This is a genomic window from Geodermatophilus sp. SYSU D00663 (assembly GCF_054050655.1).
On record NZ_JBJGZT010000007.1, the window covers coordinates 1 to 112,402 of the forward strand.

The window sequence follows — 112,402 nt, forward strand, 5'->3', positions numbered from 1 at the left end:
CCCCCCCCCCCCCCCCCCCCCCCCCCCCCCCCCCCCCCCCCCCCCCCCGCCCCCCCCCCCCCCCCCCCCCCCCCCCCCCCCCCCCCCCCCCCCCCCCCCCCCCCCCCCCCCCCGGCCCGGGCGGCGGAGGTCGCCAGGAGCGCGGGTTAGTGTGCCGGGCACCACACCCGCTCGGAGGGAGCAGACATGCGTGACGCGGTGATCGTCGAGGCGGTGCGCACGCCCGTGGGCAAGCGCAACGGCGGGCTGTCCGGGGTGCACCCGGTCGACCTGTCCGCGCACGTCCTCACCTCGCTGGCCGAGCGGGCCGGCGTCGACCCGGCCGAGATCGAGGACGTCATCTGGGGCTGCGTGTCCCAGGTCGGCGAGCAGACCTTCGACATCGCCCGGACGGCGGCGCTCGCCGCGGGCTGGCCGGAGACGGTCACCGGCGTGACCGTCGACCGGCAGTGCGGCTCCTCGCAGCAGTCGGTGCACTTCGCCGCCGCGGGCCTGGTGTCGGGTCAGTACGACGTCGTCGTGGCCGGCGGCGTCGAGTCGATGTCGCGGGTGCCGATGGGCAGCGCGCGGCAGGACGCCGACCCGTTCGGGACGAGGTTCTCCGAGCGCTACGGCGGCGCGAAGATCAACCAGGGCCTGGGTGCGGAGACGATCGCCGAGCGGTGGGGCCTGTCGCGCCAGCGCTGCGACGAGTTCTCCGTCGCCTCCCACGAGAAGGCCGCCGCCGCCCGCGCCGAGGGCCGCTTCGACGCCCAGATCGCGCCGGTGACCACCCCCGACGGCACCGTCGTCGGCCAGGACGAGGGCATCCGCGAGTCGACGGTGGAGAAGCTCGCCGGCCTGAAGACGGCGTTCAGGGAGGACGGCGTCATCACCGCCGGCAACTCCTCGCAGATCTCCGACGGCTCGGCCGCGCTGCTCATGACCACCAGCGAGAAGGCCGCCGAGCTCGGTCTGCGGCCGATCGCCCGGGTGCACACCGCGGTGCTGGCCGGCGCCGACCCGGTGGTCATGCTCACCGCGCCGATCCCGGCCACGCAGAAGGCGCTGGCGCGGTCGGGGCTGTCGATCGACGAGATCGGCGTGTTCGAGGTCAACGAGGCCTTCGCGCCGGTGCCGCTGGCCTGGCTGGCCGACCTCGGCGCCGACGAGAAGTCGCTCAATCCCAACGGCGGCGCCATCGCCCTGGGCCACCCGCTCGGCGGCTCGGGCGCGCGGATCATGACGACGCTGGTGCACCACATGCGCGACAACGGCATCCGCTACGGCCTGCAGACGATGTGCGAGGGCGGCGGCCAGGCCAACGCCACCATCCTCGAGCTGCTGTAACCGCACTGCTCCCTCGGGCCCGGGGCCGCCTCGCACGGCGGCTCCGGGCCCGGTTAGTTTCGCCGGTCGTGACCACGACCGCGGGAGAGCCGACCCTGCTCGACGTCCTGACGCTCGAGGAGATCGACCGGGACCTCTACCGCAGCGCGCTGGTGTTCACCGACCCGTTCCCGCTCTACGGCGGGCAGGTCGCGGCGCAGGCGCTGCTCGCCGCCGGCCGCACGGTGGCGTCCGACCGGCTGCCGCACTCGCTGCACGGCTACTTCCTCCGCAGCGGCGACGCCGCCCGGCCGACCGTCTTCCGCGTCGACCGCGACCGCGACGGCGGGTCGTTCTCCGCGCGCCGGGTGGTCGCGGTGCAGGGCGGCGAGGTGGTGCTGTCGATGTCGGCGTCGTTCCAGGCGCCCACCGCCGGGCCCGACGTCCAGGTGGCCGCGGCGCCGGCGGCCGAGGACCCCGCGGAGTGCGAGCCGTTCGCGCTGCCCCGGCTGTTCACCATGGACGGCCGCCGGCCCTCCCAGCCGCACCCGGCCGCCTCCTGGCCGACCCGGTTCTGGTCGCGGTCCACCGTGGCGCTGCCCGACGACCCGCTGGTGCACGCCTGCGCGCTCACCTACCTGTCCGACATCGGCACCGGGCTGTCCGCGCTGCCCGAGGACGAGGCGGCGCCCGGCCCGACGCTGGACCACGCGGTGTGGTTCCACCGGACGGCCCGGCTCGACGACTGGGTGCTCGTGGACCTGGTCCCGCACACCGTGTCCGGCGGGCGTGGCTGGTACACCGGCTCGGTGACCACCCGCGACGGCGTCCTGGCCGCGAGCCTGACCCAGGAGACGCTGTTCCGGCCGGGCCGCAACCCGTTCCGCCCGGGTCGCTGAGGCCGTCCGCCGCCCGTTCCCGGAGCCCGGCGGTGGCACCGTCGGCGGGATCGGCGAGGATGGTGTGTCAGCGAGGGGGAAGGACGGGACACGTGGCGAAGCACCGGGCAGCAGAGAGCGACCCCACCGACTTCGACGCGGCGACGGCCGCGCTGGCCGACGTCACGGGCGACTACACCATCGACGTGGCGCACACCCGGATCGGCATCCGGGCACGGCACGCGATGGTGACGACCGTCCGCGGCGCGTTCACCGACTTCGCCGGCGAGGCGCACCTCGACGTGCAGAAGCCCGGGGCCAGCAGCGTGACGATCCGGATCAGGACCGCGAGCATCGACACCGGCCAGGCCGACCGGGACGCGCACCTGCGCTCGCCGGACTTCCTCGACGTCGAGCGGTTCCCGGAGATGGTGTTCACCTCCACCGACGTCGAGCAGACCGACGACGACACCTACCAGGTGACCGGCGACCTCACCATCCGCGACGTCACCCGCCCGGTGACCGTGGAGTTCGCGATGACCGGCTCGGCGAAGGACCCGTTCGGCAACACCCGGGTCGGCTTCGAGGGGGCGCTGGCGATCAAGCGCAGCGAGTGGGGCCTGACCTGGAACACCGCACTGGAGACGGGCGGGTGGCTCGTCAGCGACCGCATCCAGGTCGAGTTCGACGTCTCGGTGATCCGCGCCGCCTGACCCTCCCGTCGACCCGTCGGCAGGTCGCCACGTCGCCGGATCGGCACGGAGGCATGTCGGCACGGAGGCTTGTCGGCACGGAGGCTTGTCGGCACGGAGGCTTGTCGGCACGGAGGCTTGTCGCTGCGTCGAGGTGTCGACACGGGATCGCGGTCCTGGCCGGAGCGGCGTACCCCGGCGGCCCGATCCGCCGGCCGCCCGGGTGCGGCGCTCAGCCGGGACGGACGACGTCGTACCGCACGACGACGAACTCGCCGTTCTGCGCGACCTCGCGGGTGACCAGCTCGACGTGCGCCGGCAGCAGCGGCATCCCGGCGCCCAGCGTGACCGGCGCGATCGAGACGACCACCTCGTCCAGCAGTCCCGCCCGGGCGAACTGCGCGGCCACCGGGCCGCCGCCGACGATCCACACGTCCAGGTCGCCGGCCGCCGCGGTCATCTCCGCGTGCAGCGCGCGCAGGTCGTCGGGGGTGTCCGCGCTGGTGAAGCGGACGTCCGCGCTCTCGTACGGCGTCAGCTGCCGGTGGGTGAGCACCCAGGCGGGCTGGTCGTAGCTCCAGGTGTCCGCGCCGCCGTGCTCGCGCACCCACTCGTACGTGGAGGCGCCCATGACCAGCGAGCCGACGGTCTTCTCGAACGCCTGGTAGCCCATCGCCCCCTCGGCGTCGGCCTCGCGGGTGAGCAGCCAGTCCAGCGAGTGGCCGGGGCCGGCGATGAAGCCGTCGAGGGTCGTGGCGGTGTAGTAGACGGTGCGGGTCATCGGTCCCTCCGGGAGAGCCACTCGATGGGGTCGCCGGCGTCGACCGCGACGCCGGCGTCGCGCAGCCAGTGCCGGGCGAGCAGCCGGCGGTGCGCGGAGAAGGTGAGGACGTGCGCGACGACGCTGCCGAGGACGAAGCTCTCCGGCGGCTCGCACAGCGCGTCGACCAGCCGGTCGCCCCAGGCGCCGCGGCGGGCGATCTCGCGGACGGCGGCGAGCCAGCGCGGCGCGACGGCGTCGTGCCGGTCGATCAGCGCGGCCGGGTCGTCGGCGCCGCGGACGGGGTGCTCCCCGCCCTCGATCGAGGCGACCCACACCTCGAGCGACCAGACGAGGGCGTCGAGGACGGCCGCGAGCGTCTCCTCGGCGCCGTCCCAGGCGAGGACCGTCAGGCCCGGCGCCCGCACCCGCCGGTACTCCTCCTCGGGCAGGCCCTTGGCCAGCTCCAGCAGGGCGCGGGTGTCCTCGACGCCGTGGTGCACCAGCAGCGCGGTCACCTGGTCGCCGCCGCGGCGCGCGGGCTCGTCGGCGACCCACAGCGACGCCGGCGGGTGGAAGTGGATGCCGTTGGGCGCGGGCAGCCAGTGCCCGTCCCGCGCGGCGCTGCCGGTGTCGGCCGAGCCCGGGCTGCGGCCGTAGGCCCGCGCGAACGCCCGGCTGAAGCCCTCGACCGACTCGTAGCCCGCGGCGAACGCGGCGTCGGTGACGCTCGCGCCCTGCCGCAGCTGCCAGGCCGCCCGCTCGAGCACCACCCGGCGGCGCAGCGCGACCGGTGACTCCCCGGCGCCGCCGGACACCTGCCGGCTGAAGTGGAACGGCGAGGCGTACGCGTCGCCGGCCATGTCCGAGAGCGTGCGGTTGTCCTCGTCGAGCACGGCGTCGAGCAGTTCGCGGAGGCGGTCGCGGCCGGGCGGGGTCACGCGTCGAGTCTGGCGACCCGGGCCGCCGTGTGGCCCGACCGTTCTTGCGCTGTCAGCCGGCGGACCAGGCGCGCCGCACCGAGGCCCGGCAGCGGGCGGGGTCGTCGCCAGCGGCGGTGAGCAGGGCGACGGCGGTCTCGACGGCCTGCGGCTCCAGGACCCCGGCGGGCAGCACGCCCTGCACGACCAGCGACACCAGGCCGTGCCCGGCGGCCCAGTACCGCGTGGCCAGGGCGAGCGGGTCGGTGCCCGGGGCCAGCCGGCCGTCGTCGCGGGCGCGGGCGGCGGCGTCCACCAGGCGCTGGAAGGTCGCGTCGGCGGCCCGTGCGTCGGCGAGGTCGGCGCGGGCGTCGAACATCGCCCGGTACAGCTCCGGGGCGTCCAGCGCGTTGCGTGCGTAGGCGACGCCGAGCGCGGCGAGGTCGTGGACCGGGTCGGCGGTGCGGGCGACGGCGTCCAGCCGGGCCGCGAGCCGGGTGAAGCCCTCCTGCCGCACCGCCCTCCACAGCCCCGGCATGCCGCCGAAGTGCGTGTACACGGCCATCGTCGAGGCGCCGGTGCCCTCGACCAGCGCGCGCAGGGTCACCGGCTCCCGGCCGGCGAGCATCCGCGCCGCCCGCTCGACCAGCAGCCGGCGGACGGCGGGGTCGGGACGTCGCGGCATCCCGGAACTGTCGCATAGCACCTTTATGTTCTGGCCCCCACCACTCCCGAGGAGGAGCCGTGACCGTCCAGCTGATCGACCCGCCCGGCCTGCCCGTCCCCGGCGTCTACCGCCAGGTGGCGGTCGCCACCGGCAGCCGCACCGTGTACCTGGCCGGCCAGGTCGCCCGCACCGCCGAGGGGGAGCCCGTCGGCCCCGGCGACCTCGCCGCGCAGACCGAGCAGGCGTTCCTCAACGTGGCCACCGCGCTGGAGGCCGCCGGCGGCACCTTCGACGACGTCGCCAAGCTCGTCCTCTACGTCGTCGGCTGGTCCCCGGAGGCGCTGCCGGCGCTGGGCGAGGGCGTGGCCCGGGCGTCGGCCCGGCTCGGCCGCGACCTGACCCGGCCGGTCACCCTGCTCCCCGTGGCCGCGCTCGCCGAGCCGGACCTGCTGGTCGAGGTGGACGCCACCGCCGTCCTCGACTGACCGTGCCCCACCGGCACCCCCGGGTGTCGGTGGGGCACGACCGGGTAGGGCAGCACGGCGCGGCCGGCCGGACGGCGGCCGCGCCTCCCGCTGCACCACCGGAAGAGGCCTCCCCGTGCCGCCACGCGCATCCACCGACGCCCCGTCGCAGGCCGTCGCCGGGGAGGAGGGGTACCGCCCGGACCCGAAGCGGTGGACCGCGCTGTCGGTGACCCTCGTCGTCGGGTTCATGAGCCTGCTCGACGTCAGCATCGTGTCGGTGGCGCTGCCCTCGCTGCAGTCCGACCTCGGGGCGACGCCCGCGACCGTGCAGTGGGTGGTGTCCGGCTACGCGCTGACCTTCGGGCTGATGCTGGTCCCCGCCGGCCGGCTGGGCGACGCGTTCGGCCGCCGGCGGCTGTTCCTGCTCGGGCTGGCCGGGTTCGTGCTCTCCAGCGCCGCGGCCGGGGCGGCGCCGTCGGTGGGCTGGCTGGTCGCCGCCCGGCTGGTGCAGGGGCTGGCGGCCGGGTGCCTGGCGCCGCAGAACTCCGCGCTCATCCAGCAGCTGTTCCGCGGCGCCGAGCGCGGGCGGGCCTTCGGCCTGTTCGGCGCCACGGTCGGGATCTCGACCGCCGTCGGCCCGGTCGTCGGCGGCGCGATCCTCGGCCTGGCCGACGGGCCCGGCGGCTGGCGCTGGCTGTTCTACGTCAACGTGCCGATCGGCGTCGTCGCGTTCGCGCTCGCCCTGCGGCTGCTGCCCCGCGGCGGCGGCGGCGGGCGCGGGCGGATCGACGTCGTCGGGGTGCTGCTGCTCGGCGCCGGGGCGCTCGCCGTGCTGTTCCCGCTGGTGCAGGCCGAGTCCGGCGGGCTCGCGCGGCTGTGGTGGCTGTTCCTCGTCGGGGCGGCGCTGCTCGCGGTCTTCGTCGCGTGGGAGCGGCGGGTGGTGGCCCGCGACGGGCAGCCGGTGTTCGACCCCCGTCTGGTCACCCGGACCCGCGGCTACGGCATCGGCGCGGCGCTGGGCACCGTCTACTTCGTCGGGTTCAGCGGCATCTGGCTGGTGTTCGCGCTCTTCTTCCAGACCGGGCTGGACTACACGCCGCTGCAGTCGGGGCTCGCGGTGACGCCGTTCGCGCTCGGGTCGGCGTCGGCGGCGGTCGTGGCCGGGCGGCTGGTGGAGCGGCACGGCCGGAGGCTGACGGTGTTCGGGCTGTCGGGCGTCATGGTCGGCCTCGCGGCGGCCGCGGTGGTCCTGCTGCTGGTCCCGCCGTCGGCGGCCGGGTGGGCGATCGCGCCGGCGCTGCTGGTCGGCGGCATCGGCGGCGGGTTCGTCATCTCGCCCAACATCACGATGACCCTGCGCGACGTCCCGGTGTCCATGGCCGGGTCGGCCGGCGGGGGTCTGCAGACGGCGCAGCGCTTCGGCGCGGCCGTCGGCACCGCGGCGCTGCCGGGCCTGTTCTACCTCGTGCTGTCGGCGTCCGGGGACTACCCGACGGCGGCCGCGGCCGGGCTGGCCGTGTCCGTCCTCGGCGCCGCCGCCGCGCTCGCGCTCGGCGTGGTCGACCTCCGGCGCAACCGCGGCCGCGACGACGACGGGGCCGGCCGGGCCGCGGACGACGGCGGCCCGGTGCCCGACGAGCGGCACGGTCCCGACGGCGTGCACAGCCACGGCCACGCCTGGCACGGATAGGGCACGGCCACGCCCGGCGAGGAGGACCGCACGACGGACGTGGAGCGGGTGCCGATCCCGGTCACCGACGTCGACCGGGCGGAGGAGGTCCGCGTCGTGTGCACGCAGCGCGGGCGGGGGGCGGGTCCGGGCGCGCTGCGTGCACACGGGGCCGGGGCTGCGGGGCCGGGGCTGCGGGGCCGGGCCGCCGGCCGCAGGATCGGCTGCATGGCGCGACCGACGGTGGCGGTGCTCGGCACCGGGACGATGGGCGCGGGGATGGTCACCTCGCTGCGGCGGGCCGGGCTGCCCGTCCGCACCTGGAACCGGGACCCCGCCAAGGCGCAGGCGCTCACCGGCACCGGCGCGGAGGCGTTCGACTCCCCGGCGGAGGCGGCCGACGGCGCCGACGTCGTCCTGACGATGCTGCTGGACGCCGACGCGGTGCTCGACGTCGTCCGGCGGGCCGCCCCCGCCGCCGGGACCACGTGGCTGCAGTGCTCCACGGTCGGTGTCGAGGGCGCCGACCGCACCGTCGAGGCGGCCCGGGAACTCGACCTCGTGCTCGTCGACTGCCCGGTGCTCGGCACGAAGGAGCCGGCCGCGAAGGGCGCGCTGACCCTGCTGGCCAGCGGCCCGGAGGAGGCGCGCGAGCGGCTGGCGCCGGTGTTCGACGCGCTGGGCTCGAAGACGGTGTGGCTGGGGGAGGCGGGCGCGGGCAGCCGGCTCAAGCTGGCGTGCAACTCGTGGCTGTTCATGCTCACCGCCGGCACCGCGCAGGCGGTCGCGCTGACCCGCGCCCTCGGCCAGGACCCGCAGCGGTTCCTCGACGCCATCGAGGGCGGGCCGGTCGACTCCGCCTACGCCCACGTCAAGGGCGCGCTGATGATGGCCGGCGACTACCCGCCGAGCTTCGGCCTGACCGGCGCGGCCAAGGACGCCCGGCTCATCCGCGCGGCGCTGCGGGCCGGCGGGGTCTCCGACCGGCTCACCGCCGCGGTGCTCGAGACGATGGAGGCCGCCGCCGGCCGGCTCGGCGACCCGGGCGCGGTGGACATGGCCGCGGTCGTCGAGGGCCTCACCCCGGCCGACCGCGGCTGAGCCGGGCCACCCGGCGGGCCGCGCGCAGCGGCTCGGGCGTGCGGACGCCGGCCGTCGTCGCCAGGACGACGGCGGCCGCGGTCGCCGGGCCGGTGCGCCAGCCGGCCGAGGCCACCACCGGGCGCGCGCCGGGCACCACGCGCACCGCCCGCGCCACCTCCTCGCCGCCGAGCAGCAGGGGAGCGGTGTCCCCGCGCGCCGGCCCGGGCGGGTCGCCGCGGGCGGCCAGCGGCCGGTCGGTGACGCCGACGCTCGGCAGGTCCAGCACGGCGCCGAGGTGCAGCGCGAGCCCGGCCCGCCGCGGGTGGTCCCGTCCGGCCGCCGCGACCAGCAGGACGTCCGGCCGGGCGGGCAGCGCGGCCACCGCGGCGGCCAGCAGCGGCCCCTCGCGCAGCGCCAGCAGCGCCGGTGCGTAGGGGCCCGCCGCCGGTCCCCGCACGACGGCGGCCGCGTTCCCCAGCACCGCGGCCGCGACCAGCCCTCCGGCGTCCTCGACCGCGGCCACCGCGCCGGCGAGCGGCCGCACGTCCGGCCCGGCGGGCGGGGACCACGGCGGCGGGCGCAGCGCGGCCAGCCGGTCCTGCTCGGCGGCCAGCGCCGCGGCGTCGCCCGGCCAGGCCGCCGCGGCTACCGCTTCGAGCTCTCGGCCAGCCGGCGCAGCCCGGCGTCGGCGTCCCGGTCGCCGGGGCCGGCGCTGGTGGCGTCGTCGGGCAGCGCGGACCCGCCGTGGTCGTCGAGCATGCGGGCCTCGTCGAAGGGCGCGGCACCCGACAGCGCCGCCTCGAGCCGCTCGCGGTCCAGCTGCCGGGTCCAGGTGGCCACCAGCACGGTGGCGACCGCGTTGCCGGCGAAGTTGGTCAGCGCGCGGGCCTCGGACATGAACCGGTCGATGCCGACGATCAGCCCCACGCCGTCGAGCAGCTCGGGCCGGTGCGCCGACAGGCCGCCGGCGAGGGTGGCCAGCCCGGCCCCGGTGACCCCGGCGGCGCCCTTCGACGCGATGATCATGAACAGCAGCAGGCCGATCTGCTCGCCGATCGACAGCGGGTCGCCGAGCGCCTCGGCGATGAACAGCGAGGCCATCGTCAGGTAGATGGCGGTGCCGTCGAGGTTGAACGAGTAGCCGGTCGGCACGACGATGCCGGCCACCGGCTGGCTGACCCCGGCGTGCTCCATCTTCGCGATCAGCCGCGGCAGCGCCGTCTCCGACGACGACGTCGACAGGATGAGCAGGAACTCCCGGCCCAGGTACCTCAGCAGCCGGAACACGTTGAGCCTCGCCACCAGCCGCAGGAGCAGCCCGAGGACGACGAAGACGAACACCGAGCAGGTGGCGTAGAAGCCCAGCATGATCACGGCGAGGCTCTTGAGCGCGTCGACGCCGGTCTCGCCGACCACCGCCGCGATCGCGCCGAACGCGCCGACCGGGGCCAGCCACATGACCATCGCCAGGATCCGGAAGACCAGCTTCTGCAGGTGCCCGATGCCGCGCAGCAGCGGCTCCCCGGACGCGCCCATCGCCTGGATGGCGAACCCGACGAGCAGCGCGACCAGCAGCGCCTGCAGCACCGACCCGTCGGTGAGCGAGGAGAGCAGCGTCGTCGGGATCAGGCCGAGCAGGAAGTCGACGGTGCCGCCGCTCTCCTCGGCGGTCTCGGCGAGCTCCGAGCCGCGGCCGCGCAGCTCCTCGGACAGCGCGAGCCCGTCGCCGGGGTGCAGCAGGTTGCCGACGACGAGCCCGATCGCCAGCGCGACCGTGGACATCAGCAGGAAGTAGCCCAGCGCCAGGCCGCCGATCCGGCCCACCGCGGCGGCCTTCCGGATCGCGCCGATGCCCAGCACGATCGTGCAGAAGATGACCGGCGCGATGAGCATCTTGATCAGCCCGACGAACGCCGTCCCCAGCCACTCCAGCGAGGTGGCGAAGCCGGGGAGGACCAGCCCGACGACGATCCCGAGGACCACCGCCGCGATCACCGCGATGTAGAGCCAGTGCGTGCGGTCGCGTCGCTGTCGAGGGGTCGGGCGGTCGCCGTCGGCCGGGGCGGCACCCGGGTCCTTCGACAGGGAGGCCATGGCAGCTCCTGGGCTGGGGAGGGGCGGTCGACCCACGGTGGGCTGCCGGGTCGGGGCCCGCAACACGGACGGCGTGCACCGGAACCGGAGGGGGTAGGCACCCGCGGTGGCAGACACCCAGGACGGCCCCTCGCTGCACCCGGTCACCCGTGAGCTCGCGGAGGGCCCCAACTACGCGGCGATCAGCACGCTGCTGCCGAGCGGGCGCATCCAGACGCAGTACATCTGGGTCGGCACCGACGGGGAGCGGCTGTTCGTCAACACCGAGACCGGACGGCGCAAGTTCGAGAACCTGCAGCGCGACGCCCGGGTGACGCTGGCCATCCGCGACGAGTCGGACCCCTACCGCTTCGCCGAGGTGCGCGGGCGGGTGGCCGAGACGACGACCGGTCCGGAGGCGCGGGCGCACATCGACGAGCTGTCGCAGAAGTACGACGGCCGGCCCTACCCGCCGGAGAACATCACGACCGAGCGGGTCACCGTCTGGATCGAGCCGGAGCGGCAGGTCGTCTCCGGCTGATCAGGTCGCGTACCGCGCGGCGAACTCGCCCGGCGTCATCCCGGTGACCCGGGCGAAGTCGCGGGTCAGGTGCGGCTGGTCGGCGTAGCCCAGGTCGGCGGCGACCCCGGCGAGCGTCGCCGTCCGGTCGCGCAGCCGGCCGGCGGCCTCCTGCAGCCGCCGCCGCTGCACCAGCCACTTGGGCGTCAGCCCCAGCCGGCGGGACACCAGCCGTTGCAGCGCCCGCTCCGACAGCCCCGTCTCGGCACACAGCTGGTCGACGCGGGTGAGGTCCGGCCGCGACTCGACCAGCGCCACCAGCCGGTCGACCAGCGCGCCCTCCTCGTCGACCGGCAGGAACCGGCGCAGCGCGTCGTCGTAGGCGGCCCGCGCCTCCGCGTGCGCCGCGGGGGAGTGCGGGTCGGCCGCCATCGCCGCGCGCACCCGCGCGGCCAGCCGGGCGCCGTCGTCGCCGAGCACCTCGCCGACGTCGACGTGCCGGTCGGTGTAGGCCGCCACCGGCCCGCCGGCCACCAGCGCGCCGGCGGCCGGGGTGAGCATGACGCCGACCGCCCAGCCGTCACCGGTGAGCGTCGTCGTCGACAGCCCCGACACGACGCCGTAGAAGCGGGCGTAGCCGGGCGCGACGACGAGCAGGCAGACCGGGTACTGCAGCACCCGCTGCACCGCCTCCTCGCCGGGCGGCACCGACCACACCGGGATCCAGAACCGCTGCACCAGCGCCGCCAGGGGGTCGGTGACCTCGTAGCGGTACATGACGTGCGAGGCGTCGCGCGGGTCGCGCAGGTGCGCCCGCTCGACGGCGTCGCGAGGGTGGACGGCGGCGCTGTCGGGTTCCATCAAGACGCAGGCTGCCGCACGCGGCCAGGCTCGGGCCATGGACACGACGACCACCACCCCGATCGCCGCCGACTACGCCGCCGTCCTCGAGCCGCTGCTCGCCGTCGCCGACGCCGTGCCCGCCGCCGGGTGGGACGCCGCCACGCCGTGCGAGGACTGGACCGCCCGCGACCTGGTGGCGCACCTCGTCGACACCCAGCGCGAGTTCCTCACCGGCCGCGGGGTCGACCTCGGTCCCGCGCCCGACGTCGCCGCCGACCCCGCCGCGGCGCTGCGCGAGCACGCCGCCCGGGTGCTCGCCGTCGTGGCCGACCCGGCCGTCGCCGACGCCGGGTACGACGGCTTCTTCGGCCCGACGACGGTGGGGGAGACCCTGGCGCAGTTCTACGTGTGGGACATGGTCGTCCACCGCTGGGACCTCGCCCGGGCCACCGGCCAGGACGCGACGCTGACCGCCGCCGAGCTCGACCGGGTCGAGTCCGGCGCCCGCGGCTGGGGTGACGCCCTCTACACGGACGGCATCTGCCGGCGGGTGGACGCACCGGAGGGCGCCGACCGGCAGGCGCGGGTCCTGGCGCTGCTCGGCCGCCGCGCCTGACCCGCCCGCCGGCCGGGTAGCCCCCGGGCATGCACCCCGGGAGCACCGACCTCACCGACGGACCCCGCGAGGGCCGGCTGCAGCTGCGCGACGGCCGCACGATGGCCTACGCCGAGTGGGGCGACCCCGACGGCCGGCCGGTGCTCGGCTGCCACGGCTCGCCCAGCTCCCGTCTCGAGCGGCACGTCGAGGACCCCGCCGCCTACCGCCGGTGGGGCGTGCGGTTCGTCGTCCCCGACCGGCCCGGCTTCGGCGCCTCCGACCCGCAGCCGGGCCGGCGGGTGACCGACTGGCCGGGCGACGTCGTCCAGCTGCTCGACGCCCTCGGCATCGACCGGTTCGCCGCCCTCTCGCTGTCCGGCGGCGCCGCGTACGCGCTGGCCTGCGCGCACGCCCTGCCCGACCGGGTGGACGCCGTCGGGATCCTCGGCGGCGCCCCGCCGCCGGACGTCCCGTGGCCGTGGCCGGGCTGGCTGCCGACGTCGGTCCGCGCGGCCGCGCACCGCCCGTCCCCGGCGACGGCGGCGCTGCTGCGGCCGGTGTTCGCGCCGCTGACCGTCCGCCCGCAGCTGCTGCCCCGCTACCTGCAGCTGCGGCTCAACCCGGCCGACCGGCGGGTGATCGGCCGGCCCGCGGTGCGGCGGGTGCTGGCGCGCACGTTCACCGAGGGGCTGCGCCAGGGCGCCGGGGTGCTGGCCGAGGACCGGGCGCTGCTGTTCCGGCCCTGGGGCTTCCCGGTGGGGGAGGTCCGCCAGCACGTCCACCTCTGGCACGGCACCCAGGACTGGCAGGTGCCGGTCGCGCTGGGCCGGGTGCTGGCCGGGATGCTGCCGTCGGTCACCGCGCACTGGCACGCCGGCGAGGGGCACTTCCTCGTCTTCGACCACGCCCGTGACGTCTACGGTGCGCTCGCCCGCGGAGTGGGTAGCCGCCCGGCATGACCGCCCCGCACGGGAGCCGCACCGTGCCTCCCACCTACGTCGACGCCAACCGCCTGTGGGTCGACTCCCGCCTCCGCTACGAGATCGGCCTGCGGGTCGAGGGGCGCATCCTGCGCCGCCTGGGCGCCCGCGGCGAGCGCGTCGTCGAGATCGGCACCGGCCGCCGCGGCCTGGGCGCGCGGGTCGCCGTCGAGCGGCTCGGCGCCACGCAGGTGACCGCGTTCGACCTGTACCCGGCCACCGTCGGGCGCGCCCGGATCGCCTGCGCCGACCTCGCCGACCGGGTCACCTTCCGCGTCGGGGACGCCACCGCGCTGCCGGTCGACGACGCGAGCACCGACCTCGTCGTCGACTTCCACGCCCTGCACCACATCGCCGACTGGCGGGCCGCCGTCGCGGAGGTCGCGCGGGTGCTGCGCCCGGGCGGGCAGCTGGCGCTGACCGAGATGACCGCGCGGTTCGTCGACGCGCCGTGGCTGCGCGCGGTCTCCCGCCACCCGGCCGACCGGTTCTCCACCGAGCAGCTGCTGGCGGAGCTCCGCGCGCACGGGCTGGAGGTGCCGCCGGGGCGGCTGCGGCGGGCGGCCGGCGACCGCTGGGTCCAGGCCGTCGCGACGAGGGCATGACGACGGCGGGCGTGAGCGCCGCCGCGGTCGTCCGGGAGGCCCTGGCGCTGCTGCGCCGGCACGCCGGGCGGGTCTACGCCCTCTCGATCGCGGTCACGCTGGTCAACACCGTCCCCGACGTGCTGCGCCAGCTGCTCGTGTACCGGGACCCGAGCGTCGGGCACGCGCTGCTGGTCGACGTCGTCGGCTTCACCACCGGCCTGCTCGCCCAGCTGTGGCTGACCGGCGCGCTCACCGGCCTGCCCGGTGACGGCCGGCTGCGGCCCGGCGGCGCGCTCGGGCGGGGGACGGCGACCGCGCTGCGGGCGGTGCGCACCTCGCCGGCCGCGGTGCTCGCCGGGGTGGTGCTCGGCGGCGCGGTGTCGGCGCTGCTGACCGTGCCCGCGTCGGTGGCCGCGCTCGGCCTCGAGCGCGTGGTCGGCCCGCTGGACGCCCCGCCGGCGGCGGCGTTCACCGTGGCGACGGTCAGCGACGTGGTGGCCAGCTGGGCGACGCTGCCGTTCCTCGCCGTCGTGCTCGTGCTCACCGCCGGTTCGAGCAGGTCCTTCGCGGGCAAGGGCCGCTCGTGAGCAGCCACGACTGGGACGTCACCCGCAGGGCCGTCGGGTCGCTGTCGGTGTGGATCGGGACGGTGGCGCTGTTCGCGCCCCGGTGGACCGCCCGGACGCTCGGGGTGCGGACCGACGCCGCGCAGGGCGACGTCGCGCTGCCGCTGCTGGTGCGCCTGGGCGCGGCCCGCAACATCGCGATGGGCGCCGCGCTGCTGGTCACCCCGGCGCCGCAGGCGCGGCGCACCACCGAGGTGACGCTGCTGCTCACCGCGCTGGACGCCGCCGCGGTGTGGACCTCCCGCGCCGAGGGCGACGTGGCCCGGCGCAGCGCCGTCCTGTCGGGGGTCGTGCTGGGGCTCGCCTCCTACGGCGCCGCCCGCTGGCACCGCCGCTGACGCCGGGCCCGTGCACGGCTAGCGCCAGGCGAAGACCGGCTGCTCGAGGTGCGCGACGCGGGTGTGCAGCCCGCGGCACACCACCTGGCAGAACTGGTACACGACCGCGGCGGTCGGGGCGTGCACCCAGCCGCCGAGCAGCGGCAGCCGGATGACCGGCGCGTCGGACTCGGGGATCGACAGCAGCACCGGCTCGACGTCGAGGTCGGCCAGCGGCACCTGGTACGCCGCGGCCACCTCGGCCTCGGCCGGGCGCAGCTCCCCGGCGTCGCCGGCCCACACGACCACCGGCGTCATGACGTAGCCGGAGCGGGTCACGTAGTCGTCGAGCAGGCCGAGGACGTCGTCCTCCCCGCGGACCAGCCCGACCTCCTCCTCCAGCTCGCGCAGCGCGGCCCGCACCGGGGTCTCACCCGGGTCCAGCCGGCCGCCGGGCAGCGCCCACTGCCCGGCGTGCGCCCGCAGCCCGGCCGCGCGGCGGGTGACCAGCAGGGCGGGGACGTCGCCGGTGCAGGTGACACAGACGGCGACGGCGGCCTGGCGCAGGTCGGGGCGGCCGGCCGCGCGCCGCGGGAGGTCCCGCAGGCGCGCGGCCGCCCCGTCCCGTGTCAGGGCCCGGTCCGGGGTGCTCAGAGCCAGCCGCGCCGGGCGCCGAGCTGCCGGACGGCGGCGTCGAGCTGGGCGGCCACCGCGGAGACGTCGGTGTCGGAGTGGCCGAACCGCAGCCGGCCGCCGACGTCGCGGCCCTCGGTGAGCAGCCCGCCGCGCCGGTCCACCTCGAGCACGACCTCGACGCCGTGCGGGCCGGCGAGGAAGGTCACCTCGAGCTCGTTGACGCGCCCGCGCAGCGACGACGGCGGCGCGAACTCGACCTCCTGGTAGAAGGGCAGGTCGCTGCCGGCCAGCCGGCCCTTCTCGACGTCGGCGCCGCGGAAGCGGAAGCCGAGGCCATCGAGCGCCCGGACGACGGTGCGCTGGATCGGCAGCGGCTCGACCGTCACCGCGTCGAGGTCGCCGGGGTCGACGGCGCCGGGGATGTCGACCTTGGTGCGCAGGCCGATCTTCACGCCGCGCAGCGTCCAGCCGTCGAGCGTCGTGAAGGGGCACTGCCAGGGCACCGGGAAGCTGAACGGGATCGCCGCCTTCGCGCCCGCCTCGATCCGGCCGGCGCCGGCGATCGGCGCGGTGCCGAAGGTGACGTTCTCCCGCCACTCGTTGTCGCCGCTCTCCACCTCCACGGTGGCCTGCAGCGACACCCGGATCTCGTTGATCTCCTGGGCGACCTGCCCGCCGGTGAGGTGCACGGTGCCGGTCACGGTGCCGCCGGGGGTGGTCGCCGGGCGGTCGAGGACGGCGTCGACGCTCGCGTTGCCGGCGCCGAGCTTCGCCATCAGGTTGCGGAAGGCCATGGGGGTGCTGCTCCGTTCGGTTCGGGGACGGCGGGCACCCTGACACGACGGCCGGGACCTGACGAGGGGTTCCCGCGCGTGCCGCTCAGCCTCCCACCGGGGCACCGCCGCCGGGCCGGTCCGCGACGCCCCGTGCGGACACGCCGAGATGGTTGGACGTCCTACTAAATCGGGCCTACCGTACGGCCATGGCGTCTGCGGAGCTGCACGTGCCCGTCCACCCCGTCCGCTTCGTCACCGCGGCCAGCCTGTTCGACGGGCACGACGCGGCGATCAACGTGATGCGGCGGCTGCTGCAGAGCCAGGGCGCGGAGGTGGTGCACCTCGGCCACGACCGCGGCGTCGACGAGGTGGTGCGCGCCGCCGTCGAGGAGGACGTGCAGGGCGTCGCGATCTCCAGCTACCAGGGCGGGCACGTCGAGTACTTCAGCTACCTCAAGGAGCGGCTGGCCGCCGCCGGGGCGGGACACGTGCAGGTGTTCGGCGGCGGCGGGGGCGTGATCGTGCCGCACGAGATCGCGCTGCTCGCCGAACGCGGGGTGCGGGTGTTCAGCCCGGAGGACGGCGCCCGCCTGGGCCTGCCCGGGATGGTCAACGAGCTGGTCCGCGCCTGCGACGTCGACCTCACCGCCGAGGGCCCCGACGTCGACGCGCTGCTGACCGGCGACCCGCGGGCGCTGGCGCGGGCGATCAGCGTGCTGGAGGCCGGCGCCGACGAGGCGCTCGCCGCCCGCGTGCGCGAGGCCGCCGCGGCCCGCACCGTGCCGGTGCTGGGCATCACCGGCACCGGTGGGTCGGGCAAGTCCTCGCTCACCGACGAGCTGCTGCGCCGGCTGCGCCGCGACCAGGAGGACAAGCTGCGGGTCGCCGTCGTCGCGGTCGACCCGACCCGCCGCCGCGGCGGCGGCGCGCTGCTCGGCGACCGGATCCGGATGAACGCCCTGGAGTCCGGCGACGGGTCGCACACCTTCTTCCGCTCGATGGCCACCCGCGCCGCCGGTGCGCAGGTGCCCGAGCACCTCGACGACGTCCTCGCGGCGGTGAAGGCCGCCGGGTTCGACCTGGTGATCGTGGAGACGCCGGGCATCGGGCAGGGCGACGCGGCGATCGTGCCGTTCAGCGACGTCTCGCTCTACGTCATGACGCCGGAGTTCGGCGCCGCGTCGCAGCTCGAGAAGATCGACATGCTCGACCTCGCCGACGTCGTCGCGATCAACAAGTTCGAGCGCCGCGGCGCCGAGGACGCCCGCCGCGACGTCGCCCGGCAGATGGTGCGCAACCGCGAGGCGTTCGGCGTCCCGTGGGAGCAGATGCCGGTGTTCGGCACCAGCGCCGCCCGCTTCGACGACGACGGCGTCACCGCGCTCTACCAGCACCTGCTCGGCCTGCTGGTGGAGAAGGGCCTGCCCGCGGGCGCCGGCGTGCTGCCGCGGGTGGACGTGCGCGCCTCGACGGGGCTGGCCAGCGTGGTGCCGTCGTCGCGGTCGCGGTACCTGGCCGAGGTGGCCGAGGCGGTGCGGGCGCACCACCGGGTGACCGGGGAGCAGGCCGCGGTCGTCCGGCGGCGCGAGCACCTGACCACCGCGGCCGAGGTGCTGGACGGCGCCGCGGCGCAGGCCGCGCGCGAGGCCGCGGAGGCCGCCGACCGGGAGCTGCTGCCCGAGGTGCGCACGCTGCTGGAGGAGTGGCCGGCGCGGGTGGAGCAGTACTCCGGCGACGAGTTCGTCTACACGGTGCGCGGCAGGGAGGTCCGCACGCCGCTGACCAGGGAGACGCTGTCCGGGACGAGGGTGCCGCGGGTGGCGCTGCCCCGGACCTCCGACGCCGCCGGGCTGCTGCGCTTCCTGCGGCGGGAGAACCTGCCCGGCTCCTTCCCGTACACGGCCGGCGTCTTCCCGTTCAAGCGCTCCGGGGAGGCCCCGGCGCGGATGTTCGCCGGCGAGGGCGACGCGTTCCGCACCAACCGGCGGTTCCGGGTGCTGTCGGCCGGCAACGAGGCCACCCGGCTGTCCACGGCGTTCGACTCGGTGACCCTCTACGGCCGCGACCCGCAGCCGCGGCCCGACGTCTACGGCAAGGTCGGCACCTCCGGCGTCTCGATCGCCACGCTCGACGACATGCGCGTGCTCTACGACGGGTTCGACCTGTGCGCGCCCACGACGTCGGTGTCGATGACGATCAACGGTCCCGCGCCGGCGATCCTCGCGATGTTCATGAACACCGCGATCGAGCAGCGGCTGGACCGGTTCCGCGAGGAGGAGGGCCGCGAGCCCGACGCCGCCGAGACCGAGGAGATCCGCGCCTGGGTGCTGGCGAACGTCCGCGGCACGGTGCAGGCCGACATCCTCAAGGAGGACCAGGGCCAGAACACCTGCATCTTCTCGACCGAGTTCGCGCTGCGCTGCATGGCCGACATCCAGGAGTGGTTCATCCAGCACCGGGTGCGCAACTTCTACTCGGTCTCGATCTCCGGCTACCACATCGCCGAGGCCGGGGCGAACCCCATCAGCCAGCTCGCCTTCACCCTCGCCAACGGCTTCACCTACGTCGAGGCCTACCTCGCCCGCGGCATGGCGATCGACGACTTCGCGCCCAACCTGAGCTTCTTCTTCTCCAACGGGATGGACGCCGAGTACACGGTGATCGGCCGGGTGGCGCGGCGGATCTGGGCGGTCGCGATGCGGGACCGCTACGGCGCCGGCGCGCGGTCCCAGCAGCTCAAGTACCACGTGCAGACGTCGGGCCGGTCGCTGCACGCGCAGGAGATGGACTTCAACGACATCCGCACGACCCTGCAGGCGCTGTGCGCGATCTACGACAACGCCAACTCGCTGCACACCAACGCCTACGACGAGGCGGTCACGACGCCGTCGGAGCACTCGGTCCGCCGGGCGCTGGCCATCCAGATGATCATCGACAAGGAGTGGGGACTGGCCGGCAACGAGAACCCGCTGCAGGGGTCGGCGATCGTCGAGGAGCTCACCGACCTCGTCGAGGAGGCGGTGCTGGCCGAGTTCGACCGCATCGCCGAGCGCGGCGGCGTGCTGGGCGCGATGGAGACCGGCTACCAGCGCGGCAGGATCCAGGACGAGTCGATGCTCTACGAGCACCGCAAGCACGACGGCTCGCTGCCGATCGTCGGCGTCAACACCTTCCTCGACCCGCACCGGGACGAGGCCCCGCCGGGGGAGCTGGAGCTGGCCCGGGCCACCGAGGCGGAGAAGCGGTCGCAGCTGGACCGGCTGGCCGACTTCCACGCCCGGCACGCCGAGGAGGCGCCGGCCGCGCTCGCCCGGCTGCAGGAGGCGGCGACGTCGGGCGGCAACGTCTTCGACGCGCTGATGGACGCCGTCCGGGTGTGCTCTCTCGGCCAGATCTCCGATGCGTTCTTCGAGGTGGGCGGCCAGTACCGGCGCAGTGTGTGAGGACGACCTCGGTGCGCCGGTCCCGCTGGTGGGGCCGGCGCGCCGGGTCGTGTCACTGGTGCCCTCGCTGACCGAGGCGCTGGCGGTCACCGTCCCCGACCGGCTGGTGGGCGCCACCGACTGGTGCACCCACCCGGCCGGCCTCGACGTCGCGCGGGTGCGGGGCACGAAGAACCCCGACCGGGCGGCGATCGCGGCGCTGGCGCCCGACCTCGTCGTCTGCAACCGGGAGGAGAACCGGCGCCTGGACGTCGACCGGCTGCGGGCGGCGGGCATCGCGGTGTGGGTGACCGTGATCGAGTCGGTGGACGAGGCGCTGACCTCGATGCGGCGGCTGTTCGCCGAGGCGCTGGAGGTCCCCGAGCCGCCGTGGCTGACGGACGCGGCGCGCGCGTGGGCGGAGCCGGCGCCGGAGCCGCCGCTGCGCTGCGCCGTCCCGGTCTGGCGGGACCCGTGGATGGTGGTCGGCCCGCGCACCTTCACCGGCGACGTGCTGGCCCGCCTCGGCCTGGTCAACGTCTTCGGGGAGGGGGAGGACCGCTACCCGCACGTGTCGGTCGACGACGTCCTCGCCGCGCGGCCCGACGTCGTCCTGCTGCCCGACGAGCCGTACCCGTTCACCGCCGGCGACGGCCCCGAGGCGTTCCCGCAGGTCCGGTCGGTGCTGGTGTCCGGGCGGGCGCTGACGTGGTACGGCCCGTCGCTGGCCGGCGCCCGCGCCGGCCTGCTCGCCGCGATCCGGCGCTGACGGACTCCCGCTCCCGGGCGTCCTCCGATACGGTCCGGTACCTCGGTGTGACCCCCGTCACCTGCCCGGATGCCCGTAAGGAGCCGTCGTGAAGACCCGTAGTGCCGTCCTCCACACCCAGCCCGGCCGGTACGAGGTCACCGAGGTCGACCTCGACGAGCCGCGCGAGGGCGAGTTGCTCGTGCGGATGGCCGCCGTCGGGCTGTGCCACACCGACGACCACGACGTCCCGCCCGGGAGCGCCCCACCCCTGCGGCTGCCCCTCGCCGGTGGCCACGAGGGCGCCGGCGTCGTCGTGGGTGTCGGCCCGCACACCCCGGGGTGGGCCGAGGGGGACCACGTGGTGCTCAGCTTCGTCGCGGTCTGCGGACGGTGCCGGATGTGCTCGACCGGCCGGCAGAACCTCTGCGACCTCGGCGCCCGGCTGTTCAGCGGCGCCCGGATCGAGGACCCCACCAGCTTCCGGATGTCCTACCGGGGCGAGCCGGTGGGTCAGGCCTACGGCCTCGCCGCGCTGAGCGAGCACACCGTCGTCGACGCCCGGTCGGCGGTGAAGATCGACCCCGACGTGCCGCTGGACAAGGCCGCGCTCGTCGGCTGCGGCGTCCCCACCGGATGGGGGTCGGTCACCAACCTGTCCGACGCCCGGGACGGCGACGTGGTCATCGTCATGGGCGTCGGCGGGATCGGGATCAACAGCGTGCAGGCCGCCCGGGCCATCGGCGCCCGGGCGGTCATCGCCGTCGACCCGGTCGAGTTCAAGCGCGAGACCGCCAAGCAGCTCGGCGCGACGCACACGGCCGAGACCATGGCCGAGGCCACCGAGCTCGCCCGGTCCATGACGAACGGCCAGGGCGCCGACGCGACCGTCGTGGCGGTCGGTGTCGTCACCGGCGACCACATCGCCGAGGCGGTGGCCTCCATCCGCAAGGCCGGCACGGTCGTCCTCACCGGCACCGGGAGCATGCGCCAGGGCGGCATCCCGATCAACCACACGATGTTCACGGTGTTCCAGAAGCGGCTGCAGGGCGCGCTCTTCGGCGGTTGCAACCCCCGGTGGGACATCCCCAGCCTGCTGGCCCAGTACGTGGCCGGGACGCTGAAGCTCGACGAGCTCGTCACCCGGACCTACTCGCTGGAGCAGGTCGCCGAGGGGTTCGACGACATGAAGGCCGGCAAGAACATCCGCGGACTCGTGCTCTTCGACTGAGCGGCCGGCCGCCCTCGGCCGCGCCGACGGTGCTCAGCCGCGGGGGGCCACCGCGTCCCGCAACAGCGCCAGGACCGGGGCGTACAGGCGGGACTTGATGGTCCCCAGGGTCGGGCCGGCCTTCCCGGTGTGCGCGGCGGCGATCTCGACGGCGGCCGGGCGGACGTCCTCCTCGGCGACGGCGCGGTCGACGATCGCCGCGGCGAGGGCGTCGGTGCCGCCGTAGCGGCGGCCGGTGGTCATCGCCACGTGCGCCGTCTGCGGGGTCAGCCGCGCCTGGACCAGGGCGGACATGCCGGGGCTGAACGGGAGGTCGATGTCTATCTCCGGCAGGCACCAGAAGCCGCGGTCGGCGCGCATGACCCGCTGGTCGTGCGCGAGGGCGAGCATCGCCCCCGCGGCGAAGGCGTGACCCTGCACCGCCGCCACGGTCACGACCGGCAGTGCCAGCACGCGGGCGAACAGCCGCTGGACCCTGGCGACGTAGGCGTCGCGCTGGTCGGCGTGCTCGGCCAGCCACGCGAGGTCCAGGCCGTTGGAGAAGAACCTGCCCGTGGCCGTGGTGACCAGGGCGCGGGGCCCGGAGGCGCCCTCGACCTCGTCCAGGGCGGCGTCGACGGCGGTGAGCCAGTCGGGGGAGAAGCGGTTCTCGTCGGCGCCGAGGTCGAGCACGAGGACGTCGTCGTGGCGGTCGAGCGTGGGCACGGGAGGCTCCTGGTCCGTGGTCGGGAGGTGGGGGTGGGCGGCTCAGGCCGGCGGGCCGCAGTCGACGACCGCGCCGACGGCGGCGGCGAGCTGCGTGCGGGTGTGCGGGTGCACCCGTCCGGCGCGGATGCCGGGGAACAGCAGCGCGGCGGGCAGGCGCACGACGCAGGTGGTGACGACCCCGACGGCGGCCGCGTCGTCGCGGTCCCAGAGCGAGCGGGCGAGCCGGCGCAGCGTGTCGAGCAGCGCGGCGTCCAGGGCGCGCAGGTCGTCGGCGACGTCCGGGGCGACGGCGTCGGTGAGCACGTCGTCGCGCTGCAGCCCGACCAGCAGCCGCGCCGCCCGCAGGTCCTGCTCGGCGAGCCGGGCCGGGGCGTCGGCGGCGGCCTGCACCGCCCGGCGGGCGTCCCCGCCGGCCTGCGCGACGACGGCCCGCTGCAGGTCGAGGAACTGCCGCGCGCGGCGCAGCCAGGCGGCCCCGACGACGGTCTCCAGCGAGCCGAAGGCGTGGTAGATGCTGCCGTTCGAGGCCCCCGACCGGGCGGCCAGCGCGCGGACGGTCAGCCGTGCGCGGCCGCGGTCGACGAGCAGCTCCTCGGCGGCGTCGAGGACCGCGTCGGGCGCGTGGACCCGGGGCCGGGGCATCGGTGCCTCCTCCGTGGACGGACGAGACCACCCTACTGGAGCACCTGCTCCAGTACCAGGCCGGGCGCGTCAGCCCGAGGTACGAGCCTGCTCGGCGGGCTCCGTCCTCGGGGTGGGAGCCACCCCGGTGACCACCGCCCGCAGGTCCGGGTCGCGGCCGGTCACCACCTCCCCGAGGCGCAGGAACAGCGACGGGGACAGGCGCATCAGGCGCCACGCGACGCGGGCCCTCCGGGGCACGACGATGACCGCCCGGTCGCGGTCCACCCCGCGGAGGACGTCGGCGGCCAGGGCCTGGGCGCTGTACAGACGGCCACCGTTCAGCGTGGTGATCACCCTGCGCGGGTCGATCGCCTCCACGGTGGGCACCCGTGGGAGACCGGGCGGGATGCCCTTGTCCAGCATGGGGGTGTCCACGCCGCCGGGACAGACGACGCTGACCCGCACGCCCCGGGGCGCGGCCTCGCCGCGCAGGGACAGCGAGAGCCCCACCACCGCCCACTTCGTCGCGGCGTAGGGCGTGAACCCGGGGTTGGGCAGCAACCCGGCGAGGGACGCGGTGTTCACGATGTGCCCGGAGCCCTGGCGCACCATCAGCGGGTAGGCGGCCTGCACGCCGTGCACCACTCCGCGCAGGTTCACGTCGATGGCCCGGTCCCAGTGGGCGAGGGACAGCTCCTCGACGGGGCCGCCCATGCCCACCCCCGCGTTGTTGACGAGCAGGTCCAGCCGGCCGTACCGCCCGGTGGTCCCCGTCACCAGGGCCTCGACTGCTGCCGCGTCCCGGACGTCCACGGCCGCCCCCGTGGCCGTTCCGGGCCCGTCCGCGGTGAGCCGCTCCGCGACCTGCACCGCGGCCGCGCCGTCGGGACCCGCGAGGACGACCTGGTCACCCCGGCGGACCAGGGCCGCACCCAGCGCCCGTCCGATCCCCGAGGCGCCTCCCGTCACGATCGCCACCCTGGTCATGCCCACCCCTGACAGCCGAGTGCGTGGCCCCTGCTCGGATCGAGGCTCGCGGCCCCGTCACCGCTGGACCACGCCTCTCGCGACGTCGTCGGCGTGGGCCGCCCGCTCGTCGACGGGCCGTGACGACCGGTGACGTCCCGGCTCAGGGGAGGGCGCGGCGCACGAGGACGCGGGGGAAGCCGCCGGCGACGGCGTCGGTGTCGGCGGCCTTGGTGAACCCCGCCTCCTCGAACATCCGCCGCGTGCCGACGTAGGCCATCGTCGTGTCGACCCGCTCGTCCCCGCTGTCGGCGGGATAGCCCTCGACGGCGGGGGCTCCGTTCGCCGCCGCGTACGCGACCGCCCCCTGGATGAGCGCGAGCGCGATGCCCTTCCCGCGGTGGCCCGGGCGCACGCGCACGCACCACAGCGACCACACGGGCAGGTCGTCGACGTGCGGGATCCGCCGCGACCGTTCGAAGGGCAGCTCGGCCCGGGGCGCGACCGCGGCCCAGCCGGCGACCTCGCCGTCGTCGTAGGCGAGCACCCCCGGCGCGACCGGGCGCCCGGTGAGCTCGCGGACGTACTCGCGTCGCGCGGGCCCGACGAGCTCGCGGTTGGTCCGCGAGTCGAGCCGGTGGCTCAGGCACCAGCAGACGTTCGCGTCCGGGTTCCGCGGGCCGAGCACCGTCGCGACGTCGTCGAACCGCTCCCGCGTCGCCGGCTGGACCTCGATGGCCATCGCGCCACGCTAGTGACGGCGGCGGCGTCCGGCCACACCCCGGATGCCGCCTCCTCGGGTCAGCGTCCCGGCTGCGCACCCGCCAGGAACCGCTCGGCGATCCCCGTCCACCGCGTGCGGGCCGCCTCGTTGGCCTCGGGCGTGGGCAGGCCCATCTGCGTCGCCACGAGCGACGCCGTCCCGTTCCTCTTCGGCTCGCTGGTGACGACGACGGAGGTGCCGTCGGCCGCCCTCGTCCGCCAGGTGATGCGCCGGTCGGTGCCGCTGACCCGCACGTCGGACCCGGCGACGATCTCCTGCACGGCCGCGTCGCCGTCGGCGAACGACCGCCAGCGCTCCATCAGCTCGGTCATGCCGAGCGGCGTGGCCCGGCTGACGCTGGTCTGGAAGGTGCCGTCGGAGCGCTGGCCCGGGACGCGGCGGCCGATGTGGTGCTCGTAGGCGACCGTCACCGACTGGGTCCACCAGCCGCGCTGCTCGAAGCCGTCGCCGAGCTCCTCGTAGACGTGCAGCGCGATCGCCCGGTGGTCCAGGTCCTTCGCGCCGACGGAGTCCAGGAAGCGGAGCCACTCGTCCCACGACCGCTTCGTGGTCCGCTCGATCGGCCCGATCCGGGGGTTGTCCGCCATGGCCGCGATCCTGCCGGACCGGCGTCAGCCGCGGGGCGGCCCGCCCACGGAGCGGCGGTGCGGTCAGGCGCGTTGCAGGAACTCCAGGCGGTTGCCGAACGGGTCGGACGCGCCGGAAGCCGGGGAAGTCGGCGTCCCGGGTGACCCCTCGAGCACGTCCCGATCCTGACGCCGCGCGCCGAGTCGACCTGTGGCGGTCCCGGCGCCGTCGAGACCGCCACGGGTCGACGACGGGCGGCGTCCGCGGACCGCCGGGGCACGATGGCGGCATGCCGCGGCTGCTCGTCGTCCACCACACGCCCTCGCCCAACCTGCAGACGGTGCTCGAGGCGGCCCGCGAGGGCGTGGCGATGGTCGAGGAGACCGAGCTGGTCGAGCGGCCGGCGCTGTCGGCCGGGCCCGCGGACCTGCTCGCCGCCGACGGCGTCCTGCTCGGCACCCCGGCCAACATCGGCTACATGAGCGGGGCGCTCAAGCACTTCTTCGACACCGTCTACTACCCGTGCCTGGACGCCACCGTCGGCCTGCCCTTCGGCGTCTGGGTGCACGGCGGCGACGACACCGCCGGCGCGCTCAGGGCGATCGGCACGATCACCGGCGCGCTCCGGTGGAAGCAGGTCGCGGCACCCCTGTCGCTCACCGGCGCCCCCACGAAGGACGACCTCGAGGCGGTCCGCGAACTCGCCGCCACCGTCGCGGTGAGCCTGGAGGGCCGCTGAGTCCTAGCCTGCCGGGGTGAGCACCCGTCGTCTCGTCGTCATCGGAGGGGACGCCGCCGGCGGCAGCGCGGCGTCCCAGGCCCGGAAGCGGCAGCCCGACCTCGAGGTCGTGATGTTCGAGCGCGGCCGCGCGACCTCCTACTCCGCCTGCGGCATCCCGTACTGGATCTCCGGCACCGTCGACAGCGAGGCCCGGCTGGTCGCCCGCACGCCCGAGCAGCACCGGGCGGCCGGCATCGACGTCCGCATGCGCACGGAGGTCGTCGGCATCGACACCGACAAGGGCGTCGTCCACTGGCGCGACCTCGACGCCGGCACCGAGGGCACCGAGCCCTACGACGACCTCGTCTACGCCACCGGCAGCGTGCCGATGCGCCCGCCGGTCGAGGGCATCGACGCCGAGGGCGTCTACGGCGTCCAGGTCCTCGACGACGGCGTCGCGCTGCGCGCCGAGCTCGACAGCGGCCGCGTGCGGAAGGTGGTCGTCGTCGGCGGCGGCTACATCGGCCTGGAGATCGCCGAGGCGTGCCGGATGCGCGGGCTCGAGGTCACCGTCGTCGACAAGTCGGCCACCCCGGTGGGCACCTTCGACCCCGACGTCGGCCGGTTCATCGCCGACGGCATCCGCAGCGAGGGAGTCGAGCTGGTCCTGTGCGACGGCGTCGCGGGCATCGACGTCGACCGCGGCGGGCGGGCGCGCGCGGTGGTCACCGAGAGCGGCCGCGAGCTGCCCGCCGACCTCGTCGTCCTCGGCCTCGGGGTGCGGCCGAACGTGCGGCTGGCGAAGGAGGCGGGCATCCCGCTCGGCACCTCCGGCGGCGTCGCCGTCGACCAGCGGATGCGGACCCAGGTGCCCGGCGTGTGGGCGGCCGGCGACTGCGTGGAGTCGGTGCACCGGCTGTCGAAACAGCGGGTCGTCGTCGCGCTCGGCACGCACGCCAACAAGCAGGGCCGGGTGGCCGGGATCAACGTCGGCGGCGGCTACGCCACCTTCCCCGGCGTCATCGGGACGGCGATCACCAAGATCTGCACGGTGGAGGCCGCGCGCACCGGGCTGTCGGAGAGGGAGGCCGAGGACGCCGGCTACTCCTTCGTCACCGCCGCCGTCGACTCCACCACCACCGCCGGCTACATGCCCAACGCGTCCCCGATCCGGGTCAAGATGATCGCCGAGCGGCGCAGCGGCCGGCTGCTCGGCGCCCAGGTGGTCGGCGAGGAGGGCGCGGCCAAGCGGGTCGACGCGCTGGCCATCTGCATCTGGAACGAGATGACCGTCGACGAGGTCCTGTCGCTGGACCTGTCCTACGCGCCGCCGTTCGCGCCGGTGTGGGACCCGGTGCTCATCGCCGCCCGCAAGGCGTTCGAGGCCGTGGAGGCCGACACCCGCAGCTGACCGGTCAGCGCAGCACGCCCGCCATCCGCTCGACGATCGCGGTGAGCACCGGCTCGGGCGTGGCCAGGTTCAGCCGCACCGCGCCGCGGCCGGCCTCGCCGCAGCGGGCGCCGTCGACCACCGCCACCCCGGCCCGCTCGAGCAGCAGGTCGCCCGGGGCGTCGGCCGGGAGGCCCTCCAGCCAGGCCAGGTAGGTGCCCTCCGGCGGGCGGTACCGGACCCCGGGCAGGTGCGAGGCGACCAGGTCGGCGAGCAGCCGGCGGTGCCGGTCGAGGACGGCGATCGTCTCCTCCAGCCAGCCGACGCCGTCCCGGTAGGCGGCGGTGTTGGCGACCGCGCCGAGCGTCGAGCAGCCGTGCTCCACCCCGTGCCCGACCCGCGCCCACAGCTCGGCGTCGGCGTCGTTCGAGAGCAGCAGCTGCGCGCACTTGAGGCCGGCGAGATCCCACGCCTTGGACGCGCTGGTGGCGGTGAGGGTGTGCGCGGCGGTGGTGTCCGACAGCGACGCGTAGGGCACGTGCCGGGAGCCGGGGAAGACCAGCGGCGCGTGCACCTCGTCGGAGAACACCCGGCCGCCGTGCCGGTCGACCACCTCGGCGACGGCGAGCATCTCCGCGGGCTCGAGCACCCGGCCGATCGGGTTGTGCGGGTTGCACAGCACCAGTAGGTGCCCGCCGGCGCGGAAGGCGGCGTCGAGCGCGTCGAGGTCGTAGACGAACCGGTCGCCGTCGCGGGCCATCGGCACCTCGAGCACCTCCCGGCCCAGCGCCGGCGGCACCTCCAGGAAGGGCATGTAGGCCGGGGTGGGCAGGACCACCGGCGAGCCGGGCCGGGACAGGTGGGTGATGGCCGCGGACAGCCCGGCCAGGACGTCGGCCATCGGCCGGACCCGCTCCGGCGGCACCTCCCAGCCGTGCCGGTCGCGCAGGAAGCCGGCGGTCGCCCGCGCCACGTCGTCGGCGAGCCAGTCGGGCAGGTAGCCGAACAGGCCGCGGGCGACGGCGTCCTGCAGCGCGGCGGTCACCGCGGGCGCGGTGCCCAGGTCGGACTCGGCCACCCAGGCGCCGAGCGCGTCGGGGTAGCGGGTCCACTTCAGGCTGCCGCGCGAGCGCAGGCCCGCGACCACGGCGTCGGCGTCACTCGTCACGGTGCCGATCCTGCCCGCTGGCGGCCGGGGCGCGCGCGGGCTGGGAGGGTGCTCCCCGTGCGGCTGCTGCTGGTGGTGAACGGATCGGCCGGGAGCGCCGACGCGCTGGACCCGGCGCTGGAGGTGCTGCGCGCCGGCGCCGACGTGGAGGTCGCGGCGACCGCGGACGCGGGCGACCTCGACCGGGTGCTCGCCGGGCGGGACGGGCGCCGGCTGGTCGTCGCCGGCGGCGACGGCTCGGTGCACGCGGTCGTCGCCGCGCTGGACCGCGCCGGCGCCCTCGATCCCGCCGACCCGCTCGGCGTCGTGCCACTCGGCACCGGCAACGACCTGGCCGGCGCGCTCGGGCTGCCCGACGACCCGGCCGCCGCCGCCCACTGCGTCCTCGACGGCGCCCCGCGCCCGCTGGACCTGCTGCGCGACGACGCCGGGGGCGTGGTCGTCAACGCGGTGCACGCCGGGATCGGCGTCCGCGCCGCGGACGAGGCCGCAGGGCTCAAGGACCGGTTCGGCGCGCTCGCCTACCCCGTCGGCGCGGCCGTGGCCGGGATCGCCGGCGCGGACCACCGGCTGCGGGTGACCGTCGACGGCGCCGTCGTCACCGCGCCCGCCGGCTGGGCGGCCGACGGGGGGACGCCGCTGCTCGTGGTCGGCGTGTGCAACGGGCCCACCATCGGCGGCGGGACGGCGCTCGCGCCGGGCGCCGACCCCGGCGACGGCCTGGCCGACGTCGTGGTCAGCGCGGCCACCGGTCCCGCCGCGCGGGCCGCGTTCGCCGTCGCGCTGCTCGCCGGGCGGCACCCCGCCCGCGACGACGTCGTCCTCGTCCGCGGGCGGGAGGTCACCGTGAGCGGCGGGCCGGCCGGGCTGGACGCCGACGGCGACCTGCTGCCGCCGGTGGGCGCGCGCACCTGGCGGGTGGTCCCGGCCGCGTGGTCGGTGTCCGTGCCGCGCTGACCGCTCAGGCCGCCGGGGACCAGCCGAGCAGCGGGCCGAGGCGCTCGGCGGTGTCGGTGAGGATCTGCTCGTAGTCGGCCTCGGCGAAGCTGAACGGCAGCGCGAACACCACCTCGGTGACCTCGCGGAAGCCGGCGTGCGCGTACAGGGCCTCGGCGATCTGCTCCGAGGTGCCGAGCAGGTCGCGGGCGAACAGCAGCCTCCCCGGGCCCTGGGGGACCCCCACCCGCGGGCTGCGGGCCTCGACGTAGGCGGCGTACCGCTCCCGCTGCTCGGCCGTGGCACCGTCGGTCGGGATGACGACCAGCCCCTGCGACACCCGCCCGGTGGGGTTCGCCTCGCGGAAGGCACGCACCTGGTCCGCCTGGATCTGCGCGAAGTCGGTGGAGCCGCCCTCGGCGCGGACCACGCTGCTGGTCAGGAAGTGCACGCCCGCCTGCCCGGCCCACTGCGCCGAGCGGGTGCTCGCCCCGCCGTACCAGAGCCGGTCGCGCAGGCCGGGGGAGTGCGGCTGCACCCGGTCCGACCACTCCTCGACGACGCCCTCGCGGCCCGCGAACGACGCCGCGGGCTCCCCGGCGACCAGCCGCAGCAGCCGCTCCACCCGGGTGTAGGAGAAGTCCTCGACGTCGGCGGTGTCGGGGTAGAGCGCGGCCCTGACGTCGTCCCAGTGCATCGGCGGGCCGACGCTGACCCCGGGGTTGAGCCGGCCGCCGGAGAGGACGTCGACGGTGGCGAGGTCCTCGGCCAGCCGCAGCGGGTTCTCCCAGCCGAGCGGGGTGACCGCGGTGCCGAGCTCGATCCGCGACGTCCGCTGCGTGGCCGCGGCGAGGACGGCGACCGGCGAGGAGATGCCGTACTGCAGGTGCCGGTGGCGCAGCCAGGCACTGTCGAAGCCCAGCCGCTCGCCGAGCTCGACCGTCCGCAGCGTCGTCTCGTGACCCGCGGCCGGGTCGGCGGGGTCGAACAGGCCGATGGTGAGGAAGCCGAGCCGTGCGAGGGGGGTACCGGGGGCGGGCACGGCGTCGATCCTGCCCGCCCCGGTCGGGCCGGTCCGGCGCGGGCCCGCCGGCGTTCCGGTCACCCGGCGGCGTGGCGGGGTCGCGGACGCCCGTCCGCGGTCACCGCACGCGGACGGCGAGCAGCGCGACGTCGTCGTCGGTGGAGCCCCGGACGCCCTCCAGCAGCCGGTCGAGCAGGTCGTCCAGCGAGCCGGCGCCGTCCGCCGCGACGGCGGCGGTGAGCTGGGCGATGCCGTCGTCGAGGTCGGTGCGGCGGCGCTCGACCAGGCCGTCGGTGTAGAGCAGCACCGTGCTGCCCGGCTCCAGGGCGATGCGGTGGGTGCCCCGCGCCCGGGTGGCGTCCAGGCCCACGAGCAGGTCGGGGGGAGAGGCGAGCACCTCGACGCGGCCGTCGGCGTGCCGCAGCAGCGGCGGCGGGTGCCCGGCGTTGCTCCAGGACAGCACCCGGCCGCCGTCGTCGCCGAGGTCGACCCGGCTGACCAGCGCGGTGGCCAGGGCGCCGGTGCGCAGGCCGGCGACGGCGGCGTCGAGCCGGTCCAGCGCCCGGGCCGGCGGCTCGCCGCCCTCGAAGGCGAAGCCGCGCAGCATCGCCCGCAGCTGGCCCATGGTGGCCGCGGCGGCGACGTCGTGGCCGTTGACGTCGCCGATGACCAGCACCGTGGCGCCGTCGGAGTCGTCGAAGGCGTCCCACCAGTCCCCGCCGACCTGCGCGCCGGCGCTGCTGGGCAGGTAGCGGGCGGCCAGCTCCAGCCCGTCCGGGGCGGGCAGCTCGCCGAGCAGCGCGCGCTGCAGCGTGGTGGCCACCGACTCCTGCCGGGCGAGCAGCACCGCGCGGCCGACGGCCTGGGCGGTGTACTGGGCGAGGGCGAGGACCAGGCCCTGCTCGACCGGGCCGAACGCGTGCGGCTCGTCCCAGGCCAGGCTCAGCGTGCCGGGCAGCGCGCCGGCGACCGGCAGCGGCAGGTGCGCCGACGCCCCGGCCGGCCGCGGGGGCCGCGCGTGCGGGAAGCGTTCGGCGGTGGTGGCGGGGTCGGGGAGGAACACCGCGCGCCCGGTGGCCAGCGCGACCGCCGGCGGGACCTCGGCGCCCAGCGCGACGGAGGCGGAGTCGTCCTCGGGGGAGCCGTCCGCGGAGCCGGGCACCGGCCGCAGCCGGCGGGTCGCGGGGTCGACGAGCGCCAGGCAGGTCCGCGAGGTGCCCAGCGCCTCGGCGGCGGCGCCGGTCACGGCCGCGGCGACGTCGTCGAGGGTGACCGCGTCGGCCAGCGTCTCGGCGAACCGCAGCAGCAGCCGGGTCTGCTCGCTGATCCGCTCCGCGGCGCGCCGGGCGGTCTCGGCGTCGCGGGTCAGCGCGCGCAGCCGCAGCTCGGAGGCGGCCAGCCCCGCGACCTGGGTGAGCACCGCGACGTCGGTGCCGGTCCAGTCGCGGGGGCGGGAGTCGATGGCGCAGACCGCGCCCACGACGTCGCCGTCCGGGCCGACCAGCGGCACCCCGCAGTAGGCGACCACCCCGAGGTCGTCGATCGCCCGGTTGCCGGCCAGGACCTCCACCTCGCGGGCGTCGCGGACCACCAGCGGCTGTGCGGTGACCCGCACGTACTGGCAGAACGAGTGGCTCAGCGGGGTGCTGCGGCGGGCCTGCCACTCGGGCGGGAGGCCGACCGCGCCGGGGAACACCTGGCGGTCGGGCTCCACGAGGGTCACCAGCGCGGTGGGGACGTCGAGCAGCGTGCGGACCAGGACGACCAGCCGGTCGAAGTCGGCGTCGGCGATGCCCGACGGGTCGTCGGTCCCGCTGTCCGCGCTGGTCACGGGCCCACGGTAGTCGGCCCGCGCGCGGTCACCGGGGGAGCCGGCCCATGAGGTGGAACTCGGGGTTGGGCGGGATCGCGGCGAAGTGCGCGAGCCGGTTGGACAGCGCGAAGAAGGCGGTGATCGCGCCCACGTCCCAGACGTCGTCCTCGGTCAGGCCGTGCGCGCGCAGCCGGTCGAGGTCGGCGGCGGTGACGGCGGCGGGGTCGGTGGCCAGCCGGACGGCGACGTCGAGGACGGCGCGCACCCGGTCGTCGAGCGGGGCCTTGCGCCAGTCGACGGCGACCAGGTCGGCCAGGTACGGGTCGCGGGTGCGGATGCGCGCGATCGCGCCGTGCGCCACCACGCAGTACGCGCAGTCGTTGGCCGCGCTGGTGGCGACCACGACCAGCTCGCGCTCGCCGGTCGACAGGCCCGGGGTGTCCTTGTCCATCAGCGCGTCGTGCATGGCGAGGAACGCCCGCTCCTCGGCCGGCCGCCAGGCCAGCGCCGCGAAGACGTTGGGCAGGAACCCCGACTTCTCCGCCACCTCCGCGTGGCGCCCGGCCAGGTCCGGCGGCAGGTCGGCGGGGTCGGCGACGGGGAAGCGGCTGATCGGCGTCGGGTCGGTCGTCACCCCGTCAGCGTGCCCCGCGGCCGGTCCGGCGTCGACCGTGTGCGCCGGCGCCGCGTCCGTCACGCCGGAGTGCGGCGTGGGGCGCGCACCGTCCCGCGGATCCGCCCGGGCGTCAGTCGCCGACGACGACGCGGTCGCGGCCCTCGCGCTTGGCGCGGTAGAGGCGGGCGTCGGCGCGGCCGAGCAGCTGCGCGGGCGTCCGGTCGGGCACCTCGCTGGTGCTGGCGGCGCCGACGCTCACGGTCACCGGCAGGTCCCCGGTGAGCGGGCCCCACGCGTGGGCGGCCACGGCGCTGCGGACGTCCTCCAGGTACCGGGCCGCGGCCGCGGCGTCGGCGCCGGCGAGGACGACGAGGAACTCCTCGCCGCCCAGGCGGGCGACCAGCGAGGCGGTGCCCGGGGCCGGGAGGTCCTGCACGATGCCCGCGACGGTGCGCAGCACCTCGTCGCCGACGGCGTGCGAGCAGGTGTCGTTGACCCGCTTGAAGTGGTCCAGGTCCAGCAGCGCCACCCACACCAGCGCGCCGTCGGCCAGCATCCGCGGCAGCTCGTCGTCGACGTGCCGGCGGTTGTGCAGGCCGGTGAGCGGGTCGCGCAGGGACAGCTCGCGCCAGCGGCGGCTCTGCCGGCGGGCCTCGGTGGTCTCGTACATGGCCTGCAGCGCGCGGGCGCGGGACTCGCGCTGGGCGGACTGCTGCTCCATCAGCTCGGCGCAGTAGCGCTTGTGCTCCTCGAAGGCGGCGCGGTGGTCGCCGGCGGCCGCGTGCAGCTCGGCCTGCTCGGCCCGGGCGCGCACCCGGATGGAGGTCAGCCCGTGCTGCCGGCAGCGGCGCACGCACTCGTCGAGGGTGCGCTGGGCGGCGTCGACGGCGCCGCGGCGGCGCTGCACCTCGGCGAGGGTGAGGAGGTAGTCGGCCCCGGCGTCGCCGTCGTGGGAGCTGTCGAGCACCTCCGGCGCCAGGCCCGGCAGCAGCGCCTCCTCGGCCTCGTCCAGCCGGTCCAGGCCCATGAGGGCGCGGGCGACGGTGTCCAGGCGGCCGACGTCGAGCGGGACGCCGTGCGCGGCGGCCAGCTCCTGCAGCCGGCTGCTGAACCGCAGCGCGTCGGCGAACCGGCCGGCGAGGGTGTCGGTGTAGGCGCGGTTGTTGAGGATGCGCAGCTGGCGGTCGACGTCGCCGAGGTCCTCGGCCAGCCGGAGGACGCTGGCGTAGCGCTCGGGCGCGGCGGGGTCGCGGGACAGGCCCAGGACGTCGGCCAGCCGGACCAGGTGGTCGATGCGCAGGGCCGGGAGCGCGTCGTCGTCGAGCAGGTCGACGCCCTGCACGGCGTGCTCGAGCGCGCCGGCGAGGTCGCCGAGCTCCTGGAACACCGCGGTGAGGACGAAGGAGCTGCGGGCGAGCAGGTGCCGGGACCGGGCCTCGGTGGCCCAGCGGTGCACCTCCTGCGCGATCCGCCCGCCCTCGGCCACCGAGCCGCGCCGCCGCAGCAGGTCGGCGGCCACCAGCCGCGCCCGCTGCTCGAGGTCGGGGCGGCCGAGCTCGCGGGCGGTCCCCGCGGCGGCGCCGGCGCGCTCCGCGGCGGCCTCGGAGTCGAAGCGGGCGAGGGTCTCCAGCTCGTCGAGCGTCGTGAGCAGGACCGCGAGCGGGTCCGGCGGCCGCGGGGAGCCCCCGGGCACGGCGCCGGCGTCCGGACGGACGGCGAGACTGGTCACGACTCCCCATCGGCAGCGGGGCCCCGCCGCGACAGGGCGGACACGGGATCCCCACCCGGTCGGGTGAGCGCGGGGGCGCTCGCCGGGCAGCCGGCCATCGGCACCTCCGCGGGGCGTGCGAACCGCTGTGCCACCCATCACAGCAGATGCCACCCCGGGACGGGGGGACGCGCGCCCGGGCGCCTGCCGCTGGGGGCCGCTCAGGCCCGGCGGCGGCGGAGCACGCCCTCCTGGACGACGGTGAGCACCAGCCGCCCCTCGCGGTCGAACACCCGCCCGGAGCAGAGCGCCCGGCCGCCCGCGGACCAGGCGCTCTCCTGCTCGAAGCACAGCCAGGTGTCGGCGCGGGCCGGGCCGTGGAACCAGACGGCGTGGTCGAGGCTCGCCGTCACGAGGCCGGGGTCGCCGATGACCGCCGCGTGCGGGGCGACCGCGACGGCGAGCAGCAGCATGTCGGTGGCGTAGGCGAGCGCGCAGGCGTGCAGCCGCGGGTCGTCCGGGAGCGCCTCGCGGGAGCGGAACCAGAAGCGCTGCCGCGGCGGCGCGGGCTCGCCCCGGCCGGCGGCGATCCGGGGCGGCCCGCCGTCGAACCGGAAGTCGAACGGGTGCCGCGCGTCCAGCCAGGTCAGCCAGGCGAGGACGGAGGCGGGGGCGCCGGCCGCCGCGTCGGCCGGCGCGGCCAGGGACTCCGGCGGCGGGGCGTCCAGGGTGGGCACCTGGTGCTCGGGGCCGGTCTCGGGCCGGGCGAAGGACGCCGTCAGCACCAGGACCGTCTCCCCGTGCTGGACGGCGGCGACCTCCCGGGTGGTGTAGCTGCCGCCGTCGCGCACCCGGGTGACCTGCAGGTCGGTGGGCGCGGCCGGGTCGCCGGCGCGGACGAAGTAGGCGTGCAGCGAGTGCACCGCCCGGTCGTCCGGGACGGTCGCCGTGGCCGCGAGCAGCGCCTGGGCGACCACCGCGCCGCCGAACGCCCGGTCGGCCGGCACGCCGCGCGCCGCGCCGCGGAACCGGCCGGGTGCGGCCTCCGCGACGTCGAGCAGGGCGACCAGCCCACCGGGGACCGGACCCCCGCCGACCGGCTGTGCCACGCCCGCCCCCGTTCCGCCCGCCCGACCGACCGCGAGCAGTGAACCACCCGGGCGGGAGCGGGCTCAGCCGCCGGCGAGCAGGGCGCGCACCGCGTCGAGGTCGTCGGCCTGGCCCGGGGTCTTGTCCGGCCGGTAGCGGAGCACCCGGGCGAAGCGCAGCGCCAGCCCGCCGGGGTAGCGCGGGCTGCGCTGGGCGCCGTCGAGCGCGACCTCGACGACGAGCTCGGGCCGCAGCTCCACGCCCCACGGGTGCTCGGCGCGGGCGAGCGCGGGGAAGGTGCGGGTCTGCCAGTCCAGCAGCTCGTCGGTCATGCCCTTGAACGTCTTGCCGACCATCACCGGCTCGCCGCCGTCGGGGTCGCGGGCGCCGAGCCAGATGTTGGACAGCGTGCCGGTGCGCCGGCCGTACCCCCACTCGGCGGCGAGGACGACGAGGTCGAGGGTGTGCACCGGCTTGACCTTCTGCCACGCGCGGCCGCGCCGGCCGGCGGCGTACGGGGCGTCCAGCGCCTTGACCACCACGCCCTCGTGCCCGGCGGACAGCGCGTCGTCGAGCACCGCGGCCGCCTGCTCCGGCGTCGGCCGGCGGACCCCGGGCATGCGCAGCGGGGCGTGCGCGTCGTCGGCGAGCAGGCCGGCCAGCGCGTCGAGGCGGACGTCGAGCGGCTCGTCGAGCAGGTCGCGGCCGTCGAGGTGCAGCACGTCGAACAGGAACGGGCTCAGCAGCACGGCCGCGTCCTCGGAGGTGTCGACGCCGTCGCTGCCGAAGCGGCTCATCGTGTCCTGGAAGGCGCGCGGGCGGCCGTCGTCGTCGAGGGCGAGGGTCTCGCCGTCGAGGACGGCGGTGCGGCAGGGCAGCGCGCGGACCCGCTCGACCAGCTCCGGCACGCCGCCGGTGACCTCGCGCAGCGTGCGGGTCCACACCCGGACGTCGTCGCCGTCGCGGTGCACCTGGATGCGGGCGCCGTCGAGCTTGTGCTCCACGGTGACCGCGGGGCCGAGGTCGGCGAGCGCGGCGTCGAGGGAGGAGCCGGGGCTGGCCAGCATCGGCCGCACCGGGCGGCCCACCCGCAGCCCGACCGCGGCGAGGGCGTCCTCCCCGCCGCCGAGGGCGAGGACGGCGGTCTCGTCGAGCCGGCCGGCCAGCATCATCGCCCGCCGGACCGCCGGTGCCGGGACGCCGGCCGCGGCGGCGATCGCGTCCAGCACCACGCCCTCCAGCGCGCCCTGCCGCAGCTCGCCGCCCAGCAGCCGGACGAGGAGGTGCTGCTCGTCGGCGGTGGCGGCGGTGAGCAGCTCGGTCAGCAGCGCCTCGCGGCGGGCGGCCGAGCCGCTGCCGGCCGTGCCGGCCAGCGCGGTGAGCGCGCGGTCGACCGCCGCGACGGTCAGCGACGGCGCGGCCGCGGCCGGCGGGGCGGTCCGCGCCAGCGTGCGCCAGCCGACGCCGACCCGGCCCTGCGGCAGCTCGCCGGCCAGCCACGCGGCCACCGGCCCGGCCTCGTCCGGCCCGGCCGCGCGCAGCGCCCCGGCGATGGCCTGCGCCTTGGCGGTGCGCGAGCGGGTGGCGGCCACGGCCGCGGAGGCGGCGACGACGTCGGCGAGCAGCACGCGGCGATGGTGACAGTGCGGTACGACTCCGGGAGGTGCGCGTGCCGTGATCCCGTTAGCGTCGTCCGCGCGCCGAGAGGAGGTGCTCCCGCGTGAACCTCGAGAAGGTCGTCTTCGGGTTCTTCGTGCTGCTCGCCGCCACGCTCAACTTCGGGTTCTTCCTGGGCGACATCGACGACCCGGCGGTGCACAACGTCTACGAGCTGTTCGCCGCGCTCGTGGTCAGCCTCGTCGCCACGGTGCTCAAGTTCGGCGACCGCACCCAGATCGGCGCGGTGCACCTGGCCACCAGCCTGGTCGCCGACCTGCAGCTGGTCGCGGCGACGATCACCTGGGCCTGGGCGGTGCACGTCTCCGCCGAGGGGCTGACCGACGTGACGACGGCGAGCATGGTGTCGCTGTCGGGCGGGGCGCTGCTGGCCAACGTGGTCTCGGTGGTGCTGCTCGTCGTCGAGACCGTGTCCTTCCAGCGGCACTGAGGCGGGCCGCCGTGGAGACCGCGCCGCCGCCCCCCGTCACCACCCGCGGACGGCGCATCCGCCGCCGGGCGCCGGTGGTGCCGCGCGCGGAGGGCTCGGCGACGGTGTTCACCGTCCTCCGGCGGATGCGCGCGCCGCTGATCACGCTGATCGTCATCTTCGCCGTCAGCGTGCTCGGGCTGTCGCTGGTCCCGGGCGTGGACGCGGACGGGCAGCCGGCCCGGCTGAGCCCGTTCGACGCCTTCTACGTCATGAGCTACACCGCGACCACGATCGGCTTCGGGGAGATCCCGTACGCGTTCAGCTACGCGCAGCGCATGTGGGTGACCGGCGCGATCTACCTGACCGTGGTCGGCTGGGCGTACGCGATCGGCTCGCTGCTGGCGCTGCTGCAGGACCGCGCGTTCCGCCAGGCGATGGCGCTGCGGCACGTGTCGCGCAAGGTGACCCGGCTGCGCGAGCCGTTCCTGCTCATCTGCGGCTACGGGCAGGCCGGGGAGACGCTCGGGCTGTCGCTGGACGCGCTCGGCCGCCGGTTCACCGTCGTCGACATCGCCGAGAGCCGCATCGACGCCCTGGAGATCGCGCCGCACCGGGGCGACGTCCCCGGCGTGGTGGGCGACGCGCGCGACCCGCACGTGCTCGGCGTCGCCGGCCTCGGCCACCCGTGGTGCGAGGGGGTGCTGGCCGTGACCGGCGACGACGAGGCCAACCTCGCCGTCGCCATGGCCGCCGCCCTGCTGCGCCCGGACCTCACGGTGGTCACCCGCACGACGTCGGCCGCGGTCGCCGAGCGGATGAGCCGGTTCGGCTCGCCGACGGTCATCAACCCCTTCGACCGGTTCGGCGACCACCTGCGGCTGGCGCTGCGGACGCCCGCGTCCTACCAGCTCACGACCTGGCTGGAGAGCGGGCCGGGCGCCGAGCTGCCGCCGCGGGGCACGGCGCCCGCGCCGGGCCGGTGGGTGGTGTGCGGCTACGGCCGGTTCGGCCGGCACTTCGCCGCCGACCTGGGCGCCGAGGGCCTGGAGGTCACCGTCGTCGACACGACGCCGGGCGACGGTGTCGTGGAGGGCGACGCCGCCGATCCCGACGTCATCCGGCGGACGGACCTGGCCACGGCGGTCGGGCTGGTGGCCGGCACCGACAACGACACCACCAACCTCTCGCTGGTGGCCGAGGCGCGGCGGGTCAACCCCTCGCTGTTCGTCGCCGCCCGCCAGAACCAGCCCGCCGACGCCGCCCTGTTCGCCGCCATGGAGGTCGACGCGCTGCTCGTGCCCACCGAGGTGGTCGCGCACGACGCCTACGCCCGGCTGAGCACGCCGCTGCTGTGGCGGTTCCTGCGCGAGCTGCCCGGGCAGAGCGACGAGTGGTCGGCGGGCGTCGTCGAGCGGCTGCTGGACGCGTGCGGTGCGCACCTGGAGGCGCTGTGGAAGGTGCGCCTGACCCCGGAGGACGCGCCGGCGCTGCACCCGCGGCTGGCCGGAGGGTGCTTCCGGCTCGGCGACCTGCTGCGCGACCCGGCCGACCGGGACCAGACCCTGCTGGCCGTGCCGCTGCTCCTGCTGCGCGGCGAGGAGGCGGTGCTGACCCCCGACCCCGGGACGGTGCTCGAGCCCGGCGACGAACTGCTGTTCGCCGGCCGGGCCGCGGTGCACCGGGAGGTGGAGGCGACCCTGTTCATCGACGGGGTCGCCGACTACCTGGTCACCGGCCAGCGGGTGCCGCAGAGCTGGATCTGGCGCAAGCTGAGCCGGTCGGCGCCGGTCGAGGACGCGGCCCCCGCGCCCTGACCCCGTCGGGGGGACACGTGCCCGACCAGGCCCCGGCCCGCCGGCTGCTCGGCGCCCTCACCGGCCGGGACGCCGTCCGGCCGCCGTCGCTGCGCACGGACGACGACCGGTCCGCCTCGCGGCTGGAGCTGTTCTTCGACCTGGCCTTCGTCCTGGTCGTCGCCGAGCTCGCGATCGCGCTGCGCGAGGACGTGACCCTGCACGGGTTCCTCGTCTTCGCCGGCCTGTTCACGACCGTCTGGTGGTCCTGGGTCAGCTCGACCCTCTACGCCAACCGCTTCGACCACGACGACGTCGTCTACCGCCTGTACAAGCTCGGGAGCATGGCCGCCGTCGTCGGGCTGGCGGCCTCGGCGTCGGAGGCGACCGGCGAGCGGTTCGCCGTCTTCGTCGTCTGCCAGCTCCTGCTGCGCGCGATGCTGCTCCTGCAGTACCACCGCGCCCACCGGCACGTGCCGGACGCGCGGCCGATCACCCGGCTCTACCTGGCCGGGACCGCCGCGGGCGCCGTGCTCTGGACGGTGTCGCTCGCGGTGCCCCGCCCGGCCGCGTTCGCCCTGTGGGCCGCCGCGGTGCTGGCCGAGGCGCTGGTCCCGCTGCTGGCGACGCGGTCCTCGGCCGACCTGCCGCTGCACGTCGAGCACCTGCCCGAGCGGTTCGCGCTGTTCGTCATCCTCGTGCTCGGCGAGCCGGTCGCCGCGGTCGCGCACGGCCTGTACGACGCCGGCTGGTCGGGCTCGGCGCTGCCGGTGGCGGTGCTGGCCTTCGTCCTCGCCGCGGCGCTGTGGTGGAGCTACTTCGACCTCGCCGGCGCCCGCGCCAAGCGGCTGCTGGGCGAGGCGGGGGAGCACAACGGCGCCCACGCCCACGACGCGTACGTCTTCGGGCACCTGCCCCTGACGCTCGCGCTGGCCACGGTCGGCGCGGGTCTCGAGCTCGCGGTCGTGGAGGCCGCCGCCGGCGAGGTGCCGGCGGGGACCCGGTCGCTGGTGGCCGGCGGGGTGGCGGTCTACCTGGTCGCCGCGAGCGTCACCGCCTCGGCGATGACGGGGAAGGCCCGGCGCGGCTGGTGGTGGCCGCTGCTCGCCGCGGCCGTCGCCCTGCTCGACGCGCTGCTGGAGCTCCCGGCGTCCGTGGTCGTCGGCGCCCTGGCCGCGCTGGTCGTGACGGTCGTCGTGGTGGGCTGGGCGCAGCGCGCGGCGGGGGACCTGGAGACCGAGGAGGTCTGACCTCGGGAGGTCCGGGCCGGCCGCCGGCCGGGACCTCCGGCCGGGACCTCCGGCCGGGACCTCCGGCCGGGACCTCCGACCCTGCCGCCCGGCCGCGGTGCGGCGTGTCATGGGTGCGCGCCGGTTCCCGGTGACCGGCGTGGAGGGGGTCTGTGCCGTGACCTCGGGAGCCGTGCCCGGCGGCGTTGTCGTCGGTGTGGACGGCTCGGCGTGCGCCCGGGCCGCCCTCGCCTGGGCGGGCCGGATGGCCGCCCGCACCGGCATGCCGCTGACCGCGGTGCGCGCGTGGAGCGTGCCGACCGCACCCCGCCCGGACACCTGGGAGCCGGCCTACGTGCCGCCGCTGGCCGACTGGGAGCGGGCGGTGGAGCAGGCGCTCGCCGACGACGTCGCCGCGGCCGGCGTGCCCTCCGCCGTCGCGGTGACCTGCCGCGCGGTGCACCGGGCGCCGGTCGACGCGCTGCTGGCCGCGGCCGAGGGCGCGGAGCTGGTGGTGCTCGGCGCGCGGGGGAGGGGCGGCGCCCGCGGGCGGCTGCTCGGCTCGGTGGCGTCCTCGGTGCTGCGCGCGGCGCCCTGCCCGGTGACCGTCGTGCGGCCCGACGCGGTGCGCCCCGGCCGGGCCGAGGCCGTGGGGTCCGCCGTCGCGCGGCCCTGACGACGTGCGTCCCCCGGGACGGCCCCGGGGGTGGAGAGGGGGAGCCATGGACCCGTCGGCGCCGGAGCGCCGCGAGATGTCGCTCGAGGAGAAGCTCATCGCGCAGTGGGAGGCGCAGCACGACGTCGCCGCGCGCGGCCACCGCTGCGACCCGCTCGGCCTGCAGCACCAGCTCAGCCGCGAGCGGCTGGCCGACAGCACCCGGCCGCCCACCCCGCGCCGGCCCTCCGCCGCCGGCGCGGCCGCGGAGCCCGCCGGTCCGCCGCCGGGCGCCGCGCCGCACCCCGAGCCCCCGACGGCCCGCCGGCACCCGTGGCGGCGGTTCCACCACCACGCCTCCGAGAGCTGACCCCGCGCCGGCCGGGCAGCGCCGGACCGCGGCGTCCCACCGGGGACGGGAACGGGCCGCCCGGGTCCACCGGTCCGGACCGTGGGAGTGGTGTGGGGGCGCTGTGGGTGGGACGCGCGCAGCGGCGCCGACAGGCTCGCCGTCATGACGAACACCGCCTCCACCGCACCCGGCCGCACCGCCGTCCCGATGGCCGACGTCCGCGACATGTACGTCGTCCACCGCGCCTTCCGTCGCGAGTTCGGACTGCTCCCCGGGCTCGTGCGCGCGGTCGAGCCGGGCGACACCGCCCGCGCCGCCGTCCTCGCCCGGCACGCCCGGATGGTGCTGCTCGGCCTCCACCTGCACCACACCGCCGAGGACGACCTGCTGTGGCCGAGGCTGCTCGAGCGCTGCCCGCCCGACGCCGCCGTCGTCCACCGCATGGAGGCCCAGCACTCCGAGGTGGAGCGGCTGATCGGCGCCCTCGGCCCGGCGCTGGACCGCTGGGAGGTGGAGGCCCGGCCGGCGGTGGCCGAGGAGGTGGCGTCCACCGTCGAGGCGCTGGGCGCCGTCCTGGCCGAGCACCTGGCCGAGGAGGAGCGCGAGATCCTGCCGCTGGCGCAGCGGCACGTCACGCAGGCGGAGTGGGCGCAGCTCGGCGAGCACGGCAAGGGCGAGATGTCGGTGCGGGACCTGCCGCTGCTGTTCGGCGCGCTGCTGGAGGAGTGCGACCCCGACGAGCGGGCGATGATGCTGCAGGTCGTCCCGTTCCCGGTCCGGGTGCTGCTGCGCACGGTCTTCGCGCGCCGGTACCGCCGCTACGTCAGCGCGGTCCGCGGGCCCGCCTGATCGCCCCCACCAGGGCCGGGACGTCCTCCGGGCGCAGCAGCCGGCCGGCGTCCCAGGCCCGGGCGAACGCCTCCTCGCCGAGCGCCGCCCGCACCGCCGGCAGCTCCTGGGCGGCCAGCGCGACGTCGGGCGGGAACGCCACCGCCACCGCCGCCGCCTCCGCCGTCGCCGACCCCGCCGCGAACAGCTGCGCCGCGAGCTCGGGCAGCCCGCGGGAGGCGGCGACGGCGGCCAGCCCGGGCAGCGTGTAGGCCAGCGTCCACGAGGTGCGGACCTCCGCGGCGAGGCCGGCCGCCTCCGCCCACCGGTCGAGGGCGCCGTCCTCGTCGCCGGCGAGCGCGGCCAGGGAGGCCTGCACGTTGAGCAGCGTCGCCAGGCTGAACGGGCTGCCGAGCCCGCGGGCCAGCCGCTCGGCGTCGGCCAGCGTCGCCGTCCCGGCGGTGAGGTCGCCCGCCTGGAGCAGCAGCTGCCCCTGCGCGACGACGGCGTGCACCCGCGCCCACGCCTCCCCGGTCTCCCCGGCCAGCCGCAGCGCCTCGGCCAGGTCGCGCCCGGCGGCGGCGAGGTCGCCGCGGAACACCGCGGCCGAGCCGGTGAGCACCAGCGCCAGGGCGCGCAGGTCCCCGGCGCCGGCGGCCGCGGCGGCCGCCGCCGCCCCGGCCGCCGCCTCCGCCGTGCCGGGGACGTCACCGGCCGCGTGGCGCAGCGCGGCGAGGGCGAGCAGCAGCCGGGCGTCGTCGACCGGGTCCAGACCGGTGCGGTCGACCCGGGCGACCCAGCCCAGGCCCTCGGCGACGTCGCCGCGCACCGCCCAGTACAGCCAGGTCGCCCGCAGGAGCCGGGCGGCGTCGGCGGACCGCCCGGCGGCCACCAGCCGGCCGAGCGCCGCGCTCAGGTTGCCGTGGTCGCGCTCCAGCCGGTCCAGCCAGGCGCCCTGCTCGGGCCCGGTCAGCCCGGCCTCCGCGCCGGCGGCGAGGTCGAGGACGGCGGCCGTCGCGCGGTCGGCGGCCGGCTCGGTCTCCCCGGCGTCGGCCAGCCGTGCGGCGGCGTACTGCCGCACCGGCTCCAGCAGCCGGTAGCGGGCCTCGGGCCCGTCCTCGGCGACGACGAGGGACTGCTCGACCAGGCCGCCCAGGGCGGGCAGCACGTCGGGGACGCCGGCCACCGCCTGCGCGGCGTCGAGGGAGAAACCGCCGGCGAGCACCGCCAGCCGGCGCAGGAGCTGCTGCTCGGTGGCGGTCAGCAGGTCGTGGCTCCAGTCCAGCGCGGCCCGCATCGTGCGCTGCCGCTCGGGCAGGTCCCGGGCGCCGCCGGACCCGAGTGCCTCGTCCAGCCGGCCGAGCAGCGCGGCCGGCGGCAGGTAGCGCGCGTGCGCGGCGGCCAGCTCCAGGGCCAGGGGCAGCCCGTCGAGGCGCCGGCAGATCGCGGCGACGTCGGCGGCCGTGGCGCCGGTGAGGACGACCGGGCGCCCGGCGGCCGCTGCCCGGTCGAGGAACACCTGGGCGGCGGGGGAGGCGGCCACGGCCGCCGCGCCGCTGCCCGCCGGCAGCGGGAGGGGGGCGAGCGGGCGCTCCCGCTCCGCCCGCACCCGCAGCGGCGCCCGGCTGGTGGCCAGCACCGCCAGGCCCGGGCAGCGCCCGAGCAGGCCGGCGACCTCCGGCGCGGCGTCGAGCACGTGCTCGACGTTGTCGAGGACGACGAGGTGGCGCCGGTCCCCGATCCGGGCGGCCACCGCGTCAGCGACCGGCCCGGCCAGCTGACGGCCGCCGAGCGCGCGGGCCAGCGTGGGCAGCACCAGCCGCGCCTCGCGCACCGGGGCGAGCTCGACGACCGTCACCCCGTCGGGGAACGCGGCCGCCACCTCCCGGGCCACCGCCAGCGCCAGCGTCGTCTTGCCCACCCCGCCGGGCCCGGTGAGCGTGACCAGCCGGGCGGTGCCCGACCGCAGCAGCCCGGCGACCTCGGCGACGTCGCCCTCGCGGCCGAACACCGGCGCCGCGGGCGGCGGGAGGGAGTCCGCCGCGGGCCCGCCGCCGGCCGGGCGGGCGGCGGCGGTCAGGGCGGCGCGGCCGGCGTCGTCGAGGCCGAGGGCGTCGGCGAGCGCGCGCACGGTGTGCGGGTGGGGGCGGCGCCGCTCGCCCCGCTCCAGGGCGCTGACCGCCTTGGCGGTGAGCCCCGACCGGGCGGCGAGCTCCTCCTGGGTGAGGGCGGCCGCCGTCCGCCAGCGGCGCAGCAGCGCCGCCACGGGGCCGGGGTCGGACGGAGGGGCGCTCACCGGCCGGGAGGGTAGCGGCGGCCGGGACCTCCGGCCCTGCGGGACGCCATCGGCGGGCGTCACCAGTACGGCCTCCGAGCGTGCGATCGCGGCAGGGTGCTGAGCGCGGTATCCCGGCGCCGAGCGTCAGCTCGGATGCCGCGCCGTGGGCCACGGCCTGCCCTGAGCGCATCAGCGATCGCCTGGTGCCGGCGCAGACTCCGCTACCCGAACGGGGCCGCTGAGCGTCAGTGCAGCGCCGCGCTCGGTCCGAGACACCCGCGCCGGCACGACCGTCGTGTGGCGGCGACCGCGATGCGGCCGTTGGGACCACTAACTTGCGGGCCCGACTGGCAGCACCGCCGCGGGAGTAGGTCATGTCCGAGCCCACCTGGAACGAAGGACAACTAGACGCGTCCGAGACGATCGAGGCCGCGGACGGCACCGGATACACGTCGTACTCGGAATTCGTCTCCGGCGACAACGGCTACGAGCAGGACTACCCGTCCTTCGACAGCGATGTCGGAGACAGCAGTGACGTCGGCGACGTCGGCTGACCGGCGCGGCTGGGTCGGGCCGCCGTGGCAGCACAGCCTGCCCGAGACCTGGGTCGTATGGAGCATGCTGCCGCCAGAAGCCCGCGGGGTGCCCAAACACCAGGACACCCAGCGACGGGCGCGGGGCATGCTGCACTGGCTCCACACCGAGCTGCTCGTCCGCCGCGCCGTCGTCGTCGGCAAGAAGACGTTGCTGGGTAAGAAGTACGTCTTCTTCGGGCCGCTGGAACCATCGCAGCACGACAACGTCATCCGGGGGCCGAACTGGGACAGGTACCGCGACGCCGTCACCCGCGGAGTCGTGCCCGGCTACATGATGCGCGTCCTGGACTGCTACACCCGGCACTTCACCGACCCCGACGACCCGAATGCCTGCTGCTTCCCGGCCTCGCTGCGCTCCGCCCTGGACCGGGAGCTGCTGACCTCCGATCCCGCGACGAACATCTTCCAGCAGGTCGTGGACTCGATGGCCACCCGGGGGCTGATCGTCCGCGAAGAGCCGACGTGGACCACCCTGGCTCCCGAACTCGCCGCGCAGTTCAAGGCCGACTACTGGCCCAACCTCGTGTGGGCGCACCGGCACTTCGCCACGTGCGTTGCCGTCCATCCGGAGGTGGCGCGGCACTGGGTGCGGGAGAGCGGTGCTCTGTCCCTCATCGCTGGAGCCGATTGGAAGGACTTCCGCGCGCAACTGCGGATCCTGCACGGCAAGCGCGCCCGACCCGACGAGCGGCGTGGCCTGTCGCCCGCCGGTGGCGAGGCGCTCGAGTACGGGGTCCGGGTCGAGACCCGCGACCTGATGGACGGGTGGCTGGCCGGCAGCCCCTCCGCGCTGGACGGCCTCGACTACATCGACGCAGCCGACGCGGGCTACCAGGACTTCGACGTCGCCTTCGACGGTGGCGGCTTCGTCGATGGCGGTGGCGGCGGCGACGGTGGCGGCGGCGGGGGTGACGGATAGGCCGCGAACGCCGAACGCGGCTGACCGCCGGTTCCCACCAGGGGCGCATGGCCGGATGCGGCCGCGTGACGTCCCGTGACCCGATGAGGGGTGGCGGGACGTGGGTCGAGATGGGGCAGCCGCGGTGGGCGCCTGCAGTTCCGGGGATGATCCCGGGGCCCGCAGCCGGACTGCGGTGGCCTCATCGACGCGGGCTTGCCCTCTACCGCCGAACTCTCGGGCGCTGGACTGGCCGGCCACCCGCGCGCAGCTGCGCTCGCGGCTGTCGCTGGTCGGCCACCCGCAGATGCTGATGCGGCTGGGGTACCCGTCCGGGGACCGCAGCCCGTCCACCAACCGCCGGCCGGTCGCGGAGGTGCTCACCTTCGGCGGATGACCTCCCGGGTCGCCGGGGACCCCGCCGTCGGCCACAGTGGGGCCGCCCGCCCGCACCTCCCACCCGGAAGGCCCCCCGTGCGCCCCACCGACGACGGCGAACCCCAGCTCGCGGAGTTCGGCTACCGGCAGCACCTGGACCGCAGCATCGGCCGGTTCTCCAGCTTCGCCGCCGGCGTCAGCTACATCTCGATCCTCACCGGGACGTTCCAGCTCTTCTACTTCGGTTTCGGCGCCGGCGGCCCGGCCTACGTGTGGTCGTGGCCGATGGTGTTCGCCGGGCAGCTCATGGTGGCGCTGTGCTTCGCCGAGCTCGCCGCCCGCTACCCGGTGGCCGGGTCGCTCTACAACTGGACCAAGCGCCTCGGCAGCGCGACGACGTCGTGGCTGGCCGGCTGGGTGATGCTCACCGCCTCGGTCGTGACCCTCGCCGCGACCGCGCTGGCCTACCAGATCACGCTGCCCCAGCTGTGGTCGGGCTTCCAGCTGGTCGGCGACGGCACCGGCACCTACGACGTCGCCGTCAACGCCGTCGTGCTGGGCGGCCTGCTGATCACGTTCACCACGCTGGTCAACGCGTTCGGCGTGCGGCTGATGGCCCGCATCAACAGCGCCGGGGTGTTCATCGAGCTGGTGGCCGCGGTGCTGATCGTCGTCGTCCTGGCCGTCGCGCTCACCCGCGGGCCGCAGGACGTGCTGTTCGACACCGGCGGCCGGGGCGAGGGCCAGTCGCTGGGCTACCTCGGCGCGTTCCTCGTCGCGGCGCTCGCGTCGGGCTACGTCATGTACGGCTTCGACACCGCCAGCTCGCTCGGCGAGGAGACGGTCGACCCGGGCCGCACCGCGCCGCGGGCGATCCTGCGGGCGATCACCGCGTCCTTCGTGCTCGGCGGGCTGATCCTGCTGTTCGGGCTGATGGCCGCCCCCGACCTCACCGACCCGCAGCTGGCCTCCAGCAGCGGGGGGCTGCAGTACGTCCTGCTGTCGGTGGCCGGCACCGGCCTCGGGAAGGCGTTCCTCGTCTGCATCGTCGTCGCGGTCACCGTCTGCTGCCTCGCGGTGCACACCGCGGCCATCCGGATGACCTTCGCCATGGCCCGCGACAACGCGCTGCCGGCCTCCGCCCGGCTCGCGCACGTCGACCCGCGGCGGCGCACGCCCGTGGTGCCCGCGGTCCTGGTCGGCCTGCTCGCCGTCGGCGTGCTGCTGCTCAACGTGCGCCAGCCGCAGGTGTTCACCGCGCTCACCAGCATCGCCGTGGTGATGATCTACCTGGCCTACCTGCTGGTGACCGGCCCCATGCTGGTCGCCCGGCTGCGCGGGCGCTGGCCCCGGCCGGCGCCGGGCCGGTTCTCCCTGGGCCGCCTCGGCCTGCCGGTCAACGTGCTCGCGGTGCTGTGGGGCGCCGGGATGGCGGTCAACCTGGCCTGGCCGCGGCGGGAGGTCTACAACGCCACCGGCGAGCCGCACTGGTACCTGCAGTGGGCCGCGCCGGTGTTCATCGGGGCGATCGTCGCCGTCGGCCTGGCGTGGTACCTGCTGCGCCAGCGGCGGCGCACCGGCGTGCTGCCCGAGCACGCTGCCGTCATCGACCCGACGCCGCCACCCACCCCCGCCTGAGACCGCGGGCCGAGCCGGCGGCCACCCCGCGCAGCAGCCGCACCCGCTGCGGCCCGGGCAGCGCGGCGAACACCCGGGCCATCGCCGCGGCGACGGCGGCCGGCGAGGAGCCGACGTCCAGGTAGGCCGCCCAGGCCCGCTCGGGCAGCGCGAAGAACGCGGCGAAGAAGGCGTCGGTGGCGCGGGTGTCCAGCGGCAGCAGCACCTCCAGGCCCAGGCCCAGCAGCGCCGCCGTCGTCCGGGGCCGGGCCCGCCGCACCACCGCGCGCGCGTCCCCGCCGGCCGCGAGCGCGGCCGCCACCCGCGGGCCCAGCCGCAGCGAGGACGCGACGCTGTAGCCGGTGGCCGGGTGCACCAGCCCCGCGGACGCGCCGAGCGGGATCCCCGGGCCGGCGGCCCGCGGCCGGGCGTCCAGGGGGATCGCCACCCGCTCGGGCTCGCCGGCCGGGCGCAGGCCGCGGGCGGCGAGGAACCGGTCCAGCCGCGCCCGCAGGTCCGGCAGTGGCACCGGCGGGCGGGCGGCCAGCGAGGTCGCCTCCAGCAGCACGGTGCCGTCGTCGAGGGTCAGGCCGTAGAGGAACGCCGGCGGCGCGGCGGGGTCGGCCAGGGCCGTCCAGTCCATGAGCAGCGCCCCGCCGGGCGGGACGACGTCGTCCACGGGGCCGCTCACCACCTCGCCCCAGGCGCGCTGCTGTGCCGTCCCCGGGCCGCCGCCGCGCGCGTCGAGGACCGTGCGGGCGGCCAGCCGGCGCCCGTCGGCGAGGACGGCGACCTCCCCGGCTCCGGCCTCCCCGGCTCCGGCCGCCCCGGCCTCCACCGCCGCCACCCGGCCGGTCACCACCTCGCCGCCGCCGGCGCGCAGCCGGTCGAGCAGGGCGGCGGTGACGACGTCGTTGCGCAGCCGCGCGTAGCCGCGGGCCAGCCGCCGCTCGCCGCCGGCCGCGGTGCGCACGACGGTGGGGGAGTACCCGGCCGCGACGGCGGCCGGGTCGAGCCCGAGCGGGGCGGCCGCGGCCGCCAGCTCGTCGGCCCACAGGCAGTAGGTGGCCGGCCACGGGCGGGCCGCCGGGGCCACCAGCACCGTCCGCAGCCCCGCGGCGGCGCAGGCGGCGGCCGCCGACAGCCCGGCCGGCCCGGCCCCGGCGACGACGACGTCGGCAGCGGGCGGGGGCACCGCGGCAGACCACCACACCGGCCCGCTCCCCGCCACACCCGGCCGGGACCCGCGCGTCGGCCCGGTCCCCGCCGGGTACCCGGGAGCCGAGCGTCCGGGGAGGGACGGCCATGCCTGCTGGGGTGCCCGGTGAGGTCCTCGTCGAGGTGCCGGCACCCGGGGCGGCGCTGGCCGGTGACCTCGCCGTGCCGCCCGCCGCCCGGGGCGTGGTGCTGTTCGCCCACGGCAGCGGCAGCAGCCGGCACAGCCCGCGCAACCGGCAGGTGGCCGCCGCGCTGCAGCGGGCGGGGTGGGCCACCCTGCTGCTGGACCTGCTCACGCCCGCGGAGGAGGAGGTCGACACCCGCACCCGCGAGCTGCGCTTCGACGTCGGGCTGCTGGCCGGCCGGCTGACCGCGGCCGCCGACCTGCTCGACCGCGCGGAGGCGACCGCCGGCCTGCCCCTGGCCCTGTTCGGCGCGAGCACGGGGGCGGCCGCGGCCCTCCTCACCGCCGCCGACCGGCCCGGCCGGGTGGGAGCGGTGGTGTCGCGCGGCGGCCGGCCGGACCTGGCCGGAGCGGCGCTGGCCCGGGTGCGGGCGCCGACGCTGCTCGTCGTCGGCGGTGCCGACGAGCGGGTGCTCGCGCTCAACCGGGACGCCGCCGCCCGGCTGGGCGGGCCGTCCGGGCTGGCCGTCGTCCCCGGGGCGACCCACCTGTTCCCCGAGCCCGGCGCGCTGGAGCAGGTCGTCGACCGCACCCTCGGCTGGCTGGACCGCTGGTTGCCGGGGTCTCAGGCGGGGTCGCCGTCCACGTAGAGCCAGCGGCCGCCGACGCGGCGGAACCGGCTGTGCTCGGCCTGCACGTGCTCCCGCCCGCCGGCGCGCGAGTGCGCGCGGAAGGTCACCGTGCCCTCGGCGTCGAACAGGCCGCCGCCGGTGGTGGCCAGCACCTCCAGCCCGGTCCAGCGCACCGCCGGGTCCAGGGTCAGCGACCGCGGCCGGGTGGCCGGGTCCCACGTCTCCTGCAGGTGGACGGCGTCCCCGACGGCGAAGGCGCTGTAGCGCGAGCGCATCAGCTGCTCGGCGGTGGCCGCGGCCGCCGTCCCGTCGTGGAGGCGGCCGCAGCACTCCGCGTAGGCCAGGCCGGTGCCGCAGGGGCAGCGCTCCGGGCTCACGCCCTCAGTCCTCAGCGATCCAGACGGCCGTGTCCGGCGGCAGCGCCACCGACCGGGCCGACGTGTGCACGCCCGGACCGGACTCGAGCAGCACCCGGCCGCGCGAGCGGACCAGCGCGGTGTCGGCGCCCATGTTGACCACGCAGCGGACGGTGCGCCCGCCGCCGGTGCAGCGCACGGTGAGGACGTCGCCGCGGGTGCTCACGGTGGCCTCGCCGGTGCCCAGCGCCGGGTGCTCGGCGCGGACGGCCAGCGCCTGCCGGTAGAGGTGCAGCACCGAGCCGGACTCGCGGGTCTGCCGGGAGACGGCGTGCCGCTTCCACTCCGCGGGCACCGGCAGCCACGGCTTCGCGGAGCGGTCGCGGGAGAAGCCGACGCCGGTGGTGGCGTTCCACGGCATCGGGACGCGGCAGCCGTCGCGGCCGGCGCGCTCGCCGCCGCTGCGGAAGAAGATCGGGTCCTGCTTGGCCTCGTCGGGGACGTGCGCCTGCGGCAGGCCGAGCTCGTCGCCGGCGTAGACGTAGGCCGAGCCGGGCAGGGACAGCAGCAGCAGCGCCGCGGCGCGCGCCCGGGCCAGGCCCGTCCCGCCGCCGCCGAAGCGGGTGACCATGCGGTCCTTGTCGTGGTTGCCGAGGACCCACGACACCGGCGCGCCCACCCGCCCGAAGGCCTCGAGCGCGCTGCCGATCGCCTCGGCGAAGGCCGGGGTGTCCCACGCCGACTTCAGCAGCCGGAACGACAGCGACTGGTGCAGCTCGTCGGCCCGCGAGTAGAGGGCGACCTCGTCGAGGTCGGCCAGGCAGACCTCACCGACCAGCATGGTGTCCGGGTACTCGTCGCAGACCGCCCGCCAGCGGCGCCACACGTCGTGCACCTCGGGCTGGTTCCACGTCATGGCCTGCTCGGGGCCGTGGCCGAACAGGGTGGGGGAGTACTCGCCGGGGTTGTCGCGCAGGCCGGCGTCCTTGTACAGCCCGTAGGCGACGTCGACGCGGAAGCCGCTCACCCCGCGGTCGAGCCAGAAGCGCAGGGTCCGCTCGAAGTCCTCGGCCACGACCGGGTCGCGCCAGTTGAGGTCGGGCTGCTCGGGGGCGAACAGGTGCAGGTACCAGCGGCCGTCCGGGGTGCGCGACCAGGCCGGCCCGCCGAACAGCGAGCGCCAGTTGTTCGGCGGCTCCTCCGACGGCGGCGCGAAGTGGTAGCGGGAGGCCTCGGGGCAGTCGGGGTCGGCCAGCGCCGCCTGGAACCAGGGGTGCCGGTCGGAGGTGTGGTTGGGGACGACGTCGAGCACGACGCGCAGGCCCAGCCGGCGCGCGTCGGCGACCAGCGCCTCGACGTCGGACACGTCGCCGTACTCGGGGTCCACCGCCCGGTAGTCGACGACGTCGTAGCCGCCGTCGGCGCCGCCCGAGGGGTAGTGCGGGTTGATCCACAGCGCGTCGACGCCGAGCCACGACAGGTAGGGCAGGCGGGCGCGCAGGCCGGCGAGGTCGCCGATGCCGTCCCCGTTGCCGTCGGCGAACGAGCGCAGGTAGACCTGGTAGACGACGGCCGAGCGCCACCAGGGCTGCTCCTGGGTCGCCGGCGGGGCAACGGGCCGGGACCACGGCTGCTGCGCGGCGGCGGTGCCGGCAGCGACGAGTCGAGCGGACATGCGCCCAGGATCGGCACTCCCCGTGGCCGGGTCACAGACGCTGGACACCAAAGAGTGCGGTCGTGATCGTCACGTTCCGCCGAACGCGCAGGTACGGGGCACGCAGGGTGTCCTCGCGCACAGCCCGGATGGGGGACCCCCTCCCGGGTGTTGCACCACCCGTCCCACGAGTCACGAGCCGCCGTCAGACCGGCGGCAGGGAGTACCCGCACCATGTCCAGCACCCCGGCTGACCGAGCCGCCTGCTTCCGCCACCCCCGGCACGTCTGGATCGCCAGCTGCCCCGACTGCACCGCCTGGCACCTCGCCGGCCTCCGCGCCGGCGCCGAGGACCGCCCTGCGGCGCCCCGCCCCCGCGCCACGCGCGACGGCCGGGCGACCACCGCCGCCTAGACCCGTGCACGACAGCGCCCCTCCGGCCACGAGGCCGGAGGGGCGCTGTCGTCCACGGGCTCCGCTAGACCTGCCCCTCGTTGTGCGGTTCGATGCTCGCCGACGGGTCCACGCCCTCGTCGGCCGCGGGCTGCACCGGGCCCTCGCCCGGCTCCGACCCGCTGCCCGCCGCGGTGTTGCGCGAGGCCCGGTCCGGGTCCTCCACGTCGGTCGCCGTCGGCGCCTGGCCGATCCGCTTGGCGGCGTCGCCGGTCCCGGTCTCCTCGAGGCCCTGACCCTGGGTGTCTGACTCCGACACGGTCCCTCCATCACTCGGGTGTGCGGTACGGGCCGTGCGGTACCCCCTGTGTCGGGCGGCACGCGCCGGGGGGCTGGTTCACTGCTCGTTGAGCGCTTGACGACCGACCGCTCGACGAGAGGGGCGCCCGCCCCGGGAGGAGGACCGCCGTGCACCTCGGCGTCGACAGCTTCGTGGCGGCGGTGACCGACCCGCGGACGGGCCGGCTCATCGGTCCCGAGGAGCGGATGGCCCACCTGCTCGAGGAGATCGAGCTGGCCGACCGGTCCGGGCTGTACTCCTTCGGCATCGGGGAGCACCACCGCCCCGAGTACTACGACTCCGCGCCGCCGGTCATCCTGGCCGCGGCCGCCGCCCGCACCGAGCGGATCCGGCTGGGCAGCGCCGTCGCGGTGCTGTCGGCCGCCGACCCGGTCCGGGTGTTCCAGCAGTTCGCCACCCTCGACCTCATCAGCCGCGGGCGGACCGACCTGGTCGTCGGCCGCGGGTCGTTCACCGAGGCGTTCCCGCTCTTCGGCCTGTCGCTGGCCGACTACGACGAGCTGTTCGACGAGAAGCTGGACCTGCTGCTGCGCATCCGCGAGTCCGAGCACGTCACCTGGTCCGGCCGGCACCGTCCGGCGCTCACCGGCCAGGGCGTCTACCCGCGCCCGCTGCAGGACCCGCTGCCGATCTGGGTGGGCGTGGGCGGCACCCCGACGTCGTTCGTCCGCGCCGGGCTCCTCGGCCTGCCGCTCATGGTCGCGGTCATCGGGGGCGAGCCCCGGCAGTTCGCGCCGCTGGTCGACCTCTACCGGCAGGCCGGCGCGCAGGCCGGGCACGCCCCCGAGCAGCTGCAGGTGGGCCTGCACGTGTTCGGCTACGTCGCCGACAGCACCCGGGCCGCCGCGGACACGATCTACCCCGGCTGGCACGAGATGTTCACGAAGGTTTCCCGCGAGCGCGGCTTCCGGGCGCCCACCCGCGCCCAGTTCGACGCCACCAGCGGGCCCGACGGCGCCTTCTTCACGGGCGACCCCGACACCGTGGCCGAGAAGCTGCTGCGGATCTCCGCCCAGCTCGGCGGGGTGGACCGGGTCTCCATCCAGATGACCAACCCGCGGCTGGCCCACGAGGACCTGCTGCGCGGCATCGAGCTGCTGGGCACCGAGGTCGCCCCGAAGGTCGCCGCGGGCTGACCAGGGTCGGGTCCGGGTGCGCTCTCCGGGCCTTCCCCGATGTGCCGCGGGGCCCGGCGGCGGGAGCCTGGTGCCATGACGATCCCGACCTCGTACACCGGCAACCGGCCGCCGCTGCGACGCAGCTCCACCGAGCGCATGCTCGGCGGCGTCTGCGGCGGGCTGGCCGCTTACACCGGCGTCGACGCGGTGCTGTGGCGCGCCGCCGCCGTCGCCCTGACCCTCGCCGGCGGCGCCGGCCTGGTGCTCTACGCCGTGCTGTGGGTGCTCACCCCCGCCGAGCCCCTGCCGCCCGGCGAGCAGCCGCGCCCGGTCGACCGGTTCGTCGACCGGCTGGCCGGCCGCCTCGACCGGGCGGGCTGACCCGCCCTCAGCCCGCGGGCGGGAACAGCGCCGCCAGCCCGACGCGCGAGCGCAGCCCGCGCTTGCGGTAGACGCTGCTCAGGTGGTGCTCGACGGTCTTCGGGCTGAGGAACAGCGCCGCGGCGACCTCCGCGTTCGAGGCGCCCCGCGCCGCCAGGACGGCGATCCGCGTCTCCTGCGCGGTGAGGGGCTCCTCGGGCAGCGGCCGGCGCGGGCGCGCGGTCCGCCCGGTGGCGCGCAGCTCGCCCTCGGCGCGCTGCGCCCAGGCCGTGAGGTCCAGCGCGGCGAAGGCGTCGGCCGCCGCGGCGAGCTCCGCCCGCGCCCGCGTCCGCTGACCCGAGCGGCGCAGTCTCGCCCCGAACAGCAGCCGCGTGTGCGGGGTCTCGAAGGGGTCCGGCGCGAGCGCGTGGGCGGCGAGCGCCCCCTCGAACAGCGCCGTCGCGGCGTCGTCGTCCGGGCAGGTCAGCGCCCGGCAGCGGGCCACCAGCGCGGCGGTCGGCGGCAGCGGCGACCGCGACACCCGCTCGTACTCCCCGGCGAGCTCCGCGGCCTCGGCGGCCCGGCCCAGCCCCGTCCACGCCTCGACCAGCAGCGGCGCCACGCCCAGCGGCTCGCCCAGCGCGCCGACCCCGCCGTCGGCGGCCAGCCGCCCCTCCAGCAGCCGGGCCACCGCGGCGAGGTCGCCGCGGCACAGCGCGCAGAACGCCTCGGAGAGGGTCAGGTGGGCCGCGACGGCGGCCGTGCCGGCCCGGGCGACCAGCGCGCGGGCGCGGTCCAGGTGCGCCGCCGCCTCCCCGTGCCGCCCGCGCGCCGCGGCCTCCTCCGCCAGCAGCTCCAGGGCCGGCGCGGCGTCGGCGACGTAGCCCAGCTCCTCGGCGAGCTCGACCGCCTCGCCGGCGTCGGCGTAGGCGCCCGGGTGGTCGCCCAGCAGCTCCGCCCGGCCGTGGGCGGTCATCGACAGGACGGCGACCAGCACCCCCAGGGCCCCGAGCTCCCGGGCCTCGCGCAGGCGGCGCTCCACCACGGGGACGGCGGCCGGCGGGTCGGGCAGCCAGCCCACCGCGAGGACGAGCAGCGGCAGCAGCCGGGGCTCGGCGCGCAGCCCCGGCTCGCCCTCCGCCGTCTCCAGTGCCCGGTGCAGGAGCCGCCGTCCGCGGTCGGGGTCGCCGGCGTGCAGGGCGGCGACCCCGGTGACCCACGCCGCGAGCACCCGCTGCAGGGGGTCGCCGGCGTCCGCGGCGGCCGCGATCCGCCGCGCCGTCGCCCGCATGCCCGTCACGTCACCGAGCCGGTGCTGGACGACGGCGAGGTCGGTGAGCACCCAGGCGGCGGTGCGGCCGGTGGCGAGGTCGGCGGCCGCGCGCAGCAGGTCGCCCGCGGCCGGCACCGAGCCGGTGTCCTGCTCGACCCGGCCCAGGACGTACAGCACCTCCGCCCGTGCGGCCGCCGGCGCCGCGCCGCGCAGGACGGCACCGGCCAGCGCCCGCGCACGGACGGCGTCCCCGCCGACGGCGGCGTCCCGGACGGCGGCCGCGAGCAGCTCCGCGGCGCGGGCGGCGTCCCCGGTCAGCGCGGCCGCGCGCTCCAGCGCCGCCGACGACGCCGCGTACCCGCGCCGCGCCCGGGCCCGGCCGGCGGCCGCGGCCAGCTCGCCGGCCAGCGCGTCGTCGGGACCGGCGGCCGCCAGCGCGCGGTGCCACACCGCGGCGAGGTCGTCGCCGGTCCGGGCGGTCCCGGCCAGCAGGCGGTGCGCCCGCCGGCGCTCGGCGGGCGTCGCCCGGCGCCACACCAGGCTGCGCAGCAGCGGGTGCCGGAACGCCAGGGCGTCCCCGTCGCGCACGACGACGCCCCGCTCCTCCGCGGCGTCCAGGGCCGCGGCCGGGTCGGTGCCCGACCGGGCCAGCGCCGCGGCGACGGCGGCGGCGCTGCCGTCGTGGGCCGCGGCCAGCAGCAGCACCGCCTCCCGCGCCCCGGCCGGCAGCCCGGCCAGCTCCGGCTCGAACGCCCCGGACAGCGCCGGGCCGACCGGCAGGTCCGCGGGCAGCGGCTCGGTGCCCGCCCGCTGCGCCGGCGACAGGGCCGCGGCCACCTCCAGCAGCGCGAGCGGGACCCCGCCGACCCGGCCGGCCAGCCGGCGCGCCACGGCGGGTGCGACGGTCCCGGCCAGCAGCGTGCGGGCGTCGTCGGCGGGCAGGGCGGTCACCGGGAGCACCTCGGCGCCGGGCAGCGGGCCGGCCCCCGGCCGCCGCGCCACCAGCACCGCGACCCGGTCCCCGTGCACCCGGCGCGCGGCGAACAGCAGCGCGGCCGCGGACTCCGCGTCGGCCCACTGCAGGTCGTCGACCAGGACGAGCACCGGCGCGGCCGCCGCGGCAGCGGCCAGCAGCGAGAGGGTCCCGGCCGCGACCAGGTGCCGCTCGCCCGGGACGTCGGCCGGCCCCCAGCCCAGCGCCGCGGCGAGCGCGGCCGCCTGGCCCGGCGGGACCTCCGGCAGCAGGGGGCGCAGCGGGCCGAGCAGCTCCAGCAGGACGGCCTGCGGCAGCGTCGCCTCGGACTCGATCCCGCGGGCGCGCAGCACCGTGCACCCGGCGGCCCGCGCGGCCGCGGCCTCCAGCAGGGCGGTCTTGCCGATGCCGGCCTCGCCCTCGACGACGAGCAGGCCCGGCCGGCCCGCGCGGGCGTCGTCGAGGAGCCGGTCGACGCGCGCGAGCTCCGCCGCCCGGCCCACCAGGTCGCGGGTTTCCCCCGACGCGAGGGCGCCGCCGCCGGCCGGAGGCTCGTCCGGCAGCCGCTCCGAGGGAGGACGCCATGACCCCGACCCCGACCCCGACCCCGACCCCGAGTCCGGCCCGTCGGCCGTCGCCGACCGGCGCCCGGCTGCGGTGGATGGCCTGCTGGTTCGGGGCGCCGCTGGACCCCCGGCTGCTGCCCTGGCGGACACCGCGCTGACCCCCCCGCTCAGCCGGCCGGCACGGCGGGGGCGGGCAGGATGCCCCGGCGCTGCGCCTCGAGGACCGCGGTCAGCCGGTCGTGGACGCCGAGCTTCCGGTACAGCCGCGCGGCGTGCGTGGTGACCGTGCGGGTCGAGCAGCCCAGCCGGTGCGCCGTCGCGGTCGCCGTCAGCCCCTCGGCCAGGCACAGCAGGACCGCCGTCTCCCGGCACGTGAGGCCCGCCGCGCGGGCGTGCGCGCCGCCGTCCCCGTCGCCGTCCTGCCAGGCCCGCACCGTCCGCACGTGCCGGTCCAGCGCCCGCAGCACCGGCGCGACGCCGTCGAGCAGCTCGAGGTCGGCCGCGGTGAAGTCGCGGCGGGGCCGGCCGAAGGCGAAGCCGCAGACCTCGGCCGGCCCGCCCCGCAGGGGCAGGCTGACCAGCTGGTCCCAGCCGCACACCGAGGCGATGACGCCCCGGGCGGGGGACCGGCGCCAGCTCTGCCAGCCGCCGGCCGCCTCCTGCGCCGTCGCGGGCGTGAGGTCCCCGGCCGCGACGGCGGTCAGCAGGGGGTGCGCCGAGCGCATGCGGTGCGTGGCGTCGACCAGCAGCTCGAGCTGGTCACCGGCGAGGCCGGTGGCGGTGATCTCCGTGGCGCCGGTGCGCCAGTCGGTGCGCTGCAGCACCGCGGCGGGCGCCTCCAGGCGGGGGCACAGGACGGCGAACACGGGGCCGGCGGGCAGCTGCGGGCCGACCATGCCGTCGAGCAGGCCCACCACCAGGTCGGTGAGCTCCCGGACCACAGGCTCCATCGCCGGCCTCCGACGATCCCGCGGGCCCCCGCCGGTCCCGCGTCGGTCGCGTGTGCAGCCCTCTGTGCAGGACGAGCGTGGCCGCTCCCGCGGGTCGGCGTCAACGGAGATCCCCGCGCCGTCAAGGGGGCGCCGCACCCCGGCGCATACGCACAAGTGCGTACAGACGGTGCCGATCGGCCGTCCCTAGCGTCCGTGCCGCACCTACGGACCGACTACCAGGGGGAACCGTGTCTCTCCTCGTGCTGCACCTGCGGTGGAACGACGTCGAGCCGGCGCAGTACGAGGTGCTGCGCCGCGCCCTGCCGGAGGACGTCGACCGGCCGCCGCACTGCCTGTCCCGCCGGCACGTCCGGCAGCCCCGGTCGGTGATGGTCTACGAGGTGTGGGAGGACGCCCGGGCCGCCGAGGACGAGCTGGCCCGCATCCGCGCCCTGGTCGACGCCGGCCCCGAGCAGCCGCAGCGCGTCGTGTTCGTGCTGCCGGACGTGTTCGCCGCGGGCTTCCCCCGCCGGCCCGCCCGCCCGGCGGCCGCGCCGGAGGCCGTCGGCGCGCCGGTCGTCCCGGCGCCGCGGCAGCCGGACTCCCCCGTCACGGTGCCGACGGCCTGAGCGCCGGGACCTCCGCCGGGGGCCGCCCCCGCAGGTGCTCGGCGAACCAGGCGTCGGTCCGGGCCCAGGCGTCGGCCGCGGCGGCGGGGTCCGGCCGGATCCGCAGCGCGTCCCGCAGCAGGGGGCGCAGCACCCGCGGGCCGACCGGGGCGTCGTGCAGGAAGCCGTGGCCGGCGCCCGGGTACTCGCGGACGTCGTGCCGGACGCCGACCCGGGTCAGCACCGTCGCGAGCTCCGCGGCGGTGCCGCGCAGGCCCGGATCGCGGCCGCCGTAGCCGGCCACCACGGGGCAGGCGCCGAGCAGCGCGGTGTGCGGGTCCCGCGGCAGCCGCGCGTAGAACACCGCCGCGGCGTCGAAGCCGCGGGCCGCCAGGTGCAGCGCCAGTCCGCCGCCGACGCTGGACCCCAGCACGCCGACCCGGCCGGTGCAGTCCGGTCGCGCGGCCAGGTGGGCGCGGGCCGCCTCGGCGTCGGCGAACGGGCGCCCCCCGCCGGCGTCCACCGCGCGGAACGTCGGGACCAGGGCCCGCCGCGCGCCGCCGTCGGTGAACAGGTCCGGCACGAGCGTCAGGCAGCCGGCGGCGGCCATCCGCTGCGCCTGCCGCCGCACCACGCCGTCGACGCCGAAGGCCTCGTGCAGCAGCACCACACCGGGCCACGGCCCCGGGCCGTCGGGCACGGCGAGCAGCCCGCGCAGCCCCGGCGTCCCGCCCGGACCCGGGGGGATCGCGACGCCGGTCAGGGTGATCCGCTGGGCGTCGGTCACGGGCGGCCTCCCCCGGTGCTGCGGTCGGTGCCCGCCGATGCTGGCAGACGGGAGGACGGCAGGGGCTTGGCGCGCGCCGCCGGGTGTGAGGCAATCCCGGGCATGACGCGCGCGATCGTGGTCGGCGGCGGGGTCGCGGGGCCGGTGACGGCCATGGCGCTGCAGCGGGTGGGGATCGAGGCGACGGTGCACGAGGCCCACCCGGCTCCCGAGGGGGACGTGGGGACCTGGCTCGGCGTGCAGGTCAACGGGCTGGACGCGCTGCGCGCCGTCGGCGCCGAGGACGCCGTCCGGGCGGCGGGGTTCCCCACGCACACCATCGAGTTCCGCAGCGGGACCGGCCGGGTCCTGGGCTCGTCCACCACCGGGGACACGGAGGGACGGCGCGACGCGGGCATCTCGGTGAAGCGCTCGGACCTCTACCGGACCCTGCACGCGGAGGCGCTCCGGCGGGGCGTGGAGATCCGCTACCGCTCCCGCCTGACCGGGGCGGAGGACACCGCCGCCGGGGTCACCGCGGAGTTCGCCGACGGCCGCACGGAGACCGCGGACCTGCTCGTCGGCGCGGACGGCGTGCGGTCGGCGGTGCGGCCGCTGGTCGCCCCGGACGCCCCGCCGCCCCGGTTCGTGCCCGTGCTGGTCACCGCCGGGTACTCCTCGCACGTGCCGGCCGACGCCGAGGTGGGCCGGCTGACCATGGTCTTCGGCCGCCGCTGCTTCGCCGGGTACCTCGCCGCGCCGGACGGCGGCACGTGGTGGTTCGCCAACCCGCCGCTCACCCGGGAGCCGGCCGACGGCGAGGTCGCCGGCACGCCCGACCCGCGGTGGCGGGCGCTGCTCTACGACCTGCTCCGCGGCGACCGGTCGCCGCTGGTGGACCTGGTGGAGGCCACCCCCGGGCCGCTGCGCGGGTGGACGACGCACGACGTGCCCACCGTGCCCCGCTGGTCCCGCGGCCGCACCGTGCTGGTCGGCGACGCCGCGCACGCGACCTCGCCGGCCTCGGGCCAGGGCTCGTCGCTGGCCATGGAGGACGCCGTCGTCCTCGCCGCGTGCCTGCGCGACCTGCCGCTCGACGACGCCCTGCGCGCCTTCGAGGAGCGGCGGCGGGCGCGCGCGGAGCGGGTGGTCGCCCAGGGCTTCCGCCGGAGCAGCGCGAAGCCGCCGCCGGCCGTGGGCCGCGCCGTCCGCGACGCCGTCCTGCCGCTGGTGCTGCGCCGCCACGACCCGGCGGCGTGGGTGCGGACCCACCGGGTCGAGCCGCTCGTCGGGACCGGGTGACCGCCGTCACCCGCTCGGGCCGGCGTCGTTGAGCCCGGCGACCTGCCCCCGGCCCCGATGGAGTGGTCCGTGCGCCGACTGCTGACCGTCCTGCTCGCCGCGCTCGCCGGCGTCCTGCTCGTCGTCCCCCCGGCCTCGGCCGCGCCCCCGGGGCCGCTGCGCTACGTCGCGCTCGGCGACTCCTACAGCGCGGCCTCCGGCGTGCTGCCCCCGGACCCCACCGCCGCGCCGCAGTGCCTGCGCTCCACCCGCAACTACCCGCACCTGATCGCGCAGGCGACCGGCGCGCAGCTGACCGACGTCACCTGCGGCGGCGCGGACACCTCGGACCTCACCACCGCGCAGCACCCCGGCGTGCCGCCCCAGCTCCAGGCGCTGTCCCCGGACACCCAGCTGGTCACCATGACCATCGGCGGCAACGACAGCGGGGTGTTCATCGAGTCGATCCTGCGCTGCGGCACCGCCGGGCTGCTGACGCTGGGCCGCGGCAGCCCGTGCCGCGACACCTACGGCACCTCGTTCGAGGACACCGTCCGCACCACCACCTACCCGGCGCTGGTGCAGGCGCTGTCGGCGGTGCGCGAGGCCGCGCCGCGGGCCCGGGTCGCGATCCTCGGTTACCCCGCCATCCTCCCGCCGACCGGCGGCTGCTTCGACCGGATGCCGATCGCCGAGGGCGACGTCCCCTACCTGCACTCCCTGCAGACCACGCTCGACGACGCCGTCCGGCGCGCGGCCGCGGCCACGGGTGTCACCTACGTCGACCTGTCCCGCGCCTCGGCCGGGCACGACGCCTGTCAGCCGATCGGCGTCCGCTGGGTCGAGCCCGTGCTGCAGGGCACCAACGCGGTGGTCGTGCACCCGAACGCGCTCGGCGAGGCGGAGATGGCCGCCCGGGTGATGTCGGTGCTGCGTCTGGGCTGACCCGGCTCCCGCACCCCGCCGGCGGCGTGGCGCGCCGCCGGCGGGGTAGGGGGCGGGACACCACCAGACCGGAGGAGGACCGATGAGCGAGACCGACCCGACCCCGCAGGCCGGCCCGGAGGACGAGGGCTCGCACGCGAGCGTCGGCCCGGACGTCGCCCACGCCGGCGGCGGTCGCACCGAGGGCGAGACCTCGGTCGACGACGCGATGGGCGCGGAGGCCGACCCGCCGCGCTGAGCCGCCCGCGGTGGGTCGGGCGCCGACGGAGGGGCCCGTCCACCGGGCGGGCCGGGGCGGGGACGGGGACGGGGACGTGGACGTGCGCAGGCTGGTGATGGGCGACTGGACGCCCGTGCTGAGGGACGGCATCGACGTCCTGCGGTTGGTGCTGCTCGCGGGCGGGCTCGCCTACGCGGCGGCGGGGCGGGCGGGGGACGCGGCGGTCCTGCTGTTCCTGGGGGCGGTCACGGTCCTGGCGCGGCTGGTCGACCTGCCGCGGGTGTACGACCTCGCGCTGACCCTGGGGATGGTCCTGCAGGGGTTCGGCGAGACGCTGGGCCTCTACGACCGGTTCGTCCGCTTCGACGACCTGGTGCACGTCACGCTGCCGATGCTGACCGCGCCCGTCGTCTACATCGCGCTGGCCCGCCTCGACGTCGTCCCCGACCCCCGCGACGAGACCCACCTGCGCCACTACGTCGGGATCGCGGTCGTCACGACGGCCCTCGGCGTCACGATCGGGGCGCTGTGGGAGGTGTACGAGTGGCGGTCCGACGCGTGGTTCGGCACGCGTCTGTCGGAGGGCAACGACGACACCAACGGCGACCTCGTCCGCGACACCCTCGGCTCCCTGGTCGGTGCGGCGCTGCTGGTGGCGTGGGCCCGCTTCGGCTGGGGGTCGGTCCGCCGGATCCCGGGGGTGAACACCCACGAGGAGGTCAGTGCCTGAGCGGCACCCGTGCACCGCGCTCACCCGCCGGCGGCTGCTCCTGGCGGCGGGCCGGGTCGCCGGGGCGGCCGTCCTGACCGGCTGCGCGGTCCGGCTCCCCGGCGCACCCGGCGCCGAGGGGGCCGCCGTCCTGACCGCACGCCCGACCGCGCCACCGGACCTCCCGCCGCCGCCACCGGGCACCTCCGCGCTGGGCCTGGAGGAGACGCGCGACCCCCTGCTGCACGTCCCGGCCGCCGGGGTCCCCGGCCCGGCGCCGCTCGTCGTCGTCCTGCACGGCGCGGGGGGTGACGCCGCCGCCGGGCTCGGGCTGCTGCAGTCCCTCGCCGACGAGCGCGGCCTGGTGCTGCTCGCCCCGGCCTCCCGGGGCTCGACCTGGGACGCCGTCCTGCGCGGCTACGGGCCCGACGTCGCCGGGATCGACCGTGCGCTGACCGCCGTCCTCCGGCGGGTGCCGGTCGACGCCGGCCGGGTGGCCGTCGCCGGCTTCTCCGACGGCGCGTCCTACGCGCTCGGGCTGGGGCTGGCCAACGGCCTGCTGTTCCGGCGGGTCGTCGCCTTCTCACCGGGGTTCGTGCCCCCGGCGGCGCGCACCGGGCGGCCGCCGGTCTTCGTGTCCCACGGGACCGCCGACGACGTCCTGCCGGTCGAGCGGACCAGCCGCGAGATCGTCCCTGCGCTCCGCGACGACGGGTACGACGTCACCTACCGCGAGTTCGCCGGCGGTCACGTCGTCCCGCCCGAGGTCGCCCGGGAGGCGGTCGACCGGCTCGGCGGGACCGGCGACTGACCGGCCGTCAGCCGACCTCCCCGGCGAGCCGGCGGAGCGGGCCGGACCAGGCCCCGGGGTGGGTCCAGACGAAGCTGTGCGCCCCCGGCACGGACGCGAACCGGCCGTCCCGGGCCAGCCGGCACAGCGCGCGGGCCCACTCCGCGGTGCACAGCAGGTCGTCCGCGCCGTGCAGCACGAGCACCGGGACGGCCAGCCGGGGGACGACGTCCTCGAGCCGGTCGGCCAGGTGGGCCCGGACGGCGTGCAGGACCCGGCGCGTGCCGGCCCGCTGCCGTTCCGGCCGGTGGGCCTCGTCGAGGTCCGGCGGCTCCCGCCGGTGGTTGCGGTACCAGGCCCGCAGCACCCCGCCGAGGCTGCGGAACGCCGGGTCGACCGTCGGACTGGCCAGGACCAGGCCCCGCACGCCGGCCGGGCGGTGGAGCGCGGCCCGTGCCGCGACCTGGGTGCCGCCGGAGTGTCCGACCAGCACCACGCGGTCCAGTCCCGCGCCGGCGAGCCAGGCCACCAGCGCGTCCCCGAACTCGGCGACGTCCAGCTCGTGCGGCGGCTCCCCGCTGCCCGAGAAGCCCGGCAGCTCCACCAGGTGCGCCCGCGTCCACGCCCCGAGCGCGCGCAGGGCGGGGACGAGGTAGTCGCTCACGCCGATGCCCTGCACCAGCACCACCTCGGCGACGCCGTCGCGCGGCGTGCCCGCCGAGCGGCTGTGCATCCGCCCGAGCGGGGTCTCCCGGTCGGCCGGGAGGAGGTCGGTCGACAGCTGGCACCCCCGGTGGCCGGACGGCGCGCGCGAGGACTCGGCGCGGTCACGGACCAGTGTGACCGCGCCCCCTCCCGCGTGCGCGACGTGCGGGCGGCTGGTTGGCTCGCGGCAGGCGGCCCAGCAGGCCGGCCGCCGGGGTCGGGGAGTGGAGACCACCGTGGCCAGGACCATCGCAGGGATGTCCAAGCAGACGGCGGCGCGGGCGCTCGGCGGCGCCGGCATGGCGTTCGGGGCGGTCAGCGTCCTCGCCCCGCGGGCGGTCGCCGCGGGGTACGGCGTCCCCCCGACGCCGCAGGGGCTGCAGCTGCAGCGGCTGTTCGGCAGCCGCGCGCTGGCCCTCTCGGTGGCGGGGTTGACGGCGCGGACCCAGGAGGAGGTGGACCGGGGGCTGCTGCTGGTCGCCACGGCGAACCTCCTCGACGTGCTCACCGCGCTGGTCGCGGCCCGCGGCTCGGGCCGGTCGACCACGGTGCGGGCGGTGGCCAGCTCGGTCGTCTACGGCGGGGCCGCGCTGGCGGTGCGGGCGATGGAGCCCTGACCGGGGGAGCGGGCAAGCCGCTGCCCGACGTCGTCGCCCCTGGCCTCGACGTCCTGTTCTGCGGGATCAACCCGTCGCTGCTGTCGGCCGAGCGCGGCCACCACTTCGCCCGCCCGGGCAACCGGTTCTGGCCCGCACTGCACCTGGCCGGGCTCACCCCCCGTCGGCTGACGCCGGAGGAGGACCGCGAGCTGCCCCGCTACGGGCTGGGGGTGACCAACCTCGTCGACCGGCCCACGCGGACGGCGGCCGAGCTCACCCCGGAGGAGCTGCGGGCGGGCGCGGCGGCGCTGGCCGGCCTGGTCGCGCGCTGCCGGCCGCGGGTGCTGGCGGTCCTCGGGCTCACGGCCTGGCGGCTCGCCACCGGCGCGCCCCGCGCGGGCTGGGGCCGCCAGCCGGTGTCGGTCGGTGGCGCCGAGACCTGGGTGCTGCCCAACCCGAGCGGGCTGAACGCGCACTTCCAGCTGCCCGACCTCGCCCGCCTGTACGCCGGGCTGCGGCCGCCCGGCGGCTAGGGGACCGGGTCGGCGGTGCGGGTCTCCGCGGCGAGCCTGCCCACCATGGCCACCGCCTCGCCGCGGTCGAGGACCGCGCCCTCGGCCAGCGCGGTGTCGTACTCGACCTCGTCGAGGGCCTCGCGGGTGGCGGTGACGTAGCGCTGCCCGTCGACCGGGTCCATCCGCAGCGGGTCGTAGCCGACCTGTCGGGCGACGGCCTGCACCGCGCCGAGCAGCACCGCGGCGGTGCGGGGCCGGCCCGACGCGGTGACCGCGCCGACGGCGGCCAGCAGTCCGGCGAGGGTGCCGGTGGCGTCGCCCTCGCGGTGGGTCAGCTCGACCATCGCCCACAGGTCGGCCAGCGCCTCCGCGGCCCGGCCGACGTCGGTGAGCGCCTTCGCCCGGATCCACAGCACCGACGAGTGCGCCCACGAGTGGCCCAGCCGCAGCGCGAGCCGCTCGGCGCGGCCGAGGTGCTCCAGCGCGCCGTCGAGGTCGCCGGCGGCCCGCGAGAACTGGCCGAGGGTCATGGCGATCTCGACCTGCACCCACTCGATGCCCGACGCCTGTGCCAGCGCCAGGCCGCGGGCGATGTCCGCCCCGACCTCGCCGTCGGGGTCGGGCTGGCCGAGCAGCGCCCGCACGAAGCCGCGCAGCACCAGGGCGAGGGGCAGCACCGGGTCGGCGTCGTCGGCGGTCCCGGCGATCTCGCTGGTCCGCGCCCACAGCGAGGGCACGTCGCCGGACAGGTAGGCCAGCAGCGCGTCGGCGAGCAGCGCGCCACTGCGGACGCCGGCCGGCGCGCCGGGGGTGGCGTCCAGCGCGGCGGCCAGCCAGCGGCGGCCCTCCTGCACGTGGCCGCGGCGGTACCAGTACCAGCCCAGCGCCCCGCCGATCCGCAGCGCCGCCTCGCCCTGCCCGGTGGCCAGCGCGTGCCCGAGCGCCGCCCGCAGCGCCGGCTGCTCGGCGTCGAGCCGGCGGGCGCTCCCGGTCCACAGCGGGCTGCGCAGCGTCGGCTCCAGCCGCTCGGTGAGCGCGACGGCGAAGCCGGTCAGCCGGTCGCGCAGCCGCCGGGACGCCGGCTCGTCCAGCGCCTGCTCGGCGTACTGCCGCAGCGTCTCGAGCATCCGGTAGCGCCCGGCCGCGTGGTCGAGCTCGACCAGCGACTTGGCCACCAGCACCCGCAGCAGCTCCAGTGCCCGGCCGTCGACCTCCGGTCCGGCCACCGCCTCGACCAGGTCCGGGCCGAAGGTGCCGGGCAGCACCGAGACGGCCTTGAAGACGGCCAGCTCGGCGGGGGTGAGCAGGTCGACGCTCCACTGGACGGTGGCCGCGAGCGTGCGCTGGTGCGGCACGGCGGTGCGCCAGCCGCCCGACAGCAGGGCGAACCGGTCGTCGACCCGGCCGGCGACCTCGGCCAGCGGGAGGGTGGTGAGGCAGGCGGCGGCCAGCTCCACGGCCAGCGGCAGGCCGTCGAGGGCGGCCACCAGCTCCCGGACGTGGGCCAGGTCCTCCGCGGAGGGGTCGGCCAGGTGCGGGGCGGCCAGCCGGGCGCGGTCGAGGAACAGCCGCTCGGCGTCGCTGCCGGGAGCGTCGGCGGGCATCGGGCCGCAGGGCAGCACCGCCTCACCCGGCAGCCCGAGCGGCTCGCGGGAGGTGGCCAGCACCCGCAGCTCGGGGCAGCGGGGGAGCAGGGCGGCGCACACCGCGGCTGCGGCGTCGACGACGTGCTCGCAGTTGTCCAGGACCAGCAGCAGCGGGCGGTCCTCCAGGGCGGTGGCGACGGCGCCCAGCGGGTCCCCGCCCGCCAGCGTCACGCCCAGCACGGTGGCCACCTGCCCGGCGACCAGCTCGGGGTCCTCGACGCCGGCCAGCTCGACCAGCGCGGCCGGCGGCGACCCGGCCGGCCGGCGGCGCGCGGCCTCCAGCGCCAGCCGCGTCTTGCCGCTGCCGCCGGGCCCGACCAGGGTGACCAGCCGCTGCCCGGACAGCGCGGCGGCCAGCCGGGCGAGCTCGGCGCCGCGGCCGACGAAGGCGGTGAGCGGGACCGGCAGGGGGCCCGGGGCGCGCACCGCCGGCGCCGGGGGAGCCGGCGCGGGCTCCGGCACGGGGGCGGGCGCCGCGGCGGGCACCGGGACGGGCTCGGCCAGCGCCGGGTCCTGGCGCAGGATCTGCTCGTACAGCGACTGCAGCGGCCGGCCCGGGTCGACGCCCAGCCCGTCGGCGAGCAGCCGGCGGCCCTCGTCGTAGACCTCCAGCGCCTCGGCCTGCCGGCCGCTGCGGTACAGCGCCAGCATCAGCGAGGCGCGCAGGCCCTCGCGCAGCGGCTCGGCGCGGAGCAGCTCCCGGACGTCGTCGACGATCTCGGCGTGCCGGCCCAGCCGCAGGTCGAGCTCGGCGGCCAGCTCCCGGGCGGCCAGCCGCAGCTGCTCGAGCCGCTCGGACTCCTCGGCGGCGAAGGTGGCCGCGACGTCGGCGTAGGCCGGGCCGCGCCACAGCGCCAGCCCCTCGGCCACCGTCGCCCGGGCGCCCTCGGCCTCCCCACGGGCGGCCAGGTCGCGGGCGGTGCGCAGCAGCTGGACGAACCGGACGGCGTCGACGTCCTCGGGGGCGACCTCGAGCCGGTAGCCGGGCTCCCGGGTGACCAGCAGCGTCCAGCGGCCGCCGGTGACGTCGGGCTCCAGCTCCCGGCGCAGCCGGGACACGATCGACTGCAGGGTGGCCGACACGGCGGTGGGCGGCCGGCCGCTCCACACGCGGTCGACGAGCAGGTCGACGGGGACGGTGCGCCCGGCGTCGACCAGCAGCGCGGCCAGGACGGCGCGGTGGCGCGGGGACTGCGGCGCGAGGAGCTGCCCGTCGCGCCAGACCTCCACGGGTCCGAGCACGCGGTACGAGGTGGCGGTCATCGCCGGGCAGGGTAGGGGCCCGGACACGCCCGCGGGGGCGCCAGCGACGCCGCGTGACCTGCCGGTGACCTCCCGGTCGCGGCCGTGACCTGCTGCCCAAGCGGCCGCCAAGGGCGCACCAAGGACCGCCGACGACCCTCCGGGTGCACCGACCCCCGCACCTGGAGAAGCCCCGTGAGCACCCTGTCCGTCCCCTCCACGCCCGCGGCCCGCGCCGCGGACCCGCGGCCGGCCGTCCTGCCGCCCGACCTGACCGCCGCCCTGCGCGCCCGCCTCTCGCCGGCGGCCGTGCTGGCCGACGGGGCGGTGGTGCGGGCCGCGGAGGACGCCGACGTCGTGGCCGCGCTGCGGCTGGCCGGCCGGCACGGGGTGGCCGTGGCCGTCCGTGGGCCCGGCCGCACCGGCGCCGGCGCCCGCGCGCTGCAGGTGGACCCCGCCGGGCTCGCCGGGGTGAGCGTGTCGCCCGCCGGCTGGGCGCGGGTCGGCGCCGGCGTGCGCTGGCGGGACCTGGCCGCGGTGGCCACCCGGCACGGGCTGACCCCGATCACCGGGTCCTCGGCCGCCGAGCGGGTCGCGGACACGGTCACCGGCGGCGGCGTCGGCCCGCTGGCCCGGACCTACGGCCTGGCCGGGGACCGGGTGCGGGCGGTGGAGGTGGTCACCGGCGACGGCGTGCTGCGCCGGGTCACCCCCGCCGACGGCGCCGACCTGTACTGGGGCGTCCGCGGCGGCGGCGAGGCGCTCGGCGTCGTCACCGCCGTGGAGCTGGAGCTGCTGGCCGCCGGGCCGCGCTACGGCGGCGAGCTGCGCTGGCAAGCGGCCGACGGCGCGCGGGTGGCGCAGGCGTGGCGGACCTGGTCGGTGGCGCTGCCGCCGCAGGCGGGCACCTCGCTGGTGCTCACCCGGCCGGCGCGGGGCGAGGGGACGGTGGCCGTCCGGTTCGCCTGGACCGGCGAGGCCGACGACGGCGACGGGCTGCTGGACGTCCTGCGCGCGGCCACACCGCCCGGGGCCGCCGACTTGGCGCCGCGCGGACCGGCGGGCCTGGCCACGCCCGCGCTCGGGGCGGGGGTGGAGTCCTCGCTGCTGCTCGACCGCCTCTCCGACGGCGCGGTCGCGGAGCTGGTGCGCGCGGCCGGCGGGAGCCGGCCGCGCACGGTCGAGGTGCGGCTGCTCGGCGGCGCGCTCGGCTGGGTGCCGCAGCGGCCCAGCGCCGTCTGCCACCGGGACGCGCGGCTGGCGGTGCGGGTCGTCGGCGGCGCCGGCGCCGAGGACCGGGCGGCCACCCGTGCCTGCGCCGAGGAGCTGGCCGCCGCGCTCGGCGGCGACCTCGGCGGCCGCGCGCCCGCGCACGGCTGGGGGGCGGCGCCCGACGTGCTGGCCCGCACCCCGACGCCCGCCGTCCGGGACCGGCTGGCCGCGCTGGCCGCGGCGACCGACCCGCACCGCATCCTCGAGGGCGCGGCGGGCCGGCGGGCGTGACCGGCGGGGCGGGGAGGCCGGGCCTCCCCGCCCCGGTCGGTCAGCGGGTCCCGGGCCGCGCGGGCGTCCCGGCGTTGAACACCTGCAGCGTGTAGGCGTCGAAGCGCCGCAGCCAGCTGCGGAGGGTGCGGCGGGAGGCCGTGCTCGTGGTCGTGCTCGTGGTCGTGCTCGTGGTCGTGCTCATGGCGTCTCCTCGAGGTGGTCCGGGGGGACGTCGTCGTCCGTCGGCCGCGGGTGCGGCCGTCTCCCACGGTCCCCGCCGCGCGTGAAGCCCAGGTGAACGCGGGCCGTGACGCTCGTCGCGTCAGGCCGGCCGCCCGGACAGCGACCGCCGCACCGGCTCCGACGGGCGCAGCACGACCTCGAGACCGCGCCACGCCGCCGCCTCGAGGACGTCGGCGACGAGCTCGCGGCCGGAGGCCGACAGGGCGGTCACCGAGCGGGCGTCGACGACGTCGACGCGCACCGGCTCCGGGCCGTAGCAGCGCCAGAACGCCTCGACGGCGTCCGCGTCGACGACCCCGGCCAGGCAGAGGACCCGCCCGGCGGAGGAGTTGAGCAGGCGGACCACCCCGCGGCGGGCGGCTGCGGTCGGGGGCACCCGCCCAGTGTGCCGCCCGGGACGGCTACCGGCCCGCGCCCGCCGGCTCCGCCGTCGCGCCCGGCGCCGGCTCGGAGGTGAAGTCGGCCTGCCACAGGTCGGGGCCGAAGACCTCGTACTGGACGTCGCGGGCGGGCACGCCGCGGTCGATCAGGCTGCTGCGGACCGCGCGCATGAACGGCAGGGGCCCGCAGAGGTAGTACGCGGCGCCCTCGGGCAGGTCGACCTCGTCGAGGTCCATCGTCCCGTCGTGCACGCCGTCGACGGGCAGCGAGGTCTGCGCGCCCCGCTCGAACCAGACGTGCGCCGTGGCGTCCGGCAGCGTGCGGAGGTCCTCGAGGACCTGGTGACGCAGCGCGAAGGACTCCTCGTCCAGGTCGGCGTGCAGCAGCGTGACGGGCAGCGAGGAGCCCGCCGCGGCCAGGTGGGACAGCATCCCGGCCATCGGGGTGATCCCGATGCCGGCGCTGGCGAAGACGACCGGGCGGCCGGAGTCGTCGAGGACGACGTCGCCGAAGGGCGCCGACAGCGTCAGCCGGTCACCGACCCGCACCCGGTCGCACAGGTGGTTGGAGACCTCGCCGTCGGGCTTGTCCCCGCCGCGCACCCGCTTGACCGAGAACTGGCGGTGCTCGCCGTCGTCGGCGCGGGTGAGGCTGTACTGGCGCGGCTGGCGCACGCCGTCGGGGAGCGGCACCTGGACGGTGACGTACTGGCCGGGCAGCGACGTCTTGACCAGCCGGTGGTCGATCCGCCGCACCCGGAACGTGACGACGTCGGGGGTCTCCTCGACCTTCTCGGCGACCTCCCAGTCCCGCCACACCGTCTCCGGGCGCACCCCCCGGGCGCTGTAGAGACCGCGCTCCTGGTGGATCAGCGCGTAGGCCATCAGCCAGTAGACCTCGTCCCAGGCCGCGGCCACCTCGGGGGTGACCGCGTCGCCGAGCACGTCGACGATCGCCCAGAACAGGTGCTCGTGGACGACGTCGTACTGGGCGGGGGTGATCCCGAGCGAGACGTGCTTGTGCGCGATGCGCGACAGCAGCTGCTCGGGGAGCTGCTCCGGCGTCTTCACCAGGGTGCTGGCGAACACGGCGACGGAGCCGGCCAGCGCGACCTGCTGTTCCCCGGTGGCCTGGTTGCCGCGGTTGAAAACCCCGTCGAACAGCTCGGGGTGGGCGCCGAACAGGTGCCCGTAGAAGCGCCGGGCGATCTCCTGGATGTTGTCGGCGACCACGGGCAGGGTCGCCTCGATCACGGGACGGGAGCGGTCAGACAGCATGCGGTCCTCCTCGGCCGGCCGACGGGCGCGGTGACCTGCTGGGTCCCCGTGTCCGTGCCCGCCCGTCGTCGCCGTCCGCGGGGCAGGGGTGCCCCCACCGGCGCCCCTGCGACCGACCCTGCCAGGAGCGGGTCCGGAAATCGACCGGAGCGGTGCCGCGGAGGGCTAGCCGCCGTCCGGAGGGCTCGCTAGTGTGCGCCAGGTCACACGGCCGAGCGGACGGCCCACGGGGGGCGACTGTGGACATTCCTGCGATGCGCGCGAACTTCGCCAAGGCCGCGGCTGCCGGCGACGAGGCGCCGCTGTGGTTCTACTCCCACCTGTTCCTCGCCCATCCCGAGACCCGGCAGATGTTCCCGGTCTCGATGGCGCACCAGCGCGACCGGCTCTTCGCCGCGCTCGGCGAGGTGGTGGGGCGGGTCGACGACCTCGACTCCCTCGTGCCGATCCTGCAGCAGCTGGGGCGCGACCACCGCAAGTTCGGGACGGTGGCCGAGCACTACCCCGCGGTGGGAGCGAGCCTGCTCGCCACGCTGCAGCACTTCGACGAGGACTGGAACGACGCGCTGGCCGCGGACTGGGCGGCGGCCTACGAGCTGGTCGCCTCGGTGATGGTCGCGGCCGCCGACGAGATGGCCGACGAGCCGCCGTGGTGGGACGCCGAGGTCGTGGCGCACGAGCGGCGCACCGTCGACACCGCCGTGCTGCGGCTGCGGACGAAGATCCCGCTGTCCTACCGTCCCGGGGAGTCGATCTCGCTGGAGACCGAGCTGCGGCCGCGGCTGTGGCGCTACTACTCGCCGGCCAACGCCTGCCGGCCCGACGGCGAGATGGAGATCCACGCGCGGGCCCAGGCCGGCGGGCCGGTCAGCACCGCCCTCGTGCGGCAGGTCGACGTCGGGGACGTGCTGCGGCTCGGGCCCCCGGTGGACCACCTGCGCTTCGATGCCGACTCCGACCGCGACCTGCTGCTGGTGGCGGGGGGCACGGGGCTGGCGCCGCTCAAGGCGATCGTCGACCACGTCGCCCGGAACGGCACGCCCCGGCGGGTGGACCTGTTCGTCGGCGTCCGCGCCGAGAGCGACCTGTACGACCGGGCGGACCTGGAGCGGCTCGAGCGGGAGAACCCCTGGCTCACCGTGACCGTCGCCGTCTCCGAGGACGGGAACTCGCAGTGGGCGCACGGCGACGTCGGCGAGGTGGTGGCGCGCTCCGGGCCGTGGGGCAGTCGCGAGGCCTACGTCGCCGGTCCCCGGGCGATGGTCGACGACACCGTCGAGCGGTTGCTGCGGCACGGCCTGCCCCGGGACCGCATCCGCACCGAGGTGTTCGCCCCCAGCCGTCCCGGACCCGATGTCGATGGAGAGGTGACGTCATGACGACCGAGCAGGTGGCCTCCAACGGCCGGCGGCTGACGCCCGCGGACGTGCGCGAGGTGCGGTTCGCCCGGTCGTCGATGCTGCACCCCGGCTACAGCGACGCCGAGGTCGACCGGTTCCTGGACCGGGTGGGCGAGGAGCTGGCCCGCCTGCACGCGGAGAAGGCCGAGCTGCGCGGCCGGGTGCAGGAGCTGCAGGCCCAGGTGGGCGAGGAGAAGCCCCGGGAGGAGCCGACGGCGCAGGCGGTGAGCCTGCTCGCGGTCGCCCAGCAGACCGCCGACCAGTACGTGGCGGAGGCGGAGACGTTCAGCCGGGTGATGGTCAGCGAGGCGCAGCAGCAGTACGACGAGCAGCTGCAGTCCGCGCGCGAGAAGGTCGGCGCGATGATCCAGGCCGCCCACGAGGCCGCGGCCCGGATCGTCGCCGAGGGCGGCGCACCGGCCGCCGCGGGGGACGCCCGCACCGCCGAGGAGCTGCAGGAGCAGGTCGCCTACCTGCAGGCGTTCGGCCAGGCGTGCCGGACGCAGCTGCGGTCCTACCTGGAGGCGCTGATCGGCGAGGTGGAGCGGGCCTGGGGCCACGCCGACCCGACGGCCGTGCCGGTGCTGGACTCCAGGGCCCCGGTGACCCGGCCGGCCCCGCCACCCAGGGCCCCGGCGGCCGGGGCCGGGCCCGCCCCGGCCCAGGAACCACCCACGGTCGAGGCCGCCGCGGTGCTGCTCGGCGAGCAGTCGCTGGGGCCCGGGTCCGCCGACGGCGCACCCGCCCAGGTGGCCGCGGAGGGTGCCGGCGACCGGTCCTGACCCCCGCGGCGGTCCGCGGGACCGTCGGCCCGGTCGGGGAGACTGCGGCGGTGGACCGGGTCCTGCTGCGCCGCCGCGGGGACGCGGTGGCGGTGCACGAGGCCGACGGCGCCGTCGCCGAGGTCCCCGCGGACGGGCTCGCGGCGCTGGTGCGGGAGCGCGAGCGGGCCGGCGTCCGGTGGGTCTGGGACGACACCACCCGCTGGTACCCGGCGCTGCTGGCCGCCGGTGTCCGCGTGGCGCGCTGCGCCGACCTGCGGCTGTGCGCCGCCGTGCTGCGCGGCTCCCCACACGCCGGTCCCGGGCCGGCGGCGGACCCGGGCTGGGCGGCGCTGGAGCCGGTGACCGCGGACGACCCGGCGCTGTTCCACCTGGCCGACCCCGCCGACGCGCTCGACCCGGTCGCCGAGGACCGCCGCCAGCAGGCCGTGCTCGCCGCCTCCCCGCAGCGCGCGCGGCTGGGCCTGCTGCTGGCCGCCGAGTCCTCGGGCGCGCTGGCCGCCGCGGAGATGACGCACGCCGGGCTGCCGTGGCGGGCCGACGCCCACGACGCGCTGCTCACCGGGCTGCTCGGCCCGCGCCCGCCCGCGGGCCTGCGGCCGGCGGTGCTGGAGGCGCTGGCGGGGGAGGTCCGCGCCACGCTCGGCGCCCCCGAGCTCAACCCGGACTCCCCGGCGGCGCTGCTGCAAGCGCTGCAGGTCGCGGGGCTGCCGGTCGAGGACACCCGGTCGTGGACGCTGGAGCGGGTCGAGCACCCGGTCGTCGCGCCGCTGCTGGAGTACAAGCGGCTGGCCCGGCTGCTGGCGGCCAACGGCTGGAGCTGGCTCGACGCCTGGGTGCGCGGCGGGCGGTTCCGGCCGGTCTACCTCCCCGGCGGGGTGGTCACCGGGCGGTGGGCGTCGTCGGGCGGGGGCGCGCTGTCGGTGCCGGTGCAGGTGCGCCCGGCCGCGGTCGCCGACGACGGGTGGGTCCTGGTGGTCGCCGACGTCGCCCAGCTCGAGCCGCGGGTGCTCGCCGGCATGAGCGCCGACACCGCGCTGGCCGCCGCGGCCCGCTCGCGGGACCTGTACGCCGGGATGGTCGACGCCGGGGTGGTGGCCACCCGCGCCGAGGCCAAGGTCGGGGTGCTGGGGGCGCTCTACGGCGGGACCCGCGGTGAGAGCGGGCGGATGGTGCCGCGGCTGGCCCGCCGCTACCCGCGGGCGATCGGGCTGGTGGAGGAGGCGGCGCGGGCGGGGGAGCGCGGCGCGGTCGTGTCCACGCTGCTCGGCCGGGGCTCCCCGCCGCCGGGCGCCGCGTGGGCCGAGCGCGACGCCGACCTCGGCGAGGCGCCCGAGCCCCGCGGCCGCGACTCCGACCGCGCCCGCCGCGCGTGGGGGCGGTTCACCCGCAACTTCGTCGTGCAGGGCACCGGCGCGGAGTGGGCGCTGTGCTGGCTGGCCGACCTGCGCAACCGGCTCTGGCAGCTGGGGGAGGGGCGGCTGGAGGAGCGGCCGCACCTGGCGTTCTTCCTGCACGACGAGGTCGTCGTCCACGCCCCGGCCGACCTCGCCGACGACGTCGTCGCGGAGGTCCGGGCCGCCGCGGCCACGGCCGGGCGGCTGCTGTTCGGGGAGTTCCCGCTCGACTTCCCGCTCGACGTCGCGGTCGTGCGGTCCTGGGCCGACGCGGGCTGAGCCGGCCGCGTGACGGGGCGCGCGGCGGGCAGGGGTCCGGGGTCGTCGTCCCCAGAGGTCCCGTGTCCGACGGGGGCCGAGCGTCAGGCGGGGGCGGAGGTCTCGAGCAGGCGCCGCAGCGCCTCCTCGAAGTACTCCTCGTAGAGGTCGCGCACGAGGTCGGTGCGGTCCTCGGCGACGGCGGCGTTCACCCGCCGGACGTAGTGCTCGTGCAGCGTGGTCATCGTGGTGTCCACGGCGGTCTCCCTGGAGGTCGGCTGCCTCCAGTGTCCGCCGGTCCGGGCGGCGGGGTCGCAGGCCGGACTGCTCGTTCGGTCACACGCGCGGCCCTCCCGCCCCGCCCGCCGCGGTGGCAGGGTGGGTCCGCCCCGACAGCGCCGTCCGCCCCGCCCGCACCCGAGGAGCCCCACCGTGGACCGCGACCTCTACGGCACCGACGGCACCGACCCCGAGGAGGCCACCGGCCTGCTCGAGGCCGAGGACACCCTCGAGGACCCCCGTCGCCCGCGCGACCTGGACACCGGCTGGTCGCCGCCGGAGCGGCCCTGGGGGGTGGCCGACTGGGGCACCACCGAGCGGGAGGAGGCCACCGGCGAGAGCCTCGCCGGGCGGCTCGCCCGGGAGCTGCCGGACCGGTCCTGGGACGACGCCGACGGCGACGGCCTCGGTGACCTCACCGGCGGCGACGGCGAGCTGCTCGACGACGAGGTGGGCGACGCCCGCGCGGGCCGGCTGGCCGAGGTCGGCGACGACGGCGTCGTCGACCGGGAGGACGAGCTGCTGGGCGAGGACCTCGGCATCGACGGCGGGGCGGCGTCGGCCGAGGAGGCGGCGGTGCACCTGGTGCGCCGCGGCGACGACTAGTCCCGGACCCGGGGGTCCAGGCGGGCCGCCAGGACCTCCTCGGGCAGGACCGCCTGCTCGGTGGAGCCGCGGCCGAGCTCCCGGCCGCTCGCGTCGACGGCCCGGCACGCGCAGGTCAGCCGGTTGCCGCGGACCGCGGTGCAGCGGGCGGTCACCCGGACGCGGTCGCCCACCCACGCCGGCGCCCGGTGCTCGACCGACACCGCGGTGCCGACCCCGGCCTCGCCCGGCTCGAGGTGGCCGAGCAGCAGCTTCCGCCCCGCCTCCTCGAAGTGCTTGGCCATCGCGTAGGTGGCGTAGACCGGGTGCACCGGGCCGAGCTCGTCGAAGTGCACGGTCATCGCCGCGGTGACGACGACGTCGAGGACCGCGGTCTCGCCGACGGCGACCGGGCGCACGGCCGTCAGGCGTCGAAGTCGACGGTGACGGCGTCCGACCGTGGCAGCGACTGGCAGGTCAGGACGTAGCCGGCGTCGACCTCGGCGGGCTCGAGCGCGTAGTTGCGGCGCATCTCGACCTCGCCGTCGGTCACCCGCGCCCGGCACGTGCCGCACACGCCGCCCTTGCAGGCGAACGGCAGGTCCGAGCGCACCCGCTGGGCGGAGTCCAGGACGGGGACGTCGCGGGGCAGCGCCAGCGTCGTCGAGCGGCCGTCCAGCACCACGGTGACCTGGGCGCTCGGGCCCGCGACCGTCTCCTCGTCGCCGCGCACCGGCTCGGGCGGGACGTCGTCGACGTAGAACAGCTCCTGGTGCACCTTCTCGGCGGGGACGCCGAGCTCGGCCAGCAGCGCCCGGGCGTCGCTGACCATCCCGTGCGGGCCGCACAGCCACCAGTGGTCCACGTGCGGGGCGTCGACGAGGGCGCCGACCAGCGTGCGCAGCCGGTCCCGGTCGAGCCGGCCGCTGGTGAGCTCGGTGTCGCGCGGCTCGCGGGACAGCACGTGCACCAGCTGCAGCCGGGGACCGAACCGGTCCTTCAGGTCGGCGAGCTCGTCGGCGAACATCACCGTGTTCGTGCGCCGGTTGCCGTAGAACACGGTGACGGTGGACTCGCCGTCGCGCAGCACGGTGCTCGCCAGGCTCAACGCCGGGGTGATCCCGGAGCCGGCGACGACGAACACGTGGTCGGCCGGCTGCGACAGGTCGGCGGTGAACGTGCCCGACGGCGGCAGCACCTCGATCGTGTCGCCGGGCCGCACCTCGTGCACCAGCCAGGAGGAGAAGAAGCCGCCGGGCACCTCGCGGACGCCGACGCGCGGAGCGGCGCCCACCGGCGCGCAGATCGAGTAGGAGCGGCGCTCGTCGCGGTCGCCGTCGACCCGCCGCAGGGTGAGCGCCTGACCGGGGCGGAACGCGTAGTCCTCGGCCAGGTCCTCGGGGACGTCGAAGGTGACCGCCACCGCGTCGTCGGTGAGCCGCTCGACGCCGGCGACCCGCAGCGGGTGGAACCGCGGACGCCGGCGGGCCGGTGCGCTCACTCAGACCTCCTTCACGTGCTCGAACGGCTCGCCGCAGTCCCGGCAGCGGCGCAGCGCCTTGCACGCCGTCGCGCCGAACTCGCTGATCTCGACGGTGTCGGGGGAGCCGCACAGCGGGCAGGACGCGGTCCGGCGGGTCGGGCCCAGCTGCAGCGGGATCGGCCCGGCCGTGCGCTCGGGCGCCCTGCCCGGTGGCGCGATGCCGGCCGCGGCGAGCTTGCGGCGGCCCTCCTCGGTGATCCAGTCGGTGGACCAGGCGGGGGAGAGCACGGTGCGCACCTCGACGTCGTCGAACCCGGCGGCGTGCAGGGCGTGCAGCAGGTCCGCGCGCATGACGCCCATCGCGGGACAGCCGGAGTAGGTCGGGGTGATGTCGACGACGACGGTGTCCTCGTGCACGCGGACGTCGCGCAGCACACCGAGGTCGGCGAGCGTGAGCGTGGGCAGCTCCGGGTCGGTCACGGTCTCGGCGACCGCCCGGGGGTCCACGTGCGCGGTGGCGGCCATCCCCGTCACCAGGTCGCCGCCGGGTGCCGGCGGGCGAGGCCCTGGAGGCCGGCGAGCAGGTCGGTCAGCTCGGGGCCGTGCTCGCCGACCCGGCCGCGCGGTGGCGCGTCGGCCGGCCAGTCCGGGACCGTCAGGGTCGCCCGCTGCAGCACGGTGGTGAGCACGTCGCGCACCTCGTCGCGGACGGCGGCCGGGTCGACGGCCACCCCGGCGGCGACCAGCCGGGTCTCGACGTCGGTGGCGGTGGACAGGTCCGCGAGGTGCGGCCACACGGCGTCGACGCCGGCCTGCGCGCGGCGGTGCGACTCGGCCGTGCCGTCGCCGAGGCGCAGGACCCAGCGGGCGGCGTGGTCGCGGTGGTAGGTCAGCTCGTGCACGCCCTTGGCGGCGATCGCGGCGAGCACCGGGTCGCGGGAGTCCCGCAGCCGGGCGAACACCGCCAGCCGGACGGTGGACGCCGCGAGCAGCCGGACCATGGTCCGTGCGAAGTCGCCGTTCCCGGCCGCGACCAGGCCGGTGCAGCGGAACTCGTCGGGGTCGCGGAAGTAGGCGAGCGCGTCCTCGTCGGGGATCGACGCGCCGGCCCGCTCGCGGGACCGGCCGAGGACGCCGGCCGACCCGGCGCGGGCCAGCAGCAGCCGGGCCTGGCCGAGCAGGTCCAGGCCGACGTTGCCGAACGCGACCTCCTCCTCGAGCTCGGGTGCCGCGGTGATCCACTGGGTCAGCCGCTGGGCGAGCACCAGCGCGTCGTCGCCGAGCATCAGGCAGTAGGCGCCCAGGTCGGCGGGGTCGACGCCGTCGGGGACGGTGGTGTCCACCCCGGCCAGCGGGTCGTCGAACCCGGTGCCGAACGCCCAGTGCCCGGCGTCGTCGTGCGCGTTGGTCAACGCGTCGTACACCGTCTCCTCGTGCCCCATGCCGACGGAACCCCTCCCTGAGTTCGTGCGCAGCGGTCGGCCCCCCGCCCTGGTGGGGGTCCTTCCTACATGTGCGGGACGTCCTCCGGGATCTCGTAGAACGTCGGGTGGCGGTAGACCTTGTCGCCGCTCGGGGCGAACATCGGGTCCCTCTCGTCGGGGCTGGACGCGGTGATGTCGGCGGCCCTGACCACCCAGATGCTCACGCCCTCGTTGCGCCGGGTGTAGAGGTCGCGGGCGGCGTGCACGGCCATCTCGTCGTCGGGCGCGTGCAGCGAGCCGACGTGCACGTGGTTGAGGCCGCGCTTGCCGCGCACGAACACCTCGTACAGCGGCCAGTCGCGGCGGCTGACCGACGGCGCCGGCGTCGTCGGCACCTCCGGCCCGGTCGGGACCGCGCCGTGCCCGCCCTCGGCGGTCAGGTCGGTGCTCACGCGTGCTCCCCGGCCGGTCGCCCGCCGCTGTGCTTGCGTGCGTAGGCGGTGGCCGCCTCGACCACCCACGCGTTGTCGTCGCGGGCGGCGCGGCGGCGGGCGATCCGGACGGCGTTCATCGGCCCGTCCCCGCTGATCACCCGCTTGAGCTCCGACCAGTCGATCGGGCCGTACCGCCAGTGCCCGGTCTCCTCGTCGAGCGCCAGGTCGGGGTCGGGCAGCGTGACGCCGAGGACCTGCGCCTGCGGCACGGTCATGTCCACGAACCGCTGGCGCAGCTCGTCGTTGGTGTGCCGCTTGATGCCCCACGCCATCGACTGCGCGGTGTTCGGGCTGTCGTCGTCGGGCGGGCCGAACATCATCAGCGACGGCCACCACCACCGGTCGACGGCGTCCTGCACCATCGCCCGCTGCTCGGGCGTGCCGCCCATCATCGTCATCAGCAGCTCGTAGCCCTGCCGCTGGTGGAACGACTCCTCCTTGCAGATGCGGATCATCGCCCGGGCGTAGGGCCCGTAGGAGGAGCGGCACAGCGGCACCTGGTTGCAGATCGCCGCGCCGTCGACCAGCCACCCGATCACACCGACGTCGGCGTAGGTGAGCGTCGGGTAGTTGAAGATCGAGCTGTACTTCTGCTTCCGCTCGATCAGCTTGTCGGTGAGGTCGGCGCGGTCGGCGCCGAGCGTCTCGGCCGCCGAGTAGAGGTACATGCCGTGGCCGGCCTCGTCCTGCACCTTGGCCAGCAGGATCGCCTTGCGGCGCAGGCTCGGGGCGGCGAGCAGCCAGTCGCCCTCGGGCTGCATCCCGATGATCTCCGAGTGCGCGTGCTGGGCGATCTGGCGCACCAGCGTCCTGCGGTAGCCCTCGGGCATCCAGTCGCGCGGCTCGATCCGCCGGTCGGCGGCGACCGTCGCGTCGAACTGCTGCTGCAGCGCGGTCTCGTCGACGGCGGCGCGGTCCACGACGGGTGCGGCCATGGCCTTCCTCCCATTTACTGACCGAGCGGTCAGGAATAGTGTGACCCAGGACACCGGGAGAGTTCAAGCGCGGGACGAGGACGGCGGTCATGACGGCGACCAGGACGACCACGACGGCGCAGCGGCTGGGCGAGGCCCCCGACCCCGCGACCCTCGACCCCGCCGAGCGGATGGGCGCCGACGAGCTGCGGGCGCTGCAGCTCGAGCGGCTGCGCTGGTCGCTGCGGCACGCGTACGACAACGTGCCGCACTACCGCCGCGCCTTCGACGCCGCCGGCGTGCACCCCGACGACTGCCGGGAGCTGGCCGACCTGGCCCGCTTCCCGACGACGAGCAAGGCCGACCTGCGCGAGAACTACCCGTTCGGCATGTTCGCCGTCCCGCGCGAGCAGGTGCGCCGCGTGCACGCCTCGTCGGGCACCACCGGCAAGCCGACCGTCGTCGGCTACACCGAGCGCGACCTCGCGACCTGGGCCGCGGTCATGGCCCGCTCCATCCGCGCCGCCGGCGGCCGGCCCGGCGACGTGCTGCACAACGCCTACGGCTACGGCCTGTTCACCGGCGGCCTCGGCGCCCACCACGGCGCCGAGGCGCTGGGCTGCACCGTCGTCCCCGTCTCCGGCGGCATGACGCCGCGCCAGGTGCAGCTGATCACCGACTTCGCGCCCCGGGTGATCATGGTGACCCCGAGCTACATGCTCACCGTGCTCGACGAGTTCGAGAAGCAGGGGCTGGACCCGCGGGCCTCGAGCCTGGAGATCGGCGTCTTCGGCGCCGAGCCGTGGACCGAGCAGATGCGCCGCGAGATGGAGGAGCGCGCCGGCATCCACGCCGTCGACATCTACGGGCTGTCCGAGGTGATGGGCCCCGGCGTCGCCCAGGAGTGCGTGGAGACCAAGGACGGCCTGCACGTCTGGGAGGACCACTTCTACCCGGAGGTCATCGACCCGGTCACCGGCGAGGTGCTGCCCGAGGGCGAGGAGGGCGAGCTGGTGTTCACCTCGCTCACCAAGGAGGCCATGCCCGTCGTCCGCTACCGCACCCGCGACCTCACCCGGCTGCTGCCCGGGACGGCGCGGCCGGGCGTGCGGCGGATGCAGAAGGTCACCGGCCGCACCGACGACATGATCATCCTGCGCGGCGTGAACCTGTTCCCCACGCAGATCGAGGAGGTCGTGCTGCGGACGCCGGGCCTGTCGCCGCACTTCGCCCTCGAGCTGGTCACCCGCGGCCGGATGGACCACCTGGTCTGCCGCGTCGAGGCGCGCCCGGACTGCCCGCCGGAGCGCCGGGAGCCCGCGGCCGCGGAGGTGGCGACCGGCGTCAAGGACACCGTGGGCTGCACCGTCGAGGTCCTCGTCGTCGACCCGGAGACGCTGCCGCGCTCGATGGGCAAACTGCAGCGCATGACCGACAACCGCGACCGTCCGTGACGGAAGTCGCGAGGGCCCGCCGAGGGCGCCCCGGGCACTCGCTGGACTCGCTGCTGGACGTCGCCGTCGCGGTGTTCAACGAGCGTGGCTACGACGCCACCAGCATGGACGAGCTGGCCGGCCGGCTCGGCGTCACCAAGTCGGCGATCTACCACCACGTGCCCGGCAAGGTCGAGCTGCTGCGGCTGGCGCTGGACCGGGCGCTGGACGCGCTGTTCGCCGTCACCCGGGAGCCCGGCGCGCGCACCGGCCGGGCGATCGACCGGCTGGAGCACGTCGTCCGCGGGTCGGTGCGGGTGCTGGCCGCCGAGCTGCCGTTCGTCACCCTGCTGCTGCGGGTGCGCGGCAACTCCCCGGTCGAGCAGGCTGCACTGCAGCGCCGGCGGGAGTTCGACCGGATCGTCACCGAACTGGTGCGCGCCGCGGAGGAGGAGGGCGACGTGCGCCCCGACGTCGACCCCGCCGTCACCAGCCGGCTGCTGTTCGGCACGGTCAACTCGCTGACCGAGTGGTACCGCCCCGGCGGCAGCCTGTCGCCGGACGCGCTGGCCGACGCGCTGGTCCGGACGGCGTTCGAGGGCCTGCGCGCCCGTCCCTGAGGCGCGCGGGCCTCAGCCCTCGCCGCCCAGCTCGGCGTACTCCAGGTCCGTCAGCCGGCGCCGGTCCTCCTCGAGGTCGGCGACCTCCTCCGCGATCGGCCCGACGACGTCGGTCGTCCCCCGGGGGACGGGGACGGTGGGTTCCGGGTACTGCCACTGGTCGCTCATGGCGGGGTCCCTCGGTCGCCGCCCGGCGAGGCCGCCGGGACGGGGGGTGGGGCCGGGTGCTCGGCGGGGGAGCGGAGCCGGGGCGCGGCCTCCCGACGGCGACACCCGCCCGCGCGGCTCCGTGCCCCGGGAGGCTACGCGCCGCCGGGTCCCCGCGCGCCGGTCCGAGGTCCCTGGTCCGGAGCGTCCCCGCCCGGCCGGCCGGCCGGGCGGGCGCGCAGCGCCTCCACCTCGGCGGTGAGCGCGCCGACCTGCTCCGCGGCCCGCCGCGCTGCGGCCTCGGCCTCGGCGGCGCGGCGGGTGGCGTCCTCCGCCCGCTCCGCGCTCCGCGCCGCCCCGGTCAGCGCCTCGCGCAGGCCCTGCTCGGCCGCGGCCGCGCGGTCGGCCGCCTCCCGCGCCAGGGTCCGGGCGTCCTGCTCGGCGCGCCGGGCGGCGTCGCGGTCCCGCTCGGCGTCGCGGACCTGCTCCCGGGCGGCGGCGGTGGCGGCGCGCGCCTCGTCCCGGGCGGCCGCCGCCTCGTCGCGCTCCCGCGTCCGCGTCTCCAGGTCCGCGGTGAGCGTGCGTTCGGTGACGTCCCACCGCGCGCGGGCCGCCACGAGCGCGTCGTGCTCGCGGGCGGCGTCCGCCCGGGCACGCCGCCCGTCCTCCCGCGCCGCCGCGGCGTCCCGCTCGGCCGCCCGCCGCCGGTCCGCGGCCTCCGCGGCCTCCCGCCGGGCGACGTCGCGTTCCCCACCGGCCCGGTCGCGCGCCGCCTCCGCCTCCTCCCGCGCGGTCTCGGCGGCCCGGCGGGCCCCGTCGGCCTCCCGGACCCGGCGCGCGGCCTCCGCCTCGGCAGCGGCGATCCTGTCCTCGGCGTCGGCGCGGGCGGCCGCGGCCTCCCGCTCGGCCGCCTGCCGCGCCTCTTCGGCGTCGGCGCGCTGCGCCTCGGCGGCGCGGGCGCGCTCCTCGGCGTCGAGGCGGGCGGCGTGCGCGGCGTCGACGTCGGCCGAGGCGCGGGCCAGCCGGGCCTCCACGGACGACTCGTCGCGGTACTGCTCCAGCGCCTCGGTCGCGGCGGCGAGGAGCGCGGCCTGGGTCTCGGCCGTCCGGGCGGCCTCCCGGGTGGCGTCGGCCCAGCGGCCCACCAGCTGCCGGACCCGGCCCTCGGGCGGCAGGTCCTGGACCAGGGCGGCGGTGGTGGCCGCCAGCCGGGCGGCCGCCGTTCCGGCCGCCCGGGCGCGCGCCTGCCGGGCGGACTCGGGGTTGTGGTCGGGCCGCTCGCAGAACCGGGGGGAGGGGCCGCTGCGTCCGGGCGTGCGCGGCCGCGGTGGTGACGGACACCCCGGATAGGCGCACGTGGAGGTGGTCGTCCCGCCGGGTGCCTCCGTCATGGGTTGACGATAGATGGACGGCACCCATCCATGTATCCGGATCCACGAGGCGGAGGATGCCGTCACTTCCGAGAAGCCCCTACTCTGCGAAGTGAAATCCGACGGCGGACGGAGGGGCCCGGCATGGCCGTACCGGCCGGTCCCCACCCCGGAGAGAGGGGGGTCGTCCCGGCGACGGACATGACGGCGGTCGGCACCTACCTCGCCGCGTCCCTCGCCGGCAGCACCCGGGCGGCCTACGCGCGCGACCTCGCCGCCTGGGCCGACTGGTGCCGCAGCCGGTCGCTGCCGTCCGCGCTGCCGGCCGACCCGCTCACCGTCGCCGCCTGGCTCGCCGCGATGGCCGACGCCGGGCACAGCCCGCGCTACGTCGCCCGCCGGCTGTCCGCGCTCAACGACGCCTCCCGCACCGCCGGGCACCCCGCGCCCGGCGACAGCGAGGGGGTGCGCCGCACGCTCAGCGGCATCCGCCGCACCGCCGCCCGCGCCGGCGTCCGCCCGCGCCGGGCCCGCGCGCTGGACACCGCGACCGTCCGGGCGCTGGTCGAGGACCTCCCGGACTCCCTCGCCGGCGTGCGCGACCGGGCCCTGATCCTGCTCGGGTACGCCCTCGGCCTGCGCGCCTCCGACCTGGTCGGGTTGCGGGTCGAGGACCTCGTCCCGGCCGGGCACGGCGGCCTCGACGTCCTCCTCCGGTTCTCCAAGACCGACCAGGAGGGCGCGGGGGAGACGCTGGCCCTGGCGCCGGGCGTGCGCGCGGCCACCTGCCCGGTGCGCGCCGCGCGGGCCTGGCTGGCCGCGCTGGCCGACCGGGGCGTCACCTCCGGCCCGCTGTTCCGGTCGCTGGGCAAGGGCCGCGCCCCGCGGCTGGGCGCGACCGCGCTGACCACCCGCAGCGTCGACCTGGTCCTGGAGCGCGCCGCCGAGCGGGCCGGCGTCCCCACCGAGGGCCTGTCCCCGCACTCGCTGCGCCGCGGCTTCGCCACCACGGCCTACGCCCGCGGCGTGCCGGAGAAGGAGATCAGCCGCACCGGCCGGTGGCGGTCGCTCGTCGTCCGCACCTACGACGACTCCAGCCGCTGGGCCGACCCCGCCTCGGGCGCGCTCGGCCTCTGAGGGCTACACGTAGTGCTCCCGGCGGAGCCAGGCGAAGGCCGCCCAGCCGGGCAGGACCGGCAGCCAGAAGGTGGCGATCCGGTAGAGGAACACGGCGGGGACGGCGACCGTGTGGTCCATCCCGACGCCGACCAGCCCGGCGATCAGGGCGGCCTCGAGCGCGCCCAGACCGCCGGGCGTCGGCGCGGCCGCGGCGACCGCGGCGCCGAGGAGGTAGACCGCGCCCACGGCGACCGGGCCGACGTCGCCGCCCAGCGCCCGCGTGGACAGGTAGAGGCAGGACAGGTAGCCGAGCGTGGTCAGCGCCGAACCGCCCAGCAGCAGCACCACCCGGCCGGGACTGCGCAGCGCGCCGGCCAGGCCGTGGGCCGAGCGGCGCAGCGGCGGCACCAGCCGCACGGCCGCGAACCGCCGCACGGCCGGGACCGCCGCGGCGGCGAGGGTGACGGCGAGCACCGCGAGGGCGCCCCACACGAGGGCCGGTGACTCCACCGGCCGGGCCAGGTCGGGCAGCGACCGGCCGGCCCAGATCCCGAACACCAGCAGCAGCACCACGTGGACGACGGTCCCGGCCGCGTAGCTGAGCCCGACGCCGGACGTGGCGACCGCGACGTCGAGGCCGCACCGCTGCAGGTAGCGCACGTTCAGCGCCATCCCGCCCAGCCCGGCGGGCACCAGCCGGCCGGCGAACGAGGAGGCCAGCTGGGCGACGAAGGTCGGCACCGGCCGCAGCCGCACGGCCACCGCCCCCGCGAGGCTCGCCGCGGCGCCCACGTAGGTCAGCAGCGAGGCCACCAGGACCGGCGGCACCCACGCCCAGTCGGCGTCCCGCACGCGCTCGGCCATCCCGGCGACGTCGCCGAGCTGGGGGACGAGCAGGTAGGTGGCGAGGGCGAGCACGCCGACGACGAGCAGCGTCCGGGGCCGGACGCGCTCCAGGTCCGCCAGCGGGGGCTCCGGGACGCCGCACCGCTCGCTGACCGCGGCGCGCAGCCGGCCCGCCAGGTGCCGGTCGCGCCGGAGCGCGTCGCGCGTGGCGCCGCTGAGCGAGTCCGGTTGCAGCCGGGGCAGCGCCGCGGCCACCGCGTCGGGCCCCAGCACGGCGACCGCGGTGTCCACGGCCGGTCCCACCCCGGCCTGCAGCGTGAGGGCGACGAGCAGCTGGGCCACGTCCGCGTCGAGCAGCGCGGGGTCCGCGGCGACCTCGCTGAAGCCCCAGTCGATCAGCCACGGCGTGCCCGACGGGTCGAGCAGCACGTTGGCCCGGCGCAGGTCGCGGTGGGCCACCCCGTGCCGGCGCAGCACGGCCACCTGCTCCCAGATGCCGCGCAGCACCCGCTCGGTCACGGCCGCGTCGGGCACCCGGTCCAGGGTCGCGCCGTCGACGAGGTCGTAGGACAGCAGCCACGAGTCGCGGCCGACGGGGGCGATCGTGCGGAGGCGGGGGGTCCGGCCGCCGGCGTCGCGGACCAGCAGCGACACCATCGCCTCGTGCTCCACGGTGCGGCGCAGCGAGGAGAACGGGCGCTCGTCGCCGACGTCCTTCAGCCGGAGGAACCGGTAGGCGCGGAACAGCAGGTCCGCCGCCCGGTTCTCCGCACCCATCACCTTGGCGAACACGCGGTCCCCGTCGCGCAACCGGGCGGTCCAGGGCACCGAGCCGCGGGCGTCGACCACCGCCGGTGCCACCTCCACCGGGTCCAGCCCGCTGCCGGCCAGGGCCGCGGCCACGGCGCCCCGCGTCGGCCGGGCGACGGGCCGGCCGAAGGCCAGCAGGGTCGCGGAGCCGACCGCGGCGCCGAGCACCAGCGACACGGCGAGGGTGGCCGGGAACGCGCGGGGCCCGAGCAGCTGCAGCAGGACGGTGAGCGCGAGGACCAGGGCCCCGGCCCGCCGCCACCGCCGGGACACGAACGGCGCCAGCACCACGAACGACGCCGCGGTCACCGCCGGCCCGTGCACGCCGAGCGCGCCGCGCAGGTCCCCCGGCTCCCCGCCCAGGGCCTCCGCCGCCGCGCGGGTCAGGAGGACCGCGGCGGCGGCGCCGGTGAGCAGGTAGCCGAACAGCCGGGGACGGCGGAGCAGCAGCGGGGCGGTCGCCGCCGCGGCCAGCGAGACCGCCACGAGCACGGTCACCGCCCCGGTCAGGGAACGCTCCAGGGCCGGGGCGGCCGAGGTCAGCCGCGCCACCAGGTCGGCGTCGAGCGCGGCCGCCGCCTCGCGCGACCACGCCGCGACCAGGCCCAGCAGCAGCGTGACCGTCGTCAGGACGGCGGTGCGCAGCACGTCGCTGGGGGACCGCTCGTAGCCGGTGACCTCCTCCTCGGAGGGGTCCGCGCCCCGGACGGCGGGCGGCCCGGCGGCCGGCCCCGGGGGAGGCGCCTCCGCCACCGGCGCCGACGGGCCGCCCGTCCGGGGTGTTCCGGGACCGGGCATCGCTGGCTCCTCCGCACGTCGGGGCAGGGCTCACGGCGGGCCACAGTCTGGCCCGCCGGGCGCGCGCGGGGACCGGACGGCGACGTCCCTCGGACGGGCGCGGGCGTACTACCGTTTCCCGCACCGGCACCACGTCGGGATGCAGGACCGCCCCGGTGCCGGAGTGCAGTGCCGGGTGATGGCGATGAGGGCTCCAGTCGCAGTTCCCCTGACCGTGCTCCTCCTGGCAGCCGCCTGCGGCGGCTCCGGGGAGGGCGACGTGGAGGCGGCGGACCGCACGGTCGCCGGCGCACCGACGCTGCAGGGCAGCGTCGGGACCGAGGACTCGCCGGACGCCTTCGAGATCGCCCTGGTCGACGAGGACGGCGCGCCGGTGACCGAGCTGCCCGCCGGGCAGTACAACGTCGTCGTCACCGACCACAGCGACGTCCACGGCTTCCACCTCGGTGGCGGGGACGGCGCGGTCGACGAGAAGACGAGCGTCCTCGAGACCGGCGAGACCACCTGGGTGGTCGACCTCCGGCCGGGCGAGTACCGCTACCTGTGCGATCCGCACCCGAGCATGCACGGCACGTTCACGGTGACCTGACCGGACGGCCGCGGCGCTGGTCGGTCACCGCCGGTCGCCCTAGACTCCGCGCCCAACGGCCGCCAGCCACTCCACCGGGAGGTGGGCCCGTGGACGCACCGTCCGGCCCGGTCCCCAGCCGCCGCGCGCGCACCCCGGCCCCGCGGGACGAGCCGTGAGCCGGCCCGCGCTGCTCGCCGTCGACGACGACGGCCCGGTGCTGGCCGCCGTCGAGCGCGACCTGCGGGAGCGCTACGGCGAGCAGTACCAGGTGTACACGGCGTCCTCCGGGGACCAGGCGCTGGACCTGCTGCGCCGGCTGCGGCTGCGCGAGGAGCCGGTGGCGCTGCTGCTGGTCGACCAGCGGATGCCCGGGATGAGCGGCGTCGAGCTGCTGGCCGCCAGCCGGCGGCTGTACCCGGACGCCCGGCGGGTGCTGCTCACCGCCTACGCAGACACCGACGCCGCGATCAAGGCGATCAACGACGCCGACGTCCAGCACTACCTGCTCAAGCCCTGGGACCCGCCGGAGGACCGGCTCTACCCGGTGCTCGACGACCTGCTGCAGACCTGGCGCCGGCCCCCGCCGGTGGCCAACCTGCGCCTGGTCGGTGACCGCTGGTCGCAGGCCAGCCACGCGGTGCGCGAGTTCCTCACCCGCAACCTGGTGCCCTACCGCTGGCTCGACGTCGAGGCCGACCCGCAGGCGCGGGAGCTGCTCGAGGTGGCGGGCGTCGACGCCGGGTCGCTGCCGGCCCTCGTGCTCGACGACGGCGAGGTGCTCGTGCAGCCGGACCTGCACGAGGTCGGCGCGCGGATCGGGCTGCGGGCACGGGCCGAGCGCGCGGCCTACGACCTCGTGGTGGTGGGCGCCGGGCCGGCCGGGCTGGCCGCCGCGGTGTACGGCGCCTCCGAGGGCCTGGCCACGCTGGTCCTGGAGTGCAGCGCGCCCGGCGGGCAGGCCGGCACGAGCAGCCGGATCGAGAACTACCTGGGCTTCCCGGTCGGGCTCTCCGGCGCCGACCTCACGCTGCGGGCCCGCGAGCAGGCCGTCCGCTTCGGCGCGGAGATCCTGGTGCCGGCGGAGGTGGTGGGCGTGCGCCGGGCCGACCCGTACACGGTGGTGCGCCTGGACGACGGCGGGGAGGTCAGCGCCGGCACGCTGATCATCGCCACCGGCGTCGAGTACCGCACCCTCGACGTCCCGGGCGCCGCGGGGCTCACCGGCGTCGGCGTCTACTACGGCGCCGGGCGGGCCGAGGGGGTGGACCACGCGGGCGGCCACGTGTTCGTCGTCGGCGCCGGCAACTCGGCCGGGCAGGCCGCGCTGTTCCTCGCCACGTTCGCCGCGTCGGTGACGCTGCTGGTCCGGGGCGGGGACCTCGCCGCCTCCATGTCCCGCTACCTGGTCGACCGGCTGATCGCCTCGGAGAAGGTCGCGGTCGAGTACCACACGCAGGTGGCCGGCGCGCTGGGCACGCGGCGGCTGGAGGGCCTGCGGCTGCGGACCGGGACCGAGGAGCGCGAGGTCGCCGCGGACGCCCTGTTCGTCTTCATCGGGCAGGCACCGCGCACCGGGTGGCTGGACGGCCTGGTCCGCCGCGACGACGGCGGGTTCGTGCTCACCGGCGTGGACCTCGGGCCGACGCCGGAGTGGCCGCTGGAGGTCCCGCCGCTGCCCCTGGAGACGTCCGTGCCGGGGGTGTTCGCCGCCGGCGACGTGCGGCACGGGTCGGGCAACCGGATCGCCGCGGCCGTGGGGGAGGGCGCGATGGCGGTCCGCTTCGCCCACCAGCGGCTGGGCGCCCGGTGACCCGCACGGCCCCCGACGCCGCGGCCCCCGACGCCGCGGACGCCGACGTCGCCGCGGCGCTGCGCCGCTCGCGGCTGTTCGAGCACCTCCCGGAGGACGACCTCGCGGCCCTGGCCGACGCCAGCCGCGGCGTCGACCTGGCGGCCGGCGAGGTGCTCATGGCGGAGGGCTCGCCGCCGGAGGCCATGTACGTCGTGCTGGAGGGCGACCTCGAGGTGAGCCGGGAGGTGGGCGGCTCGGAGGTGCTGCTCAACGTGTGCGGCGCCGGTGACCTCGTCGGCGAGCTGGGCCTGGCCCACCGCCGGCCCCGCTCGGCCACCGTGCGGGCGCGGACGCCCAGCCGCGTCCAGCGGATCGGCGCCGACGCGCTGGACCGGCTGCTCACCCACCCGGCGTCGGCCCGGGCGATGCTGCTGGCCGCCACCCGGCGGCTGGACCGCGAGGAGGGCCTGGTCCGCCAGCACGAGCGGATGGCCGCGCTCGGCGCCCTGTCCGCGGGCCTGCTGCACGAGCTCAACAACCCGGCGGCCGCCGTCCAGCGCGGCGTCGCCCGGCTGCGGACCCTGCTGTCCGGCGACGACGACCCCGACGCCCCGCTGCGCGCGCTCGCCGGTGCGGTGCCCGTCCCGGACGACCCGCTGGCGCGCGGGGACGCCGAGCGGGCGCTCGCCGACGTCCTCGCCGCGGCGGGCGTCGACCGCGGCTGGGCGGTCGCCCCCGACCTGGTGCGGCTGGGCGTCGACCCGGCGGGCCTGGCCGCCGCGCTGGCCGCGCTGCCGGCCGCCGGGCGCGGCCGGGCGGTGCGCGGACTGGCCCGCTCGGCCGAGGTCGCCGCCCTGCTGGAGGAGGTCGCGGCCGGCGCCGACCAGCTGTCCCGGATCGTCTCCGGGGTGCGCCCGCTGGCCTACTCCTCCGACCAGTCGCTGGCCGACGTCGACGTGCACGCGAGCCTGCAGCAGTCGCTGGTGCTGCTGCGCCACAAGGTGCCCCCCGGCGTCCGGGTGGTCGTGGACCTCGACCCGCGGCCCCAGACGGTGCAGGGCTGGGCCGCGGACCTGGCGCTGGTGTGGACCAACCTGCTCGACAACGCGCTCGCCGCGGTGGACCCGGACGGCACGGTCACGGTGCGGACCCGCGGGGAGGACGACGCCGTGGTGGTCGACGTGGAGGACACCGGGCCGCCGGTGCCGCCGGAGGTGCTCGCGCGCGCCTTCGACCCGTTCTTCACCACCAAGCCGGTCGGCCAGGGCACGGGGCTGGGCCTGGCGACGTCGCTGGCGGTGGTCGCCCAGAAGCACCGCGGCCGGCTGACGCTGACCTCCGAGGACGGCGTGACCCGGGCGCGGGTGGTGCTGCCGCGCCGCCGCTGAGCGCCGGTCAGCCGGCCAGCAGCTCGTCGGCCGCGGCCGTCTCGGGGGTCGCCGTCGTGGCCGGCAGGTCCGCGCGCGCCTCCGCGACGAAGGTGCGCCAGTCCTGCGGCCGGACGTCCGCGGGCAGCCGGGCGAGGTCGAGGGCGGCGCGCAGCCGGGACAGCCGGGCACCCTGCGCCGTCGCGATCCACAGCGCCTCGGTCAGGTCGGCCGCGGCGTCGGCGGGGTCCCCGGCGCGGGCCAGCGTGGCGTGCGCGCGCTGACGGAACAGCTCGGGCAGGTGGAGGTCCTCGCCGCTGTCCCGGGCCGCGGCGAACGCCGCGGCCAGGTGCTCGTCGGCCCGGTCCGGCTCGCCGGCCTCCTCGTCCAGCCGGGCGAGGAGGGCCAGGTGGCAGGCGGCGAAGGCCCGCTGGCCGATGAGCGCCAGGGCCGCGAGGGACTCCTCGAGGAATTCCCGGTCCGGTGCGCCGCCGGGGGTGCCGGTGGCCGCCCAGGCCGAGCCGAGCGCCGTCCACAGGGCGTAACCGTGTTCCCGGCCGATGGCGACGGCCTCCTGACCCAGGCGCCGGGCCTCCCCGTCGTCGCCGAGCAGACGACGGACCCAGGCGCCCCAGGCCACCCGGGCGAAGGCGCGGCTGTACGGACCGTGCGGAGGACCGAGCGCCTCGGCCCCCCGGAGGGCCTGCTGCTGCACGCGCTCGCCCTCGGCCACCTCGCCGCGCGCGGTGAGCACGGCGGCGAGGGCGGCGGCCACGCCGGAGACCGGGTCGTTGGGCAGCGGCCAGATCGGGGAGACCGGTCCCCCGGCGGGCCGGGCGGCGAAGCCGGCCAGCGCCCGCTCCAGGTGCTCCTGGGCCGTGACCAGGTGCCCCCGGTAGAACTCGTGGACGCCGGTGACCGCGTCCAGCTCCGGCCCGAAGGCCGCGAACGCGGGCTCGCGGACCATGGCGGCGAGCTGGTCGAGCACGCCGCGACCGGTGGTCAGCCGGCCGCTGGTGAGCCAGTACGCCCACAACGCGATCAGCGCGGGCAGCGCCTCCGGGCGCCCGAGCCGGGTGGCGAGCTCCTGGGCCCGCCGGTAGTCGGCCTCCACCTCGGGATCCGCATAGCCCCGCATCGCGCTCCTGGACAGGCCGCGCAGCATCCGGGCGCCCAGCTCGGCCAGGTCGCGCTCCTCGGACGGAGGCAGGGGCGCCACGAGCTCCAGCTCCCGGGTGAGCAGCCGCATCGCCTCGGCGTGGGCGCCCTGGGCCTGCTCGGCCTGCGCGGCCTCGACGTAGCGGCCGGCGGCGGGCATCGCCGCACCGGCCAGGTCCAGGTGCTGCGCCACCAGCGCCGGCTCGGCCCCCTGCGCCGCCAGCGCCTCGGCCACGGCGGCGTGGGTGCGGCGGCGCACGTCGAGCACCTGGGTCTCGTAGGCGGCGTCGCGCATGAGCGCGTGCCGGAACCGGTAGGCGCCCGTCGCCAGCCCCGCCCGCTCGATGACGCCGAGGTCCGAGAGCACGCGCACCTGTTCGTCCACGGCGTCCGGGTCGCCGACCGCCGCGGCGACGGTCGCCGGGTCGAAGGTGGGCCCGATCGTGGCGGCGGTCTGGACCACCCGCAGGTCGACCCCGGGCGCCTTGAGCCGCCAGGTCAGCAGCTCCTGCAGCCGCAGCGGGATCGGCTCGGCGCGCCGCGCCTCGAGGCCGGAGCGGGTCAGCTCCTCGACGAACAGCGGGATCCCCTCGGCGTGCTCGACGATGGCCGACCGCACCGCGTCGTCGAGGTCGCGGCCGGCCGTGAGGTTGCCGACCAGCCGGTCGGCGGCCCGGTCGTCGAGCCGCCCGAGCGGGACCACGCGGGCCGCGCCCCGCCACGGGACCGCGGTCTCGTCGCGGCTGGTGGCGAGCAGCAGCAGGCCGGGCGGGCGGCGCGCGGCGACGCGGCCCAGCAGGTCGACGGTGGAGGGGTCGGCCCAGTGCAGGTCCTCGGCCACGAGCAGGTGCGGCCGCCGGACGGCGGCCGCGGCCATCCACTCGACGAGCCGGTCGAGGGTCTCGTCGAGGAGGGCGCCCGGGTCCAGCTCGGGTGCCGGGAACTCCGGCGTCGGGGGCAGCCCGGCCAGCGGGCCGATCAGCGGGACGACGACCGCCGGGTCCAGCCCGAGGGACTCCAGGTGGGTGACCAGCGGGCGCAGCCGGTCCCCGCCCTCGCCCGCCCGGCTCACCAGGCGCTCGATCATCCGCGCGATCGGCCAGAGCGAGACGTTGGCGTGGTAGGGCAGGCAGGCGGCGCCGACCACCCGGCCGCCGCTGGCCTCCACCCGGTCGAGGACCTCCGCCGCCAGCCGCGACTTGCCGATGCCCGGCTCGCCGACGACGAGGAACGCGGCGCCGGTGTCGCCCCGCCGCACGGCGTCCCACGCCCCCAGCAGGCGGGCGCGGGGCTCGTCCCGCCCGACGAGGCCGCCCTTGCGGTACCGCTCGGACTGGAAGCGGGCCGCGGCGTAGCGGGGCCGGTCGACGCGGAACACCTCGACCGGCCGGCTGATCCCCTTGAGCGCGCGCTCGCCCAGCGACTGCAGGTAGAAGTCGGCGTCGACCAGCTGCTGGGTGACGTCGCTGATCACCACCGTGCCCGGGTCGGCGGTCTGCTGCACCCGCGCGGCGAGGTTGGGCACCAGGCCGACGACGGAGTCCCGCTCGGCGACGGCGCCGTCGTCGACCAGGTCGGTGACCACCACCCGGCCGGTGTGGATCCCGACCCGGACGTCCAGGGCCACGCCGAACCGGTCGGTCAGCCGCTCCCGGGCGTCGTGCAGCGCCACCACCAGGTCCAGGCCCGCGAGCACCGCCCGCCGGGCGTCGTCCTCGTGCGGGACCGGGTGGCCGAAGCCGGCGAGGATGCCGTCGCCGGAGTAGTGCATGAGGGTGCCGCCGTACCGGTCGACGGCCTCGCGGGCGGCCGCCCGGTAGAAGGCGAACAGGTCCCGCAGCTGCTCGGGCTCCACCTGCTCGGACAGCAGCGTGGACCCGACCAGGTCGGAGAACAGCAGGGTCATGAGGGCCCGCTCGCCGGCCGGGCCGACCTGGCGGCTCGCCACCCGCTGCAGGACGAGCGCGGCGCGCCGGTTGTCCGGGTCGACGGCGCGGACCTCCTCGGCCGTGGTCCGCGCGGGCTCCAGGTCCCCGGCGGCCAGCGACGCCTCGGCGGCGGTGAGCAGCCGCTCGAGCAGGCGCGCGAGCCGGGTCTCGGCCGAGAGCGCCACCCCGGCGGTCACGCCCGGCCGCCCGGGGGAGCGGGGAGCGGTGGGGTCATGGGAACCCGCCTCGCTGCACGCGTCGAGCACTGCCGGGTCGAGCATCCGCAGGACGGGCCGCCGTGCCGTAGAGGCGTAGGTCCCGAGGGCGGTACCGGGCGGGGACGGAAGTCCGGTGACAGTCCCCGGCGCCGGTGCTCCAATGGGCCCGCACGGGGGCGGAGGAACCACGGAGGTCCGCGGTGGACCCTGTCCCCACGGCCGTGCGGCCCGCGACCGGGCGGCGCGAGCTGCTGCCGGCCATGCGGGCGCTGTTGCTCGCCTTCAGCGTCCTCACCGCGCTCGGCTTCGTCGCGCTGTTCGTCCTGTCGACGCGGACGAGCGAGAGCTTCGCCTGGACGATCCAGCCGCCGGCGACCGCGGCCTTCCTCGGCGCGGGCTACGCGGCCGGTTTCACCCTCGTGGTCCTGTCGCTGCGCGACCCGGTGTGGGCGCACAGCCGGGTGCCGGTGCTCACCATCCTGGTGTTCACCGTGCTCACGCTGGTCGCCACGCTGGTGCACGTCGACCGGTTCCACTTCCAGGACGAGTTCGCGGCGGCGCCGCTGCTCGCCCGCGGGGCCGCCTGGTTCTGGACCGCCGTCTACGTCGTCATCCCGCTGGCGATGCTCGTCGTCCTGCCGGTCCAGGAGCGGGCGCCGGGCACCGACCCGCCGCGGACCCGGCCGGTGCCGGTCGTCCTGCGGACGGCGCTGGCGGTGGAGTCGCTGGTCCTGCTGGCCGTGGGCGCCGCGATCTCGATCGCGCCGTCGTCGGCGACGACGCTGTGGCCCTGGCCGCTGACCCCGCTGACCGCCCGGGTGGTGGGGGCCTGGCTGGTCGCCTTCGGCGTCGCCACCGCCCTGGCGGCGCTGGCCGGGGACCTCGAGCGGCTGCGCACCGCGGCGATCGCCTACACGGTGTTCGGCGTCCTGGAGCTCGTGGTCGTCCTGCTGCACCGCGGCGACGTCGTGTGGGACGGGCCGGCCGCCTGGCTCTACGTCGCCGTCGCGGCCGCGATCGCGCTCACCGGGGCGGCGGGCTGGCGCCTGGCCCCGCAGCCGGCGGGGCTGCACCGGGCCTGAGCCCCGGCCGCCGGGCGGCGGCCGGGGCCCCGGGCCTCAGGCGCGGCCGAACAGCTTGCGGTCGTACCAGGCCGACAGCACCGGGTAGCGGGCCGGCAGCAGCCGGACCAGCCGGTCGACCAGGACGGCGTCCTTGCCGACCCGCACGCGCGGCTTCCCGGCCTCGACGCCGTCGACGACGATCCGCGCCGCCTGCTCGGCGGGCATCGTCAGCAGCTTCTCGTTGTAGACGCGGTTGCGGGCCAGCTCCGCGGGGGAGAGCTCGAGGCCCTGCGCCCGGGCCTCGGCCACCGTCGCCGACGCGATGTTGGTCCTCACCCCGCCCGGGTGGACGACGGTGACCCGCACCGGGTGGCCGCCGGCGATCATCTCGGTGCGCAGCACCTCGGTGAAGCCGCGAACGGCGAACTTGCTCGCGCAGTACGCCGACAGCGTCGGCTGGGCCATGAACCCGTTGAGGCTGGACACGTTGACCACGTGCCCGTCGCCGGAGGCGATCAGGTGCGGCAGGAACGCCTTGGTGCCGTTGATGACGCCGTGCAGGTTGACCCCGAGCGTGCGGTCGTAGGTCTCCCAGTCGGTGTCGAGCACCGAGCGGCCGCCGCCGGAGATCCCGGCGTTGTTGTAGACCTGGTGCACCACGCCGAAGTGGGCCGCGACCGCGTCGGCGTACGCGACGACGGCCGCCCGGTCGCTGACGTCCAGGCGGGCGGTGTGCACCTCCGCGCCCAGCGCCTTCGCCCGGTCGGCGGTCTGGCCCAGGCCCAGCTCGTCGACGTCGGACAGCGCCAGCCGCGCCCCCCGCTTCGCCAGCTCGAAGGCCAGCTGCCGGCCGATGCCGGACCCGGCGCCGGTGACGACGGCGACCTTGCCGCGCACGCTGCTCATCGGTTCCCCCCTGGGAGGTCGGCGCCCGCGGACCGGGCGGTGTCGTCGCGGCCCGCTCCGCGGGCGAGGTCGGTGGTGAGCTCGACGAGCCGGTCGACGACGCCGGGCGCGAGGTGGTGGCCCATGCCGGGGATCTCGACGTGCCGGGCACCGGCGATCGCCTCGGCGGTGGCGCGCCCGCCGCTGGGGTGGACCATCCGGTCGACGTCGCCGTGGACGACCAGCGTGGGCGCGGTGATCCGCGCGAGGTCGGCGGTGCGGTCGCCGGAGGCCTGGATGGCGCCGATCTGGCGGGCCACCTCCCGCGACCGGTCGCCGCCGCCGCGCTCCCACACCGCGGCCGCCCAGGCGCGCTCGAGGTCGTCGTCGGGCGGGAAGCCGGGGCCGCCGATGTGGCCCAGCATCGCCAGGTGCCGCTCGACCGACTCCTCGACGGTGCGCGGCGCGGCCCGCGCCAGCCGCAGGATCGTGGAGCGGGCCGGCTGCCCGACCCGGCGCGACCCGGTGGTGGAGAAGATCGAGGTCAGGCTGGCCACCCGGTGCGGGTGCCGGGCCGCGACGACCTGCGCGATCATCCCGCCCATCGACATGCCGACCAGGTGCACCCGGCCCAGGCCGAGGGCGTCGAGCAGGCCGACGGTGTCGGCGGCCATGTCGGTGAGGTCGTAGGCGTCCGGCCGGGGCCGGGCCAGCAGCTGCCGCGCGCGGCCCGGCGGCGGGGTGGCGATCCGGCCCGACCGGCCGGCGTCGCGGTTGTCCATCCGCACCACGCGGAAGCCGCGGCCGGTGAACCCGTCGACCATCCGCTGCGGCCACGAGGTGAGGTCCAGCCCGAGGCCCGCGACGAGCACCAGCGGCTCGCCGTCGTCCGGGCCGTCGACGCGGTGGCAGATCCGCGGGCCGGCCGGCAGGTCGGCGAAGCGGTCCTCCGCCGCGACGCGGGCCGGCGCCTCGGCCGCGGTCACGCGGGCACCGCCGCGGCGGTCACGCGGTCGGCCGCCCGGGTGAGCCGGAGCTCGGGGTCGACGACGCTGTCGGCCCGGAGCAGCTTGACGTCGGAGTGGTAGTCCATCGAGGTCAGCCACGGCATCCGGTCGCCCTGCCGCGGCAGCCGGCCGACGGCGCGCTGGATGTAGCCGGCGGCGAAGTCGAGGAAGGGCCGGGTGGGCATGTCCGGGTCGGCGAGCACCGGCCGCGCGGTGTCCAGGCCGCGCTCGTCCATGTGCCTGAGCAGCCGGACGAAGTGCTCGCAGAGCAGGCCGACCTTCAGCGTCCAGGACGAGTTGGTGTAGCCGATCGCGTAGGCGAGGTTCGGCACCCCGGACAGCATCATGCCCTTGTAGGAGACCGTCTCCGACAGGGTCACCGGCGCGCCGTCGACGGTGATCGCGACGCCGCCGAAGGCCTGCACGTTCAGCCCGGTCGCGGTCACGATCACGTCGGCGTCCAGGTGCCGCCCGGAGGCGAGCCGGATGCCGGTCTCGTCGAAGGTGACGATCCGGTCGGTGACGACGTCGGCCTTCCCCTCGCGGATGGCGCGGAACAGGTCGCCGTTCGGGACGGCGCACAGCCGCTGGTCCCACGGGTCGTACGGCGGGTTGAAGTGCGTGTCGACGTCGAAGCCCTCGGGCAGCTGCTTGGTGTTGACCCAGCGGATGACCCTGCGGGCGGCCTTCGGGTGCTTCTGGCAGAAGCTCCAGATCGCCCGCTGCTGGGCGATGTTCTTGCGGCGGGTCAGCGCGTAGCCGCGCTCGTCGCCGAACCACTTCCGCAGCAGCGCGGCGACCTTGTCCTCGCGGGGCACCGGCAGCACGTAGGTGGGGGTGCGCTGCAGCATCGTCACCGACGCGGCGGTGCCGGCGACGGCCGGCACGATCGTCACGGCGGTGGCACCGGAGCCGACGACGACGACCCGCTTGCCGGCGAGGTCGAGGTCCTCGGGCCAGGACTGCGGGTGGACGATCTCGCCGCGGAAGCGGTCGCGGCCCTCGAAGACGGGGGTGAAGCCCTCGTCGTAGCGGTAGTAGCCGCCGGCGCAGAACACCCAGCCGGCGGTGAGCTGCAGCCGCTCGCCGGTGTCGGTGCGCTCGACGTCGACCGTCCAGCGGGCGTCCTCGCTGGACCACGCCACCGCCAGCACCCGGTGGTGATAGCGGATCCTCTCGTCGAGGCCGTTCTCGGTGGCGGTCTCGCGCAGGTAGGCCAGGATCTTCGGCGCGTCGGCGATCGACTGGCGGTCCCGCCACGGCTTGAACTCGTAGCCGAAGGTCGACAGGTCGGAGTCCGAGCGGATGCCGGGGTAGCGGAACAGGTCCCACGTGCCGCCGGAGGCGCCGCGCGCCTCGAGGATCGCGAAGCTCTTCTGCGGCAGCTCGGTGGTCAGGTACCGGCCGGCGCCGATGCCGGAGATCCCGGCGCCGACGATCAGCACATCGAGGTGCTCGACCGGCGTCTGCGTGGTGGTCAATGCGGTGCTCCGTCCTCGGGACACGGGTGCAGCGGCCTACGAGACTGCGTGGTCCCGGTCACCCGGTGCAATGACGAACTGCACCATCCCGATACTTACGTGGTGCAGACTGCAGCAGAGGGCGTCGACTGGCCGGCCGTCTCTCCTCGGATCCGGGAGCTGTTCCGCCGGGGCGCGGAGGTGGCCCTCGACCCCCGCGCCGACTGGATCGAGGAGCTGCACCGGGCGTCGCTGGGCACCGAGCGGATGCGCCCCGTCGCCGAGGACCCCGTGCTCGCCGCCGCCACCCGGCGGGCCAACCTGGCCAACCTGCTGCACTGGGCGGCGGCCAACGTGCAGCACCCGGGCCGGCGGGTGCCGGCCAACACCGGCGGGGAGGTGCTGGACGCCGCCCGCGACCTGGTCCGGCGCGGGCTGGACCAGAGCGGGCTGGACGCCTACCGGACGGCGCAGGGCGTGGCCTGGCGGCGGTGGATGGAGATCTGCTTCGAGCTGACCGGCGACCCGGCCGAGCTGCGCGAGCTGCTCGACGTGTCGGCGCTGTCGATCACCACGTTCATCGACGACACGGTCGCGGCGCTGTCCGAGCGGATGGCCGCCGAGCGGGCCGAGCTCACCCGCGGCGCGCACGCCGAGCGCCGGGCCACGGTCACGCTGCTGCTGGAGGGCGCGCCGATCGGCCGGGCCCGCGCGGAGGCGCAGCTCGGCTACGGGCTGACCGGTCCGCACACCGCCGCCGTCGTGTGGACCGGGTCCGGCAGCGCGGCGCCCGGCCAGCTGGAGGCCGCCGCGGAGGCGGTCATGCGGGCGGCCGGCGCGACCCGGCGGCTGACCGTCGTCGCCAGCGCGGCCGCGCTGTGGGTGTGGCTGCCGGTGGGCACCGCGCCGCGGGCGGCGGAGCTGGCCGGGCCGCTGGCCGCGCACCCCGACGTCCGGGTGGCGGTGGGCCGGCCGGGCCGCGACGTCGACGGCTTCCGCCGCAGCCACCTGGACGCCGCGACGGCGCAGCGGATGCTGGCGCGGCTGACCTCCCCGCAGCAGGTGGCCCGCTACGAGGACGTGCAGCTGGTGGCGCTGCTGACCACCGAGCCGACCCAGCTCGAGGAGTTCCTCGCCGGCACCCTGGGCCGGCTGGCCACCGCCGACCCCGACACCCGCGAGGCGGTGCTGACCTACGTGCGGGAGCTCGGCAACGCCTCCCGCACCGCCGAGCGGCTGTACACCCACCGCAACACCGTGCTGCGCCGGCTGGCCCGCGCCGACGAGCTGCTGCCCCGGCCGCTGGCCGAGAACGTCCTCGGCGTGGCCGCGGCGCTGGAGGTGCTGCGCTGGCGCGGCGCGGCGGACTGACGCCCGGCCGGAGCGGACCGACGCGTACCGGTCCGGGGTCGTGACGTGCGTCACTCCGAGGTGGACGATGGGCGGACAGCAGGTGTCGCGCAGGGGGGAGCCCCGGGATGAGCGTCCTCCACCGAGCCGCCACCGCCCGGCGCGCCCTGGCCGCCACGGCGCGCCTCGCGGTGACCGGCGCGCAGGTCGCCGCCGCGCCGGCCGTGCTCACCGCCGGCCTGCTCGGCGTCTCCACCCGCGCCGCGGTGCGCACGGCGGAGGACCTGACCAGCCGCGTCGCCGGCCGGCCGGTCGACCTCACCCAGGCCGCCGTCTCCGGCGTCCGGGCCGCCGGCACGCTGCTCACCGGCGCCGACCCGCTGCCCACCGGCCGGCTGCGGGAGCTCGCGCGGGTCGCCGCCGGCATGTTCGAGCCCGACGGCGGGCGGCACACGCCGCGGGTGTGGGCCGACGGGGACCTGGTGCAGGTCGAGCTGCCCGAGTGCGCCCCCGGCGCGCCGCCCGACGCCGGCCGCACGCTGCGCGCGCGCCTCGAGCGGCTCGAGGGCGTGCAGTGGGCCACGGTCAACGAGGTCCTCGGCCGGGCGCTGGTCGCCGTCGACACGCGGCGGGTGGGCGTGGACGACGTCGTCGGGACGGTGCGCACGCTGCAGGACGCCGGCGACCGGCGGGACGTCCTGCGCGAGCCGGCCGACCACCCCGCCGACCTCGAGCCGCTGCTGGCGACGGCGACGGCGCTGGCGGTGGACGCCCTCGGCGTGCTCACCGCGCTCACCGCCCGGGCGCTGCCGATCCCCGCCCTGTCGCGGCACGCCACGCTCGCGGTCACGCTGATCGACACCCAGGACTGGATCACCGAGCTGCTCGCCCGGCGGATCGGCCGGTACGGCACCCGCCTGGTCCTCGAGGGGCTCTCCGCCGTGCTGCACTCGGCCACCCAGAGCCCGGTCGTCCCGGCGCTCAACGCGGCCGCCTCCGCCCAGCAGGTGCTCGAGGTCCGGGCCCGCCGGCAGGTGTGGCGGCGCCGGGAGGAGCAGCTGTGCCGGCCCGAGCCGGACGGGACCGAGCCGGAGGACCCGGCCCCGGCCGCCCGCGCCGGGGAGCGGCCGGTGCCCCTCCCGCCCGGCGCGGTCGACCGCTACCAGGGCCGGATGGGCCCGACGACGACCGGCGCCGTGCTGGCCGTCCTCGCCCTGACCGGCCGCCCCGGCCGCGCCGCCGACCTGGTCAAGGCGCTCACGCCCAAGGCCGCGCTGGCGGGCCGCGAGTCCTTCGCCGCCACCCTCGACTGGCTGCTGTGCCGCGCGGGCGTGCTGCCCCTGGACGGCACGGCCTACCGCCGGCTCGACCGCGTCGACTGCGTGGTGGTCGACGGGGCGACCCTGTGCACCGGCCCGCCGGTCGTCCTGGAGGCCACCGCCGAGGCCGACGGGTGGGATCCCGCCGCCGTGTGGACGGCGGCGGCGCGGCTGCTGGCCGACGGCGACGGCGAGGGCGCGGGCGGCACCCGGCTCGGCCCGCCGCGGGGAGCGCCGGACGCGCCGGGGGCGGCGCTGCGCGCGCTGTACGCCGGGCGCCGGCGGGTGGGCACCGTCCTGGTCGCCCCCGAGCTCGACCCGCACGCCGAGGCGCTGCTGACCACCGCCGCCGGCACCGGCGCACGCCTGGTGCTCACCGCGCACGCCGGCAGCCGGGAGATCGCCGGCGTCGCCGGGGAGATCGCGCCCGCGGACGAGCCGCTGGCCGGCGTCGTCCGCCGGCTGCAGGCCGACGGGCACGGGGTGCTGCTGGTGTCCTCCGCCGACGCGGCCGCGCTGCTGGCCGCCGACGTCGCGGTGGCCCCCGTGCGGCCCGACCGGGCGCCGGCCTGGGCGGCGGACCTGGTGACCGGGACCGGTCTGGCCGACGCCTGCCGGGTGGTGCGGGCCGTGACCGACGCCCGGCGGCTGGCCCGCCGGTCGGTGCAGAGCGCGGTCACCGGCAACGTGCTGGGCGGGCTGCTGGCCGCCGTCGGCTCGGCCCGCGGCGGGCAGCGGCGGGCGACGACCCCGGGCAAGTCCGCGACGCTGTGGACGATGCTCGACGGCACCGTGACGGCGGTCCGCGCCGCCCGCCGGCCCCCGCCGCCCCCGTCGGTGCACACGCCGTGGCACGCCCTCGACCCCGACGACGTCCTCCGCCGGCTGGCGGACCTGCCCCGGGACGACGACGCCCCGCCCGGCCCGCTGACCCGCGCGTGGCGGCGGGCGGGCGGCACGCCCGTGGTCCGGGTGCCCGTCCGGTTCGGCCGCACCGTCGCCGCGGAGCTCGCCGACCCGCTCACCCCCGTCCTGGGCGCCGGCGCCGGCGCCACCGCCGTGCTGGGCGAGACCGCGGACGCGTTCCTGGTCGGCGGGGTCACGGTCGGCAACGCGCTGCTCGGCGCGGCGCAGCGGATGCGCGCGGAGACGGCGCTGGCCTCGCTGCTGCTGCAGCAGGACGCCCGCGTCCGCCGGGAGGCCGACGGCGGTGAGGAGGAGGTGCCGTCGAGCGCGCTGCGGGTGGGTGACGTGGTCCTCGTCGGCTCCGGCGACGTGGTGACCGCCGACGCGCGGCTGCTGGCCGCCGAGGACCTCGAGGCCGACGAGTCCAGCCTCACCGGCGAGTCCCTCGCGGTGGCCAAGTCGGTGGCCCCGACGCCGGGCGCCGAGGTGCCCGACCGGCGCTGCATGCTCTTCGACGGCACGACCGTCGTCGCCGGCACCGGCCGCGCGGTCGTCGTCGCCGTCGGCCCGGCCACCCAGGCGGGCCGGGCGGCGCGGGCGGCCGGGCGCGGGGCGCCGCCGGCCGGCGTCCAGGCCCGGCTGGCCGAGCTCACCCGCTCGGTGCTGCCGCTGACGCTGGCCGGCGGCGGGACCGTCGCCGCGCTCGGCGTGCTGTGGCGGCGGCCGCTGCGCGAGGCGGTCAGCTCCGGGGTCGCGGTCGCCGTCGCGGCCGTCCCCGAGGGGCTGCCGCTGGTCGCGACCGTCGCCCAGCAGGCGGCGGCCCGGCGGCTGTCGCGGGACGGGGTGGTGGTGCGCAGCGCCCGGGTGCTGGAGGCGCTCGGCCGGGTGGACACCGTCTGCTTCGACAAGACCGGCACGCTGACCGAGAACCGGCTGCGGGTGGCCCGGCTGCTGCCCCTCGGGGACGGTCCGGACGACGGCGAGGACGGCCTGCTGCGCCTGGCCGCGGCCGGGATCGGCGCCGGCGACACCGACGCGCACGAGACCGACCGCGCCGTCGACGCCGCCGCCACCGACCGCGGCGTGGCCGGCGGCGGCGAGCCGGAGGCCTCGGTGCCCTTCGCCACCGGCCGCGGGTTCTCGGCGGCGCTGCGCTCGGGCCGGCTGGTGGTCAAGGGCGCGCCGGAGGTCGTGCTGCGGCTGTGCACCGACCCGGGCGATGCCGCGGACCGGGTGCGGGAGCTGGCCTGCGACGGGCTGCGGGTGCTCGCCGTCGCCGACCGCGCGGTGGACGGCCGGCCCGACGACCTCGAGGAGGCGGCGACCGGGCTGACCCTGCGCGGCCTGGTGGGCCTGGCCGACACCGTCCGCGGCTCGTCGGCCGCGGCGGTCGAGCAGCTGACCGCGGCGGGCGTCCGGGTGCTCGTGGCCACCGGCGACCACCCGGAGACCGCCGCCGCGATCGCCGCCGAGGCCGGGGTCCCCGACGCCGGCCGGGTGGTCACCGGCGCGCAGCTGGCGCGGGCGTCGGAGTCCGAGCGGACCGCGCTGGTGCGCGAGGCGGCGGTGTTCGCCCGGCTGACGCCGGAGCAGAAGGTGCTGCTCGTCGGCGCCCTGCGCCGCGCCGGCGCCACGCTGGCCATGACCGGCGACGGCATCAACGACGCCGCCGCGATCCGGCTGGCCGACGTCGGGGTCGGGGTGGCCGGCGCCGAGTCGCCCGCCGCCCGCAGCGCCGCCGACCTCGTGATCACCGACCGGGACCTGACCCGGCTGGTCGACGCCGTCGCCGAGGGCCGCGCGCTGTGGTCCCGCGTCCGGGACGCCGTCGCCATCCTCGTCGGGGGCAACGCCGGCGAGGTCGCGTTCACCGTGCTCGGCTCCGCGCTGGGCGGTCGCGCGCCGCTGGGCACCCGGCAGCTGCTGCTGGTCAACCTGCTCACCGACATGTTCCCGGCGCTGGCCGTCGCCGTGGCCCGCCCGCGGGCGGCCGCCCCGGCCGCGGACGGCGGGCCGCTGGCCGGCCACCCGCTCGCCCCGGTGCTGCTCGCCGGCCCGTACCGCGGCTTCGCCGACGCGGTGCGCCGCCTGGTCGCCGTCCGCGGGGTGGCCACCGCCGCCGGCGCGACCGGCGCGTGGGCCACCGGCCGCGTCACCGGCCTGCGCCGGCGGGCCAGCACGATGGGGCTCGCCGCGCTGATCGCCACCCAGCTCGGGCAGACCGCCTGGGCCGGGCGGCGCAGCCCGCTGGTGCTGGCCACCGCGGCCGGGTCGCTGGTCGCCCTGGCCGCGGTCGTGCAGACCCCCGGGCTCAGCCGGTTCTTCGGCTGCACCCCGCTGGACCCGCTGTCCTGGCTGGTCGTCCTCGGCTGGGCCGCGGCCGGCACCGCCGGCGCGGAGGTCGTCCCGGCCCTGGCCCGCCGGTGGCCGGGTCAGGACGCGACGCGCTCCGGCGCCCCCGACCGGGAGGACCGGGTCATCGCCCAGCCGGCCAGCGCGGCCACCGGGAACATCAGCACCCCGTAGACCGCCGCCGGGACGGCCAGCTCCACGCTGCCGAGGACGCTGATCGCCACCGTGATCGCCAGCGTGCTGTTGTGCACGCCGATCTCGAAGGCGCAGGCGACCGCCTGCCGGTGGCCGACGCCGAGCGCGCGCGGCACGGCGAACCCGGCCAGCAGGCTGAGCGCGCAGAAGGCGAGCGCGACCAGCCCGACCTCGCGCAGGTACCCGGCCACGTCCTCCCGCTCGGCCACCACGGTCCCGGCGATCACCAGGGCGAGCACGACCGCGGACAGCACCCGCACCGGCCGGTCCATCCGCTCGGCGAACGCCGGCGCCGCCCGCCGCACCAGCATGCCGAGCGCCACCGGCACCAGCACGATCGCGAACACCTGCACGGTCTTGCCGAACTGCAGGCCGATCGACCCGGCGCCGGGCGGGTCGAAGACGGTCACGGCGAGGTTGGTCACCAGCGGCAGCGTCACGACGGCGAGCAGCGAGTTGACGGCCGTCAGCGAGACGTTGAGCGCGACGTCGCCGCGGAACAGGTGGCTGAACAGGTTCGCCGTCGTCCCGCCGGGCGAGGCGGCCAGCAGCACCATCCCCACCGCCAGCACGGGCTCCAGGCCGGTGGCCACCACGAGGCCGAAGCACAGGGCCGGCAGGACCAGCAGCTGCAGGCCGAGGGCGACGACGGCGGCGCGCGGCCGGCGGGTGACCCGCGCGAAGTCGTCGACGGTGAGCGACAGCCCCAGCCCGAACATGACCACGGCCAGGGCGGCGGGCAGGGCGACGGTGCTGAGGGCCGAGTCCACGGGCGACCTCCGGAACGGCCGCGGCCCCGTCGCCGCGGATCGCCCGGATCCTGGCGGACCGGAGGCCGGCCGCGCGAGCACCGGCACGCGTCCGGGGGAGCCGCCGTGGGCGGTCCGTGGTTGACGGGGCGTCCGGGCGGGAACCCACCCGGGGTCGCCCACCCGGCAGGGGGAGCGGCCGCGCAGCTCCCGGTGGGGGCCGGAGGCGGGGCGCACCCGCCCGCGTCGGACGGGACGGAGTCGGGCAGTGACCACGGTGCAGCGGGGGAGCCGGACCCTGGGGGACCGCTACGAGCTGCAGGAGGTCATCGCCACCGGCGGCATGGGCCAGGTGTGGCGGGGCCGGGACCACCTGCTCGCCCGGCCGGTCGCGGTCAAGGTGCTGCGCAGCGAGTACGCCGACGACCCGACCTTCCTCGCCCGCTTCCGCAACGAGGCCCGGCACGCGGCGGCGCTCACCCACCCGAACATCGCCACCGTCCTGGACTACGGCGAGGGCACCGACGACGCCACCGGCGAGCACCTGGCCTACCTGGTGATGGAGCTGGTCGAGGGGGCGCCGCTGTCCACCCTCATCGAGACCGAGGGCCCGCTGGACCCCGCTGCCGCCCTCTCGGTGCTGCGCCAGGCCGCGGCCGCCCTCGCCGAGGCGCACCGCAGCGGCGTCGTCCACCGCGACGTCAAGCCCTCGAACATCCTCGTCCGGCCCGACGGGCGGGTGAAGCTCACCGACTTCGGCATCGCCTGGTCGGCCGAGTGCGTGCCGCTCACCCAGACCGGCCAGGTCATCGGCACCGCGCAGTACATGTCCCCGGAGCAGGCCGCCGGCGAGCGGGTCGGCCCGGCCAGCGACGTCTACGCCCTCGGCCTGGTCGGCTACGAGTCGCTGACCGGCCACGCCGCCTTCACCGGCACCAACCCGGTCACCGTCGCGCTCAAGCAGGTCCGCGAGCAGCCCGAGCCGCTGCCCGACGACCTGCCGCCCGACGTCAAGGAGCTCATCGGTGCCGCCCTGACCAAGGACCCCGGCGCCCGCCTGCCCGACGGCGCCGCCTTCCTGGCCGCGGTCGAGGAGGCCCTGGACCCCCGGGCCGCCCCCGCGCCGCCCACCCGCCAGGTGGCGGCCGCCGCCCCCGCGCCCGGGCCGGCCCCCGCCGCCGAGCCGGTCCCCGGGCCGGAGCCGCGCCGGCGCCGGCGGGCGCTGGTCCTGCTGCCGCTGCTGCTGGTCGCGCTCGTCGTCGGCGGCGTGCTGTTCACCACGACCCGCGCCGGCGACGTGCCGGTGGCCGACGCCGCCGAGACGCAGCAGGCCGGGATCGTGCTGCGGGCCGCGGACTTCCTCGGCCGCCCGGTGGCCGAGGTCACCGACGACCTGACCGCCCTCGGCCTCACCGTCGCCCAGCGCGGCGAGCAGACCCCGGACGCCGCTCCCGGCACCGTCGTCGGCCTGGACCCGGTGAACGTGGAGCTGGCCGCCGGCGACCGGGTGCAGGTGGTCGCCGCCGTCGCACCCGACACCGCGGTGCCCGGGCCCGAGGCGCCCGCCGCCGGGCCCGGCCCGTCCGGTGGGTCCGCGCCGGAGACCCCCGCCGCGACGCCCGGGGCGCCCGCCGCGGACAGCAGCACCCCCGGGGCCCCGACGCCGGAGGCCCCCACCCCCGAGGCCACGACCCCCGAGGCGCCCACTCCCGGGGCGACCACCCCCGAGGCGCCCACTCCCGAGGCGACCACCCCCGAGGCCCCCACTCCCGAGGCGACCACGGCGGAGGGCACCGGGTCCGCGGGCACGACGCCGGAGAGCACGCCCGAGGCCCCGGAGAGCACCCCGTCCGGCAGCACGACGCCGGAACCGCCGGCGCCGGCGACCGGGACGCCCGGGGACACGGCCCCGCCGGCGACGGGGGAGTCCCCGGCCCCGGACGCGGGGACGACGTCGACCGGTGAGGCGCCGGCGACCTCCCCGGCCCCGGACGCCGGCGCCGGCGGGACCGTCCCGGCGGAACGGGCCTGGGACGGCTCCCCGGCGGGACCCTCCCGGTGAACCCGGGGCTAGGGTCCGACGCCATGTCGACGAGGTCGCGGGTCGAGCCGACGGGGAGCGTCCGGGAGCTGGGTCTGCCCGCGCGGGCGGTGGGCGCGCTGACCCGCGCCGGGATCACCACCGTCGAGCAGCTGTCCGCGCTGACCCGCCGCGAGCTGGCCGCCGTCCCCGGGCTGGGGCCGGCGATGGTGGCCGCCGTCCGCGCGGTCGTCCCCGAGCCCGTGGCGGTGGGCCTGTGGCCGCTGCCCGACGAGGACGACGCGCCGCCGTCCCCGGCGATCCCGTCGTTCGACTCGCTGCGCGCCCCGCGCCGCCGGACCGCGTTCGACGTCCTCGTGCCCGAGGAGGACCCGGGGGAGCCCGCGGGTCCGTCGGCGGTGGCGCCGTCGGACGGGGCCTCCGGCGGGACGCCGGAGGAGGACGAGGAGCCGCCCCCCGCCGGGCCGCCCCCCTCCGCCGCGCCGGCCGCCCCGGCGCCGCGGCCGGCCGAGTGGGCCGACCTCGCCGCCCTCGGTGCGCGCGGCGTCCGGGCCGCCGTGGTCCTGCCGTGGCGGGTGACCGGGTGGTGGCTGCGCCTGCCGCTGCGCGTCGCCGGGCGGCTGCGCACCCGCCCCTGACCGGGGTGTGGTCCCCGCCACGGAACGCGGCCGCCGTTTGTCACGGACGCGTAACGGCCGTTACCGTGGCCGAGGCCGTCCGGCCACGTCCCCGCCAGGGGACCCGGGCGGTCGCCGCCGAGTCGCCCCCCGGGCGAGCCGGGGACCCACCGCAGTACTGGGGTGAATCCCGCACCGGACCCGTGCGTCCGGGCGGGTAGGGCTGCTTCCCGCCCGAACCCGTCAGCTAACTCGGCAGGCGGCTGACGGGAGACCTGCACCCATGCCCTCGAGCACCACCCCCGGCCGCCCCGGCGCGTCCGCAGACCGTTCCGGCCGCCGCCGCCCGCCGGCCGCGCACCGCCGTCCGGGCCTGTACCTGGGCGTCGCCGCCGCCGGCGCGGTCCTGGTCAACGTCCTGGTCGGCCCGCAGCCGGCCGCCACCGCCGAGGCCGGGACGGCGAGCGGGTCGGTCGCCGTCGCCGAGGCGCTGGGGCTGTCGGCGCGGTCCGGCCCGGTGACCGCCACCACCCCGCCGGACCTGGCGCCGCTCGAGGACCTCGCCGCCACCCGCAGCTCGCGGGAGGCCGCCGAGACCGCGGCCCAGCAGTCGCAGGCCGCCGCCGACCAGGCCACCGTCGACCGGCAGCGGGCCGAGGCCGAGGCCGCCGCCCGCGCCGCCGCGGAGGCCGCCGCGGCCGCCGCGGCCGCCGAGGCCGCCGCCGCGGCGGAGGCCGCCGCGGCCGCCGCGACCGCCGAGGCCGCCGAGGCCGCCGAGGCCGCCGAGGCCGAGGAGGCCGGCCCGGCGGAGACCGCGGGCACCACCGCCGTCTCGGCCGTCGCCCGCATCACCAACAGCACCGGTCCGGTCGAGCCGCAGGTGCAGGCCGCCGCGGACGCCGTCGTCAGCAACGTGCCGGGGGCGGACGCGATCACCCTGGGCGGCACCCGCGCCAGCGCGGCCGACCCGGGCGGCCACCCCTCCGGCAAGGCGCTGGACTACATGGTCATGACCGACGCCGCCCTCGGCGACGCGATCGTCGCCTACCACCGCGCGCACTGGGACGAGCTCGGCGTCGACTACCTGATCTGGGAGCAGCGGATGCTGTCCTCGCCGAACGGGTCGTGGCAGACGATGGAGGACCGCGGCGGCACGACGGCCAACCACTTCGACCACGTGCACGTCAACTACCTCTGACCGCCCTCAGCGCTCGCCCGGATAGGGCGGCGCGCTGTCGGCGACCACCGCGCCGCGCTCGCCGAGCGGCCGCTCGGGGCCCACGGTGGAGTCCCTGGCGGTCTGCCGCTCGGTCTCGGCGTTGACGACCGCGCCGACGAGCACGAGGAAGACCGTCGTCCACAGCCAGAACATGCTGATGGCCACGCCGGCGAGCGAGCCGTACGTCGCGGAGTAGTCGCCCAGGCTCCGGACGTAGCTGAAGAAGCCGATCGTCGTCGCGAGCCACAGCCCGGTGGTCAGCGCCGCCCCGGGGGTGATCCACCGCCACCGGGCCTGCCTGCGGTCGGGGCCGAACCGGTAGAGGACGGCGAGCACCGCGCTCATCAGCACCGCGGCGGCGACCCACGTCAGCACCGGGGCGACGTCCCGGACGGCGTCCGGTGCCCCGGCGAGCGCACCCGAGACCTCGCCGGCGCCGGCGATGATCCCGCCGAGCAGGACCGCGCCGCCGAGGACCAGGACGAGCGCCAGCGCGCTGCGGCGGAGGAAGCCCCGGGTCTCGGTCTCGTGGTAGGCGAGGGTCAGCCCGTCGACGAGGTAGGTCATCGCGGTCGTCGCCGTCCACAGCGCCGCGGCGAGGCCGCCGAGCCCCCGCCAGGTGTTCACGTTCGTGGAGGCGGTGGTGATCGTCGTCAGCTGGTCGACCACCAGCGACCGCAGGTCCTCCGGCAGCATCCCCGCCACCCCGGACAGCTGGTGCAGCGCGTCTTCGGGGGTGTTGACGACGCCGTACACCGACACCGCCGTGACCAGTACCGGCGCGACCGACAGCAGCGCGAAGAACGCCACCGCCGACGCCTGCACCATGAGCCGGTCGCTGAGCACGTGGCGCGCGACGCGGCGCAGCACCCGGCGCCAGTCGCGGGCGGTGAGCCGGTGCGGTGAGTGTGCGTCGGCCGCCGCGCCGACGGGCGGCTGCCGGGTGCGCGCTCCACCCCCTGTCATCGCACCATCGCACCGCCGGACGCGACCGGCCGCAACGCGGCTCCCCGGACCCGGCCGTCCGGTCCCCTCCGGCGTCGGGGAGGCTGGCTGTCCGTGACCGACCCGGGACGCGCGCGTGACTGACCTGCTCCTGCCGGAGGGCCTGACGCCCTCCCTGCTCGCCCTCGTGCTCGTCGCGGCGCTGGCCGCCGGCTGGGTGGACGCCGTCGTCGGCGGCGGCGGGCTGATCCAGCTGCCCGCGCTGCTGCTGGTGCCGGGCCTGGCGCCGGTGCAGGCGCTCGCCACCAACAAGCTGGCGTCGGTGTTCGGCACCACCACCAGCGCGGTCACCTACCAGCGGCGGGTGCACCCGGACCTGCGGACGGCGCTGCCCATGGCCGCGGTCGCCCTGGTCGGCTCGTCCTGCGGGGCGTCGGTAGCGGCCCTGCTGCCGGCCGCGGTGTTCAAGCCGGTGATCGTCGTGGCGCTGGTCGGCATCGCGCTGTTCACCGCGTTCCGCCCGGCGCTGGGGGAGGTGACGGCGCTGCGGCACACCGGCCGCCGCCACCACGGCACCGCGCTCGCCGTCGGGGCGGTGATCGGCTTCTACGACGGCGTCCTCGGCCCCGGCACCGGCTCGTTCCTCGTGTTCGCCCTGGTGTCGCTGCTGGGCTACGACTTCCTCAACGCCAGCGCCAAGGCCAAGATCGTCAACGTCGCGACCAACCTCGGCGCGCTGGCGTTCTTCGTGCCGCACGGGTCGGTCGTCTGGGGCCTGGGCCTGTGCCTGGGCGCGGCCAACACGCTCGGCGGCTACGTCGGCTCCCGGACGGCGACCTCCCGCGGCACCGGGTTCATCCGCGTCGTATTCCTCGTCGTGGTCACCGCGCTGGTCGTGCGGCTCGGCTGGGACGTGTGGACGGAGAACGTGCGCGCCGCCGGCTGAGGAGTCGGAGCCGATGGGCCCTCGACCCGGCGCGGACGCCGTGCCAGCCTGGGTCGCCGGTCCGGGGTCCGGCGCCGGTGCGCGCCCAGCCGACCCCGTCGCGGGCCGGGCACGACCGACAGGCGGCAGCCGATGGAACCCGTCGCACCGCGGA

107 protein-coding genes and 1 riboswitch (1 of these 108 cut by a window edge) are annotated in these 112,402 nt (G+C 77.4%); of the genes, 58 read left to right on the top strand and 49 right to left on the bottom strand.

From position 1 onward, the window contains the following. The first annotated feature begins 186 nt into the window (after positions 1-186). The 3 genes from ACI79Z_RS06865 (at position 187) to ACI79Z_RS06875 (ending at position 2,899) form a co-directional block, all read left to right on the top strand. The gene (locus tag ACI79Z_RS06865; RefSeq protein ID WP_387993199.1) at positions 187-1,329 is read left to right on the top strand and encodes a thiolase family protein; all 1,143 of its coding nucleotides are present in this window, start codon (positions 187-189) and stop codon (positions 1,327-1,329) included. Between the two features lie 68 nt (positions 1,330-1,397). Then, on the top strand, positions 1,398-2,207 hold the full coding sequence (locus ACI79Z_RS06870) for an acyl-CoA thioesterase (protein ID WP_387993197.1): 810 nt from the start codon (positions 1,398-1,400) through the stop codon (positions 2,205-2,207). 92 nt (positions 2,208-2,299) lie between these two features. Continuing rightward, positions 2,300-2,899 (top strand): YceI family protein, encoded by a 600-nt coding sequence (locus ACI79Z_RS06875; RefSeq protein ID WP_387993194.1) that lies wholly within the window; start codon positions 2,300-2,302, stop codon positions 2,897-2,899. 211 nt (positions 2,900-3,110) lie between these two features. Here ACI79Z_RS06875 and ACI79Z_RS06880 read toward each other — a convergent pair whose 3' ends face one another. From ACI79Z_RS06880 to ACI79Z_RS06890, 3 genes are read right to left on the bottom strand one after another with little or no spacing between them, the layout of a single operon-like run. Next, on the bottom strand, positions 3,111-3,659 hold the full coding sequence (locus tag ACI79Z_RS06880) for a dihydrofolate reductase family protein (protein WP_456902139.1): 549 nt from the start codon (positions 3,657-3,659) through the stop codon (positions 3,111-3,113). Then, entirely contained in the window at positions 3,656-4,579 is a 924-nt protein-coding gene (locus ACI79Z_RS06885; RefSeq protein ID WP_387993188.1) for a helix-turn-helix domain-containing protein, read from the bottom strand. The genes ACI79Z_RS06880 and ACI79Z_RS06885 overlap by 4 nt, the downstream gene beginning before the upstream one ends. 52 nt (positions 4,580-4,631) lie before the next feature. Continuing rightward, entirely contained in the window at positions 4,632-5,243 is a 612-nt protein-coding gene (locus ACI79Z_RS06890) for a TetR/AcrR family transcriptional regulator (protein WP_456902140.1), read from the bottom strand. Between the two features lie 59 nt (positions 5,244-5,302). Here ACI79Z_RS06890 and ACI79Z_RS06895 point away from each other — a divergent pair, with 59 nt between their 5' ends. From ACI79Z_RS06895 to ACI79Z_RS06905, 3 genes are all read left to right on the top strand, one after another. Further along, positions 5,303-5,710 carry a RidA family protein gene (locus ACI79Z_RS06895; protein WP_456902141.1) on the top strand — a complete coding sequence of 136 codons (408 nt, stop codon included), beginning with the start codon at positions 5,303-5,305 and terminating at the stop codon, positions 5,708-5,710. A gap of 115 nt (positions 5,711-5,825) precedes the next feature. Beyond that, on the top strand, positions 5,826-7,382 hold the full coding sequence (locus tag ACI79Z_RS06900) for an MFS transporter (protein ID WP_456902142.1): 1,557 nt from the start codon (positions 5,826-5,828) through the stop codon (positions 7,380-7,382). Positions 7,383-7,589: 207 nt separating this feature from the next. Continuing rightward, on the top strand, positions 7,590-8,462 hold the full coding sequence (locus ACI79Z_RS06905; RefSeq protein WP_456902143.1) for an NAD(P)-dependent oxidoreductase: 873 nt from the start codon (positions 7,590-7,592) through the stop codon (positions 8,460-8,462). On the opposite strand, the gene ACI79Z_RS06910 is transcribed toward ACI79Z_RS06905, so the two are convergent. Both ACI79Z_RS06910 and ACI79Z_RS06915 read right to left on the bottom strand, forming a co-directional pair. Further along, positions 8,440-8,988 (bottom strand): endonuclease V, encoded by a 549-nt coding sequence (locus tag ACI79Z_RS06910; RefSeq protein ID WP_456902144.1) that lies wholly within the window; start codon positions 8,986-8,988, stop codon positions 8,440-8,442. The genes ACI79Z_RS06905 and ACI79Z_RS06910 overlap by 23 nt on opposite strands. 101 nt (positions 8,989-9,089) lie before the next feature. Further along, the gene (locus ACI79Z_RS06915) at positions 9,090-10,538 is read right to left on the bottom strand and encodes a cation:dicarboxylate symporter family transporter (protein WP_456902145.1); all 1,449 of its coding nucleotides are present in this window, start codon (positions 10,536-10,538) and stop codon (positions 9,090-9,092) included. A gap of 106 nt (positions 10,539-10,644) precedes the next feature. On the opposite strand from ACI79Z_RS06915, the gene ACI79Z_RS06920 reads away from it, so the two are divergent. Then, on the top strand, positions 10,645-11,058 hold the full coding sequence (locus ACI79Z_RS06920) for a TIGR03618 family F420-dependent PPOX class oxidoreductase (protein WP_387993168.1): 414 nt from the start codon (positions 10,645-10,647) through the stop codon (positions 11,056-11,058). Here the strand turns inward: ACI79Z_RS06920 and ACI79Z_RS06925 are convergent, their stop codons facing one another. Further along, a complete protein-coding gene (locus ACI79Z_RS06925) occupies positions 11,059-11,898 on the bottom strand; it encodes a helix-turn-helix domain-containing protein (RefSeq protein WP_456902146.1) in 840 nt (279 codons plus the stop codon). A gap of 37 nt (positions 11,899-11,935) precedes the next feature. Here ACI79Z_RS06925 and ACI79Z_RS06930 point away from each other — a divergent pair, with 37 nt between their 5' ends. From ACI79Z_RS06930 to ACI79Z_RS06950, 5 genes are read left to right on the top strand one after another with little or no spacing between them, the layout of a single operon-like run. Next, positions 11,936-12,496: a TIGR03086 family metal-binding protein gene (locus ACI79Z_RS06930; RefSeq protein ID WP_387993163.1), complete on the top strand. Its 561-nt coding sequence runs from the start codon at positions 11,936-11,938 to the stop codon at positions 12,494-12,496. Between the two features lie 29 nt (positions 12,497-12,525). Further along, positions 12,526-13,437, top strand: coding sequence for an alpha/beta fold hydrolase (locus ACI79Z_RS06935; RefSeq protein ID WP_387993161.1), 912 nt, complete (start codon positions 12,526-12,528; stop codon positions 13,435-13,437). A 23-nt stretch (positions 13,438-13,460) separates the two neighbouring features. After that, positions 13,461-14,063 (top strand): class I SAM-dependent methyltransferase, encoded by a 603-nt coding sequence (locus ACI79Z_RS06940; RefSeq protein ID WP_456902147.1) that lies wholly within the window; start codon positions 13,461-13,463, stop codon positions 14,061-14,063. 11 nt (positions 14,064-14,074) lie between these two features. Beyond that, positions 14,075-14,632, top strand: coding sequence for a hypothetical protein (locus tag ACI79Z_RS06945; protein WP_456902148.1), 558 nt, complete (start codon positions 14,075-14,077; stop codon positions 14,630-14,632). After that, positions 14,629-15,009, top strand: coding sequence for a DUF4267 domain-containing protein (locus ACI79Z_RS06950; RefSeq protein ID WP_387993152.1), 381 nt, complete (start codon positions 14,629-14,631; stop codon positions 15,007-15,009). The genes ACI79Z_RS06945 and ACI79Z_RS06950 overlap by 4 nt, the downstream gene beginning before the upstream one ends. An 18-nt stretch (positions 15,010-15,027) precedes the next feature. Here ACI79Z_RS06950 and ACI79Z_RS06955 read toward each other — a convergent pair whose 3' ends face one another. Together ACI79Z_RS06955 and ACI79Z_RS06960 are read right to left on the bottom strand one after the other, a co-directional pair. Beyond that, a complete protein-coding gene (locus ACI79Z_RS06955; protein ID WP_456902238.1) occupies positions 15,028-15,648 on the bottom strand; it encodes an NUDIX hydrolase in 621 nt (206 codons plus the stop codon). Then, positions 15,639-16,418 carry a sporulation protein gene (locus ACI79Z_RS06960; RefSeq protein WP_456902149.1) on the bottom strand — a complete coding sequence of 260 codons (780 nt, stop codon included), beginning with the start codon at positions 16,416-16,418 and terminating at the stop codon, positions 15,639-15,641. Before ACI79Z_RS06960 ends, ACI79Z_RS06955 begins: the two co-directional genes overlap by 10 nt. Before the next feature lie 188 nt (positions 16,419-16,606). Here ACI79Z_RS06960 and icmF point away from each other — a divergent pair, with 188 nt between their 5' ends. The 3 genes from icmF (at position 16,607) to ACI79Z_RS06975 (ending at position 21,801) form a co-directional block, all read left to right on the top strand. After that, complete coding sequence (gene icmF / locus ACI79Z_RS06965; RefSeq protein ID WP_456902150.1) at positions 16,607-19,843, top strand: fused isobutyryl-CoA mutase/GTPase IcmF; 3,237 nt, start codon at positions 16,607-16,609, stop codon at positions 19,841-19,843. Then, entirely contained in the window at positions 19,836-20,591 is a 756-nt protein-coding gene (locus ACI79Z_RS06970) for a helical backbone metal receptor (protein ID WP_456902151.1), read from the top strand. Before icmF ends, ACI79Z_RS06970 begins: the two co-directional genes overlap by 8 nt. 88 nt (positions 20,592-20,679) lie before the next feature. Then, the gene (locus ACI79Z_RS06975) at positions 20,680-21,801 is read left to right on the top strand and encodes an NDMA-dependent alcohol dehydrogenase (RefSeq protein ID WP_456902152.1); all 1,122 of its coding nucleotides are present in this window, start codon (positions 20,680-20,682) and stop codon (positions 21,799-21,801) included. Between the two features lie 33 nt (positions 21,802-21,834). On the opposite strand, the gene ACI79Z_RS06980 is transcribed toward ACI79Z_RS06975, so the two are convergent. The 5 genes from ACI79Z_RS06980 to ACI79Z_RS07000 all read right to left on the bottom strand — a co-directional run bounded on the left by ACI79Z_RS06980 (position 21,835) and on the right by ACI79Z_RS07000 (position 25,470). Then, positions 21,835-22,506, bottom strand: a complete 672-nt coding sequence (locus ACI79Z_RS06980; protein WP_456902153.1) for an enoyl-CoA hydratase-related protein — start codon at positions 22,504-22,506, stop codon at positions 21,835-21,837. Positions 22,507-22,548: 42 nt separating this feature from the next. Beyond that, positions 22,549-23,151, bottom strand: a complete 603-nt coding sequence (locus tag ACI79Z_RS06985) for a helix-turn-helix domain-containing protein (RefSeq protein ID WP_456902154.1) — start codon at positions 23,149-23,151, stop codon at positions 22,549-22,551. A gap of 69 nt (positions 23,152-23,220) precedes the next feature. Then, a complete protein-coding gene (locus ACI79Z_RS06990; protein ID WP_456902155.1) occupies positions 23,221-24,120 on the bottom strand; it encodes an SDR family NAD(P)-dependent oxidoreductase in 900 nt (299 codons plus the stop codon). A 142-nt stretch (positions 24,121-24,262) separates the two neighbouring features. Continuing rightward, on the bottom strand, positions 24,263-24,841 hold the full coding sequence (locus tag ACI79Z_RS06995) for a GNAT family N-acetyltransferase (RefSeq protein WP_387993129.1): 579 nt from the start codon (positions 24,839-24,841) through the stop codon (positions 24,263-24,265). A 59-nt stretch (positions 24,842-24,900) separates the two neighbouring features. After that, on the bottom strand, positions 24,901-25,470 hold the full coding sequence (locus ACI79Z_RS07000) for a hypothetical protein (protein WP_456902157.1): 570 nt from the start codon (positions 25,468-25,470) through the stop codon (positions 24,901-24,903). Between the two features lie 269 nt (positions 25,471-25,739). On the opposite strand from ACI79Z_RS07000, the gene ACI79Z_RS07005 reads away from it, so the two are divergent. Together ACI79Z_RS07005 and ACI79Z_RS07010 are read left to right on the top strand one after the other, a co-directional pair. Continuing rightward, positions 25,740-26,189 carry a flavodoxin family protein gene (locus ACI79Z_RS07005; RefSeq protein ID WP_387993123.1) on the top strand — a complete coding sequence of 150 codons (450 nt, stop codon included), beginning with the start codon at positions 25,740-25,742 and terminating at the stop codon, positions 26,187-26,189. 16 nt (positions 26,190-26,205) lie between these two features. Further along, positions 26,206-27,582, top strand: coding sequence for an FAD-dependent oxidoreductase (locus ACI79Z_RS07010; RefSeq protein ID WP_456902158.1), 1,377 nt, complete (start codon positions 26,206-26,208; stop codon positions 27,580-27,582). A 4-nt stretch (positions 27,583-27,586) separates the two neighbouring features. On the opposite strand, the gene ACI79Z_RS07015 is transcribed toward ACI79Z_RS07010, so the two are convergent. Continuing rightward, the gene (locus tag ACI79Z_RS07015; protein ID WP_387993117.1) at positions 27,587-28,729 is read right to left on the bottom strand and encodes a MalY/PatB family protein; all 1,143 of its coding nucleotides are present in this window, start codon (positions 28,727-28,729) and stop codon (positions 27,587-27,589) included. Between the two features lie 57 nt (positions 28,730-28,786). Between ACI79Z_RS07015 and ACI79Z_RS07020 the strand changes: the two genes are divergently transcribed. Further along, a complete protein-coding gene (locus ACI79Z_RS07020) occupies positions 28,787-29,686 on the top strand; it encodes a diacylglycerol/lipid kinase family protein (RefSeq protein ID WP_387993114.1) in 900 nt (299 codons plus the stop codon). Between the two features lie 4 nt (positions 29,687-29,690). On the opposite strand, the gene ACI79Z_RS07025 is transcribed toward ACI79Z_RS07020, so the two are convergent. The 6 genes from ACI79Z_RS07025 to ACI79Z_RS07050 all read right to left on the bottom strand — a co-directional run bounded on the left by ACI79Z_RS07025 (position 29,691) and on the right by ACI79Z_RS07050 (position 37,543). Continuing rightward, entirely contained in the window at positions 29,691-30,707 is a 1,017-nt protein-coding gene (locus tag ACI79Z_RS07025) for an LLM class flavin-dependent oxidoreductase (RefSeq protein ID WP_456902159.1), read from the bottom strand. 100 nt (positions 30,708-30,807) lie between these two features. Next, positions 30,808-32,520, bottom strand: a complete 1,713-nt coding sequence (locus ACI79Z_RS07030; RefSeq protein ID WP_387993108.1) for a GAF domain-containing SpoIIE family protein phosphatase — start codon at positions 32,518-32,520, stop codon at positions 30,808-30,810. A 28-nt stretch (positions 32,521-32,548) separates the two neighbouring features. Further along, a complete protein-coding gene (locus ACI79Z_RS07035; RefSeq protein ID WP_456902160.1) occupies positions 32,549-33,136 on the bottom strand; it encodes a peroxidase-related enzyme in 588 nt (195 codons plus the stop codon). A gap of 112 nt (positions 33,137-33,248) precedes the next feature. After that, entirely contained in the window at positions 33,249-34,847 is a 1,599-nt protein-coding gene (locus ACI79Z_RS07040; protein ID WP_456902161.1) for a GGDEF domain-containing protein, read from the bottom strand. Positions 34,848-35,047: 200 nt separating this feature from the next. Continuing rightward, a complete protein-coding gene (locus ACI79Z_RS07045) occupies positions 35,048-35,935 on the bottom strand; it encodes an acyl-CoA thioesterase (protein WP_456902162.1) in 888 nt (295 codons plus the stop codon). A gap of 63 nt (positions 35,936-35,998) precedes the next feature. Beyond that, entirely contained in the window at positions 35,999-37,543 is a 1,545-nt protein-coding gene (locus ACI79Z_RS07050; protein WP_456902163.1) for an ATP-dependent DNA ligase, read from the bottom strand. 92 nt (positions 37,544-37,635) lie between these two features. On the opposite strand from ACI79Z_RS07050, the gene ACI79Z_RS07055 reads away from it, so the two are divergent. The 6 genes from ACI79Z_RS07055 to ACI79Z_RS07080 all read left to right on the top strand — a co-directional run bounded on the left by ACI79Z_RS07055 (position 37,636) and on the right by ACI79Z_RS07080 (position 42,882). After that, positions 37,636-38,022, top strand: a complete 387-nt coding sequence (locus ACI79Z_RS07055; RefSeq protein ID WP_387993095.1) for a DUF6394 family protein — start codon at positions 37,636-37,638, stop codon at positions 38,020-38,022. A gap of 11 nt (positions 38,023-38,033) precedes the next feature. Further along, positions 38,034-39,818 carry an NAD-binding protein gene (locus ACI79Z_RS07060; RefSeq protein WP_456902164.1) on the top strand — a complete coding sequence of 595 codons (1,785 nt, stop codon included), beginning with the start codon at positions 38,034-38,036 and terminating at the stop codon, positions 39,816-39,818. Between the two features lie 17 nt (positions 39,819-39,835). Next, complete coding sequence (locus tag ACI79Z_RS07065) at positions 39,836-41,047, top strand: low temperature requirement protein A (RefSeq protein ID WP_456902165.1); 1,212 nt, start codon at positions 39,836-39,838, stop codon at positions 41,045-41,047. A 157-nt stretch (positions 41,048-41,204) separates the two neighbouring features. After that, a complete protein-coding gene (locus ACI79Z_RS07070) occupies positions 41,205-41,702 on the top strand; it encodes a universal stress protein (protein WP_456902166.1) in 498 nt (165 codons plus the stop codon). Between the two features lie 46 nt (positions 41,703-41,748). After that, positions 41,749-42,051 (top strand): hypothetical protein, encoded by a 303-nt coding sequence (locus ACI79Z_RS07075; protein WP_387993083.1) that lies wholly within the window; start codon positions 41,749-41,751, stop codon positions 42,049-42,051. A 144-nt stretch (positions 42,052-42,195) separates the two neighbouring features. Beyond that, positions 42,196-42,882, top strand: a complete 687-nt coding sequence (locus tag ACI79Z_RS07080; RefSeq protein ID WP_456902167.1) for a hemerythrin domain-containing protein — start codon at positions 42,196-42,198, stop codon at positions 42,880-42,882. Here ACI79Z_RS07080 and ACI79Z_RS07085 read toward each other — a convergent pair. Next, positions 42,857-45,157 carry an ATP-binding protein gene (locus ACI79Z_RS07085; RefSeq protein WP_456902168.1) on the bottom strand — a complete coding sequence of 767 codons (2,301 nt, stop codon included), beginning with the start codon at positions 45,155-45,157 and terminating at the stop codon, positions 42,857-42,859. The two genes, ACI79Z_RS07080 and ACI79Z_RS07085, sit on opposite strands and share 26 nt — an antisense overlap. Before the next feature lie 356 nt (positions 45,158-45,513). On the opposite strand from ACI79Z_RS07085, the gene ACI79Z_RS07090 reads away from it, so the two are divergent. The 4 genes from ACI79Z_RS07090 to ACI79Z_RS07105 all read left to right on the top strand — a co-directional run bounded on the left by ACI79Z_RS07090 (position 45,514) and on the right by ACI79Z_RS07105 (position 48,649). Continuing rightward, positions 45,514-45,693 (top strand): hypothetical protein, encoded by a 180-nt coding sequence (locus tag ACI79Z_RS07090; protein ID WP_456902169.1) that lies wholly within the window; start codon positions 45,514-45,516, stop codon positions 45,691-45,693. A 127-nt stretch (positions 45,694-45,820) separates the two neighbouring features. Continuing rightward, positions 45,821-46,654 (top strand): hypothetical protein, encoded by an 834-nt coding sequence (locus ACI79Z_RS07095; protein WP_456902170.1) that lies wholly within the window; start codon positions 45,821-45,823, stop codon positions 46,652-46,654. 175 nt (positions 46,655-46,829) lie between these two features. Next, positions 46,830-47,030, top strand: a complete 201-nt coding sequence (locus ACI79Z_RS07100) for a hypothetical protein (protein ID WP_456902171.1) — start codon at positions 46,830-46,832, stop codon at positions 47,028-47,030. Between the two features lie 77 nt (positions 47,031-47,107). Next, complete coding sequence (locus ACI79Z_RS07105; protein WP_387993069.1) at positions 47,108-48,649, top strand: APC family permease; 1,542 nt, start codon at positions 47,108-47,110, stop codon at positions 48,647-48,649. On the opposite strand, the gene ACI79Z_RS07110 is transcribed toward ACI79Z_RS07105, so the two are convergent. Then, on the bottom strand, positions 48,615-49,823 hold the full coding sequence (locus tag ACI79Z_RS07110) for a lycopene cyclase family protein (protein ID WP_456902172.1): 1,209 nt from the start codon (positions 49,821-49,823) through the stop codon (positions 48,615-48,617). The two genes, ACI79Z_RS07105 and ACI79Z_RS07110, sit on opposite strands and share 35 nt — an antisense overlap. Positions 49,824-49,933: 110 nt before the next feature. Here ACI79Z_RS07110 and ACI79Z_RS07115 point away from each other — a divergent pair, with 110 nt between their 5' ends. Continuing rightward, complete coding sequence (locus tag ACI79Z_RS07115; RefSeq protein ID WP_456902173.1) at positions 49,934-50,620, top strand: dienelactone hydrolase family protein; 687 nt, start codon at positions 49,934-49,936, stop codon at positions 50,618-50,620. On the opposite strand, the gene ACI79Z_RS07120 is transcribed toward ACI79Z_RS07115, so the two are convergent. From ACI79Z_RS07120 to ACI79Z_RS07130, 3 genes are all read right to left on the bottom strand, one after another. Continuing rightward, the gene (locus ACI79Z_RS07120) at positions 50,596-50,979 is read right to left on the bottom strand and encodes a YchJ family protein (RefSeq protein WP_456902174.1); all 384 of its coding nucleotides are present in this window, start codon (positions 50,977-50,979) and stop codon (positions 50,596-50,598) included. The genes ACI79Z_RS07115 and ACI79Z_RS07120 overlap by 25 nt on opposite strands. Before the next feature lie 4 nt (positions 50,980-50,983). Beyond that, positions 50,984-52,633 (bottom strand): glycoside hydrolase family 13 protein, encoded by a 1,650-nt coding sequence (locus ACI79Z_RS07125; RefSeq protein WP_456902175.1) that lies wholly within the window; start codon positions 52,631-52,633, stop codon positions 50,984-50,986. Between the two features lie 457 nt (positions 52,634-53,090). Next, a complete protein-coding gene (locus ACI79Z_RS07130; RefSeq protein ID WP_387993057.1) occupies positions 53,091-53,324 on the bottom strand; it encodes a hypothetical protein in 234 nt (77 codons plus the stop codon). A gap of 149 nt (positions 53,325-53,473) precedes the next feature. On the opposite strand from ACI79Z_RS07130, the gene ACI79Z_RS07135 reads away from it, so the two are divergent. Together ACI79Z_RS07135 and ACI79Z_RS07140 are read left to right on the top strand one after the other, a co-directional pair. Continuing rightward, entirely contained in the window at positions 53,474-54,502 is a 1,029-nt protein-coding gene (locus ACI79Z_RS07135; RefSeq protein ID WP_387993055.1) for an LLM class flavin-dependent oxidoreductase, read from the top strand. 75 nt (positions 54,503-54,577) lie between these two features. Then, on the top strand, positions 54,578-54,865 hold the full coding sequence (locus tag ACI79Z_RS07140; RefSeq protein WP_387993053.1) for a PspC domain-containing protein: 288 nt from the start codon (positions 54,578-54,580) through the stop codon (positions 54,863-54,865). Positions 54,866-54,872: 7 nt separating this feature from the next. Here ACI79Z_RS07140 and ACI79Z_RS07145 read toward each other — a convergent pair whose 3' ends face one another. Together ACI79Z_RS07145 and ACI79Z_RS07150 are read right to left on the bottom strand one after the other, a co-directional pair. Next, complete coding sequence (locus ACI79Z_RS07145; RefSeq protein ID WP_456902176.1) at positions 54,873-57,593, bottom strand: AAA family ATPase; 2,721 nt, start codon at positions 57,591-57,593, stop codon at positions 54,873-54,875. A gap of 230 nt (positions 57,594-57,823) precedes the next feature. Then, complete coding sequence (locus tag ACI79Z_RS07150; protein ID WP_387988853.1) at positions 57,824-58,606, bottom strand: helix-turn-helix transcriptional regulator; 783 nt, start codon at positions 58,604-58,606, stop codon at positions 57,824-57,826. Positions 58,607-58,836: 230 nt separating this feature from the next. Between ACI79Z_RS07150 and ACI79Z_RS07155 the strand changes: the two genes are divergently transcribed. Beyond that, on the top strand, positions 58,837-59,217 hold the full coding sequence (locus ACI79Z_RS07155) for a hypothetical protein (protein WP_387988854.1): 381 nt from the start codon (positions 58,837-58,839) through the stop codon (positions 59,215-59,217). Here ACI79Z_RS07155 and ACI79Z_RS07160 read toward each other — a convergent pair. After that, positions 59,198-59,983 (bottom strand): dienelactone hydrolase family protein, encoded by a 786-nt coding sequence (locus ACI79Z_RS07160; RefSeq protein WP_456902177.1) that lies wholly within the window; start codon positions 59,981-59,983, stop codon positions 59,198-59,200. The genes ACI79Z_RS07155 and ACI79Z_RS07160 overlap by 20 nt on opposite strands. Positions 59,984-60,085: 102 nt before the next feature. Between ACI79Z_RS07160 and ACI79Z_RS07165 the strand changes: the two genes are divergently transcribed. From ACI79Z_RS07165 to ACI79Z_RS07185, 5 genes are all read left to right on the top strand, one after another. Continuing rightward, a complete protein-coding gene (locus tag ACI79Z_RS07165; protein ID WP_387988856.1) occupies positions 60,086-61,264 on the top strand; it encodes an FAD-dependent monooxygenase in 1,179 nt (392 codons plus the stop codon). Between the two features lie 69 nt (positions 61,265-61,333). Then, positions 61,334-62,188 (top strand): SGNH/GDSL hydrolase family protein, encoded by an 855-nt coding sequence (locus ACI79Z_RS07170; RefSeq protein WP_387988857.1) that lies wholly within the window; start codon positions 61,334-61,336, stop codon positions 62,186-62,188. 82 nt (positions 62,189-62,270) lie between these two features. After that, positions 62,271-62,426 (top strand): hypothetical protein, encoded by a 156-nt coding sequence (locus ACI79Z_RS07175; protein ID WP_456902178.1) that lies wholly within the window; start codon positions 62,271-62,273, stop codon positions 62,424-62,426. Between the two features lie 76 nt (positions 62,427-62,502). Continuing rightward, positions 62,503-63,138 (top strand): hypothetical protein, encoded by a 636-nt coding sequence (locus tag ACI79Z_RS07180; RefSeq protein ID WP_456902179.1) that lies wholly within the window; start codon positions 62,503-62,505, stop codon positions 63,136-63,138. Next, a complete protein-coding gene (locus ACI79Z_RS07185) occupies positions 63,131-63,928 on the top strand; it encodes an alpha/beta hydrolase (protein ID WP_456902180.1) in 798 nt (265 codons plus the stop codon). The genes ACI79Z_RS07180 and ACI79Z_RS07185 overlap by 8 nt, the downstream gene beginning before the upstream one ends. Positions 63,929-63,935: 7 nt before the next feature. Here the strand turns inward: ACI79Z_RS07185 and ACI79Z_RS07190 are convergent, their stop codons facing one another. Continuing rightward, on the bottom strand, positions 63,936-64,640 hold the full coding sequence (locus ACI79Z_RS07190; RefSeq protein WP_456902181.1) for an alpha/beta fold hydrolase: 705 nt from the start codon (positions 64,638-64,640) through the stop codon (positions 63,936-63,938). A 229-nt stretch (positions 64,641-64,869) separates the two neighbouring features. On the opposite strand from ACI79Z_RS07190, the gene ACI79Z_RS07195 reads away from it, so the two are divergent. Together ACI79Z_RS07195 and mug are read left to right on the top strand one after the other, a co-directional pair. Continuing rightward, positions 64,870-65,229: a hypothetical protein gene (locus ACI79Z_RS07195; protein ID WP_387989016.1), complete on the top strand. Its 360-nt coding sequence runs from the start codon at positions 64,870-64,872 to the stop codon at positions 65,227-65,229. Between the two features lie 20 nt (positions 65,230-65,249). Further along, complete coding sequence (gene mug / locus ACI79Z_RS07200; protein WP_387989012.1) at positions 65,250-65,744, top strand: G/U mismatch-specific DNA glycosylase; 495 nt, start codon at positions 65,250-65,252, stop codon at positions 65,742-65,744. Here the strand turns inward: mug and ACI79Z_RS07205 are convergent. After that, positions 65,741-68,635: a BTAD domain-containing putative transcriptional regulator gene (locus tag ACI79Z_RS07205; RefSeq protein ID WP_456902182.1), complete on the bottom strand. Its 2,895-nt coding sequence runs from the start codon at positions 68,633-68,635 to the stop codon at positions 65,741-65,743. The two genes, mug and ACI79Z_RS07205, sit on opposite strands and share 4 nt — an antisense overlap. A 174-nt stretch (positions 68,636-68,809) precedes the next feature. Here ACI79Z_RS07205 and ACI79Z_RS07210 point away from each other — a divergent pair, with 174 nt between their 5' ends. Then, complete coding sequence (locus ACI79Z_RS07210) at positions 68,810-70,117, top strand: FAD-binding oxidoreductase (protein WP_456902183.1); 1,308 nt, start codon at positions 68,810-68,812, stop codon at positions 70,115-70,117. A 40-nt stretch (positions 70,118-70,157) separates the two neighbouring features. Here the strand turns inward: ACI79Z_RS07210 and ACI79Z_RS07215 are convergent, their stop codons facing one another. From ACI79Z_RS07215 to ACI79Z_RS07225, 3 genes are all read right to left on the bottom strand, one after another. Beyond that, on the bottom strand, positions 70,158-70,301 hold the full coding sequence (locus ACI79Z_RS07215) for a hypothetical protein (protein WP_456902184.1): 144 nt from the start codon (positions 70,299-70,301) through the stop codon (positions 70,158-70,160). A 120-nt stretch (positions 70,302-70,421) separates the two neighbouring features. Continuing rightward, positions 70,422-70,718 (bottom strand): hypothetical protein, encoded by a 297-nt coding sequence (locus ACI79Z_RS07220; protein WP_387988865.1) that lies wholly within the window; start codon positions 70,716-70,718, stop codon positions 70,422-70,424. Positions 70,719-70,743: 25 nt separating this feature from the next. Continuing rightward, complete coding sequence (locus tag ACI79Z_RS07225) at positions 70,744-72,000, bottom strand: globin domain-containing protein (protein WP_456902185.1); 1,257 nt, start codon at positions 71,998-72,000, stop codon at positions 70,744-70,746. 254 nt (positions 72,001-72,254) lie between these two features. Between ACI79Z_RS07225 and ACI79Z_RS07230 the strand changes: the two genes are divergently transcribed. The 3 genes from ACI79Z_RS07230 to ACI79Z_RS07240 are packed head-to-tail and all read left to right on the top strand — an operon-like array spanning position 72,255 to position 75,858. After that, a complete protein-coding gene (locus tag ACI79Z_RS07230; RefSeq protein WP_387988867.1) occupies positions 72,255-73,379 on the top strand; it encodes a globin domain-containing protein in 1,125 nt (374 codons plus the stop codon). Further along, the gene (locus ACI79Z_RS07235) at positions 73,376-74,182 is read left to right on the top strand and encodes a DivIVA domain-containing protein (RefSeq protein ID WP_387988868.1); all 807 of its coding nucleotides are present in this window, start codon (positions 73,376-73,378) and stop codon (positions 74,180-74,182) included. The genes ACI79Z_RS07230 and ACI79Z_RS07235 overlap by 4 nt, the downstream gene beginning before the upstream one ends. 50 nt (positions 74,183-74,232) lie before the next feature. Continuing rightward, positions 74,233-75,858 carry a bifunctional 3'-5' exonuclease/DNA polymerase gene (locus ACI79Z_RS07240; protein WP_456902186.1) on the top strand — a complete coding sequence of 542 codons (1,626 nt, stop codon included), beginning with the start codon at positions 74,233-74,235 and terminating at the stop codon, positions 75,856-75,858. A gap of 83 nt (positions 75,859-75,941) precedes the next feature. Here ACI79Z_RS07240 and ACI79Z_RS07245 read toward each other — a convergent pair whose 3' ends face one another. Beyond that, positions 75,942-76,094, bottom strand: a complete 153-nt coding sequence (locus ACI79Z_RS07245) for a hypothetical protein (RefSeq protein WP_387988870.1) — start codon at positions 76,092-76,094, stop codon at positions 75,942-75,944. Positions 76,095-76,269: 175 nt separating this feature from the next. Here ACI79Z_RS07245 and ACI79Z_RS07250 point away from each other — a divergent pair, with 175 nt between their 5' ends. Continuing rightward, positions 76,270-76,722: a DUF5709 domain-containing protein gene (locus ACI79Z_RS07250; RefSeq protein WP_387988871.1), complete on the top strand. Its 453-nt coding sequence runs from the start codon at positions 76,270-76,272 to the stop codon at positions 76,720-76,722. Here ACI79Z_RS07250 and ACI79Z_RS07255 read toward each other — a convergent pair. From ACI79Z_RS07255 to paaA, 6 genes are all read right to left on the bottom strand, one after another. After that, positions 76,719-77,120, bottom strand: coding sequence for a thioesterase family protein (locus ACI79Z_RS07255; RefSeq protein ID WP_387988872.1), 402 nt, complete (start codon positions 77,118-77,120; stop codon positions 76,719-76,721). The genes ACI79Z_RS07250 and ACI79Z_RS07255 overlap by 4 nt on opposite strands. Before the next feature lie 5 nt (positions 77,121-77,125). Then, positions 77,126-78,202, bottom strand: a complete 1,077-nt coding sequence (gene paaE, locus ACI79Z_RS07260) for a 1,2-phenylacetyl-CoA epoxidase subunit PaaE (RefSeq protein ID WP_387988873.1) — start codon at positions 78,200-78,202, stop codon at positions 77,126-77,128. After that, the gene (paaD, locus tag ACI79Z_RS07265; RefSeq protein ID WP_387988874.1) at positions 78,203-78,709 is read right to left on the bottom strand and encodes a 1,2-phenylacetyl-CoA epoxidase subunit PaaD; all 507 of its coding nucleotides are present in this window, start codon (positions 78,707-78,709) and stop codon (positions 78,203-78,205) included. 5 nt (positions 78,710-78,714) lie between these two features. Then, positions 78,715-79,608, bottom strand: coding sequence for a 1,2-phenylacetyl-CoA epoxidase subunit PaaC (gene paaC / locus ACI79Z_RS07270; RefSeq protein ID WP_387988875.1), 894 nt, complete (start codon positions 79,606-79,608; stop codon positions 78,715-78,717). 83 nt (positions 79,609-79,691) lie between these two features. Beyond that, positions 79,692-80,060 (bottom strand): 1,2-phenylacetyl-CoA epoxidase subunit PaaB, encoded by a 369-nt coding sequence (paaB, locus tag ACI79Z_RS07275; RefSeq protein WP_456902187.1) that lies wholly within the window; start codon positions 80,058-80,060, stop codon positions 79,692-79,694. Beyond that, complete coding sequence (paaA, locus tag ACI79Z_RS07280; protein ID WP_387988877.1) at positions 80,057-81,037, bottom strand: 1,2-phenylacetyl-CoA epoxidase subunit PaaA; 981 nt, start codon at positions 81,035-81,037, stop codon at positions 80,057-80,059. The genes paaB and paaA overlap by 4 nt, the downstream gene beginning before the upstream one ends. Before the next feature lie 89 nt (positions 81,038-81,126). On the opposite strand from paaA, the gene paaK reads away from it, so the two are divergent. Together paaK and ACI79Z_RS07290 are read left to right on the top strand one after the other, a co-directional pair. Further along, a complete protein-coding gene (gene paaK / locus ACI79Z_RS07285) occupies positions 81,127-82,470 on the top strand; it encodes a phenylacetate--CoA ligase PaaK (protein WP_456902188.1) in 1,344 nt (447 codons plus the stop codon). Continuing rightward, positions 82,467-83,069: a TetR/AcrR family transcriptional regulator gene (locus ACI79Z_RS07290; protein ID WP_456902189.1), complete on the top strand. Its 603-nt coding sequence runs from the start codon at positions 82,467-82,469 to the stop codon at positions 83,067-83,069. The genes paaK and ACI79Z_RS07290 overlap by 4 nt, the downstream gene beginning before the upstream one ends. Before the next feature lie 12 nt (positions 83,070-83,081). On the opposite strand, the gene ACI79Z_RS07295 is transcribed toward ACI79Z_RS07290, so the two are convergent. After that, a complete protein-coding gene (locus tag ACI79Z_RS07295) occupies positions 83,082-83,237 on the bottom strand; it encodes a hypothetical protein (RefSeq protein WP_387988880.1) in 156 nt (51 codons plus the stop codon). Positions 83,238-83,371: 134 nt separating this feature from the next. Further along, positions 83,372-84,607 (bottom strand): hypothetical protein, encoded by a 1,236-nt coding sequence (locus ACI79Z_RS07300; RefSeq protein ID WP_456902190.1) that lies wholly within the window; start codon positions 84,605-84,607, stop codon positions 83,372-83,374. A gap of 180 nt (positions 84,608-84,787) precedes the next feature. On the opposite strand from ACI79Z_RS07300, the gene ACI79Z_RS07305 reads away from it, so the two are divergent. Next, positions 84,788-85,723: a site-specific integrase gene (locus ACI79Z_RS07305; protein ID WP_456902191.1), complete on the top strand. Its 936-nt coding sequence runs from the start codon at positions 84,788-84,790 to the stop codon at positions 85,721-85,723. Positions 85,724-85,726: 3 nt separating this feature from the next. On the opposite strand, the gene ACI79Z_RS07310 is transcribed toward ACI79Z_RS07305, so the two are convergent. Then, entirely contained in the window at positions 85,727-88,159 is a 2,433-nt protein-coding gene (locus tag ACI79Z_RS07310; RefSeq protein ID WP_456902192.1) for a lysylphosphatidylglycerol synthase domain-containing protein, read from the bottom strand. A 214-nt stretch (positions 88,160-88,373) separates the two neighbouring features. Here ACI79Z_RS07310 and ACI79Z_RS07315 point away from each other — a divergent pair, with 214 nt between their 5' ends. The 3 genes from ACI79Z_RS07315 (at position 88,374) to ACI79Z_RS07325 (ending at position 91,910) form a co-directional block, all read left to right on the top strand. Then, positions 88,374-88,748: a cupredoxin domain-containing protein gene (locus tag ACI79Z_RS07315; protein ID WP_456902193.1), complete on the top strand. Its 375-nt coding sequence runs from the start codon at positions 88,374-88,376 to the stop codon at positions 88,746-88,748. A 154-nt stretch (positions 88,749-88,902) separates the two neighbouring features. Continuing rightward, positions 88,903-90,540: an FAD-dependent oxidoreductase gene (locus ACI79Z_RS07320; RefSeq protein ID WP_387988885.1), complete on the top strand. Its 1,638-nt coding sequence runs from the start codon at positions 88,903-88,905 to the stop codon at positions 90,538-90,540. Next, positions 90,537-91,910: a sensor histidine kinase gene (locus ACI79Z_RS07325; RefSeq protein WP_456902194.1), complete on the top strand. Its 1,374-nt coding sequence runs from the start codon at positions 90,537-90,539 to the stop codon at positions 91,908-91,910. The genes ACI79Z_RS07320 and ACI79Z_RS07325 overlap by 4 nt, the downstream gene beginning before the upstream one ends. Positions 91,911-91,917: 7 nt before the next feature. Here ACI79Z_RS07325 and ACI79Z_RS07330 read toward each other — a convergent pair whose 3' ends face one another. Continuing rightward, entirely contained in the window at positions 91,918-95,172 is a 3,255-nt protein-coding gene (locus tag ACI79Z_RS07330) for an ATP-binding protein (RefSeq protein WP_456902195.1), read from the bottom strand. A 221-nt stretch (positions 95,173-95,393) separates the two neighbouring features. Here ACI79Z_RS07330 and ACI79Z_RS07335 point away from each other — a divergent pair, with 221 nt between their 5' ends. After that, a complete protein-coding gene (locus ACI79Z_RS07335) occupies positions 95,394-96,275 on the top strand; it encodes a hypothetical protein (RefSeq protein WP_387988888.1) in 882 nt (293 codons plus the stop codon). 36 nt (positions 96,276-96,311) lie between these two features. Here the strand turns inward: ACI79Z_RS07335 and ACI79Z_RS07340 are convergent, their stop codons facing one another. The 3 genes from ACI79Z_RS07340 to ACI79Z_RS07350 are packed head-to-tail and all read right to left on the bottom strand — an operon-like array spanning position 96,312 to position 99,630. Beyond that, positions 96,312-97,163, bottom strand: coding sequence for an SDR family NAD(P)-dependent oxidoreductase (locus ACI79Z_RS07340; protein ID WP_387988889.1), 852 nt, complete (start codon positions 97,161-97,163; stop codon positions 96,312-96,314). After that, entirely contained in the window at positions 97,160-98,128 is a 969-nt protein-coding gene (locus ACI79Z_RS07345) for an alpha/beta fold hydrolase (RefSeq protein ID WP_456902196.1), read from the bottom strand. The genes ACI79Z_RS07340 and ACI79Z_RS07345 overlap by 4 nt, the downstream gene beginning before the upstream one ends. Continuing rightward, positions 98,125-99,630 carry a flavin-containing monooxygenase gene (locus ACI79Z_RS07350; RefSeq protein WP_387988891.1) on the bottom strand — a complete coding sequence of 502 codons (1,506 nt, stop codon included), beginning with the start codon at positions 99,628-99,630 and terminating at the stop codon, positions 98,125-98,127. Before ACI79Z_RS07350 ends, ACI79Z_RS07345 begins: the two co-directional genes overlap by 4 nt. Positions 99,631-99,732: 102 nt before the next feature. On the opposite strand from ACI79Z_RS07350, the gene ACI79Z_RS07355 reads away from it, so the two are divergent. Beyond that, a complete protein-coding gene (locus ACI79Z_RS07355) occupies positions 99,733-100,980 on the top strand; it encodes a PucR family transcriptional regulator (RefSeq protein ID WP_387988892.1) in 1,248 nt (415 codons plus the stop codon). Positions 100,981-101,087: 107 nt separating this feature from the next. Beyond that, complete coding sequence (locus tag ACI79Z_RS07360) at positions 101,088-105,710, top strand: cation-translocating P-type ATPase (RefSeq protein ID WP_456902197.1); 4,623 nt, start codon at positions 101,088-101,090, stop codon at positions 105,708-105,710. Here the strand turns inward: ACI79Z_RS07360 and ACI79Z_RS07365 are convergent. Beyond that, positions 105,617-106,501 (bottom strand): bile acid:sodium symporter family protein, encoded by an 885-nt coding sequence (locus ACI79Z_RS07365; RefSeq protein ID WP_387988894.1) that lies wholly within the window; start codon positions 106,499-106,501, stop codon positions 105,617-105,619. The two genes, ACI79Z_RS07360 and ACI79Z_RS07365, sit on opposite strands and share 94 nt — an antisense overlap. Positions 106,502-106,748: 247 nt before the next feature. On the opposite strand from ACI79Z_RS07365, the gene ACI79Z_RS07370 reads away from it, so the two are divergent. From ACI79Z_RS07370 to ACI79Z_RS07380, 3 genes are all read left to right on the top strand, one after another. Beyond that, a complete protein-coding gene (locus tag ACI79Z_RS07370) occupies positions 106,749-108,542 on the top strand; it encodes a protein kinase domain-containing protein (RefSeq protein ID WP_456902198.1) in 1,794 nt (597 codons plus the stop codon). Between the two features lie 23 nt (positions 108,543-108,565). Next, positions 108,566-109,159: a DNA-directed RNA polymerase subunit alpha C-terminal domain-containing protein gene (locus tag ACI79Z_RS07375; protein WP_387988896.1), complete on the top strand. Its 594-nt coding sequence runs from the start codon at positions 108,566-108,568 to the stop codon at positions 109,157-109,159. A gap of 105 nt (positions 109,160-109,264) precedes the next feature. Further along, a riboswitch (cyclic di-AMP (ydaO/yuaA leader) is annotated at positions 109,265-109,415 on the top strand. Positions 109,416-109,421: 6 nt separating this feature from the next. Next, entirely contained in the window at positions 109,422-110,336 is a 915-nt protein-coding gene (locus ACI79Z_RS07380; protein ID WP_456902199.1) for a hypothetical protein, read from the top strand. Positions 110,337-110,342: 6 nt separating this feature from the next. Here ACI79Z_RS07380 and ACI79Z_RS07385 read toward each other — a convergent pair whose 3' ends face one another. Further along, positions 110,343-111,323, bottom strand: a complete 981-nt coding sequence (locus tag ACI79Z_RS07385; RefSeq protein ID WP_387988898.1) for a YihY/virulence factor BrkB family protein — start codon at positions 111,321-111,323, stop codon at positions 110,343-110,345. A gap of 115 nt (positions 111,324-111,438) precedes the next feature. Here ACI79Z_RS07385 and ACI79Z_RS07390 point away from each other — a divergent pair, with 115 nt between their 5' ends. Beyond that, a complete protein-coding gene (locus ACI79Z_RS07390; protein ID WP_456902200.1) occupies positions 111,439-112,248 on the top strand; it encodes a sulfite exporter TauE/SafE family protein in 810 nt (269 codons plus the stop codon). A 132-nt stretch (positions 112,249-112,380) separates the two neighbouring features. Next, positions 112,381-112,402 carry the 5' portion of a hypothetical protein gene (locus tag ACI79Z_RS07395; protein WP_456902201.1) on the top strand. It continues 875 nt past the right edge of the window, so 22 of the gene's 897 nt are visible here — the first part of the coding sequence; it begins with the start codon at positions 112,381-112,383; its stop codon lies off the right edge, out of view.

What these genes read in the sequence shown, in the direction of transcription:
- ACI79Z_RS06865 (WP_387993199.1), top strand. Translation starts at nt 187, where the DNA reads ATGCGTGACGCGGTGATCGTCGAGGCGGTGCGCACGCCCGTGGGCAAG.
- ACI79Z_RS07310 (WP_456902192.1), bottom strand. Translation starts at nt 88,159, where the DNA reads ATGCCCGGTCCCGGAACACCCCGGACGGGCGGCCCGTCGGCGCCGGTG.
- paaD (WP_387988874.1), bottom strand. Translation starts at nt 78,709, where the DNA reads ATGGCCGCCACCGCGCACGTGGACCCCCGGGCGGTCGCCGAGACCGTG.
- ACI79Z_RS07300 (WP_456902190.1), bottom strand. Translation starts at nt 84,607, where the DNA reads ATGACGGAGGCACCCGGCGGGACGACCACCTCCACGTGCGCCTATCCG.
- paaA (WP_387988877.1), bottom strand. Translation starts at nt 81,037, where the DNA reads ATGGCCGCACCCGTCGTGGACCGCGCCGCCGTCGACGAGACCGCGCTG.
- paaK (WP_456902188.1), top strand. Translation starts at nt 81,127, where the DNA reads ATGACGGCGACCAGGACGACCACGACGGCGCAGCGGCTGGGCGAGGCC.
- ACI79Z_RS06960 (WP_456902149.1), bottom strand. Translation starts at nt 16,418, where the DNA reads ATGGCCTTCCGCAACCTGATGGCGAAGCTCGGCGCCGGCAACGCGAGC.
- ACI79Z_RS07295 (WP_387988880.1), bottom strand. Translation starts at nt 83,237, where the DNA reads ATGAGCGACCAGTGGCAGTACCCGGAACCCACCGTCCCCGTCCCCCGG.
- ACI79Z_RS07195 (WP_387989016.1), top strand. Translation starts at nt 64,870, where the DNA reads ATGTCCAAGCAGACGGCGGCGCGGGCGCTCGGCGGCGCCGGCATGGCG.
- ACI79Z_RS07380 (WP_456902199.1), top strand. Translation starts at nt 109,422, where the DNA reads ATGCCCTCGAGCACCACCCCCGGCCGCCCCGGCGCGTCCGCAGACCGT.
- ACI79Z_RS07150 (WP_387988853.1), bottom strand. Translation starts at nt 58,606, where the DNA reads ATGGAGCCTGTGGTCCGGGAGCTCACCGACCTGGTGGTGGGCCTGCTC.
- ACI79Z_RS07125 (WP_456902175.1), bottom strand. Translation starts at nt 52,633, where the DNA reads ATGTCCGCTCGACTCGTCGCTGCCGGCACCGCCGCCGCGCAGCAGCCG.
- ACI79Z_RS06915 (WP_456902145.1), bottom strand. Translation starts at nt 10,538, where the DNA reads ATGGCCTCCCTGTCGAAGGACCCGGGTGCCGCCCCGGCCGACGGCGAC.
- ACI79Z_RS06995 (WP_387993129.1), bottom strand. Translation starts at nt 24,841, where the DNA reads ATGGCCATCGAGGTCCAGCCGGCGACGCGGGAGCGGTTCGACGACGTC.
- ACI79Z_RS06935 (WP_387993161.1), top strand. Translation starts at nt 12,526, where the DNA reads ATGCACCCCGGGAGCACCGACCTCACCGACGGACCCCGCGAGGGCCGG.
- ACI79Z_RS07095 (WP_456902170.1), top strand. Translation starts at nt 45,821, where the DNA reads ATGCTGCACTGGCTCCACACCGAGCTGCTCGTCCGCCGCGCCGTCGTC.
- ACI79Z_RS07090 (WP_456902169.1), top strand. Translation starts at nt 45,514, where the DNA reads ATGTCCGAGCCCACCTGGAACGAAGGACAACTAGACGCGTCCGAGACG.
- ACI79Z_RS07385 (WP_387988898.1), bottom strand. Translation starts at nt 111,323, where the DNA reads ATGACAGGGGGTGGAGCGCGCACCCGGCAGCCGCCCGTCGGCGCGGCG.
- ACI79Z_RS06880 (WP_456902139.1), bottom strand. Translation starts at nt 3,659, where the DNA reads ATGACCCGCACCGTCTACTACACCGCCACGACCCTCGACGGCTTCATC.
- ACI79Z_RS07360 (WP_456902197.1), top strand. Translation starts at nt 101,088, where the DNA reads ATGAGCGTCCTCCACCGAGCCGCCACCGCCCGGCGCGCCCTGGCCGCC.
- ACI79Z_RS06985 (WP_456902154.1), bottom strand. Translation starts at nt 23,151, where the DNA reads ATGCCCCGGCCCCGGGTCCACGCGCCCGACGCGGTCCTCGACGCCGCC.
- ACI79Z_RS07205 (WP_456902182.1), bottom strand. Translation starts at nt 68,635, where the DNA reads ATGACCGCCACCTCGTACCGCGTGCTCGGACCCGTGGAGGTCTGGCGC.
- ACI79Z_RS07190 (WP_456902181.1), bottom strand. Translation starts at nt 64,640, where the DNA reads ATGCACAGCCGCTCGGCGGGCACGCCGCGCGACGGCGTCGCCGAGGTG.
- ACI79Z_RS07165 (WP_387988856.1), top strand. Translation starts at nt 60,086, where the DNA reads ATGACGCGCGCGATCGTGGTCGGCGGCGGGGTCGCGGGGCCGGTGACG.
- ACI79Z_RS06905 (WP_456902143.1), top strand. Translation starts at nt 7,590, where the DNA reads ATGGCGCGACCGACGGTGGCGGTGCTCGGCACCGGGACGATGGGCGCG.
- ACI79Z_RS07175 (WP_456902178.1), top strand. Translation starts at nt 62,271, where the DNA reads ATGAGCGAGACCGACCCGACCCCGCAGGCCGGCCCGGAGGACGAGGGC.
- ACI79Z_RS07080 (WP_456902167.1), top strand. Translation starts at nt 42,196, where the DNA reads ATGACGAACACCGCCTCCACCGCACCCGGCCGCACCGCCGTCCCGATG.
- ACI79Z_RS07305 (WP_456902191.1), top strand. Translation starts at nt 84,788, where the DNA reads ATGACGGCGGTCGGCACCTACCTCGCCGCGTCCCTCGCCGGCAGCACC.
- ACI79Z_RS07075 (WP_387993083.1), top strand. Translation starts at nt 41,749, where the DNA reads ATGGACCCGTCGGCGCCGGAGCGCCGCGAGATGTCGCTCGAGGAGAAG.
- ACI79Z_RS07340 (WP_387988889.1), bottom strand. Translation starts at nt 97,163, where the DNA reads ATGAGCAGCGTGCGCGGCAAGGTCGCCGTCGTCACCGGCGCCGGGTCC.
- ACI79Z_RS07230 (WP_387988867.1), top strand. Translation starts at nt 72,255, where the DNA reads ATGCGCGCGAACTTCGCCAAGGCCGCGGCTGCCGGCGACGAGGCGCCG.
- ACI79Z_RS07115 (WP_456902173.1), top strand. Translation starts at nt 49,934, where the DNA reads ATGCCTGCTGGGGTGCCCGGTGAGGTCCTCGTCGAGGTGCCGGCACCC.
- ACI79Z_RS07225 (WP_456902185.1), bottom strand. Translation starts at nt 72,000, where the DNA reads ATGCTGTCTGACCGCTCCCGTCCCGTGATCGAGGCGACCCTGCCCGTG.
- ACI79Z_RS06990 (WP_456902155.1), bottom strand. Translation starts at nt 24,120, where the DNA reads ATGACCAGGGTGGCGATCGTGACGGGAGGCGCCTCGGGGATCGGACGG.
- ACI79Z_RS06930 (WP_387993163.1), top strand. Translation starts at nt 11,936, where the DNA reads ATGGACACGACGACCACCACCCCGATCGCCGCCGACTACGCCGCCGTC.
- ACI79Z_RS07140 (WP_387993053.1), top strand. Translation starts at nt 54,578, where the DNA reads ATGACGATCCCGACCTCGTACACCGGCAACCGGCCGCCGCTGCGACGC.
- ACI79Z_RS07235 (WP_387988868.1), top strand. Translation starts at nt 73,376, where the DNA reads ATGACGACCGAGCAGGTGGCCTCCAACGGCCGGCGGCTGACGCCCGCG.
- ACI79Z_RS07375 (WP_387988896.1), top strand. Translation starts at nt 108,566, where the DNA reads ATGTCGACGAGGTCGCGGGTCGAGCCGACGGGGAGCGTCCGGGAGCTG.
- ACI79Z_RS07005 (WP_387993123.1), top strand. Translation starts at nt 25,740, where the DNA reads ATGCCGCGGCTGCTCGTCGTCCACCACACGCCCTCGCCCAACCTGCAG.
- ACI79Z_RS07215 (WP_456902184.1), bottom strand. Translation starts at nt 70,301, where the DNA reads ATGAGCACGACCACGAGCACGACCACGAGCACGACCACGAGCACGGCC.
- ACI79Z_RS07000 (WP_456902157.1), bottom strand. Translation starts at nt 25,470, where the DNA reads ATGGCGGACAACCCCCGGATCGGGCCGATCGAGCGGACCACGAAGCGG.
- icmF (WP_456902150.1), top strand. Translation starts at nt 16,607, where the DNA reads ATGGCGTCTGCGGAGCTGCACGTGCCCGTCCACCCCGTCCGCTTCGTC.
- ACI79Z_RS06890 (WP_456902140.1), bottom strand. Translation starts at nt 5,243, where the DNA reads ATGCCGCGACGTCCCGACCCCGCCGTCCGCCGGCTGCTGGTCGAGCGG.
- ACI79Z_RS06925 (WP_456902146.1), bottom strand. Translation starts at nt 11,898, where the DNA reads ATGGAACCCGACAGCGCCGCCGTCCACCCTCGCGACGCCGTCGAGCGG.